Source organism: Citrobacter braakii (assembly GCF_002075345.1).
Classification (GTDB): Bacteria; Pseudomonadota; Gammaproteobacteria; order Enterobacterales; family Enterobacteriaceae; genus Citrobacter; species Citrobacter braakii.
In genome coordinates, this window is sequence record NZ_NAEW01000017.1 from 1 (window position 1) to 91117 (window position 91117).

Genomic DNA, 91117 nt, shown 5'->3' on the forward strand with positions numbered 1-91117 from the left:
AGGTGCGGATACGCGGATCTTATCGAGGCCCGCAGCGCAGGCTGCAATAAGGTCGAATATAAAACTGCAACTGATCTCATTCGTTTTTTGTATTCCGGTACTTCGCAAACGGGAAGTGCTCATATAAAATATTATGACGCTGGCAACCGGCGTGAACGACTCCCATCATCAGGCGGTGTCCCATGAATAATCCAACCACTCCCCAGCAGGTGGCGAAATCCGCCTCCGCGAAAAAATTGCTGATGAGCGATCTGATGCAAACGGTCGGCATCTTGCCGATTCTCATCCTGATAGTGGCGGTATTTGGCTTTATCGCGCCAAACTTTTTTACCGAAAGCAACCTGTTGAATATAACCCGCCAGGCGTCGATCAACATCGTGCTGGCGGCAGGCATGACCTTCATTATTTTGACCGGCGGGATCGACCTCTCGGTTGGCTCGATTCTCGGCACCACCGCCGTCGCGGCTATGGTCGTTTCGCTGATCCCTGAGTTTGCCATGCTGTCGATTCCGGCGGCGCTGATGCTCGGTCTGGTGCTGGGGTTGTTTAACGGCGCGCTGGTTGCTTTTGCCGGACTGCCACCGTTTATCGTCACGCTTGGAACGTATACGGCGCTGCGCGGCGCGGCCTATCTGCTGGCCGACGGCACGACGGTGATCAATTCCAATATCAGCTTTGAGTGGATCGGTAACAACTATCTTGGTCCGGTTCCGTGGCTAGTGGTCATTGCGCTGGCGGTGGTGGTGATGTGCTGGTTCATTCTTAGGCGCACCACACTCGGCGTTCATATTTATGCGGTCGGCGGCAATATGCAGGCCGCTCGTTTAACCGGTATCAAAGTGTGGCTGGTGCTGCTGTTCGTCTACGGCATGAGCGGTGTGCTCTCAGGTCTTGGCGGGGTGATGAGCGCCTCACGGCTATACAGCGCCAACGGCAACTTAGGCATGGGTTACGAGCTGGACGCCATCGCGGCGGTGATCCTCGGCGGTACCAGCTTTGTTGGGGGGATCGGTACCATCACCGGCACGCTGGTAGGGGCGTTGATTATCGCCACGCTCAATAACGGCATGACGCTGATGGGCGTCTCCTATTTCTGGCAACTGGTGATCAAAGGGGCGGTGATCATCATAGCGGTACTGATCGACAAATACCGTACCCGACACCATCAAAGTGCATAACAACAACATCTTACTTCGAGGAATACAGCATGAGATTGAAGCCCTTAGTCACCGCGCTCTGTGCTGGCGCACTGCTTGCTGCAGCTCCGTTTGTGCAGGCAAAAGAACTGAAATCGATCGGCGTTACGGTGGGCGATCTGGCCAACCCGTTCTTCGTGCAGATCACCAAAGGCGCGGAGCTGGAAGCACGCAAACTGGCGGGTGATAGCGTTAAAGTGACGCTGGTTTCCAGCGGCTACGATCTGGGACAACAGGTGTCGCAAATCGACAACTTTATTGCCGCCAAGGTCGACATGATTATCCTTAACGCCGCCGACTCCAAAGGCATCGGCCCAGCGGTAAAACGCGCGAAAGACGCAGGGATTGTGGTGGTTGCCGTTGACGTAGCGGCGGAAGGCGCTGATGCGACCATTACCTCAGATAACACCCAGGCGGGTGAAATGGCCTGTAAATACATTACCGACCGTCTGAAAGGGAAAGGCAACGTCGTCATTATCAACGGGCCGCCGGTTTCCGCCGTCCAGAACCGCGTCGAAGGCTGCCAGACCGAGTTTAAACGCCACCCGGATATCAAGGTGCTGTCGTATAACCAAAACGCCAAAGGCAGTCGCGAAGGCGGACTGGAGATCATGACCGCGCTGCTGGCGGCGAATCCGAAGATCGACGGCGTATTCGCCATTAACGATCCTACGGCTATCGGTGCCGATCTGGCAGCAAAACAGGCACAACGTAGCGAATTCTTTATTGTCGGCGTAGACGGATCGCCAGACGCTGAAGAAGCGTTGAAGCGGGAAAACTCACTATTTGTGGCGACGCCTGCACAAGATCCGCAGGTGATGGCTGCCAAAGCGGTCGAAATCGGCTATGACATATTGCAGGGGAAACCCGCCCCGAAAGAGCCCGTACTGATCCCGGTGACGATGATCGATAAAAACAACGTCGGCAGCTATAAGGGTTGGACGGTGAAATAACCCGCCACAACAACGCCGGATGGCGGCAAAAATGCCTTATCCGACCTACAAGATCGGTATGATTTTGTAGGCCGGATAAGCGCAGCGCCATCCGGCATGATATTAAGGAGGATTCTGCCGATGAAACGTTCCGCTATCAACGAGATACTGGGCCACACGCGCCAGTTTTTCTCTCAGCACGACGTGCATCTCCCCCCTTTCGCCAGTTTCCCGCCGACCCAATGGCGCAAGCTTGATCCCGCCGCCTGGAGCGAAGTTTTCGACCTTAAGCTTGGTTGGGATGTCACCGCGTTTGGCGGCAACAATTTCGCCGCGCAAGGGTTAACGCTGTTTACCCTGCGTAATGGCTCGCCGAAAGGAATGCCTTACGAGAAATGCTACGCCGAGAAAATCATGCATGTTCGCGATGCGCAGGTCACGCCGATGCATTTTCACTGGCGCAAACGCGAAGACATTATCAATCGCGGCGGCGGTAATTTAATTGTGGAACTGTGGAATGCGGGGCTCCGAGAACAAACGGAGGACAGCGACGTGAGCGTGGTGATTGACGGCTGTCGGCAAACCCATGCGGCAGGCAGTCAACTGCGCCTGACGCCGGGTGAAAGCATCTGCCTGCCACCGGGCCTGTATCACAGCTTCTGGGCGGAAGAAGGTTTTGGCGACGTGCTGGTCGGCGAGGTTTCTTCTGTTAATGACGACGACCACGATAACCACTTTCTGCAACCGATCGCCCGCTATAACGACATTGAAGAAGACGAACCGGCGCAGCTGGTGCTGTGTAATGAGTATCGCCTGTTCCGCTAACCAAGGAGCGCATTATGCCGTTGATATCTCTCGCCGATGGCCTTGCCCATGCCCGCGAGCACCGCTATGCCTTAGGGGCGTTTAACGTTCTGGACTCACACTTCCTGCGCGCGCTGTTTGCCGCGGCAAAGCAGGAACGTTCGCCGTTTATCATCAACATCGCCGAGGTGCATTTTAAATATATCTCGTTGGATTCTCTGGTCGAAGCGGTCAAGTTCGAAGCCGCGCGGCATGACATTCCGGTAGTGCTGAACCTTGACCACGGCCTGCACTTTGAGTCGGTGGTTCGGGCACTGCGCTTAGGTTTCAGTTCAGTGATGTTTGATGGCTCCACGCTGGAGTATGAAGAAAATATTCGTCAAACCCGCGAAGTGGTGAAGATGTGTCACGCCGTCGGCGTATCGGTGGAAGCCGAACTGGGCGCGGTGGGAGGCGATGAGGGCGGCGCGTTGTATGGTCATGCCGACGAGTCGCTATTTACCGACCCGATGATGGCGCGTGATTTCGTCGACAGAACCGGGATTGACGCGCTGGCGGTCGCCATTGGTAATGCACACGGCAAATATAAAGGCGAACCGGTGCTCGACTTTCCGCGTCTGGACGCCCTTCGCCAGCAGGCGGCGATCCCACTGGTACTGCACGGCGGTTCCGGCATCAGCAACGACGATTTCAAGCGCGCAATTGAACTCGGCATTCACAAAATCAACTTCTATACCGGCATGTCGCAGGCGGCGCTGTCAGCGGTAGAGACAAGAATAGCGAATCGTCAGCCCCTGTACGACGAATTCGCCGAACTGCTGCTCGCCATTGAAGAGGCCATTACCGATACCGTTTCAGAACAGATGCGTATTTTTGGCAGCGCGGGACGGGTCTGATGGAACGCAGAGGCGTTATCGCCGCAGGCAACATGCTGGTCGATCATGTGCATCAAATTGTGCAGTGGCCGGAACGCGGCTGGCTGGCGGAAATCATCCGTAGCGAACGCGCCACGGGCGGTGCGCCGCTGAACGTACTGCTGACGCTGGCGAAAATGCACACCGGACTGCCGCTGCAGGCGGTGGGGTTAATCGGTCAGGATAGCGACGGCGACTACATCATGGCGATGCTGGAGCAGTATCATGTTAATCGCCAGCATGTGCAGCGCACGACTTTCGCCCCCACGTCGATGTCACAGGTGATGACCGATCCCAGCGGTCAGCGCACCTTTTTCCACTCGCCCGGTGCCAACCGGCTGCTGGATCTGCCCGCTTTTGAGCAACTGGATACCTCGATGAAAATCTTCCATCTTGGCTATCTGCTGCTGCTCGACAGTCTGGACATGCCGGATGAGGAGTACGGCACACGTAGCGCACGGCTGCTGGCGCAAATGCGCGACAACGGCTTTGAAACATCACTGGATCTGGTTTCACGCAAGGGCGACCCGCGCTATCAGCCGTTGGTGATGCCAGCCCTGCGCCATCTCGACTATCTGGTAATTAACGAGCTGGAAGCCGGGGAATTCAGCGGGCTGGAGATCCGCCTGCCCAACGGGGAGTTGCATATTGCGCACATCGCCACCGCTGCGCGCGAACTGCTGAATGCGGGCGTTCGCCAGCAGGTGGTAATCCACTGTCCGGAAGGCGCCTGGGGTGAAGCGCCGGATCTGCCGGGCGTCTGGATCCCGTCACAGTATCTGGCGCAGGAGGAGATCGTTGGCAGCGTCGGGGCGGGAGATGCGTTTTGCGCCGGATTTTTGTATGGCTGTCATGAACGCTGGTCGCTGACGGACAGCGTCAGGCTGGCACACGCCTGCGCACGGGCCAGTTTGCTGTGCGCCAACGCGATAGACGGCGCGAAAACGTTGGCAGAGTTAAAAGCCGATATAGCGTCCTTGTAAGCCGGATAAGACGTTTACGCCGCCTTATCATGATGCTGAACGTCGGCGGCAAACACATAGCCCAGCCCGCGCAGGGTTTTGATCAGCATCGGCTGATGCGGGTTGTTCTCTATTTTTCGCCGTAACCGCATGATTAGCACGTCAATGGTGCGGTCAAATACCTCAACGCTGTCGCTGCGCGTCAGTTCCAGCAGCTGTTCTCGGCTAAGTACCCGGCGGGCGTTTTGAGCCAGCGCCAGCAGCAGGCTGTATTCCCCCTGCGTCAACTCCACCTTCAGTTGCTGAGGATTATGTAACTGGCAACCGGCGGTATCGAGATGCCAACCGTTAAAAGAAAGCCCCGTGGTTTGCGGGCTGCCGCTTTCTGCCGTTAACACGCCGACGCGTCTGAGTACCGCCTTTACCCGCGCCACCAGCACCCGTGCATTGAACGGTTTACCGATGTAGTCGTCAGCGCCCATTTCCAACCCGACAACCACATCCGACTCGCTGCCAAGCCCGGTCAGCATCACCACCGGTAGTCCGGGTCTCATCTTTTGCACCTGCTGCAGCACCATCAGACCGTTAATATCAGGCAACATCATGTCCAGCAATACCAGAGCGATTTCCGGCTGAGTCTCAATGCAGCGCAGCGCCTCCTGCCCGGTGTGACATGCGGTCACTGCAAAGACGTGTTCGCTCAGCACATCCTGTAAAAGCGTGCAGACAGCGATGTCATCATCCACAACCAGTATGGCTGGCTTCATTGTTTTTCCCCATTTCTGGCCAACTTAAATGAGTGTGATTGATTCTGCACAGAGTGACAGCGATAAGGCACAAGGATGTGTGGGAAACATAACCTCGGTCACACTGCCGGGCCGTCACGTATTAGAGATTCGTCACGTCAAATATGACGACAGCCTGTTTTTCGTCAGGGTTTTGCGCAAAATTCGCCCGTAATATCGACTAATGCCCCTGATAAAAACATGGCATAAAAGATGCATAACTCAAGCGACAAGCGCGTATGCGTGATTTGATTAACTGGAGCGAGACCGATGAAAAAAGTCGTCACGGTTTGCCCATATTGCGCATCAGGTTGCAAAATCAACCTGGTGGTCGATAACGGCAAAATCGTCCGGGCTGAAGCGGCGCAGGGGAAAACCAACCAGGGTACCTTGTGTCTGAAGGGCTACTATGGCTGGGATTTTATCAATGATACCCAGATCCTGACCCCTCGTCTGAAAACCCCAATGATCCGTCGCCAGCGTGGCGGCAAACTGGAATCCGTTTCCTGGGATGAAGCGCTTGATTACGTCGCCACTCGTCTGAGCGCCATCAAAGCGAAGTATGGCCCGGACGCTATTCAGACGACCGGTTCATCTCGCGGTACGGGTAACGAAACCAACTATGTAATGCAAAAATTCGCGCGCGCCGTTATTGGTACCAATAACGTTGACTGCTGCGCTCGCGTCTGACACGGCCCTTCGGTTGCAGGTCTGCACCAATCGGTCGGTAACGGCGCAATGAGTAATGCTATCAATGAAATTGATAACACAGATTTAGTGTTCATCTTCGGGTACAACCCGGCGGATTCCCACCCGATCGTGGCGAATCACGTGATTAACGCTAAACGTAACGGGGCGAAAATTATCGTCTGCGATCCGCGCAAAATTGAAACCGCGCGTATTGCCGATATGCACATCGCGTTGAAAAACGGCTCGAACATCGCGCTGCTCAACGCCATGGGTCATGTCATCATCGAAGAAAAACTGTACGACCAGGCGTTCGTCGCCTCCCGTACCGAAGGATTCGAAGAGTACAGCAAGATTGTCGAAGGCTACACGCCGGAGTCCGTCGAAGATATCACTGGCGTTAGCGCACAGGATATTCGTCAGGCTGCCCGTATGTACGCCACGGCAAAAAGCGCGGCCATCCTGTGGGGCATGGGTGTTACCCAGTTCTATCAGGGTGTGGAAACCGTGCGTTCACTGACCAGCCTCGCAATGCTGACCGGCAACCTCGGTAAGCCAAGCGTGGGCGTTAACCCGGTTCGTGGCCAGAACAACGTTCAGGGCGCATGCGACATGGGCGCGCTACCGGATACCTATCCGGGCTATCAGTATGTGAAAGATCCGGCTAACCGCGAGAAGTTCGCTAAAGCCTGGGGCGTGGAAAGTCTGCCTGCGCATACCGGCTATCGCATCAGTGAACTGCCGCACCGTGCGGCGCATGGCGAAGTCCGCGCGGCGTACATTATGGGTGAAGATCCATTACAGACTGATGCTGAACTCTCCGCAGTGCGCAAAGGCTTTGAGGATCTGGAACTGGTCATCGTGCAGGATATCTTCATGACCAAAACTGCCGCTGCCGCAGACGTTATTTTACCGTCTACGTCATGGGGCGAGCATGAAGGCGTCTTCTCCGCGGCTGACCGTGGCTTCCAGCGCTTCTTTAAAGCCGTTGAGCCGAAGTGGGATCTGAAAACGGACTGGCAGATTATCAGTGAAATCGCCACCCGTATGGGCTACCCGATGCACTACAACAACACCCAGGAAATCTGGGATGAGTTGCGTCATCTGTGCCCGGATTTCTACGGTGCCACTTACGAGAAAATGGGCGAACTGGGTTATATCCAGTGGCCTTGCCGCGACACCTCAGAAACCGACCAGGGTACGTCTTATCTCTTCAAAGAGAAGTTCGATACCCCGAACGGCATGGCGCAGTTCTTTACCTGCGACTGGGTAGCGCCAATCGACAAACTCACTGAGGAGTATCCGATGGTGCTGTCTACGGTGCGTGAAGTCGGCCACTACTCTTGCCGTTCAATGACCGGTAACTGTGCGGCGCTGGCCGCGCTGGCGGATGAACCGGGCTATGCCCAGATCAACACCGCCGACGCAGCACGCCTGGGCATCCAGGATGAAGAGCTGGTGTGGGTTAACTCGCGTAAAGGCCGGGTCATTACCCGTGCAGCAGTCAGCGATCGTCCAAACAAAGGCGCGATTTACATGACCTACCAGTGGTGGATTGGCGCATGTAATGAGCTGGTAACCGAGAACTTAAGCCCGATTACCAAAACGCCGGAGTACAAGTACTGTGCCGTTAACGTTGAACGCATTGCCGATCAGCGCGCTGCCGAGCAGTATGTCATTGATGAGTACACCAAGCTGAAGGCCAGCCTGCGCGAAAGCGCGATGGGTTAGTCCGTTTACGTAACTGTTCTGCAACAGCCTCCGCCCGGAGGCTGTTTTTTTATCCATACGATCTCTTTATACTGTTCATTCCGTACCCTAAATAAAACTCAAAATGAAACAACTCATTGCATTGATGTTCTTTATGACATTCTTTGCCCATGCCAGTGATACTGAGCCAGGAAGCCAGTACTTACAGGCCGCTGAGGCAGGGGATCGTCGCGCACAGTACTTTCTTGCCGATACCTGGTTCAGTTCGGGCGATTTGAGCAAAGCCGAGTATTGGGCGCAAAAAGCCGCCGACAATGGCGATGCCGACGCCTGCGCGCTACTGGCGCAAATCAAAATTACGAATCCGGTCAGTCTGGATTACCCCCAGGCTAAAACGCTGGCGGAAAAAGCAGCCAAAGCAGGCAGTAAAGCGGGAGAACTTACCCTGGCGCGGATTCTGGTCAACACCCAGGCTGGACGTACCGATTACCCTAAAGCCATTACCTTGCTGCAAAACGCCTCCGAAGACCTGGAAAATGACTCCGCCGTCGACGCACAAATGCTACTCGGCCTGATTTACGCCAACGGCGTGGGCATTCCCGCTGACGATGAGAAAGCGACGTGGTATTTCAAACGAAGCTCAGCCATTTCCCGCACCGGTTATTCCGAATACTGGGCTGGGATGATGTTCTTAAACGGTGAACAGGGTTTTATCGTGAAGAATAAACAGAAGGCGCTGCACTGGCTGAATCTGAGCTGTATGGAAGGATTCGATACAGGCTGCGAAGAGTTTGATAAGTTAACAAACGGGTAATGATTTGCATTGCCGGATGGCGCTACGCTTATCCGGCAAGCTGTCATGAATTACTGATTAGCGGTCTTATCAAATCTACCCAGCACGTCGCGCTCATAGGCCAGCGCTTTCTTGCGGTCAAATTTGTGTTCCCACTTGGCGATAACCAGTACCGCCAGCGCATTACCCACCACGTTCAGCGCGGTACGCGCCATGTCGAGGATACGGTCAACACCGGCGATAAACGCCAGGCCTTCCAGTGGGATCCCCACGCTGCCCAGCGTAGCCAGCAGCACCACGAATGATACGCCCGGCACACCCGCAATCCCTTTCGAGGTCACCATCAGCGTCAGCACCAGCACGATTTCCTGCCACAGCGACAGGTCGATACCGTACAGCTGCGCGATAAAGATAGCGGCGATACTCTGGTACAGAGTTGAACCATCAAGGTTGAATGAGTAGCCGGTCGGCACCACAAAGCTGGTGATTGAAGCGGGCGCGCCATAGGCTTCCATCTTCTCAATAATGCGCGGCAGCACGCTCTCGGAGCTGGCGGTAGAGTAGGCCAGAATCAGCTCGTCTTTCAGAATGCGGATCAGGATCCAGATGCTCAAACCGCAGATGCGCGCCACGATCCCCAGCACCACCAGCGCGAAGAACAGAATGGCGAAATGCACCAACAGCACCAGCTTCGCCAGCGGCCACAAGGAAGCAAAACCGAAGTTCGCGACGGTAACGGCAATCAGCGCGAAAACGCCGACTGGCGCGTAGCGCATAACCATGTGAGTGACTTTAAACATGGTTTCGGAAATAGAGCGAAATACGGTAACCAACGGCTCGCGGTGAGTTGCCGGCAGGGAAGACAGACCTAAACCGAACAGCACCGAGAAGAAGATAATCGGCAGCATATCGCCTTTTGCCATCGATGCGACGATGTTGGTTGGCACCAGTGACAAAATTGTCCCCATCAGGCCATGCGCGTGGCTCTGTACTTCTGCGGTCGTGCTTTGATATTTCGAAATATCCACGGTCGCCAGTTGCGACATATCCACCCCGGTGCCTGGCTGGAACACATTCGCCAGCGTGATACCCAGGATAATCGCCACGGTGGTGATTACTTCGAAATAGAGAATAGTTTTGGCGCCAATACGGCCCAGCTGTTTTGCATCACCGACCCCGGCGATACCGACAACCAGCGTAGAGATAACAATGGGCACCACGATCATTTTGATCAGATGGATAAAGATATCGCCCGCCGGTGACAGCAGGTTTACAACCAGCCATTCACGGCTGTCACTATGGTAATGCAGGTAACTCCCCAGCAGAATGCCCAGCACCATAGCGATCAGAATCTGCCATGCCAGGCTGACTTTCAAATTTTTCATAACAACGGACTTCCTCGATGGAGCGCTATTCCACATGCGGTGTGTGGTAATAGTACATACTGAAAGGGTATGAATTGTGTTGCGTTCGTTTATGGAGTTTTTTAACGCTTATTATCATTATCATTTGCGTACTGTCTCGCGCAACCCTCCAGGAACAGAGCCTTCAGCTGAATTTATGCATAAAAATGCAATTTTATCGGGGTATTGATGAATAACTTTTTGTTATAAAAGAATTTTAATATGTTCAAAAATGAAGAAGTCATGGCGTGAGTTTTTTTTGCTCATTTGTCCGTTCGCCTGTTTTTTAAACAGGCCAAATGATACAAATCACAAAAGAAACAAATTTATTTTTGCCGATTCTGCAACAACTTCGCCATATTAATAGAGTCAATGAGCTGTGCCCGGTTCACCCTCGGCGAGTTTAAATCCATAACTTTTTGCCACACTGAAATGGCCTGGGCGTAGTCTGCCTGCATAAACGCATCTGAGGCTAACAGCATCAGCGCAGTGACCTCTGTCGGGTCCAGCGCCAGAGCCTTATCAATCATCTCGCGAGTGGGCGGTGTCATATGCTGCCCGGCCTGGTAATACAATACCGTTGCCAGCGCTGAATAGATCTCAGCATTTTCACCCCCTACACGCAGCGCCTGCTCGTAGGCCAACAGCGCATTATGATACGCGTTTTGCCAAAGATAGTACTCACCGAGTTGCGCCCATTTCACACCGTCCTGTGGATTAGCACGAATTTGCGATTGCAGCAAAAGCAGCTGTTTTTCCTGAACATTTTTATCGGTGAACGCATGTAATGGGTCCGCCAGCCGCGTCTGTTCCTGACGCACCGCCTGCCATTTTGGCGTCAACAGATAACCCCCGATGCAGGCCACAACCATCAGCACCGTCGCAGCGGTCAGCCACTTCACGGGGAGTGGGCGTAACGGCGCAGGAGAATGGGTGGACTGGCTCATTGCACATCCTCCTCTACGCGCTGACGCCGTCTCACCCGCCAGACCACCACGCCCACCAGTAATAACAGCAGGCACGGCAACGCCCACAGCAGCAGCGTTTGCTCATTCAACGGCGGGTTGTAGCGCACAAAATCACCGTAGCGATCGGTCATCCACGTCGTTATCTCGGCTTCACTTTTCCCTTCCGCCACCATGCTATAAACCTGGTGGCGCATACTGACCGCTACCGGCGCATTGGATTCCAGCAAGTTTTGGTTTTGACACTGTGGACAGCGCAGTTGGCTGGCAATAGACAACGCTTTTTCCTGTTGTTGCGGGTTGGCAAAAGTCCATGTGTCCACAACCTGGGCATGTGTCGCGAAGGCGATGAAAAACAAAATGATAGCTAAGAGTAAACATGTTCTGCCGGATGGCGCTGCGCTTATCCGACCTACCGTTTTCACATCCCGTTCGCCGCTATCCGGCAACGCGTTGATTAGTTTATGCATCGCGCTTTCTCCCTCGCCATCCGCTCAGCAGCGCACCACAGACCATTAACAGTCCCCCGCCCCAAATCCAGCGCACGCCGGTCTGCACGTACAAGCGCATGGCATAACGGTCCGGTCCGGTTTTTTCGCCGATTACCGCATACCAGTCATGCATCAGATTCCAGCGGATCCCCGGCTCCATCATCTGTTGACGGCGCGCGGCATAGAAGCGTCTTTCAGGCTGCAGGCTGCCAATGCGTTTCTCATTCTGCCACAGCGTGATCTGCGCTTTTTCACTGGTGTAGTTACCTTTTGCTTCCAGGTCGAGACGCTCAAAACGAAAAATATAGCCCGCCAGTTCCACCTGCTGCCCGGGGCTGAGATTCAGGCTTATCTCCTGACGACTACCGCTGGAAAAGACGATCCCAGCCGCAAACACCAGCACCCCGGCATGCGCCAGCAGTGCCGGAAGCTGGCAACGCACAGGCACTTTGCGGCTTCTGATCGTCGCCAGCAAGATAACCAGCAGCATCAGCAGGCCAAAGGGCAGCGTAGCACGGTTAAAGTACGGTGCGCCCACGGAGAGCCGCCCCCAGCCGAACAACCCGTAAATCATCGGATAAAGGGTGCCAATCAGCACAATCAGCAGCACCGCGCAAAAAAGTAATAGCGCGACCAGAATCAGCATCTCGCGCGACCAGCCGCCAAAACGCGCATTCTGGCGGACTTGCTGTCCCCGCCAGGCGTACAGCCCGAGCGATGCCAGGCTCAATACGGTAAACAGCGCAAACAGCGGCGTGGCGCGGACGTTATCCAGCGCAAAAGCGTGCACGGAAACGAGAATGCCGGAACGCACAATCAGCGTCCCCAGCAGCGATAAAATCAGCGTGACGATCGCCAGCAGCAGCGACCAGTGGCGGAAGATCCCACGTTGGCGCGTGATGAACAGACTATGCAGCAGCGCACTGGCGGAAAGCCAGGGTAATAAGGAGGCATTTTCTACCGGGTCCCAGAACCACCAGCCACCCCAGCCCAACTCGCAGTAAGCCCACCAGGAGCCGAGGATAATCCCCAGCGTCAGCGCACACCAGCCAGGCAGCGCCCAGCGCCAGCACACCCTGGCGCTCTGCGCATTAAAATCACCGTGCAGCAGCGAGGCCAGCGCCACGCCTGCCGCCACCATCAAGCCACCGTAACCCAGGTACAGCAGCGGCGGATGGAGGATTAACCCGAGATGTTGCAGCATCGGGTTAAGGTCGCGCCCTTCAATGGCTTGCGGGAAGATACGCACGAACGGATCGGACCATACCACCACAAACAGCAGCAGCAGGGCCGTTATCAGAGCGAGGACGCTGAGCGTTAACGGAAACAACAGGTCGGAATCACGCCGATAGCGCAAGGCGAACAGCGCGCTCCAGCCGGAAAGAAACAGCACCCACAGCAGCAGCGATCCTTCATGCCCGCCCCACACCGCCGCCAGTTTTAATCCCCACGGCAGCAGGCTGTAGCTATGCTGAGCAACGTAGACCACCGAAAAGTCGCTGGTCAGAAAGCAGAATATCAGAATGGCAAAGGCCAGCAGCAGCAGCGAAAACTGCGTCCACATGCCCACGCTTGCCAGGCGCATTACGCCTTGCCAGCGCTGGCGGACACCCACCAACACGGCAAGCGGGGTCAACACGTTGACCCCGAGGCTTAACAACAGTGCCAGAAAACCGGCTTCAGGAAGGAGAACGTCCAGATATCACCTTACGCAACGGTTAGCTGACCCGCATAGAGAATAAAAAAGCGCAGCAGCAGTACGCCGGTCAGGCTGGCGCCGCACACTGCCAGCACGCCATGAAACGTCGAACTGCGGTTGGCCCAAGGTTTTAGCAGCATCGGCAGTATCAGCCCAAGCCCGGCCACGCCCAGCCAGAACCACCAGGTCCAGAATCCGCCGCCCAGTGCCGCCGCCAGCGCGCGCATTTTGCCGTCATCGCCCAGCGCCAGACCGACGAAAAACGCCGCCAGCAGGAAGATCTCCAGCCATACCACCGGGATTTCCATGCGATGCACAAAGTGCGCTTCGGTACTGTGCGGATTGCTACGATGACGTAACGCCATGGCGATCAGCGCCACCGCCGCGCCGGAGGAGATCCCGGAGAACAGGAACAGCACCGGCAGGATCGGGTTATTCAGGAACGGGTAGGATTTCAGCGCCGACAGCAGAAAACCGGTGTACGCCCCGAGCAGAACCGCCAGCACCAGCATTAACGTCTCCAGCGCGCGATGAAACGGCGCAATCAACGTCAGCATTTTCTGTACGATCCCTAATCGCGGCAGCCAGCGCTGCTGCAGAGCAATCACCTCTTTTTCAAAGATTTTTGCCAGCCACAGCACCAGCACCACCATGTACAACTGGAACAACATGACCCCCATCGACATCACCGAAGTGAAGCTGTAGTGGAACATCAGTTTCCAGAAGGTCCATGGACGCGTCAGGTGGAACACCAGAATCAGCAGACCGAAGATAATCGCCCCCGGCCCTAACACCAGCGTAGTGCGTAGCAGCGTGCTGTCAGAACCGCCCGCCTCCGGATGGAAACGACGCAGCAGAATCGCCAGCGTGACCAGTCCGGCGGAGATGCCAATCAGGAACAGATAAATGGCAATGGGCCAGTCCCACACCAGTGATTCAAAATGAAATGCAGAAGCGGATGTCATTGGCTCACCTCCCCAAATTTAAAGGGAACGCGGTAGACCTTCGGTTTTGTGCCCAACGCCAGCTTGTAACGGTAGGTGGTTTTCTGCAGCAACAAGCGGGAGATATCGCTGTTGGGATCGTCCAGATTACCAAACGTCAGCGCCTTCGTCGGACATGACTCAACGCAGGCGGGCTGCTTGCCCGCTTTCAGATTGGTTTTCCGACAGAAATCGCATTTATCTGCCGTTTTGCTAACCGGATGGATAAAGCGCACGCGATAAGGACACGCGGCGATACAGTACTGGCAGCCAACGCACAGGTCCGGATTCACATCCACAATACCGCTGGCGGCATCGCGATACGATGCCCCCGTCGGGCAGACGTCAACGCAGGGGGCATGGTCGCAATGCTGGCACGAATGACGGAAGAAGCGATACTTCACATCAGGAAACGTCCCCTGCGGCTCGCTGCGAATAATCGTCAGACGCGATACCCCTTCCGGCACGTTGTTTACTTCCCGACAAGCATCCATGCAGGCCGTACAGCCGATGCATAGTGACTCATCATGTACCATACCGTAACGTACGCCGTTGATGTTCAGCGTCTTCGCCACAACGCGTCCCGCCGTCCCGCTCACTGCCACCAGCGCGCCGACGCGGGTGATAAACTGGCGACGAGAGCAACTCATGGATGCTCCTTAAGCAACGGAACCGACGCCGGGTTAAAGTTCGGATTGTTACGCTGATCGCTGTGGCAATCGACGCAAATCTTGATCCGTCCTTTATCACTTAGCGTCTGCATCGTGTCTTGCTTCGGATGCAGTGAGTGACAGCTGGCACACGCCACTTTGGTTACGTGGACATCGTGTGGCCAGAACGCTTTTTGTAGCTGCTCAGGCAGGTGGCAGGACATACAGACGCTGTTCTGCTGTTCAACGTTGTACATCGGCTCATTAAAGCGCATCACATCCTTCACCCCTTCACGGTGGTTCGGTGACGGCTGGCCGTGACAGTTGGTGCAGGTGACCGGCAGTTTGTTATTCGGGTTGATGACTTCTGCATGCTTACCATGCATGCCTTCGGTATCTGGCTTGTGACAATCCAGACAGGCGGCATCCGGATTACGCTGTTGGGTAACCGTCCAGCGTTGATCCGACTCCTGCGGCGTTGGCGTGGCAGTGATTCCACTCAGGCTCCAGAACAAGCCTGACGCCAGCACCCCAGCAGTTAATAACGAACGTAATACGCTCATATTCACTCCGTTGAGTTATCCGCCCCTGACGGGGCGAAATGGGGTTATTGGCTTAACAGACCGTTTTTACGCGCCTGATCTTCCCACTGCGGAATCACCGTTTTGATGAAGTCCTGCTTCTCAGCATTGATTTGCTGCATGTTCAGACCAATCGCCGCCTGGGCTTTCTCTTTGGTAGAGATATCCGGTAACGGGATTTCATGGGTGATGCCTTTGGTCGCCAGCAGACGGACCAGTTTGGTACGCGCATCGGCGGCTTTATCCATGGCGCTACCCAGCATCCGCAGACCCTCTTCCGGAGCGTGCATGTGAATACCGTGTGAGGCGATAGACAGGTCCCAGCGCCATTGTGCGTGACGGATATCTTCCAGAATCGGCTTCATTTCCGCTTCAGTCGCACCCGCATCCCATGCGGCTTTCGCTTCGAAGTGCGCATGAACCAGCTGATCTTCGACCTTGATTTTCAGGTCATGAATAGCCTGTTTACGCTCGGCGACCACTTTTTGCAGGGACGCTTTATCCTGGGTGTGGCAGTTCGCACAGGTCTGAGCAAAGTTATCGAACGGGTTACCAATCTTATGGTCGGTGTAGATCTTGCCTTCCGCGTTTTGCACTTTCGGCATGTGACAGTCGATACAGGTCACGTTGTTCTTGCCGTGAATGCCCGCGCTCCAGGTTTCATATTCCGGGTGCTGCGCTTTCAGCATCGGCGTTTTCGACAGGGAGTTGGTCCAGTCAGAGAAGGCGATGGTGTCGTAGTATTTCTCCATGTTCTCGACTTTCATGCCCTCGTCCCACGGGAACTTAACGGCTTTGTTTTTACCGTCGAAGTAGTATTCCACGTGGCACTGACCGCAGACCATGGATTGCTGATCAAAGCGACCGGCTTTCTCAAACGGTTTGCCGATTGCTTCCATCGCGCGTTCTGCATAAGGACGCGACAGCGTCAGCTCTGGCTTGCCTTTGGCGAAGTCTGGTGACGCCGTGTTATGGCAATCTGCACAGCCGAGGTTGTTAACAATTTCCGGACCGCCGCGCGCCCATTTACCGTGGAAGTAGCCATCTTCACCATCTTTCTGGATCAGACGCGCTACGTCCGGGCTTTTACAGCTCCAGCAGGCCATCGGCAGCGGGCCGTCTTCAGCCGTTTTTGGTGCGCCGGTACGTAAGGTTTCACGTACATCGGTCACGGCATAGGCGTGTCCACGCGGTTTGTTGTAATCGCGCGAGAATGGATATCCCGCCCACAGGATCACCAGACGCGGATCTTCTGCCAGCGCATCTTCACGGGCTGATTGCTCAGACGTGGCTTTCCAGGAGAGATATTGATCGGGATGCTGAGGAGCGAAGGTTTCATTCTTCGCTTCAACGGTGACGGTTTTTGCGGGTACAGGAGTTTGTTCAGCGTGAACAGCAGAAATAAATAATAAAGGTAATAACAGGCTGAAGAAACGGCGTACGCGTGATTTTATCCTTGCCATAGGGGTCTCATCCAGATGACGCCATTATCTGCAATGGCGGTTCTTTTATTGTTTTCCATAACAGCAACCACACGAATACTGTCATGACATTGCTCCACCCTATTTGTAACAAGAAACCACACTGAAAATGTTGTCTTTAATCAATTGTAAGTGTATGTAAAATACCACTTTAGAGTTATAAACCCCCTCTAACCCCTCACTCTTTTGTCTAATTCAGAGACAGATCACCTTTTCAATAATCCTTTAGATAACTACATGTTATCGCGAGATTTAATCAATTTTTGCTAGTTCCCTTCAAAATTAAGTTTGCCGCTAATTTGCACAATTCGTTTATTGCGTGATCTGCCGCGCAAATACTAAACAAAACTCTCAAAGCCCCTACATTTAACGTTTATGAGACATATTATTAACATCCTACAAGGAGAACAAAAGCCATGAGCCAAATACATAAACACGCTATTCCCGCAAACATTGCGGATCGTTGCCTGATAAACCCGGAGCAGTACGAAGAGAAATACCAGCAATCCGTTAACGAACCCGACACATTTTGGGGCGAGCAGGGAAAGATACTTGATTGGATCAAGCCGTACAGCCAGGTGAAGAACACCTCCTTCGCACCAGGCAACGTGTCGATTAAATGGTACGAAGACGGCACCCTGAACCTGGCCGCAAACTGCCTTGACCGTCATTTACAGGCAAATGGCGATCGCACCGCCATCATCTGGGAAGGCGATGACGCCACCCAAAGCAAAAACATTACTTATCGCGAACTGCATCGCGATGTTTGCCGTTTCGCCAATACGCTACTGGATTTAGGCATTAAAAAAGGCGACGTGGTGGCCATTTATATGCCGATGGTGCCGGAAGCGGCGGTTGCTATGCTGGCTTGCGCCCGCATTGGCGCGGTGCATTCGGTCATCTTCGGTGGTTTTTCACCAGAGGCGGTCGCCGGACGTATCATCGACTCCAATTCACGTCTGGTGATCACCGCCGACGAAGGCGTGCGCGCCGGCCGCGCTATCCCGCTGAAAAAGAACGTCGATGATGCGCTGAAAAATCCGAACGTCAAAACCGTGGAACATGTGGTCGTCCTCAAACGTACCGGTGGAAAAACGGAATGGCAGGAAGGCCGTGACCTGTGGTGGTCCGATCTTATCGAGAAAGCCAGCCCGGAACATCAGCCGGAAGAAATGAACGCGGAAGATCCGCTGTTTATCCTCTATACCTCCGGTTCAACCGGCAAGCCAAAAGGCGTACTGCATACCACCGGCGGATATCTGGTCTATGCCGCAACCACCTTTAAGTACGTGTTTGACTACCATCAGGGCGATATTTATTGGTGTACCGCTGACGTGGGTTGGGTAACCGGGCACAGCTACCTGCTGTACGGTCCGCTGGCCTGCGGCGCAACCACGCTGATGTTCGAAGGCGTGCCAAACTGGCCAACCCCGGCGCGTATGTCGCAGGTTGTGGACAAGCACCAGGTCAATATTCTGTATACCGCGCCGACCGCCATCCGCGCCCTGATGGCAGAAGGTGATAAAGCGATTGAAGGCACTGACCGCTCCTCGCTGCGTATCCTGGGTTCCGTTGGCGAGCCGATTAACCCGGAAGCATGGGAGTGGTACTGGAAGAAGATCGGCAACGAAAAATGCCCGGTCGTCGATACCTGGTGGCAGACCGAAACCGGTGGATTCATGATCACCCCGCTGCCGGGCGCCACCGAGCTGAAAGCGGGTTCCGCAACCCGTCCGTTCTTTGGCGTACAGCCTGCGATTGTCGATAACGAGGGTAATCCGCTGGAAGGCGCGACCGAAGGCAACCTGGTGATTACCGACTCGTGGCCGGGCCAGGCGAGAACGCTGTTTGGCGATCACGAACGCTTTGAGCAGACCTACTTTTCTACCTTCAAGAATATGTACTTCAGCGGCGACGGCGCGCGTCGTGACGAAGATGGCTATTACTGGATCACCGGTCGTGTGGACGATGTGCTGAACGTCTCTGGCCACCGTCTGGGAACGGCAGAAATCGAATCGGCACTGGTGTCGCATCCGAAGATCGCCGAGGCCGCGGTGGTGGGTATTCCGCATAATATTAAAGGCCAGGCGATCTACGCCTACGTCACGCTGAATCACGGCGAAGAGCCGTCACCTGAGCTGTACGCCGAGGTGCGCAACTGGGTACGTAAAGAAATTGGTCCGCTGGCAACGCCAGACGTGCTGCACTGGACCGACTCACTGCCGAAAACCCGCTCCGGCAAAATCATGCGCCGTATTCTGCGTAAAATCGCGGCGGGCGATACCAGCAATCTGGGCGATACCTCGACCCTCGCCGATCCTGGCGTGGTAGAGAAACTGCTCGAAGAGAAGCAGGCCATCGCGATGCCATCATAACCACAACCGTGAAATGCCCGATGGTGCGCGGCTTATCGGGCCTACAAATCCTACCCCTACCCCTCCCCTGACCGGGAGGGAAAATATAATAACCCACCCCAAAGGATTTCGCGTTGCAGGAAGGCGGCAAGCGAGCGCATCCCCAGGAGCATAGTTCACTATGTGACTGAGGTGGGCGAGTGCGGCCAACACACTTGCAACGTGAAAGACGAAGGGGGCCTCTGGAGAACTCTGTGATGAATGACTCTATTTATCAGCGGATAGAAGACAGTGCGCGTTTCAGGGAGTTAGTTGAAAAAAGGCAACGGTTTGCCACCATTCTGTCCATCATCATGCTGGCAGTTTACATCAGCTTTATTTTACTGATTGCCTTTGCGCCTGGCTGGCTGGGTACGCCGCTACACGCGGGAACCAGCGTCACCCGGGGTATTCCGATTGGGGTCGGTGTGATCCTCATCTCCTTCATCCTGACCGGGATCTATATCTGGCGGGCAAACGGTGAATTCGACCGCCTGAACAATGCGGTTCTGCACGAGGTTAAAGCATCATGAAGAGAGTCCTGACGGCGCTTGCCGCCACGCTGCCCTTCGCCGCAAACGCGGCGGATGCTATTAGCGGTGCAGTCCAACGCCAGCCAACCAACTGGCAGGCGATTGTCATGTTCCTGATTTTCGTCATCTTTACGCTCGGTATTACTTACTGGGCGTCTAAGCGCGTACGTTCGCGTAATGACTACTACACCGCCGGCGGTAACATCACTGGTTTCCAGAACGGGCTGGCGATTGCGGGCGACTATATGTCGGCGGCATCGTTTCTCGGGATTTCCGCGCTGGTGTTTACCTCCGGTTATGACGGGCTGATCTATTCACTCGGCTTCCTGGTCGGCTGGCCAATTATCCTGTTCCTGATTGCTGAGCGTCTGCGTAACCTGGGTCGTTACACCTTTGCAGATGTTGCTTCTTATCGTCTGAAGCAAGGACCAATCCGTATTCTGTCGGCCTGTGGTTCTCTGGTGGTGGTCGCGCTGTATCTGATCGCCCAGATGGTCGGCGCAGGTAAGCTGATTGAGCTGCTGTTTGGTCTAAACTATCACATCGCCGTCGTACTGGTTGGCGTGCTGATGATGATGTACGTCCTGTTTGGCGGCATGCTGGCGACCACCTGGGTACAGATCATCAAAGCCGTTCTGCTGCTGTTCGGCGCCAGCTTTATGGCCTTTATGGTGATGAAGCACGTCGGCTTTAGCTTCAACAACCTGTTCACCGAAGCAATGGCGGTACACCCGAAAGGTTCAGCCATTATGAGCCCGGGCGGACTGGTAAAAGATCCGATCTCCGCCCTGTCGTTAGGTCTCGGCCTGATGTTTGGTACGGCAGGCTTGCCGCACATCCTGATGCGCTTCTTCACGGTCAGCGATGCCCGCGAAGCGCGTAAGAGCGTGTTCTATGCCACCGGTTTTATGGGTTATTTCTACATCCTGACCTTTATCATCGGCTTTGGTGCGATCATGCTGGTGGGCGCTAATCCGGCGTATAAAGACGCTGCTGGCGCGCTGATCGGCGGTAACAACATGGCGGCGGTTCACCTGGCGAATGCAGTGGGCGGCAACCTGTTCCTGGGCTTCATCTCAGCCGTGGCGTTTGCCACCATCCTGGCGGTGGTTGCAGGCCTGACGCTGGCGGGCGCATCGGCCGTTTCTCACGACCTGTATGCCAACGTGTTCCGTAAAGGCGCAACCGAACGTGAAGAGCTGAAGGTGTCGAAAATCACCGTACTGGTGCTGGGGGTGATTGCCATCCTGCTCGGCGTGCTGTTTGAGAACCAGAATATCGCCTTCATGGTAGGTCTGGCGTTTGCTATCGCAGCCAGCTGCAACTTCCCGATCATTCTGCTCTCCATGTACTGGTCAAGACTGACCACGCGTGGCGCGATGTTGGGCGGCTGGTTAGGTCTGCTGACGGCGGTGGTGCTGATGGTGCTTGGCCCGACGATTTGGGTCCAGATCCTTGGTCACGAAAAAGCCATTTTCCCGTATGAATATCCGGCGCTGTTCTCCATCAGCGTAGCGTTCCTCGGGATCTGGTTCTTCTCTGCTACCGATAACTCAGAAGAAGGTAATCGCGAACGCGAGCAGTTCCGTGCCCAGTTCATCCGTTCCCAGACCGGGTACGGCGTAGAACAAGGTCGCGCGCACTAACCACTCCTCCTCATCCCCGGTCTGAACGACCGGGGCATTTTTTCAGAACATCACCATCGCGACCAGCGGTGCCACCAGCACCATCACCACGCCGGAAAGCATCATCACCAGGCTGGCGACCACGCCCTCCTGCTGGCCGAGCTCATAAGAGCGCGCCGTGCCCGCACCATGCGAGGCTGCGCCAAATCCTGCGCCTTTCGCCATCCCTTCCCGAATAGAAAGCCGTAAAAACAGTACATCGCCAACCGCCATACCGAATACACCGGTCACTACCACGAACAATGCCACCAGGTCTGGTTGCCCACCCAACGGCTCTGCTGCTGCCAGCGCAAACGGCGTGGTGACGGAGCGCACCGCCAGGCTACGCTGGATTTCATCAGGCAACATAAACAGACGCGCCAGCCACACGGAACTGGTAACGGCCACCAGCGTTGCCGTCACCACGCCCGCCGTCAGTGACATCCAGTGCCGCTTAATCACGGCAAGGTTGTCATAAACCGGAACGGCAAAAGCGATGGTCGCAGGGCCTAACAGCCACAGCAACCAGTGCGATTCACCAATATAGTTTTGCCAGGAGATATGCCCGAAGACCAGCATCAGGACCAGCAGCGCCGGAGTGAACACTAACGGCATCAGCGGTAATTTACGAAAACGGCGATACAGGCGCTTGTTGGCAAAATAGATGCCCAGCGTAATCACCAGACACAGCACGCTTAGCTGGAAATTACTCACGGTTTAGCCTGCTCATTTCATAGCGATACACTCTATCCACGACCCATGCCGTTGCGCCAAGCACCATCAACGTACTTAGCGCAATGACAGCAAATATGCGCCAACCATCGACCAACAACAGCTGCGTATAGTTGACTACAGCCACCACCGCCGGAACAAAAAACAGCAGCATTTCAGCCAGTAACCAGCGAGCGCCTGCGCGAATCCAGTTCAACGGGATAACCCGGCAGACAATCAGCGCCAACATCAGCACCATCCCAACCAGGTTGGCAGGAAGCGGCAGATGCAACCAGGAGACAAGATATTGAGCAAATACAAATAGACCTGCGTACAACAGAACCTGAACGGGGATCTGGAGTCGATGAATAACGGCAGGCGTCACGCGGCTTATCGCCACAGCCATGAGGGTATGTCCTTAAAAAATAGAGAGCGCCAGTATAGAGAGCCCCCGTCCAGGACTGAAATGAATTAAACTCATTGCAGGCATAGTCTTAAGGAATAATCATGGATATCAGAACGCTGCGCTATTTTGTTGAGGTGGTTCGTCAGCAGAGCTTTACCCGCGCAGCGGAGAAGCTTTTTGTCACCCAGCCCACCATCAGCAAGATGTTGAAGAACCTTGAAGACGAGCTTAACTGCACGCTGTTAATCCGCGACGGTCGGCGACTGCTGTTAACCGACACTGGACAGGTTGTTTTCGAACGCGGCCTGGCGATCCTCGCCGAGTTTCGCCAGCTCGAAGCAGAACTCAGCGACATTAATCACCTCAACAAGGGAGTGCTGCGCCTCGGCATCCCCCCCATGGTCGGTATGTTGATGGCCGGGCCTATCAGCCTGTTTCGCCAGCGCTATCCCGGCGTTGAACTGAAGGTGTCTGAATTTGGAGGCTTAACCGTCCAGCAGGCGGTGATGAACGGCGATCTGGATGTCGCGATGACCGCGCTGCCGGTTGAAGAAGAGAGCGGCCTGGCGACCTTACCGCTTTTTAGCCATCCGCTCTGTGTGCTGGTCCCCCGCTCCGGTCAGTGGACAACGTGTGAATCCATTTCCCCCGAGGCGTTAGCGGAGCATCCCCTGCTTATCTATAACGAAGATTTCGCGTTGAGCCGTCAGTTGCTTGAGCTGTTTAACCAGCACAATGTCAAACCCCGCATCGCGGTACGCAGTGGGCAGTGGGATTTTCTGGCGGCGATGGTGCAAGCCGGAGTCGGGATCGCCATTTTACCGGAGCCGATTTGCCAGCGCTTGGATAAGCAGACGCTGCGCTGGATCCCTTTGGAGAGTGATTTACGCTGGCAGTTGGGCATGATTTGGCGCGAAGGTGTGTATCTGTCGCACAGCGCCCAGGCGTGGCTCAAATGCTGTGAAGGGTTCTGGCTAACGCAAGAGTCGTAACATGCCAGATGCGGCTTAACGCTTATCAGACCTACAATTGGATTCCGTAGGCCTGATAAGCGTAGCGCCATCAGGCACAACCGTTTATTCGTTCTCGATCAACAGCGCTTCCAGCAAATCCAGATCGTGCAGCAGTTTTTGCAACGTTTCATTGCTGATTTCCCGCGTGGCGCGCAGGTGATAAAGTTCCGCGCGCTCGGAACGCAGGGCCGCCAGACGGAAACGCCGCTCGAGGTTTTCTTCCTGCATCGAGCTTTCTACGTCGTTGCGTCCGTCGGCGCGTCGACGCAGGTTACCGATGACGCGTGAACTTACCTCGGTGAGCAACTGATTGTCGATGTTCTCTTCGGTGTCTGCGGCCAGACGCTCCTCCATTTTCTGGATGGCGACAATCGCCACTTCCGCCGTGGCAGCGCGGGCAATTCGTTCCTCTTTCTGCTGCTGCGAGTGGTCTGCCACTTCCAGGTGTTGCAGCAGAAGCGGCAGCATCACCACGCCAACAAACAGCGAGAACAGAATCACGCCCGCGGCAAGGAAGATCAGCTCATATCGCGCCGGGAAGCCGCTACCATCCGGTAACAGCAGCGGAATAGAGAGCACACCGGCGAGAGTAATGGCCCCACGCACGCCCGCAAAGGAGGCGATCATGATTTCACGCGTCGTCCAGGAACCAAACTCCATCGGCTTTTTCTTCAGGAAGCGCAGGCTAAACTTCTTCATCGTCCACAGCCAGCCAAAACGTACCAGCATCAGCGCCACGTAAATCAGCACGATATCGGTAAACAGCATCCAGATTTCAACATTCGGGTCGGCTTCTGCCGCCGCCAAAGAAGACTCCAGAATCCCCGGCAACTGCAGTCCTAACAGCAAGAAAACCATGCCGTTAAACACAAACTCCAGCATCGCCCAGGTGCTGTTAGCACGTAAACGCATCGCCAGCGGCGCCCGGCGCATTACCCCGGAACGGGTGATCGTCATCCCGGCTGCGACCGCCGCGAGGATGCCGGAAACACCGATGTGTTCCGCAATCAGGTAAGACGCAAACGGCAGCAGGAACAGCAGAACGATTTGCGTTGCCGGTTCATCACCACCCCAGCGGCTGAGAAAACGCAGGGAGCGCCCGTACAGCCAACTGACGACAAAACCGGCCAGGATACCGCCAATCGCTACCTTGAAGAATTCAAGCGTTGCGCCACCAACCGTAAACACCATCGTGCCCATCGCCACGGCGACGGCAAATTTCAGTGACACCAGACCGGAGGCGTCGTTCATCAACGCTTCACCCTGCAGGATACCCATGATTTTCTTCGGTATGCGTCCCTCGCCCACTATGCCGGAAAGCGCAACGGCATCGGTTGGCGACAGGACAGCGGCCAGCGCAAAGGCCGGGATGAGAGGGATCCCCGGCACCAGCCAGTAAATCATAAAGCCAATCCCGACCACCGTGACCAGAACCAGCGCCAGCGCAAGGCCGAAGATCTCTCGCCCGTGCTCCAGAAACTCACGGGTTGGCGTCTTCCAGCCATCGGCGAAAAGCAGCGGCGGGATGAACAGAACCAGAAAAAGCTCAGGATCGAATTCCACATGCAAACCAAACGTCGGCCACGCCAGCAAGGCGCCGATGGCGATCTGCATAAGGGGTAAAGGGAGTTGGAATGGCAATACGCGAGTAAAAACCCCCGACAGCGAGACCACAAGGGTCATGATGAGTATGGTGAAAAAGATTTCCATGCGTTCCCTGTTTGCGATGTTTCTTATGATCAGTGATGAGAGGCGTCGTGCCTCAATTCTATCTACTTGAGAGTAACGCAAAAGACAACGAGAGTGTTGTGAAAATAAAAACGGGCGGCCAAAGCCACCCGTTTTCAGAATCTTCATCAAATGAGGATTAGATAGCCCAACCACCAGCGTAGAAGGCCACCAGCGCGATGGCGATGACCACTGTGCCGATGTTCAGTTTGCGCCATTCGCCAGAGACGATACGGCCAATCACCAGGGTAGCAAAGCCAATCATAATGCCGGTCACGATGTTACAGGTCAGCACGATAAATACGGCCGTTACCAGCCCCGCCATAGCGTCGACAAAGTCAGCAAAGTCGATTTTCGCTACGTTGCTCAACATCAGCAGGCCCACATACATCAGCGCAGGTGCCGTTGCATATACTGGTACAAGATAAGAGAGCGGAGAGAGGAACAGGATCAGCAGGAACAGTACGCCAACGGTGATCGCCGTCAGGCCAGTTTTGCCGCCTGCCGCCGTACCCGCTGCGGATTCAATATAAACCGCCGCCGGTGCAGCGCCCACCAGGCCAGAGAACACGCTGCTCAGGGAGTCGGTGGTCAGCGCTTTGCCGCCGTCAATAATCTGTCCGTCTTTATCCAGCAGATTCGCCTGTCCGGCTACCGCACGGATGGTTCCGGTCGCATCGAAGACAGCGGTCATGACCAGCGCCAGCACGCTCGGCAGTACGATCGGGTTTAGTGCGCCCATAATATCCAGGCTACCGATCAGCGAGTTACCGTTTTCGTCGCTCAGAGACGGCATGGCAAAAATACCGGAGAAATGTACGGCCGGGTCGAAAATCAGACCCACTACGGAAATACCGATAATAGTCAGCAGGATGCCGCCCGGTACTTTCAGTTTTTCGAGGCCAATAATCACCGCCAGACCTACCAGCGACATAATCACCGGGAAGGTATCGAAATCGCCCAGCGCAACCGGCAGGCCGTCCAGCGGGTTTTTAATAACCAGACCCACGCCGTTTGCCGCAATCAGCAGCAGGAACAGGCCGATACCAATCCCCGTACCGTGCGCAACACCCTGCGGTAGATTGCGCAGGATCCAGCTACGAATACCGGTCGCGGAAATGATGGTAAACAGGACACCCATCAGGAACACCGCACCCAGCGCAACAGGCACGCTGATATGTTGTCCCAGTACCAGGCTGAATGCGGTAAACGCCGTCAAAGAAATGGCGCAACCAATCGCCAGCGGCAGGTTTGCCCACAGGCCCATCACAATAGAACCGACGCCCGCGACCAGACAGGTTGCCACAAATACAGCGGCAGGCGGAAATCCGGCTTTACCCAGCATCCCCGGAACCACGATAACGGAGTAGACCATGGCCAGGAACGTCGTTAATCCGGCAACGACTTCCTGACGAACGGTACTGCCGCGGAGCGAAATTTTAAACCAGGCGTCGAGTGAACCGCCGGTACGCGCTGAAGGCGTAGACATAGAAAACATCCCCTGAGAGTTTATTTTTTCGTCATTATGCGTGCTGGACAATCCACTGCCTGCTAAACGTTTTCTCCATGTGCCAGGTTTGCGTCAATAGGGGTGTCGCAAAAAAGCAAACGTTTAGCTCCGCGCATAAAAAACGGGTGGTAAAAAAAAGCAAACGATTATCCAGCGATCATACGCTGGTTTTCAACTGAACTTTGCCGCTTTTTACTCATTTCTTCTTATAACGCGCAATAAATAATCAGTCGATGCGCAAACGTTATCGTCAATGCGCAGTCTGGCAACAAAATTTGCGGAGTTATTACAACATCGGTGTGCCTTTTTCACGCAAACTTGCGCAAGAAAACCGGTGAAGATGCGGAAAATTTTTTGGCTAAAAAATCACCATTTCACTGGTAAATGGAGAGAGGTGGCTTACAATTACATTATCAACACAGACCGGAACCTCACCTAATGTGCTCGACTGAGGGGTGTTGATGTCGGGGGAAACCCTCCCGTGAACCAGCGGGATAGAGTGAAAGACAAAGACCGGAACCAAACTAAAGCGCCCTCTGTGGCGCTTTAGTTTTGTATCCGTCAATCCATCAGATATTTCACATCAATCATCTTCCAGCAGACGCGCCCCGGTCCCCTTCTCGCCAAGCTGATCGCCTGGGTTACGCAACGGGCAATCGCTGCGCGACAAACAACCGCAACCAATACACCCATCCAGTTCATCGCGTAGCGCCACTAAAGTATGAATGCGTCGATCCAGCTCTTCACGCCATTGCGAAGAGAGCTGCTTCCACTCTTTAGCACTGAGCGAATGTCCTTCAGGTAATACGCCGAGCGCGTCACCGATCGTTGCCAACGGGATCCCGATGCGTTGAGCAATCTTGATAATCGCCACATAACGCAACACATCACGTCTGTATCGGCGCTGATTGCCGCTGTTGCGCATACTGCTGATTAACCCTTTGCTTTCATAGAAATGCAGGGTTGATACCGCTACGCCGCTACGCTTTGCGACTTCACCTGGCGTAAGCAGCGCTTTTATTCGGGGTAATTTCTTTTCCATAAATCGCTTTACCTCAAGTTAACTTGAGGAATTATACTCGCCCACAGACAAAACGACGAATCGAATACTGAAAAAGAGGCAGCCCTATGTCCCATCAGCAGATTATTCAGACCCTTATTGAATGGATTGACGACCATATCGATCAGCCGCTGAACATTGAGGCGGTGGCGAAAAAATCAGGTTACTCGAAGTGGTATTTACAGAGAATGTTCCGCACGGTGATGCGCCAGACGTTGGGTGACTATATCCGCCAGCGTCGACTCCTGCTGGCTGCTGTTGAACTGCGGACGACCGAGCGACCTATTTTCGATATCGCGATGGATCTTGGTTATGTATCACAACAAACCTTCTCACGCGTGTTTCGCCGCGAGTTTGATCGTACCCCCAGCGATTACCGCCACCGCCTGTAAGATTATTGCCCGCTCTGCGTCAGTATGGCGGGCGACCGTTGTATCCAGTGCATGAACTCCTGTGGCGGCAGCGCCTTCGCAAAATACCAGCCCTGACAATACTGTACGCCACGTTCGCGCAACCACTCGATTTGCTCAACCGTCTCTACCCCTTCCGCAATCATCTTCAGGTGTAAGCTTTGCGCCATTTCGATGATATGTTCGGCAATCAGGTGACTGGTGCTGTTGGTGGACAACGTACTAATAAATGATTTGTCGATCTTCAGGATATCGATATTCAACGCGGATAAATTGTGTAGATTGGAATATCCCGTCCCAAAATCATCAAACGCCACTTCATAACCCGCCTGACGAAACGCCTGGATTACCGCGGTCATTTTATCTACATCAATAAACCCGCGTTCCGTCACCTCGACTTTAATTTGCTGGGCCGCCACAGAATACTCACGGTTTTTGTCGGTAATCAGGGCAATAAGTCGGGATGAATGAAAGTCAGAAGCAGAGAGGTTTATCGAGATATAAAGCTGAGGATGCGCCGAAAGAAAATATCCTAAATCGTTGAATACCTCTTCAATCACGTAATCCGTGATCCGCTCAATCATTCCCTCTTTTTCAGCCAGCGGAATAAACTCGGTTGGGCTCATTACTTCACCATCACAGCCCGGCCAGCGCAGCAGAGCCTCAGCCCCTACGCACTGGCCGTTTTCGATATCAATGATCGGCTGGTAGTGCAGACACAGTTGACGTTTTTTGATTGCGCGTTTTAACAAGCGGCGGGGAGATAAGTATTCCTGACGCGTGCGCCACCACATTAACAGCATCAGGATGCTGCAGATAATCCCGAAAGGAATCGTTAACGCAGCCTCATGATAGAAAATCGAATGTATGCGTTTATCCGAGGTCGACACAATAATCGCAATCGGGCGTTTTTCTGAATGCACTTTGGTGTAGAAGCGATCGTCCAACTGGAAGGTTGAGGCTTCACCGCGCACCAACGGCAATAACTGCGCAATAGGCGCCCCTTCGCTGGCAGAGAAAAAAGTACCCGTTACCGTGTCATACACGCCCCAGGACAGGTCCGGGTCATCTGACATAACTTCGCTGTAAGATAATGGGTTGATGACGACAACGTAGTTTCCACGTTGCATATACGTCATTCTGTAGCCAGCGAAAAAGGGGGTATCGCGATAGTAATAGATGGAGATGTCCGGCGTACGTTTATAGTCGGCGGTCGGCATAATATAGGCGACTGGCGGCGCCATCGACGTAGAGCACAAAAAATGATCGCCCTGCGCATAAATTAGCTCGCTGATATATAAACGACCACGAATAATATCTAGCATATTTTTCTGATGTGCCGGGGTACACATCTTACCTTGATACAACAGAGCCATATCTCGCGCTAAATCGGCTTGTTGGATCACCAATTCAGTTTTATTTAACACCAGTTGCGCAAAAGAGCGAAGTTGATTACGGGTTTCGGACATTGCCCGGATTTGAGCAAACCATAACGCCAGCACCACGGGGAGCAATACCACCATGAATGTTCCGAGGAACTTCAGTATCTTGCGTCGCGCACTGTGATTCATGTCAGCCCTGTTTCCCTGTTTCGTATATGCCAGAACCCATTAAGGCAAGATGCTATAAACACCGACTGATTAAGTTGCATGAATCTATCAGTATTAGCAACAGACTTCTCTATGTAAAAGTCTGATAATAGTTGATGATGATATTATTTTTCCGTAAGGCAAACTTAAAGTTATGCTTATTTCATAACGTTATTATCCTCAAGGAGTAATTTTTTATAAGCACTATCCTGGCTTTATTTAAGAAATTCATTAGATTTTTTTAACGATGAATTTAGGATAAATAAAACAGGCAACAAAAATGCATCTTTAAGATTGATTATTTAGTATCGTTGCTTGCTTGAATATACCCACATATTTAACATGGTTATCGTCCTGCAAAAAATACGCCCAACACTGGTGAACAAACGAGCATATGTGATATAGTTCACAAAAATCATGTAACAGAAACGATGTTTCATTCATGTTATTGCCCGTCGATAGCCAGAGTACTACACCCTCGGTGAACACCCCCGCGCTGTCCTGGGCATCCAGACTTTCTGAGGACGTTTTTCATGGCAACGATAACAACTGGCGTGGTTCTTCTGCGGTGGCAATTACTCAGTGCAGTGCTGATGTTTTTAGCCAGTACGCTTAATATCCGTTTTCGTAAATCAGATTATATTGGCCTGGCCGTCATTAGCAGCGGTTTAGGGCTGGTTTTTGCCTGCTGGTTTGCGACCGGATTACTCGGCATAACCCTGGTGGATATGTCCGCAATCTGGAAGAACATTGAAACCGTAATGGTTGAAGTGATGAGTCATACACCGCCAGACTGGCCGATGGTGTTGAACTGATAACAGAATTGCATATGGCTACCCCAGTCCTGAGGTAGCCATAATTTTCAGCGAAAAGCAGAAGGATTAGAACGGAATATCGTCGTCGAAATCCATCGGCGGCTCATTAGACGGCGCTGCCGGAGCCGACTGCTGCGGGCGAGACTGCGCGCCGCCGCTGAACTGATTGCCACCTTGCGGCTGCTGAGGCTGACCCCAACCACCCTGCTGCTGGCCGCCACCTGCCGGAGCCCCACCACCCTGACGACCGCCCAGCATTTGCATGGTGCCGCCAACGTTAACCACAACTTCAGTGGTGTACTTTTCTACGCCGGATTGATCGGTCCATTTGCGGGTACGCAGCTGACCTTCGATATAGACCTGGGAACCTTTACGCAGATATTCGCTGGCAACTTCCGCCAGTTTGCCGAACAGCACCACACGGTGCCATTCAGTCTGCTCTTTCATTTCGCCGGTCGCTTTATCACGCCAGGATTCGGAAGTAGCCAGCGTAATGTTGGCAACTGCGCCACCATTCGGCATATAGCGTACTTCCGGGTCCTGGCCCAGATTACCGACGAGAATCACCTTGTTTACGCCTCTGCTGGCCATGATCGTGTCTCCTGAAAAACGTTACTGAATAAGTGTAAGCGCGGGATTGTAGCATTTCCAATAGCGCTTTTACTACGTTGCGAGATCGATTCCAGTAAACAACCCCAGACAGACATTGTTGCACAGGCATCTGCGTTTTGCATTCCAATACTGTATATCCATTCAGGTCAGGTTGTGTCATAATTAACCGTTTGTGATCGCCGGTAGCACCATGCAGCCAGGCAAAAAAGCGTTTAATCCGGGAAAGATGAATGGATAAGATCGAAGTTCGGGGCGCCCGCACCCATAATCTCAAAAACATCAACCTCGTCATCCCGCGCGACAAGCTGATTGTCGTCACCGGGCTTTCGGGCTCAGGCAAATCTTCGCTCGCTTTCGACACCTTGTATGCCGAAGGGCAGCGTCGTTACGTTGAATCCCTTTCCGCGTACGCGCGTCAGTTTCTGTCGCTGATGGAAAAGCCGGATGTCGACCACATTGAGGGGCTGTCTCCCGCCATCTCAATTGAACAAAAATCGACATCCCACAACCCGCGATCCACGGTAGGTACGATTACCGAAATTCACGACTATCTGCGTCTGCTGTTTGCCCGCGTTGGCGAACCGCGCTGCCCGGATCACGACGTTCCCCTGGCGGCCCAGACCGTTAGCCAGATGGTGGACAACGTTCTGTCGCAGCCGGAAGGCAAACGTCTGATGCTGCTGGCGCCGGTGATTAAAGAGCGTAAAGGCGAGCATACTAAAACGCTGGAAAACCTGGCAGGCCAGGGCTATATCCGCGCCCGTATCGACGGTGAAGTGTGCGACCTTTCCGATCCGCCCAAGCTTGAACTGCAAAAGAAACACACTATTGAAGTGGTGATTGACCGCTTTAAAGTCCGCGACGATCTCACCCAGCGACTGGCAGAATCCTTTGAAACCGCGCTGGAACTGTCCGGTGGTACGGCGGTGGTCGCCGATATGGACGATCCGAAAGCGGAAGAGTTGCTGTTCTCCGCCAACTTCGCCTGCCCGATCTGCGGCTACAGCATGCGGGAGCTGGAACCACGTCTGTTCTCGTTCAATAACCCAGCGGGTGCATGCCCGACCTGTGACGGTCTCGGCGTGCAGCAGTATTTCGATCCTGACCGGGTGATCCAAAATCCGGAACTGTCGCTGGCCGGTGGTGCTATCCGCGGCTGGGATCGCCGTAACTTCTATTACTTCCAGATGCTTAAGTCACTGGCGGAACACTATAAATTCGACGTTGAAGCCCCATGGGCCAGCCTGAACCCTGCCGTGCATAAAGTGGTGCTGTACGGTTCCGGTAAAGAGAATATCGAATTTAAATACATGAACGATCGCGGCGATACGTCCGTACGCCGCCATCCGTTCGAAGGCGTATTGCACAATATGGAGCGCCGTTATAAAGAGACGGAATCCAGCGCGGTACGTGAAGAATTAGCCAAGTTCATTAGCAACCGACCGTGCGCCAGCTGTGAGGGGACGCGTTTACGCCGGGAAGCCCGCCACGTATTTGTCGAAAATACGCCGCTGCCCGCGATTTCCGACATGAGCATCGGTCACGCCATGGATTTCTTCAACAACCTGAAGCTTGCGGGTCAGCGAGCGAAGATTGCAGAGAAAATTCTCAAAGAGATTGGCGATCGTCTGAAGTTCCTGGTCAACGTCGGCCTCAACTATCTGACGCTGTCGCGTTCAGCAGAAACGCTCTCCGGCGGCGAAGCCCAGCGTATTCGTCTGGCAAGCCAGATCGGCGCAGGTCTGGTCGGCGTAATGTACGTGCTGGATGAACCGTCTATCGGTCTGCATCAGCGCGATAACGAGCGTCTGTTGGGTACGCTTATCCACCTGCGTAATCTGGGCAATACCGTCATTGTGGTTGAGCACGATGAAGACGCGATTCGCGCCGCTGACCACGTTATCGACATCGGCCCCGGCGCGGGCGTTCACGGCGGCCAGGTGGTTGCCGAAGGTACGCTAAAAGATATCATGGCCGTGCCTGAGTCGCTGACCGGCCAGTACATGAGCGGTAAGCGCAAGATTGAAGTGCCGAAACAGCGCGTGGCGGCAGACCCGGAAAAAGTGTTGAAGCTAACCGGCGCGCGCGGTAACAACCTGAAAGATGTCACCCTGACGCTGCCGGTTGGTTTATTTACCTGCATTACCGGTGTTTCCGGTTCGGGTAAATCGACGCTAATTAACGACACGCTGTTCCCGATTGCGCAGACGGCGCTGAACGGCGCCACGCTGGCTGAACCCGCGCCATATCGTGATGTTCAGGGCCTGGAACATTTCGACAAAGTGATCGACATTGACCAAAGCCCGATTGGCCGTACGCCGCGCTCTAACCCGGCAACCTACACCGGCGTGTTTACGCCAGTGCGCGAACTGTTTGCCGGCGTGCCGGAGTCGCGTGCGCGCGGTTATACTCCGGGTCGTTTCAGCTTTAACGTCCGCGGCGGACGCTGTGAAGCTTGTCAGGGCGACGGCGTGATCAAAGTCGAAATGCACTTCTTACCGGATATCTACGTGCCGTGCGATCAGTGTAAAGGCAAACGCTATAACCGCGAAACACTGGAGATTAAGTACAAGGGCAAGACTATCCACGAAGTGCTGGATATGACGATTGAAGAGGCGCGTGAGTTCTTCGATGCCGTTCCGGCGCTGGCGCGTAAGCTGCAAACGCTGATGGACGTGGGTCTGACGTACATCCGACTGGGTCAGTCCGCCACCACGCTCTCGGGCGGTGAAGCGCAGCGCGTGAAGCTGGCGCGTGAACTGTCCAAACGCGGTACCGGTCAAACGCTGTATATTCTCGATGAACCGACCACCGGTCTGCATTTTGCGGATATTCAGCAACTGCTGGACGTGCTGCATCAACTCCGGGATCAGGGCAACACCATCGTAGTGATTGAGCACAATCTGGACGTGATAAAAACCGCTGACTGGATTGTCGATCTCGGTCCGGAAGGCGGCAGCGGCGGCGGGGAAATTCTGGTTTCAGGCACACCAGAAACAGTCGCTGAGTGTGAAGCCTCACACACGGCCCGTTTCCTCAAACCACTGTTGTAATCATGCCGATGGCGCTACGCTTATCAGGCCTACAAAATATGCATAATTGCTTGTAGGCCGGATAAGGCGCTGGCGCCTCATTGCGGAAAAAAGATCAGGACTGCGCCAGTATCCGGCGTTTATCTTCCGGCAGCGTGTTTACGGCCTGCTGATAAGAGGCGTCTACCAGGTAGTAGATTTGCGAATCCGGCAGCGAGCCGTCCAGATACACCGTACTCCAGTGCGCCTTATTGAGATGCCGGCTTGGCCGTACATCGCTATGCTGCTGACGTAACAACTCTGCCAGTTCCGGGCTGGTTTTCAGTGACACCGCCGGGCGTTCTTCCACCTCTTTTACCATGGCAAAAAGCACATCTTCGACTTTGATTTGTGTGGCCTTCCAGTCACTGTGTACGCTCTGCTCGGCGCCCATTTTTGCCATGCAGTATTGCAGCAACTCCGAATTCGTCATCTTAATTCCCCTTACCAGCATATTGCCTAATGAGAACATCTTTTATTCAGTGTGCAGCAAGTCCGCAAAAGGTAAAAGCAGGTAACGCAAATTTGTTTAAAAAAACAACAACCGCAAGCAACGTCCTCAATACTCCGAGTTGACGATCACCTCTTCACCAAACGCGCCGGCCTGTGGCAACGGTTTATAAGTGGAGTTAGAAGCGCGTAAAATACGAATGCCGCGAATACCCACGTCTCGGGCGGCGGTAATGTCATTATCAGAGTCGCCGTAGAACATACGGATATTTTTATCCTGCAGCCACTGCGTTTTCGTATTCTGGCCCGGCTTATCACCGGCAAAAATGACCGGGTTCATATTGCCGGCCGGGATGTGAAAGTTATCGGACAGCGTTTTCGACACCGTTTCGGTCTTCGTCTGGCTACGCCCGGTTACGAAAAAGATGCTGTCGCCGCGACGCACGTGCATATCAATCAACTGACGCGCCACTTCTTTCGGAATGCTGAATTCGTCCCAGCCATTGTTCATTTTTTCCCAGAAGGCCGGATTTTTCAGGTAATCCTCACTGTCCGGAGAATACGTTTTTTTTCCGCGCCAGAAGCCTGGGCTGGAAAAGAGGACGGTGTCATCGATATCAAACCCGACGGCCATCGGCGGGCGTCCGGTCAGGCTGTTTTCAATTTGTGCCACGGAGACCCAGTGAATGGGTGCCTGCTCAGCGAGTTTTGCAACGTTGGTGCCTGGATTAAGCTGAGAGGGAGAGGAAACTAACGCCTGGGCCGGCTGATTTAGCGTGAACAATAAACAAACGGCACTCAGTGCCAACGTAAACTTGCGCATATTTTTCCCTAAGTAGTCAGTTAGTTATCATTTTTTTATTAACAACTGGTCAAAAAACTATCTGACCTTACCCCTTAGGGGGAGGGAAAGGAAGGATTTTCTCTGGTTTTGTCCTGGAAAAAGAGCATGATCACATTGGAAAACAGGCCAATAGCACGCTGAAAGAAAGTAGGCCGGATAAGGTGATTACACCGCCATCCGGCAATACAATGCCTGATGGCGCGACGCTTATCAGGCCTAAAAACCCGGTTACATGACAGCGGCAAATGCCTTCGCCACGCGTTGCACGTTACCGTGATTTAACCCGGCCACGCACATACGACCACTGGCTATCAGGTACACACCGAACTCATCGCGCAGGCGATCGACCTGAGCAGCGCTTAGCCCGGTATAGCTGAACATCCCGCGCTGTTGCAGCAGGTAATCAAAGTTACGACCAGGGATCTCCGCATTCAATACGTTAACCAGCGCCTGGCGCATCGCCAGAATACGGGTACGCATCTCTTCGACTTCCGCCAGCCAGCTGGCTTTCAGCGCGTCATCACCCAACACTGCGGCCACGACCTGCGCACCAAAGTTTGGCGGGCTGGAATAGTTACGACGCACCGTCGCTTTTAGCTGCCCCAGAACGCGGCTGGCGGCATCAGCGTCTTCACAGACCACTGAAAGTCCGCCGACACGTTCGCCGTACAAAGAGAAAATCTTCGAGAATGAGTTGCTGACCAGTGCAGGTAATCCGGCGCTGGCAATGGCGCGGATCGCATAGGCATCGTCTTCCATTCCACCGCCGAAACCCTGGTAAGCAATATCCAGGAACGGGATCAGATCGCGAGCTTTCAGGATCTCAATGACACCATCCCACTGCGCGGGGGTTAAATCCGCACCCGTCGGGTTATGGCAGCACGGATGCAGCAGTACGATACTGCGCGCCGGTAAGGTGTTCAGCGTGGCCAGCAGGTCGTTGAAACGCACGCCATTGGTGGTGTTGTCATACCAGGGGTAAGTACTTACTTCGAACCCAGCACCTTCAAAAATCGCGATGTGGTTTTCCCAGGTCGGATCGCTGACCCACACGCCAGAATCAGGGAAATAGCGTTTCAGGAAGTCTGCGCCAACCTTTAGCGCACCGGAGCCGCCCAGCGTCTGAATCGTTGCGACGCGCTGCTGCTGGAGAACCGGATGCTCTGCGCCAAACAGCAGCGGCGCAATAGTATGGCGATAAGTGTTCAGACCTTCCATCGGCAGATACAGCGAAGCGCCATGCGGTTTGGCATTCAGTCGGGCTTCCGCTTCTGCCACCGCTTTAAGCTGAGGAATAATGCCGTCTTCGTTGTAGTACAGACCGATGCTGAGGTTCACTTTGTCGCTACGTGCATCGTCTTTGAAACGCTCCATGAGCGATAAAATCGGGTCGCCGGCGTAGGCGTCAACTTTTTGAAACACGTGTGGTTCTCCAGGTTTACAGGCAGGGGTTAAGAACACAATAAACCGGAAGCGGGAGAAGATCGAGAGGATGTTGAGAGGAATATTGCCGGATGGCGGCGTAACCGCCTTATCCGGCACATCATGAACTTAATCGATATACTTCATTGCCACCCTTGAGGTCAGGCGCGTGATAAGTTCGTAAGCACTTACTTTCGTCATTTCAGCAATGCGTTCAACGGGCAGGCCTTCACCCCACAGGATAACCGAATCGCCGGCTTTATCCTGCGCCTCGGGACCTAAATCGACGCAAATCATATCCATCGCGACGCGACCGACGATCGGCACTTCACGGCCATTGACCAGTACCGGTGTCCCAGACGGCGCAGCGCGCGGATAACCATCGCCATAGCCCATCGCCACCACGCCCAGACGCGTGTCGCGCTCGCTCAGCCAGGTTCCACCATAGCCAACCGGCTCGCCCGCTTTGTGTTCACGCACCGCAATCAGGCTGGAAGTGAGCGACATCACCGGCTGGCAGCCAAAATCGGCACCGATAGAGTGGTTTTCCAACGGCGATACGCCATACAGAATCAGCCCCGGACGCGCCCAGTCGAAGTGAGACTGCGGCCACAGCAGAATACCACCCGACGCGGCGATCGAACGCTGACCCGGTTTGCCTGCGCAAAAGCTATTGAAGATATCGAGCTGCTTTTCGGTCGCGCCGCACTCAGGCTCGTCCGCACGCGCAAAGTGGCTGACGATATTGACCGGCTGGCGGACGTTTTCGCATTGTGTCAAGCGCTGATAAAACGCCTCGGCCTGCTCCGGACGCACGCCCAGGCGGTGCATTCCCGTGTCGAGCTTCATCCAGACGGTGACCGGTTCAGCCAGTACCGCGGCTTCCAGAGCTTCAAGCTGCTCCTGGTTGTGGACGGCAGTATGCAGACGCTGCGCGGAGATAGTCGGCAGATCGGAAGCATCAAAAAATCCTTCCAGCAGCAGGATGGGCTGCGTGATCCCTCCCGCTCGCAACCGCAGGGCTTCTTCAAGACGAGCGACACCAAAAGCGTCCGCATCGGGGAGCGTTCGCGCGGTCTCTAACAGACCATGGCCGTAAGCGTTCGCTTTCACGACCGCAACCAGTTTACTGGCTGGAGCCAGTTCACGCAGACGTTGCAGGTTGTGTCGCAGAGCGCGGCGGTTAATGACTACAGTTGCCGCTTGCATTTGTATTCCTTGATAAGTATTTGCTTGAGTAACCTGATTCAGTGTTGTTATTCGTCGTCGTACTGCGGGCCAGCATAGTTATCGAAGCGCGACCACTGACCGTTAAACGTCAGGCGCACCGTACCGATCGGGCCGTTACGCTGTTTACCGATAATGATCTCGGCGATACCTTTCAAGTCGCTGTTTTCGTGATAAACCTCATCACGATAGATAAACATGATTAAGTCGGCATCCTGCTCGATGGAGCCGGACTCACGCAGATCCGAGTTGACCGGACGCTTATCGGCGCGTTGTTCCAGAGAGCGGTTAAGCTGCGACAGCGCCACCACCGGCACATGCAGTTCTTTCGCTAACGCTTTCAGCGAGCGGGAAATTTCAGCAATTTCCAGCGTACGGTTGTCGGAGAGCGACGGCACGCGCATCAGCTGCAGGTAGTCGATCATGATAAGTCCGATACCACCGTGTTCGCGGGCGATACGACGGGCACGTGAGCGCACTTCCGTTGGCGTCAGGCCGGAGGAGTCATCAATATAGATGTTTCGTTTCTCCAGCAAAATACCCATTGTTCCGGAAATTCGCGCCCAGTCTTCATCATCCAGTTGACCGGTACGGATTTTGGTTTGGTCTACACGTGAGAGTGAGGCCAGGGAACGCATCATGATCTGTTCTGAGGGCATTTCAAGACTAAAGATAAGAACCGGCTTATCTTGCAGCATCGCCGCATTTTCGACGAGGTTCATTGCAAATGTCGTTTTACCCATCGACGGACGCGCGGCGACGATAATTAAGTCTGACGGCTGCAAACCAGCAGTCTTTTTATTGAGGTCGTCATAACCGGTGTTGACCCCGGTGACACCATCGTGTGGCTGCTGGAACAGCTGTTCGATACGCGCGACGGTAGCGTCGAGCACATCGGTAATATTTTTCGGACCTTCGTCTTTATTGGCGCGACTTTCAGCAATTTTAAAGACGCGGGATTCCGCGAGGTCCAGCAGATCTTCACTGGAACGGCCTTGCGGATCAAACCCGGCTTCCGCGATCTCGTTCGCCACCGAAATCATGTCACGAACAACGGCACGTTCGCGAACAATATCCGCATAGGCACTAATGTTCGCTGCACTTGGCGTATTTTTAGATAACTCAGCCAGGTAAGCAAAACCGCCGACGCTGTCCAGTTGCCCCTGAACTTCCAGCGATTCTGCAAGCGTGATCAGATCGATGGGTTTTCCCATCTCCTGCAGGCGATGCATTTCGGTGAAGATGTGCCGGTGCGGTCGGGTATAAAAATCTTCCGCCACCACACGCTCAGCCACATCGTCCCAGCGCTCGTTATCCAGCATTAAACCGCCCAACACCGACTGTTCCGCTTCAATCGAGTGCGGCGGTACTTTCAGCCCGGCGACCTGGGGATCGCGCTCACGAGCATCAGTCTGTTGTTTGTTGAAGGGTTTATTTCCTGCCATAGTGAATGGAGTTACCGAGATAATGATTGGGTCGAAAGATTACCACATTTCTTTTGGAGGAAGCATGGCAACACGTATTGAATTTCACAAGCATGGTGGCCCTGATGTACTCAAGGCTGTGGAGTTTACGCCTGTAGACCCGGCGGAAAATGAAATCCAGGTCGAGAACAAAGCGATTGGGATCAACTATATCGACACCTATATCCGCAGTGGTCTTTATCCACCGCCTTCTCTGCCCAGCGGTCTGGGTACCGAAGCCGCAGGCGTGGTCAGTAAAGTCGGTAGCAAAGTGACGCACATTAAAGCCGGCGATCGCGTGGTTTACGCTCAGTCTCCCCTGGGCGCCTACAGCTCAGTGCATAACGTCCCGGCGGATAAAACCGCTATTTTGCCCAACGCTATCTCGTTTGAACAAGCTGCCGCCTCATTTCTTAAAGGGCTCACCGTTTTTTATCTGTTGCGTAAGACCTATGAAATTCAGCCCGATGAACCATTTTTGTTCCATGCGGCAGCAGGCGGCGTCGGTATGATTGCCTGCCAGTGGGCAAAAGCATTGGGTGCGAAGCTGATTGGCACCGTCGGTAATGCGCAAAAAGCGCAAATTGCGCTGCAGGCCGGCGCATGGCAGGTCATTAACTATCGTGAAGAGAGCATTGTAGAACGTGTAAAAGAGATCACTGGCGGTAAAAAAGTGCGGGTGGTGTATGACTCGGTGGGGAAAGATACCTGGGAAGCCTCACTGGATTGCCTGCAGCGCCGGGGGCTCATGGTCAGCTTTGGTAATGCTTCCGGACCGGTGACTGGCGTTAACTTAGGCATTCTGAATCAGAAAGGTTCGCTGTACGTGACTCGCCCTTCACTCCAGGGTTACATCACCAACCACCATGAATTAACCGAAGCCAGCAATGAGCTTTTCTCGCTGATTGCCAGCGGAGTGATCAAAGTGGATGTCGCACCGGGCCAGACGTTCGCACTGCACGACGCGCAGCGTGCTCATGAAGTGCTGGAAAGCCGGGCCACACAGGGGTCGAGTTTGCTGATCCCGTAACGCCCTCATTTCCGCTAAATAATTCAAGCCGCCAACAAACCTGCGGTTTGAATTATGAAGGGGGAAGAAAGAATTAGGGCTTCCCATAGGAAGCCCTTTCTTTTTTTAGTTCGGCTGTATGTAGGGTACAGCTCGATGAATTCGTTAACCTGGCAATAGTGACAGATTTGATAATCAATTCCTATTTGCTTCTAAAGGCAATGTTGCAGGTTGTGACACACCGCTCAATACCTTAGTAAAACCGGCGGTTATTGCGCTGATACTGTGGGACTTTTGGCGCTTTTATCGCCTTGATAACCCACACCACGGCAACGGCCAATAACAGCCAGGGCAACAGTTTAATCATCAACGCAAATAGTCCGCCCAAAAACATCACCACAGTGGCTACCACCAATGCGGCCAGCACTCCCAGCAAAGATACGCCGGTGACCATCAGCATGATAAAAAATCCAATCACAAAAAGTAGTTCCAGCATGGCTCTCTCCCGAAATGAAATACTCTCCACAGCTTTACAAGAAACATGCCAAAATTAATACATTGATTTATAAAGCAAACGCCCCGCGACGAAGCGCAGGGCGTGGTGAAATTCACTAACTTTTGGCGAAAACTTAACGTTTGTCTGCCACCAGCTTCAGCGCATGTTCCAGAACCTCAATATCTGCCCCGGCTTTATGCGCATTTTCGCTCAGATAGCGACGCCACTGCCGTGCCCCAGGAATCCCCTGAAACAGTCCCAGCATATGGCGCGTGACATGCCCCAAATAGGTTCCTTTACTCAGTTCACGCTCAATATACGGATACATCGCACGCACTACGGCGACCGGATCGGCATCTTCGCTGGTGACAGCAAAAATCTCGCGGTCAACGGACGCCAGAATGCCTGGGTTTTGATAAGCTTCGCGCCCCACCATCACGCCATCCATATGTTGCAGATGGATTTTCGCTTCTTCCAGCGATTTTATGCCACCGTTGATCGACATTGTCAGATGCGGAAAATCGCGCTTTAGCTGATAAACACGGTCATAATCCAGCGGTGGGATTTCGCGGTTTTCTTTCGGGCTTAGCCCGGACAACCAGGCCTTGCGGGCGTGGATGATAAACATCTCACATTCACCGTTACCGGAGACCGTGTTGATGAAATCGCACAGGAATTCGTAGCTGTCCTGGTCATCAATACCGATACGGGTTTTCACCGTTACCGGAATCAATACCACATCGCGCATCGCTTTGACGCAATCAGCGACCAGTTGCGCATTCCCCATCAGACAGGCACCAAACATTCCATTCTGTACACGGTCGGAAGGGCAACCCACGTTGAGGTTAATTTCGTCATAGCCCCGTTGTTCAGCAAGCTTTGCGCACTGCGCCAGCGCAGCCGGATCGCTCCCGCCCAGTTGCAAAGCGACCGGATGTTCTTCTTCGCTATACGCCAGATAATCGCCTTTACCATGAATGATCGCGCCGGTGGTTACCATCTCCGTGTAGAGCAGCGTCTGGCTGGACAGTAAGCGCAAAAAGTAGCGGCAATGTCTGTCCGTCCAGTCGAGCATCGGCGCGATAGAAAAACGATGAGCGGGAAAAGCGGTAGACTGAGATTCAGGCAGCATGGCGAATATTCAAGCATCCGGTTAAAAAAGGGGCGCTACTATAGCATAGACCGTTACGATAGTGAGCCACATCCTCGCGGTTCCCCCTCCCTGCTCCCCGACAAGCGCTATTTACGCCCCGGTTTTCCGTCGTGAGATCCAAAAAACTGCGGTGGATGGTCGACCCAGCGGTCCTCACGCGTGGCGGCATAAACCGGATTAAGCGGATAATAAATACGATTGTATTTTTTGTTCGCCTCACCCACGACCAGCAGACGTACCTCTTCACTGGTGTTATTGATAAAGGTGTGACACACGCCGGTGCCCGCCGGGAAACCGACGCTGTCGCCCGGTTCCAGCTTCCATAAATAACCGTTAATCCAGGCCTCAGGATATCCCTCCAGCACATAGATAAACTCTTCCTCATCGCTTTCAGCGTGCGGATACGAGGTGCGTCGGCCCGGCGGCAGGCGCTCATGATGAATGCCGAGTCGCCCTAACCCCAGCTTGCGGGCAAGCGGCGCACCTATGGAAAACAGCTCATCGCTGTCGGGATAGGTGGAGTCATCAGCCCCCTCAACTTCACGCCAGTGACGAATACAATCGGGTCTTTTCATGATTATTTTCCAGTATTGCGATGGGTCAGGTATAGCACACCGTGGTGGATCTCGGTGTTTTAAACAGAACATGTTAAAGTAAGGGATTAACCTTGCACGCAAATCGAGGCGCCAAATGGACAAAACCACCACGCAGGAGTTATTGACTCAAGCTGAAAAACTCTGTGCGCAACGCAACGTACGGCTTACGCCACAACGCCTCGAAGTGCTGCGCCTGATGAGCCTGCAGGAAGGCGCAATCAGCGCTTACGACCTACTTGACCTGTTGCGGGAAACCGAGCCGCAGGCCAAGCCGCCAACCGTGTATCGTGCGCTCGATTTTCTGCTGGAACAAGGGTTTGTGCACAAGGTGGAATCCACCAACAGCTATGTGCTTTGCCATCTGTTCGATCAGCCAACTCACAGTTCCGCAATGTTCATTTGCGACCGCTGTGGTGTGGTAAAAGAAGAGTGCGCGGAAGGCGTGGAAGACATCATGCATACGCTGGCAGCAAAAATGGGCTTTGCCCTGCGACATAACGTTATTGAAGCCCATGGACTGTGCCCGGCCTGTGTGGAGGTTGAGTCATGTCGTCACCCTGGCGAATGCCAGCATGACCATACGATTCAGGTGAAGAAGAAAGTTGGGCGTTAAGCGGGTGGGAGAGCGTACATCCTTGTACTCTCAGGAGGGAAGGGTTAATTACCAGCGGTAATCATTACGTTTTTCCCAATCGGTCACTTCTTTCTCCGCCTGATCTTTCGCGTAACCGTAACGCTCCTGGACTTTACCGACCAGTTGGTCACGTTTACCTTCAATGACCGTCATATCATCATCGGTCAGTTTGCCCCATTGCTCTTTCACTTTACCTTTAAACTGCTTCCAGTTACCGCCGACTTCGTCTTTATTCATCATCAAGTCCTCATCGTTAGGTTGTGAATAGCTAGAGTGCCATGTCCAGACACATGCTGTTTTTGCTGGACGTGAGAATAAGTGTAGTCAGGGATTCTGGGTTTTATTTACTATTCGGAATTTTTAACCATCCGCTCAGGCAAACCAGGTTCCATTACGCCAGTGACGCCGCCAGATAAAGGCCAGGGAAAGCCCACGCAGCGCAAGAAAAACGGTTAACGCCAGCCACAAACCATGATTTCCCAGCAACGGTAAAGCCAGTAGCGTTAATGCGAATCCTGCTGCGGCAACGGCCATACTGTTGCGCATTTCTGCAGCCCGTGTCGCTCCAATAAACATACCGTCGAGCAGATAACACCACACTCCCACCAGCGGCAAAACAACCTGCCAGAAAAGATAGCGATCGGCCAACAGTTTGATTTGCGGCAGCGAGGTCAGCAGCGCAACAATCTGCTCGCCAAACAGGGCATAAACCAGCGAAAACAGAATAGCCACAATACCGGACTGTCGACAGGCCGCCCGCCAGACATCAAGCAACTGGCTGCCATCCCTCGCCCCATAGGCCTGACCCGAATGCGCTTCCACAGCATAGGCAAATCCATCCAGCGCGTAGGCGGTAAACGTCAGCAGAGTCATCAGAACGGCGTTAACCGCGATGATGTCGCCTCCCAAACGCGCGCCAAGAACCGTAATGGCCCCAAAGCAGAGCTGTAGCAGCAGCGAACGCAGCATGATGTCGCGGTTGAGCGCCAGCAAACGACGGAAGTTGCCACGCCACGCCAGCTTCAACATTGCCAGCGAAATTCCACGCATATGCAGGACTTTGCGTACCATCATCAGGCCAATCAGCAGCGTGACATATTCGGCAATCACCGTCGCTAACGCCGCCCCCTGCACGTTCATATGCAGGCCCATTACCAGCCATAAATCGAGCACAATGTTGAGAATATTGCCGACAATCAACAGGATAACTGGCGCGCGCGCATACTGAACGCCAAGCAACCAGCCGAGCAGCACCAGATTCGCCAGCGACGCAGGTGCGCTTAACCAGCGGATTTCCAGGAAACGTCGGGCCTGCTCCAGTACCGCCTCACTTCCGCCGACAATATGCAGAGCCAGCTCGATAATCGGCGTCCGAAACAGTGCGATAAGCAGCCCCGCGCCCAGCGCCAGCAATAGCGGCTGCACCAACGCGCGCGCCAGCGCCTGCGGATTTTTTGCGCCAAATGCCTGCGCGGTAAGGCCGGTGGTACTCATGCGCAAAAAAAGTAGCAGCATAAAGAGAAAGCTGGTCGCCGTGGCGCCAACAGCAACGCCGCCAAGATAGACCGGACTATCCAGATGACCAATCACCGCGGTATCCACCAGTCCCAACAGGGGAACGGTGATATTGGAGAAGATCATCGGTAAGGCGAGGTGCCAGAGTGCTTTATCAGAAGAGGTAAAGAAAGGCATACAGGAGAGCCTGAGAAGAAGTTAGATGTACTGAAAAAAGATGCTGTGTAGGCCCGGTAAGCGTAGCGCCACCGGGCAAGTTGCCGGATAGCGACGTAAACGTCTTACCCGGGCTACAGGGAATCAACAGAAAATTACAGCCATTCACCGTTACGAATGACGCCTACCGCCAACCCTTCAATAGTGAAGTTTTGCTCGCGCAGGTCGACAACAATAGGTTTAAATTCGCTGTTTTCTGGCAGGAGCTCAACCTTGTTGCCCTGCTTTTTCAGGCGCTTGACGGTGACTTCGTCGTCGATACGGGCAACAACGACCTGACCGTTACGCACATCCTGAGTTTTATGCACAGCCAGTAAATCACCGTCCATAATACCGATGTCTTTCATCGACATACCGCTAACGCGCAGCAGAAAATCGGCGTTCGGTTTGAACAGTGAAGGATCGACCTGATAGTGGCCTTCGATGTGCTGCTGCGCCAGCAGTGGCTCGCCTGCAGCCACACGTCCGACAAGCGGTAACCCTTCTTCTTCTTCCTGCAGCAGTCGAATACCGCGCGATGCGCCGGATACAATTTCAAGGACGCCTTTACGCGCAAGCGCTTTCAGGTGTTCTTCAGCGGCGTTTGGGGAACGGAACCCCAAACGCTGCGCGATCTCCGCACGCGTCGGTGGCATACCTGTCTGGCTGATGTGATCCCTAATGAGATCAAACACCTCTTGCTGCCTGGCCGTTAACGCTTTCATTCCGCCCCCTGGGTGTATATACAGTTATGCTGTGAGTATATACAGCTAAAGGTGATTTTGGAACCGCAAACTGCACAAAAAACAGGAGATTTATGCAGTTGTGGAATCTTTATCGCAAATGCGACCACAACAGGATGCCCCAGGTGATCAGAGCGACAAAAATAGACAGCAATACCGCCGCCGAGCCCATATCTTTCGCCCGACCGGAAAGTTCGTGATACTCAGAGCCAATACGGTCAACCACCGCCTCAATCGCACTGTTGAGGATTTCAACGATCATCACCAGCATCACGGAACCAATCAACAGCACGCGGGTAATGGCGTCAACGTCCAGCCAGCAGGCGATGGCTACGCCCAACAGTACGGCAACGCTTTCCTGGCGGAATGCCGCCTCATTGATCCATGCGGCGCGAAAACCTTTCCAGGAATAGCCTGCAGCTTTGATAATTCGGGTGAATCCAGTGGTATTATTGGCCATCAAAAAGAACCTTTTTACATTATTAGCGTCAATGTCATTGTAACGTTACCCCGTTTGTTTCAGGGTGTGGCAAAGCAGCGCGAAGTATGACCGGATACACCAGAAATTCACTAAACTTTCTGATATCCTTGCAGCGCATTTGCATTATTAACCAGAGGCTTTACATCGTTTATGTCCGGCTGGCCACGAATTTACTACAAATTACTGAATTTACCATTAAGCGTCCTGGTAAAAAGCAAGTCTATTCCGGCAGAACCTGCCCCGGAATTGGGGCTCGATACTTCGCGTCCCATTATGTACGTCCTACCGTACAATTCAAAAGCAGACTTGCTGACGCTGCGTGCCCAATGTCTGGTGCACGATCTCCCGGATCCCCTGGAACCGCTGGAGATAGACGGAACTCTGCTGCCGCGCTACGTGTTTATTCACGGTGGCCCGCGCGTGTTCACCTATTACACGCCGAAAGAAGAGTCCATTAAGCTGTTCCATAACTATCTCGACTTGCATCGCAGCAATCCAGACCTGGATGTGCAAATGGTGCCGGTTTCGGTGATGTTTGGCCGTGCGCCTGGGCGTGAAAAAGGCGAGGTCAATCCGCCGCTGCGCATGCTGAACGGCGTACAGAAATTCTTTGCTGTGTCCTGGCTGGGTCGCGACAGTTTTGTCCGCTTCTCCCCGTCGGTCTCCCTGCGTCGCATGGCGGACGAACACGGTACGGATAAAATCATCGCTCAGAAACTGGCTCGCGTGGCGCGCATGCACTTTGCTCGTCAGCGTCTGGCCGCAGTCGGCCCGCGCCTCCCTGCCCGCCAGGACCTGTTTAATAAGCTGCTGGCCTCAAAAGCTATCGCTCGCGCGGTAGAAGATGAAGCGCGCAGTAAAAAAATCTCCCATGAAAAAGCGCAGCAAAATGCCATTGCGCTGATGGAAGAGATTGCCGCTAACTTCTCATACGAGATGATTCGTCTGACAGACCGTATTCTGGGCTTTACCTGGAACCGTCTGTATCAGGGGATTAACGTTCACAATGCGGAGCGTGTACGTCAGTTGGCGCACGATGGGCACGAAATCGTCTATGTTCCGTGCCACCGCAGCCATATGGACTATATGCTGCTGTCGTACGTTCTGTACCACCAGGGGCTGGTTCCGCCGCACATCGCTGCCGGTATCAACCTGAACTTCTGGCCAGCAGGTCCGATTTTCCGTCGTCTGGGCGCGTTCTTTATTCGTCGTACCTTCAAGGGCAACAAGCTCTATTCCACCGTTTTCCGCGAATACCTGGGCGAGTTGTTCAGCCGCGGCTACTCGGTTGAATACTTTGTCGAAGGAGGCCGTTCACGTACCGGGCGTCTGCTCGACCCGAAAACCGGCACGCTGTCGATGACCATTCAGGCGATGCTGCGCGGCGGTACGCGTCCGATTACCCTCGTACCCATCTACATCGGCTACGAGCACGTAATGGAAGTAGGCACGTACGCGAAAGAGCTGCGTGGCGCGACGAAAGAGAAAGAGAGTCTGCCGCAAATGCTGCGTGGCTTGAGCAAGCTGCGTAATCTGGGTCAGGGGTATGTCAACTTTGGCGAACCGATGCCATTGATGACTTACCTCAACCAGCATGTACCGGAGTGGCGTGAATCGATCGATCCTATCGAGTCCATCCGCCCAGCCTGGCTGACGCCGACGGTGAATAACATTGCCGCCGATCTGATGGTACGCATTAACAATGCAGGCGCGGCCAATGCCATGAACCTGTGCTGTACCGCGCTGTTGGCCTCCCGCCAGCGCTCTCTGACCCGTGAGCAACTGACTGAACAGCTCGACTGCTATCTGAGTCTGCTGCGCAACGTGCCGTACGCGGCGGATGCTACGGTTCCTGCGCAGAGCGCCAGTGAATTGATCGACCATGCCTTACAGATGAATAAGTTTGAGGTCGAGAAAGACACCATCGGTGACATCATCATTCTGCCGCGCGAGCAGGCGGTATTGATGACGTATTACCGCAACAACATTGCGCATATGCTGGTTCTGCCTTCGTTAATGGCAGCCATTGTGACTCAGCATCGTCGTATTTCTCGCGCCGTGCTACAGCAGCATATTGATGCGCTGTACCCGATGCTGAAAGCAGAGCTGTTCTTACGTTGGGAGCGTGATGAACTCGCCGGAGTGATTGACGAACTGGCCAGCGAAATGCAGCGCCAGGGACTGATCGCCCTGAATGATGACGAACTGCATATCAATCCGGCCCGCTCTCGTACGCTACAGCTGTTGGCGGCGGGTGCTCGTGAGACGTTGCAACGCTACGCCATTACCTTCTGGCTGCTGAGCGCGAACCCGTCTATCAACCGTGGCACGCTGGAGAAAGAGAGCCGCACCGTAGCGCAACGCCTCTCCGTACTGCACGGCATTAACGCGCCGGAATTCTTCGATAAAGCCGTGTTCAGCTCTCTGGTGCTGACGCTGCGTGACGAGGGATTCATCAGCGATACCGGAGATGCCGAACCGGAAGAGACGATGAAGATCTATCAGATGTTGGCCGAACTGGTCACGTCAGATGTGCGTCTGACCATTGAAAGTGCAGCTCAGGACGAATAAATATGCGGCAGATATGGTTTGAAGTATAACGAGCATCTAAACAAAAAGCGGGCCACATAATGTGGCCCGCTTTTTTAGCTCTGGCTACTCATAGTTGAGCTTGAGGATCAAATCCTTGCTGAAAGGACCGAATTCAACCTCTCTCTGCGGATTTTTCGTTAGCTTCGCTTTATAGTTATGGGTCACCGTACTTGCATCACCTGGATTGTAAGTCGCAAAGGGATAATAGCGATTCAACTCAAGGTCTTCTCCTTCAGTTTCATCCCTTATTTGCATTAATAAACCATTCTTCATATCCGCGTGGCTCGTGCCATAGAGATCGTCAGTATTGAAACTTAGGGTAACATCAAACTTTTCTGAGCATTCTGCAGTCGCATCCCTGATCGTTGAAACCGAAAATGGCCTTTCGACCACAGTAGAATCATCCATTGTAAATGCCCCGAAATCGACGATTTGGCTTTCCGGGAAAACTTTGATATCGACATTACAGTCCAGGAACTCAATGTTATCCAACCCAGTGATATTGAAATTAAAGTTTTTCGCATTGGACTGTAAATTCGCACCGCCATCACCATCAAACTGCAACACATTAATAGCGCCGAAGTTATAGACAGCATCAGGGTCAGCAGGAAAGGCTTTTAACTTCACATACAAACGAAAGCGAGCGTTAAAAGTAGTATTTTGCACTGGGGCCCCCCCAGCACCAGGACACGCAGACGGCCAATGATATTCAACATAACCGTTCTCGAGGCTGATTTTATCCAGACAAGCATTGGTGGGAACTGGTACATCAACCCCATCGTAATCCTGACCGTTATAGTTTACGCCAACGATAAAATAGTCACTCTCTAAGGCGGACATGTCATTTTTCGCTGATAATTTAACCCAAGCGAACAGTTCTTCCGTCGGATCATTCTCCGTCCACCCCACCGAATTATCGCAATACACGGTGACGTTGATGTCCGAACTTTCCCATATTTTACTACCCGGTATTGCATTTGAAGGCACTTTAAATGGATTCAAACGAACCGTGGCGCTTGTATTTCCGCCACGTTGCCCCTGATAGCAATCAACCGCCCATGATGATGATGAGGCAAGGAAAAGCAATGCACAAAACAGCTTAATCATCGTTTTCATTATTTCCCCCTCTGCACGGGTTCGCTATGACAAACAGGTTGCACCGCTGTACAGTTCACGCTAAACATGTTTAAACCGCCATAGTCACCGATATAACCAATCTGGAATTTAGCGGGCAGATTTTTGATCTCTGAAGTGGCCTGATCAAAAGGACTAACCATAAAACTCTTTGTTCCCGGCAAAAGCGTTTTACCATCAACACCGATATAACCGATGGTCATGTGGTAAGGCGTACCATTTTTAACGGTAATTCCCGATACCGTGCGCGAGACGTCCACCTTTTCCATGGGTACCGCCTGACCCTCTTTCAGAACGATAGCTTTGGGACGCCAGAATAATTTCAGCCGACTCTGCATGGCCATTTGCATGACGTTTTGTTGTTCTGTACGCGGCGGAATTTCTCGTATGTTGTAGTAAAAGAGGGATTCTCTGTCTGCCGGGAGTTGCTTCAACGCGGGTTGCCCCATCAGACGCACCTGGCTTTGTTCATTGGCTTCAATACGCAGCAGAGGCGGCAAAGGTGAGATAAACTGCCGCGTTTTTTTACTGTCTTTATCTTCAACCCACGACTGAGCCAAATAAGGCAAGGCTTTGCTCTGGTTGGTTAATCTGATAGAGACGCTTTTATCCGTCTCATTAAAGATAATGCGCGTTCTGTCCGGAGAGACCGCGGCATTTGCAACAGAGCAAACGCTTAATAAACCGATTAGTCCTTTAACAATGTATGTGGGTTTCATTTTATTCATCCTGAATTAATTTACTTTTTTACACGGTAAAATTAGTACCTGACCGCTAGTATTACTTTCGTCTGGAGGCGTGATTTCACAGGTATTATCTCCCCACTGAAGACGTAATTTACTGTCTTCCTGAAGCCCACTGAGATAGGCATAACCCTCATCAGCAACCAGACCGACATCTTTACCGCTGGTAATATCCACGATGGTCACACCCAGCGGTGGATAGCGGCCATCTTCCTGTCTGATAACACCGAATATCTGATTACCTTTTGTTGCATTCAGCTTCGCATAGCCAATTGCCCCTTCGGTGAGCGTCGTGCTAATGACTGAATTATTGATATCTACGCCATCCGGTAATTTATCGCTGTCCACACGAACAGAGGAAGTCATGTAATTACTGACCGAGTTGGTAACAGCAATACCCATCATGTTGGTCACAGTGCGTTTATCACTTAACGGAACACCGCTAATACCATCGCTGTCGACCATCATGCGGGCATTATTGCCGTTGCTGTTATCATGAAGCGCCATTCCATGACGCGTAGAAGTGAACGATCCGTTCCAGCCCGCCATAATGGAGTTATAAGCGTTGGGCTGAACGCTGCCGTTTACGTTTAAACGTCCATAAGGCGAGTAGTGCTGGTAGCCCGCACGGAGGGTAGGCTCTGCCTTGCGGAAATCACTTTCGTCGCCCGCTGCCGAAATGTTCCATGAATTGTTGAGGTCGGAAGAATCATAGTAAGAAGCCGTATGGGACATACCGTCGCTACCATTTTTCTGCATACTCCAGGAAAGTCTTTTGTTTTGCTCCAGTGGAACTGAGAACGTCAGATAATATTGCGTTTGTTCTGTGCCATCCCATTCCGAACGACCGATCGACATTGAGGAGGAGATCCCCCTGAAGCTGCCAATATCAAAATTTCGGCTAACAGACAGCGTATAGTTAGTGCTGGCAGACTCATCCCAATACGTATTTCGTGACAGGTTGAGATAGGTATTAACCGCTAACGCATCAATATACTGGTTAAAAGAAAGGACATAGCTCTCTTTCTCGTTGTAATTCGAGTTGTCACCGCTTCGTGCCGTGAGGTATTCACTCATGGTAACGTATTCTTTGTCGGAGAAACGATAGCCTGCAAACGTCACTTGACTGCCAGTCGATTCAAACCGTTTGGCATAGTTCATACGGTAGCTATAGCCACGCTGTTTCTCGTCATCCTGCTTATTCCCGGTGCGCAAATTTGCCTGCGCCCGCGTCACATCAAATGAGAGAGAGCCAAAGCTGTTCAGGTTAAAACCCATACCTGCGGTGGCGGCCTGGTAGTCGTCAGCTGTCAGTAACGCCCCGCCATAAAGTGAGGTATTCCCCGCCCATCCCCAGGAAAATTCGCCGGTCCAGAACATGGGGTTATTTACATCGGTATGACCCACAGAGGTAGGTTTACCGGTTGAAGCTTTGTAACGTACCTGACCTTTACGGGTCAGGAAAGGGATTGAAGATGCGCCGACCTGGAAGGTATTTTTGCGTCCATCCTCTTCTTCCACGGTCACATCAAGCTGCCCCTGGAAAGTATCACCGATATCCGTGATATTAAACGGCCCTGGGGAAACCGTCGTTTGGTAAACCATTCGTCCGTTCTGGGTGACGGTAATTTTAGCGTTAGTCTGCGCAATACCGGTAATTTGCGGCGCGTATCCCTGCAAGTCAGGCGGCAGCATATTGTCGTCACTTTCCAGCGACGCACCGGTAAAATGGAACGTATCGTATAAATCTGAATTCAGATCGTACTGACCCAGAGTCAGTTTCGAGGCAATAGAGGGAATGGGACGAAACAGATAGGTACGATCCATTCCGCTATTGCTGCTGGTTGAATGACCATCTACGTACGATTTGTCGTACTGATAATCCGAGCGCAAACGCCATGCGCCAAGGTTAAAACCCAGCGTGCCATAGGAGCTGAGACTCTGGCTCTTATCACCCTCATCAGGATCATACTGGCTGGCATACACGTTGTAATCCAGTATGAGTCCGGCAATACCATCATCCCAAAACTCCGGTGGCGTCCAGTTTTTGGCCTGATATTTCATCCACGCCTGGGGCGCAATAAGGGTGACGACCATATCGGCTTTGTCCAGTCTGACGACAAGTTCAGGTTTGTTGACGACATCTAAACACCCCTGTGGGTTGATGGGGTGCAACTGCTGGATGAATTCATCCGCGAAACCAAACGCTGTTAAGTCTTCATTGGTCAGACAAAGAAGCGAACCACTTTCGTTATCGGCTTTGATCCACTCAAATGACCATGTATTCGGGAAGCGCCTTTTATTGATATCAACATTGGCAATATATTGCCCCGCCGGAATAAATCCTTTTTTTTCAAATTGGCTGAGGTCAATATTTTCTTTATCTTCAAGATCGAGCATACCAGTATTGAACTGAACCGCCCAGGCAGGTGTAAGTGTTGCCGCAGTGATGATCACTGGGTACAGAGACTGTTTTATTAAAACAAATAATTTGCTTAAAGCGACCTTTTTTTTATTTTCCATAAAATTCGTTTCTTTTAATAAAACATTGAAAAGTCGGTGATTCCCTCACCGACTTTGACTACAGAATAATCAATCGCGAAGCGATTAGTTGTAAGCCAGAACGTAATTGACGTCGGATTTAACGTTACCCGGGGTTACAGCACCCGGCGTTGCCACAGCTTCCATACGGGCTTTGAAAGTCAGAACCTGATTAGAGTTGTCCGCAACCAAATTCACGAGCTGTTCAGTGCCCATTACTACGTTTGCACCACTCTGGGTCAGGAGACGAACGCCCACGCCCGTCGCTGAGCCGTAGAGACCGTCTTCAGTGTTTTTCAGCAGGTTAGTGCTGCTATCCGCATTAGCAGATGAGAAAGTCACTTTTACTTTATCGATAGTTGTGCCACCCGTCGTCAGAACACAATCTTGCAGACGGATATTGACGTCAACCGGTCTTGATTTGCTATCGCCATTCAGGACTTTATCAGCGACCTGGCCCAGATTAATTGTCTGATCTTCATCGCCTGGAACGATAGAGCAAGGCGCGGTAATAACGATGCCCTGGAACGTAATTTTCCCGTGGCCCTGGTCAGCAGCAGCAGAGGCATTGAAAACAGCGCCAGAAAAAGCAGAAGCAGCGATTACAGCTAATAGTGTTTTTTTGAACATTTTATATAATCCTTTACAATAATAATACCTAGCCACCCTCCAACTGATAATTTAATATCATTAGAGGTGATTCTTAGATAAGAATGAATAAAACTATTTGAGTGTAATATTTCTCTCTAGTCCTTATTACAGATAAAAACTTACCATTAAGGATTTACTTTATTAAATTAGATAAATTTAATAAAGAATTCAGTCAACCTACATACATACACACACAAAATGAAACAAATAGAAACATAAACAAATTCTTAAAGTATAGTGATAAACACCGTTTTTCATCACATGCAAACTCATTGAAAAAACGGATTATTGATTTATTTATCAAAATTAAATAAATTAATAATATGTATAATCATAAAACATTTAAATAATATATAAATTTAATGAATAATAAATTTCAGCTCTGTAAAGCTGATTGACAAAAAAAATGACGTTTTATAGTGAGTAAAAGATAGCTATCACGAGAAAGGTATCATTAGAAGCAAAGAAGAGCCAAGATCTCTTTACAACGTTGGCTCTTCTTCGCTGCTTTTGCAGCATAAATGATGGTGAGTACAAGCAATTAAGGCTGCCAGTAGCTCATCGCCAGCCCTAAGAACAGCACCAGACCGACGTAGTTATTGTTCATAAACGCTTTAAAACAGGCATCACGCTCGCGATTGACGATCAGTTTCTGCTGATATACAAATAGCGCGCCAGCCACCAGCAGAGACCAGTAATAACCCAGTCCCAGCCCATTTAGCCAACCCACCAGCGCCATCAGCACCAGTACGCCCACCTGCAGGATACCAATGATCAGCTTGTCGTTTTGACCGAACAGAATCGCGGTCGATTTAATGCCGATCTTCAGGTCATCATCGCGGTCAACCATCGCATATTGGGTGTCGTAGGCCACCGCCCAGAGAATATTGGCGAGGAACATCAGCCAGCAGCTCAGCGGTACAGACTCGCTTACGGCGGCGAACGCCATCGGGATCGACCAGCCAAACGCCGCCCCCAGCACCACCTGCGGCAGGTGCGTATAGCGCTTCATGAACGGGTAAACCCACGCCAGCGCTAACGCCGCAACGGACAACAAAATGGTCATCGTGTTGAGCGTCAAAACCAGCAGGAAGGCCAGCAGTACCAATACGACGAACAGCGTTCGGGCCTCTTTTTCAGTGACGGCCCCGCTTGGCAGCGGTCGATTTGCGGTGCGTTTAACGTGTCCGTCAAATTTCCTGTCGGCATAATCATTCACCACGCAGCCGGCGGCGCGCATTAACCAAACGCCAGCGACAAAAACCGCAAGGATCCACAATTGCGGCATGCCTGGGGTTGCCACCCACAATGCCCACAGCGTAGGCCAGAGCAGCAGTAAGGCACCGATTGGCTTATCCGTACGCATCAAGCGGTGAAATGCCAGCAGCTTATTCTGCGTCAGACTCCACTCCATCTTTATCTTCCTCTCAGTACAACGGCGATGCAGGTAGAAAAAGCTCGGTAAGCATCAGCGGCTTACCGCTCAGCCGCAGGCGGGAACGGCGCCCCCACAGCGCTGCATCGCGGCCAATCTCAATAAAATCTCGGGTCAATGTCGATGATGTAAACAGGTAACGTCCGAGCGGGGTTTTCCCCAGATTTTGTAAGGCCAGCTCAGGGCCGCACAAGGTTGATTCAGGCACCACGGTCCGCCCGGCAAGCCAGGGTTCACCATCCGCGCATAACAGGATCTCACGTAACCAATAACGGGACTCTTTAGGCAGCAGCGGCAGCTCTTCAGGCACCTCATTTTGCCCAACGAATGCTTCGCGAATCAACGTTACGGTGACCTGTTTTCCCTGCTGCTCAAAACGTTTAGTCATGGAATCTTCCAGTAACAACCAGTCGAGCAGTTGGGCGTCCAGCGCCGGGATCGCATCAAAATAACGCAGCGCACGCAGTTGCGTTAACGCAGGGTGTGGCATGCCTTACTCTCCGATTTATAACTTGAAGGCATTGTATCGCAGAAAATGCATTACGGGGTGAGCAAACACAATTAAGTGATCGCCAGAGCAACATAAGTGTAACAATTAGCACCGAAGGATAAAAAAAGGTGCGCCAGGAGACGCACCAGTTGTTGCAAAATCAACAATGCGGGGCGATGTTTACCCCTTGCCTTTTACACTGCTGATAAAGGTGGATCGGGCAGATTTGGATCCCAGACGCTCAGCTTCATCAAGCAGCTTCAGCGCTTTATCGACATCGCCTTTCGCAACGGCATCCTTAATGCCCTGGTTAAAATAACTTTCCGTGTCGTTCAGCATCGGCTCACTTTTCTTCACCGGTTGTGGCGCTGGAGCAGCAACGGCTGCTGCCGGAGCCGCATAGGTCACCGCAGGCGCGGCGGTATTGCCCACCGTGACAGGACCAGGGCCGGATGAGCCAAACAGCGGCCCGACCAGAACACTGGAGGAGGAGCTGGTTTTGACTTTCAGTTTCAGTAAACCGTCGGTGGTATGACGGGCGATCGGGTCTGGAATATCCGGAATAGCGTTACCTACGCCCTTGGCATAGGCTTTTGCCGGGTCAAGCAGGGTTGTGGTCTGCTGGAGATCTTTATCAGTGGTAAAGACCAAAACATAGAGTTTTTGCTGACCCAGCGCTGGCGTCAGACGCATTACCCCTTCCAGACGATCGGCACTCATCACGCCGGGCTCCTGGTAGGTAAAATAGCTGCTGGGGAAGAACGCAGATGGCGTCATGTTTTGGTCAAGAATTAATACGTTTGGCGCAAATACGCTGGTTTGTTTATTCACTTCACTGGACAGCGTCAGAGTGAGCTCGCCAATATTCGCCGGGACGCTATACGCAGCGACCGGGCCAGTAATACCGGCGACATCCAGACGCTGACCCGCTGTCGCAAGCGGCGAAGACTGGGTTTTGGATTGATCAACAGGCGTCCAGGTTAACTGCTGCAGCGCCGCAGTGGGAATAGATGGGGCCGCGGTGGTGTTCTGCGGAACAATATTCACATCGGCCAGGCTGATGCCAGGTGCGCTGGCAAATAACCCTGCAGATAAACAAAGGGCAACGAGACTTTTCTTCATTTTCATTGTTATCACCTCAGATAGCATGGGTTCAGCGGTGGCCAGGCAATAGCGCGCTAAACCGTAATCAAGAGGGGCTTGCGCCCCTCTTTCGGTCTTTACGTCAGGTTAGTGCTGAATTACCACCAGATTTCCATCTGGGCACCGAAGGACCACTCATCGCTGTCGCCACGGCTGGTTGTGCTGAGGCCAGAGTTCGTTGCCGCTGCGAATTTGGTTACGTCGTTACCATTTTTGATGTAACCCCACTCTTCATCCCATTTTGCATAGGTTGCGAAGACGCGGATTGCCGGACGAGACCAGATGCTGTCACCCGCCTGCCATTGTTGGGCCAGGGTGATTTTGTACTGGCTGTTGCGATCGCTGGTCTGCTGAGATTTGACGTTGTCGTAACCGACTTCCAGCAGAGTGCTCATGATTGGCGTCCATTTATACATCGGGCGAATACCGACGGTGTACCATTCGGTCCCCAGGTCGTTATCCATGTCGAGGTTCTGGTACATACCGACGTACATCAGGTCCCACTTGTCGCCCAGGGAGATTGCACCGTGGTCCAGCACGCGGAACAGGCTACCGTTGTTATTCACAACATTGTTGGCATAGTTGGTTTTAACGCCAGTAACCGGATCTTCAATGGTCGTAGTGGAAGAACCATAAGACCCCTGGTTCAGGCCTTTGCCCTGGGTGGTCATGGAATCTGTGGCGTACTGAACGACAAACTTGTTGTAGCCCTTCAGCATGCTCTGGGTATGTTCAGCGGTGAACATCCAACCATCTTTAGATGCGCCGTCCGCCAGCCTGTAATCATCGGTGGTATTCGCGCGACCATAGTCAACGCCCAGTTCCAACATCCCATCCGGGTTAGTTGCCAACTGCGCTAAACGAACGTCAAATACATCGTTCGCGGTGTCTTTGGTACGATCATAGATATTCTGGCTGCTGAAAGCGTATGAACCACCCGCTTCCTGTGAACGGCTCGCTGCCAAAGACAGTTTACCGAAGCCCAGATCGATGTTTTCAATACCGGCGCCAGGACCTGAAATATCCCAGTAGTAGAAGTCGATCATGTGTACGTCATGACGCTGGTAGAAGCGCTTACCGGCCCAGATAGTGGAGCCTGGCAGCCATTCGATCAGGTTTTTACCCTGCACGTTTGCTTCACGGAATGCCGGGTCTGTGCCTTCCCAGTCATTCTGCTGTGCGACGGAGTAAGCAACGTTGGTGTCGAAGTAGAAGCTCTTATCGCCTTCTTTCCACACTTCCTGACCTAATTTGATTTCCGCATAGGTTTCACATTCGTTACCGAGACGGTATTTACTTTGTGCACCGGTTGCCTGGAAACACTGTTGTTCACCGCCACTCCCTGTCCAGCCAATACCGGAACGAGCGTAACCGTGGAAATCTACAGCCATTGCCTGAACAGACATAATGCCTGCTGCTACAGCAACCGCCAGAGGGAGTTTGCGCAGAGTAATCATCGTTCTATCTCCTGAGATCATTGCTTTTCTTTAAACGCGTCCCCCTTCGGGCTGCCTCTTTGTTGGCTGCGTTCTTTCACCCCAGTCGCGTACTCTTTGTACACTCCCGGGGATTCATTTACTTGCCGCCTCGATGTAGCTTCGAATGGCTTTGCGTTTCGTTTTTTATGGGGACCTTAAACGCCCGGCTCTTGATGCAACCGACGACATGCAGTGCCATCCTCACGGAACAGATGGCAACGCTCTGGCGGCAGGCCGATAGCGAATGTGGCACCCTCTTCTACCAACACCACGTCGTTCTGGCGGTAAACCAGGTTTTGACGGATGGCGGGGATCTGGATATGAATTTGAGTTTCGTGACCAAGCTGCTCGACCACCTGCACTTCACCTTCGAGGGTGACATCGGCGATATCGCTGGGCAGCAGATGTTCCGGGCGGATACCTAAAGACATGTTGGCACCAACCTGTACCGCATGGCTGTCTACTGGTAGCCATATTTGCTGGCGGTTGGGCAGTTCAACCTGCACCTGATCGATGGCCGTCCCGGTGACTTTCACCGGCAGGAAGTTCATCTTCGGCGAGCCAATAAAGCCCGCCACAAAGCGGTCAGCCGGATAGTGGTATAGCTCCAGCGGTTTGCCGACCTGCGCCACGCGACCAGCATCCAGCACCACAATTTTGTCGGCCAGCGTCATCGCTTCGACCTGATCGTGGGTGACGTAAATCATCGTGCGGCCAAGACGTTTATGCAGGCGGGAGATTTCAATACGCATTTGCACACGCAGAGCGGCGTCGAGGTTCGACAGCGGTTCATCCAGCAGGAATACGCGCGGCTCGGCAACCAGCGTTCGGCCAATCGCCACACGCTGACGTTGTCCGCCGGAAAGCGCTTTCGGTTTACGCTCCAGCAGGTGCGCCAGTTGCAGAACTTCCGCGACCTGATTCACGCGCTGATTCATCACCTCTTTTTTTGCGCCAGCCAGTTTGAGGCCAAACGACATGTTTTCTGCGACGGATAAATGGGGATACAACGCGTAGGACTGAAAGACCATACCCACGCCGCGTTCGGCGGGGGGAATGTCGTTCATCCGGGTCTCCCCGATAAACAGGTCGCCACTGGTGATGGTTTCAAGCCCGGCGATCATACGCAGCAAGGTCGACTTACCGCAGCCTGACGGTCCGACAAACACCACGAATTCCCCTTCGTGAATGTCGAGATTGATATCTTTCGATACCACCACGTCACCCCAGGCTTTCGTTACATTTCGCAGCTGTACGCTCGCCATGCCCTTCTCCCTTCGTTACAACCTGTCATCGACAGCAACATTCATGATGGGCTGACTATGCGTGATCCCTTGACTGCGTGAATCCTCCACCCCCGGCTTTTTTATGGGGGAGGAGGCGGGAGGATGAGAGAACAGCGTCTGAGACCCGGGCCGTACGCCGCGGAGGAATTTCGTGATGCAGCCTGCAAAAATCAGTTGGTTTTTATGTGCGCCAGTACGCAATACTCACATTTATGTAACACAGATCACATAAAGAGCGGGTGGGGCGTAGGGGTAAGGAGGATGGAAAGAGGTTGTCGTATAAAGAAACTAGTAACCGTTAAGCCACCTCTGCAAAATCACCAAACAGGATGGGAACTATGAAAATCAAAACTGGCGCACGCATCCTCGCATTGTCTGCATTAACGACGATGATGTTTTCCGCCTCGGCTCTCGCCAAGATTGAAGAAGGTAAGCTGGTTATCTGGATTAACGGCGACAAAGGCTATAACGGCCTCGCTGAAGTGGGCAAAAAATTCGAGAAAGACACCGGTATCAAAGTCACCATTGAGCACCCGGACAAACTGGAAGAGAAGTTCCCACAGGTTGCCGCGACTGGCGATGGCCCGGACATCATCTTCTGGGCACATGACCGTTTTGGCGGCTACGCTCAGTCTGGCCTGCTGGCTGAAATCACCCCAGATAAAGCGTTCCAGGACAAACTCTATCCGTTCACCTGGGATGCCGTACGCTATAACGGCAAACTGATTGCCTACCCGATCGCGGTTGAAGCGCTGTCGCTGATTTACAACAAAGACCTCGTTCCGAACCCGCCAAAAACCTGGGAAGAAATTCCTGCGCTGGATAAAGAACTGAAGGCGAAAGGGAAATCCGCGCTGATGTTCAACCTGCAAGAACCGTACTTCACCTGGCCGCTGATTGCCGCCGACGGCGGTTACGCGTTCAAGTTTGAAAACGGCAAGTACGACGTGAAAGACGTGGGCGTGGACAACGCGGGCGCAAAAGCGGGTCTGACCTTCCTGGTTGATCTGATCAAGAACAAACACATGAACGCGGATACCGATTACTCCATCGCCGAAGCGGCCTTTAACAAAGGTGACACCGCGATGACCATCAACGGTCCGTGGGCGTGGTCCAACATCGATAAGAGCAAGGTGAATTACGGCGTTGCCCTGCTGCCAACCTTCAAGGGTAAACCGTCCAAACCGTTCGTGGGCGTTCTGAGCGCAGGTATCAACGCTGCCAGCCCGAACAAAGAACTGGCAAAAGAGTTCCTCGAAAACTACCTGCTGACCGATCAGGGCCTGGATGAAGTGAATAAGGACAAACCGCTGGGCGCGGTTGCGCTGAAATCCTTCCAGGATCAGTTAGCGAAAGACCCGCGTATCGCGGCCACCATGGATAACGCCCAGAAAGGCGAGATCATGCCGAACATCCCGCAGATGTCCGCATTCTGGTATGCCGTTCGTACCGCAGTGATCAACGCTGCCAGCGGCCGTCAGACCGTCGATGCCGCGCTGAAAGATGCACAAGGTCGTATCACCAAGTAATACGGTTTCCCTTATTTCTTAGGGAATCAGGTTTATTGAATACGTTGTTACGCGAAATCATTCGCGCTACATCGAGGCGGCAAGGAGGCAAATCCCCAGGAGCTTACATAAGTAAGTGACTGGGGTGAGCTTCCGCAGCCAACAAAGAGGTAGTGCGAAGGATAAAGCGTAAAGAGGATTGATCCCCATGGATGTCATTAAAAAGAAACACTGGTGGCAAAGCGACCGGCTGAAATGGTCAGTGATGGGTCTGCTTGGGCTGCTGGTCGGTTACCTTGTTGTTTTGATGTATGCTCAGGGGGAGTACCTGTTTGCCATCATGACGCTGATTTTAAGCTCTGCTGGCCTGTATATTTTTGCTAACCGTAAAGCCTACGCCTGGCGCTATGTTTACCCAGGCGTTGCAGGGATGGGGCTGTTTGTCCTGTTTCCGCTAATTTGTACTATCGCAATTGCCTTTACCAACTACAGCAGCACCAACCAACTGACCTTTGAACGAGCTCAGGAAGTCCTGATGGACCGTTCTTATCAGGCGGGGAAAACCTACAACTTCGGCCTGTATCCGGCGGGTACGGAGTGGCAACTGGCCCTCACCGACGGTGAAACTGGCAAGAATTATCTCTCCGACGCCTTTAAATTTGGCGGCGAACAGAAACTGCAGTTGAAAGAAGCCGAGGCGCTGCCAGAGGGCGAACGTGCGACGCTGCGTATCATCACGCAAAATCGCCAGGCGTTAACCCAACTCACCGCCATCCTGCCAGATGAAAGCAAAGTGATTATGAGTTCACTGCGCCAGTTTTCCGGCACGCAGCCACTCTATACGCTCGCTGATGACGGCACGCTTACCAACAGCCAAAGCGGCGTAAAATACCGCGCCAACAACGATATTGGTTATTATCAGGCAATTAACGCTGACGGTAGCTGGGGTAACGAAAAACTCAGCCCAGGCTATACCGTTGCCATCGGTTGGGACAACTTCACCCGCGTATTTACCGACGAAGGCATTCAGAAACCGTTCTTCGCCATCTTTGTCTGGACGGTGGTCTTCTCCGTTCTGACCGTGATCCTCACCGTGGCCGTGGGGATGGTACTAGCCTGTCTCGTACAGTGGGAGTCTCTCAAAGGCAAAGCGATTTACCGTGTCCTGCTGATTCTGCCGTATGCCGTACCGTCGTTTATTTCGATTCTGATTTTCAAAGGGCTGTTCAACCAGAGCTTCGGTGAAATCAACATGATGCTGAGCGCACTGTTTGGCATCAAACCGGCCTGGTTCAGCGACCCAACCACCGCGCGTTCGATGATTATTATCGTCAACACCTGGCTTGGTTACCCGTACATGATGATCCTGTGCATGGGTCTGCTTAAAGCGATCCCTGACGACCTGTATGAAGCGTCGGCAATGGATGGTGCAGGTCCGTTCCAGAACTTCTTTAAGATTACGTTGCCACTGCTGATTAAGCCGCTGACGCCGCTGATGATCGCCAGCTTCGCCTTTAACTTTAACAACTTCGTGCTGATTCAACTGTTGACCAACGGTGGTCCAGACCGTCTTGGTACCACCACGCCAGCAGGCTATACCGACCTGCTCGTGAGCTACACCTACCGTATCGCCTTCGAAGGTGGCGGTGGTCAGGACTTCGGTCTGGCGGCGGCGATTGCCACGCTGATCTTCCTGCTGGTCGGTGCGCTGGCCATCGTGAACCTGAAAGCCACGCGTATGAAGTTTGATTAAGGGAGACAACGAACATGGCTATGGTACAACCCAAATCTCAGAAACTGCGTCTCTTAACAACGCACTTGCTGCTGCTGATTTTCATTGCAGCGATCATGTTCCCGCTGCTGATGGTTATCGCTATCTCGCTGCGTGAAGGTAACTTTGCCACCGGCAGCCTGATCCCGGAAAACATCTCCTGGGAACACTGGAAACTGGCGCTGGGCTTTAGCGTTGAACACGCGGATGGCCGCGTGACGCCGCCGCCGTTCCCGGTGCTGTTATGGCTGTGGAACTCGGTGAAAGTAGCCACCATTACCGCGATCGGTATCGTGACGCTTTCCACCACCTGCGCTTACGCCTTTGCCCGTATGCGCTTCCCGGGCAAAGCAACCCTACTGAAAGGGATGCTGATATTCCAGATGTTCCCGGCGGTGCTGTCTCTGGTCGCGTTGTATGCTTTGTTTGACCGCCTGGGCCAGTACATTCCGTTTATTGGTCTGAACACTCACGGTGGCGTGATCTTCGCCTATCTCGGCGGTATTGCGCTGCATGTGTGGACGATTAAGGGCTATTTCGAAACCATCGACGGTTCGCTGGAAGAAGCGGCCGCGCTGGATGGCGCAACGCCATGGCAGGCATTCCGCCTGGTGTTGCTGCCGCTTTCCGTTCCGATTCTGGCGGTCGTGTTTATTCTGTCTTTCATTGCCGCGATTACCGAAGTACCGGTCGCATCACTGCTGCTGCGTGATGTGAACAGCTATACCCTTGCGGTAGGTATGCAGCAGTACCTCAATCCACAGAACTATTTGTGGGGCGACTTTGCCGCCGCAGCTGTACTTTCAGCCATTCCGATCACTCTGGTGTTCCTGCTGGCACAGCGCTGGCTGGTCAACGGACTGACGGCGGGTGGTGTGAAAGGTTAAGTTTTACCGAAGTAACTGCCCGGCAACGGGCAATGCCACTGCAACCCTCAACTTATGTTATCCCAACCTGTGACTGTTATTCGGCGCTCTACGGAGCGCCCTTTTTTTATGTTATTTTGCATTACGCTTACGATTATTTCCTTTCGTGCCCCCATCACTGCAAATCAATTTTTCGCCTGAAACTCGACAAATTAAACAGAATTAGTTTGGCGCAGGCATTATCGCCATCGGCGTGATCAACCTAAGCTTTACCGTATTGGCGATCATGACGGTGGATAAATTTGAAGAACTGTGGGAACCCGCGGCGGAGAAAACCCAGCCAGCCTCTGCGCAGTAATTTTTACCCAAAACACGCCGCAGCCCAATTGCGGCGTGTTGTCTTTTACTCTCGCTTCAGCCGTTTGGAATTACACAGCCACAGGGTGATCACCAGCAGCAGGATCGCCGCAGAATAGATCAGCACATCCATTGGCGCTTTATGATCGACAATGATCAGCCGCACAATCGCAGTGATCCCGATATAGACAAAGTAGCGCAGCGGAAAGTGAAAACCTGACTGAAAGTACTTCACAATCAGCGCGATAAATTCAAAGTAGAGAAAGTAAACCACCAGCCCTTCCACCAGTTCATACTTGCTGGTTTGTTCCGGCGCGAACAGCACATCCGCCAGATGCAGCGTTTCTTTCCCGAGGAATACGACCAGGATCAGGCCCAGACTCAGCAACCCCAGATTCAACACGGTCTGTAAAATAGTGGAGATAAACTCCACGCGTGGACGAGATAGCGACGTCATAACAGCACCTCTTACTCAGTGGCGAGGTTCCTGTATAACGCAAAAATGTGACAGAGATCTACATTTTTTGTTTATATTTTGTGCAAGAAAGGTCAGCAGGGAATGATGTATGTCACGACACATTTCACAGGATGAATTATGCAGCTCAGACAATCCGCTGTTCGCAACGTTACCTGCGGTGAGAACGTGGTGATCTATGAACCCGCAAATCTCTACGACTGCACATTAGGGGACAACGTTTTTGTCGGACCATTTGTTGAAATCCAGGGTAATACGCAGATTGGCGCAGACAGCAAAATTCAGTCGCACACCTTCATCTGCGAATATGTCACCCTCGGCGCCCGCTGTTTTATCGGTCACGGCGTGATGTTCGCCAACGATATGTTTCGCGAAGGAAAACCCAATGCCGACCGCAACAGTTGGGGACGTATTACGATTGGCGACGATGTCTCGATCGGTAGCAGAGCGACCATTCTGGCAGTCACTATCTGTGATGGCGTGGTCGTCGGCGCGGGAAGCGTGGTGACCAAATCGATCACCGAGAAAGGCGTGTATGCGGGAAATCCGGCAAAATTATTACGTCGTTTATAGAGCCGGATAAGCGCAGGTCCCATCCGGCCATCTATCAGCGGAAGTTTTCACTCCTGTCACTGGTCATGTCGTACAGACCAAACTTACGTCCAAGCTGCTGGCCGCCATCGCGTGTTAACGGCGTCCAGCCAATCGCCGCACGACTGCGGGTTGGGCCTGACGAGAACAGATCCAGCGGTACAGAAACGTACACCCCTTTGGTAAAATCACCCTCTCCGTACTCATCCGGCGAGGCGTCGGTGATGGTCGCATAACCACCCACCACTACGCCGCTGTCAAAGCGTTTCGCCACTTCCAGCGTTCCGCCCTTATCCCCCGCCAGATACTGCCCCACGCTGGCTTTCACCAGTACATCCTGGGCGAACGAAGGATTCCAGTAAGCCGTCAAATGCCCGGTCTTCACGCTGTAGTCGGTAAACTTCATCATGTCCTGCGCGCTGCGCCAGTCACGCTGTTTCACGTAGTTGGCATCAACACCAAACGCCCAGTTGCTGTCCAGCGGGCGATACAGCACTTCTGCCCCCGCTCCGCCGTACATGGTTTCCAGATAGCCACCGTAAACCTGTCCGTAGAACCCGTTTCCGAGTGACTGGAAGTAGTTGGCCTGCAGGTTATTCACGTAGACATCGTTTTGCACATACTCACGCACATGGGTACGCACGCGTGGTAAATGCGAATCCTGCGGCGGGTTGGTGTAGTTAAACTTGTCATAGTTATTGGCGAGGTTGGCGAACAAACTCCCGGTGGTCAGCAGATGATCGGTAACCCACAAATCCGCCGTTCCCATCACGCCCAACTGATACATATAGAAGTTTTCCGGGCCGCCCACCGACTGATTTAGCACCGGATCGATGTGGAAATTGAAGCGTGACTTATCAATATACCAGCCCTGCTCGGTCGTTTTCGGTACCACGGGCTCGACGCGTTTTTGTGCCAGTTGAGTTTCATGGCCCAACGGCTCGCCTTCCAGATGGCGCTTGAGGCTGGAAACCTCCGTTTCGGTCGTCACCTGCGGCAAGTTAAGGCGGTTTTCCGTAATGCGGATCGTGCGGATCCCATCGGGAAGATCGTTCATCACGATCCGGTTAGCACGCTCGATCCCTTCGCGCGAATCACGGTATTTCACCTGTTCACCCGTCACATACAGCGTATCGCCCTGCACCTGAATTTTAGGATCCGCCAGCCCGGCATTATATTTCAGCAGCGTTAACTGATTCGCCACCACCGAATGTTGCAGGATGGCATCCTGCGGCTGTGGTTGATATTTCGGGCGGGTATTGTCGTTATAGTTTGGTCGCAGATCGTTAAAGTTAGTCCGCAGCGTGACCCCAAACATCAAGGTGTTCCCGCGCTCATAGCTGAGGTTAACGTCGGCCCAATCGGTGACGCGATAAATAGCGCCGACGTTAAACTTGCTCTTCTGATCCAACTTGCCGGCAAAATCCTGCTGGTAATTATTACCTTCATACTCCAGTTTCAGGCGCAGCGGCTGCCAGGGAGTCTGATACTCTACGCCGCCAAACAGCGACGCCGGGCCGTGGAACATCTGGCTACCGTCAATAGAACCGGCCTGCTTGTAGCTGTTATCGCGATGGCAGAATTTATCACTGTATGAGCAAAACGGATTGCTAACGTTGCCGCTGGTCCCGAGATATCCCCAGCCAAGGCCGAGAGAGAAATCAAACGGGCCCCAGGCTTTGTTCGCCACCACATACTCCGCATCAAACAGGCCGGTACCACCGATATCCCGCGCGCCAACCGCCACCTGCGGCATCCAGTAGCTCTCTTCCCACAGGCGAAGTTTGAGATCAAAAGCCTTATCTTTATAAGTCTGATCGCCAGAAAACGACTCCACGCCGCTGTATTTTTTGGTACGCACATCGGTATAGCGCAGGGTAGTTTCCAGCCAGGGGAAGAGTTGTACCGACGCAGAGTAGTAACGGTATTGATCGTTATCGCGGTAGTTAAGGCTCATTTCGCCTTCACGCGCCATGCGTGCGGTTGGGGTTTGCAGCAGTCCCACGCCGCCAAAATCGGACTGGGAAGGTCCAATGGGCGCGGGCCAGGTTTCACCATGGCAGGCAACGCTTACGCCCAGCGCCAGTAAGCTGAGCAGATAAGTTTTTCTCATTATTCGGGTATCCGCTGGGTCAGGGTGCGAAGAATGTCGGCATTGATTTCATCCGGGGTGCTGCGCCAGACAGCATCAGAGAGCCCGACAAAAATGATGCTGCCGGGCATCGGCTCAACGTGACGTTTGTTCCAGTAGGCGACCGGGACTTTTTGCGTGCGTCCGTCGGGATAGATGACCCAGGCGTAGCTACGATCTGCGCCGCTGAGCCGACGTTGCCCATCGAGATAGCTGGCGATATCGCGCCCGGGCATAAACGGTTGTTTACCCGGATGACTTAGCAGGCCAAACAGCGTTATATCCGTTGGCTGCGGCCCGACCCACAGCGTGTAATTGCCCTGCAACGGCGGGTTGCCTCGCTCACTGACGCGCACAACATCCGGGTCGAGATTAATCTTCTGTCTGCCGGTCACCTTCAGCGCCTGAATTTGCTGGCGCAATGCGTTGATAGCCGCGGCATCGTCACCGCTTTCTTCAGCGCTGAGCATCGCCAGACGAGCCAGTAATGCCTGCTGCTGACGCTCTGCTTCCGTCGTTGCCCGCTCTTCGCTGATAACCGCTCCTGGCCACCAGCTATTACTCAACCGCGGCTGCCCAACCAGGTCGAGCAGATGTTCGGCCCCGGTCAACGTTTTTGGCTCTTCGCTGGCGGAGGTAAAGACCTTAACGCTACCCGCAGCAAAAACTGACGCTGCGCTCAGGCTCAATAGCAGCGCCACAACGGCTCGTTTCATCATGATTTTGCCGCCTTAATCAGCGTGGTTTTCACCGGGAAGTAACGTGCGCCAAGATACTGTTCCGATTGGCGAATCTGCCCTTCGCTGTCGATCCAGTAGCGGTTATGCCAGCGCGTTTGATCGGTGGTGACTTCTTCGTCAAGGATCCGTACTGGCGTATCTTCGCTACCAACCTTAATGGTGTCAGTGCCATCCCATTCGAAAACCGAGTGGGCGGTGGCATAGCGCACCTGCTGATGTTCGGTCCAGCCCATCGTGCGGGTCCATGTTGCCCCATCAACTATCTGGTTTGGTTTGATGAGCGGATCTGCCGCGAGATTATTCACCTCGATCAGGTTATCCCCGCCGAGATGCGTTTTCACCATGCGCCCAGACTGCGTGACGAGAATGGCCCGATCCTGAGTCACCCATTTCTGCTGTCCGTTTTCCACGAACGCGAGTACCACAAACAGTTGTGGGCCGCCGTTGAGCTGCATGTACTGGCTGGCGTAGGGCATGTTTTTGATTTCATCGTCCGTCATCTGTACGCCGGGAGTACCAAACACGCTATCCCATAGCGAATGACCCAGCCCTTCGGTGGTGGCTGAGCACGCCTGTAATAACAGGCAAACCATTATCAGCGCTGGTCGCTTCACGACATTTCTCCGCAGCGGCAAAATAACCACACCGAAGTGTGGTTAGAATTAAACGTACCGGTATTACTGGGTACTGGTGGTTGTGGTGGTTGTGGTTCCGGTGTTAGAACCATCGCCGCCACCGGTTGCCGCAAGGGCAACCCCCACCGCAGAACTTACGGTGCTCACGCTGGTTGCGGAGGAACTTCCTGCCGAAACCGACGCGGCAGCCGACCCTGCAGCCTCACCCACCTGAATGGGGGCAGCATAGACAGAAGTCGCCGCAAGCGCAGATATAGTCCAAAGGCCATACAGAACTTTTTTCATCACAAATTCCCTTCATTGTATGAATGGAGATTTACCCAAAAGAATTTCGGGCGAGATCGAGTATACACAAGCCAAAGTGTGCAAATTACGCCATGCGGGAATTTAGGATAATTAGATAGCAAGAAATAAAATGATTAAAGGCAGATAATTAAACCAATACAATCAAAAAGTTAAAATATAAAAACAAAAACACAACATCCGGTAATTCTGAAAAAACCAGAAACACGATAACGTTGAATGAATTATTTTAGGATTAAGCTCAATAAAGGTGTAAAGCAAAAACGTAGATATTCGGGAGCCAGATTATAAAAAAAGCCGATATTAATATCGGCTTTTTTTATAAGTAATCTGCAAATTCATTCGAATTGCAACAAGGCGGCAAGATCGTTAATCCCCGGGAGCATAGATAGCTATGCGACCGGGGTTAACGAACGCAGCCAACAGCGCTGCGGCTCGAAGGAAGAAGCAGATTAACGCCAGGACTTATAACGGTTAATCAAACCGTTAGTTGAGCAATCATGGCTGGTGATTTCTTTATCATCATTCAGCTCTGGCAGAATGCGATTCGCCAGCTGTTTGCCCAGCTCAACGCCCCACTGGTCAAAGGTGAAGATATTCAGGATCGCGCCCTGAGTGAAGATTTTGTGCTCGTACAGCGCAATCAGCGCACCCAGGCTGAACGGTGTGATTTCGCGCAGCAGGATGGAGTTAGTTGGACGGTTACCTTCGAACACTTTGAACGGCACAACGTGGTCAAGCGTTGCCGGATCTTTACCCTGGTCGCGGTATTCCTGCTCAACCACTGCACGAGATTTACCAAAAGCCAGCGCTTCGGTCTGAGCGAAGAAGTTAGACAGCAGTTTCGGATGGTGATCCGACAGCGGGTTGTGGGTGATTGCCGGAGCGATGAAATCGCACGGCACCATTTTGGTACCCTGGTGAATCAGCTGGTAGAACGCATGCTGACCGTTAGTACCCGGCTCACCCCAGATGATTGGGCCTGTCTGGTAATCCACCGCATTGCCGTTACGGTCAACGTATTTACCGTTGGATTCCATATTGCCCTGCTGGAAGTAGGCCGCGAAACGGTGCATATACTGGTCGTACGGCAGAATCGCTTCGGTTTCAGCACCGAAGAAGTTGTTGTACCAGATACCGATCAGCGCCAACAGCACCGGCAAGTTTTTCTCCGCCGGAGTGGTGGAGAAGTGTTTGTCCATGGCGTGCGCGCCAGAAAGCAGCTCAACAAAGTTGTCGAAGCCCACAGAAAGGATGATGGACAGACCGATTGCAGACCACAGGGAGTAACGACCGCCAACCCAGTCCCAGAACTCGAACATATTGGCGGTATCAATACCGAACTCGCCAACCGCTTTACCGTTAGTGGAGAGCGCTGCGAAGTGTTTGGCAACGTGCTTGTTGTCGCCAGCGGTCGCCAGGAACCAGTCGCGCGCGCTGTGGGCGTTAGTCATGGTTTCCTGAGTGGTGAAGGTTTTGGAAGCGACCAGGAACAGCGTAGTCTCCGGATTCACTTTCTTCAGCACTTCGGCAATGTGCGTACCATCGACGTTAGACACAAAATGCATGTTCAGGTGATTTTTGTACGGGCGCAGCGCTTCGGTCACCATGAACGGGCCGAGGTCTGAACCGCCGATACCGATGTTCACGACATCAGTAATGGCTTTACCGGTATAGCCTTTCCAGCTTCCGGAGATAATCGCTTCAGAGAAGGATTTCATCTTCTCAAGCACCGCGTTCACTTCCGGCATCACATCTTTGCCGTCAACGATGATTGGAGTGTTGCTACGGTTGCGCAGCGCCACGTGCAGCACGGCACGATCTTCAGTGCGGTTAATTTTCTCACCGGAGAACATGGACTTGATGGCGCCTGCCAAATCGGTCTCTTTCGCCAGATCCTGCAGTTTAGCCAGCGTCTCTTCAGTGATGCGGTTTTTGGAGAAATCCACCAGCATCAGATCGTCAAACGTAGCGGAAAATTTAGCGAAACGATCGCTATCTTTCGCGAACAGATCCGCGATAGTAACGTCTTTCATCTCTTCAAAGTGTTTTTGTAGTGCCTGCCAGGCTGAGGTCTGCGTTGGATTGATGTTTTTCATTAGCAATACTCTTCTGATTTTGAGAATTGTGACTGAGATCGATTGTAACGCCAGTCACAGAAAAGTGTGATTGTTTTAATGCCATCGCCCTTGTATCCATCGAACCAGGGTAAAAAGTATAGATGTTATAAGCGCTGTTACTGAACGGAAACGCAGCATGAAAAATCCGCATAATCCCAGCGTTGACAGTGCAAGCTACACATTTTATTTATAAATACGGTATTTGCATTTGCGCCTGCACCGGTTTTCGTTCTGCCTTATGTGCCATGGTCGCTCTATTCATTCCCTGACACGAGGTAGTTATGACTGATGTAGTTGTCTCCAAGTTTGGCGGTACCAGCGTGGCGGATTTTGATGCCATGAATCGCAGCGCTGATGTGGTACTTTCTGATGCTAACGTCCGTGTAGTGGTACTTTCCGCTTCCGCTGGAATTACCAACCTGCTGGTCGCACTGGCTGAAGGGCTGGAGCCAACCGAGCGCTTCGAAAAACTCGACGCCATTCGTCAAATTCAGTTCAATATTCTGGAACGCCTGCGTTATCCGAACGTAATTCGTGAAGAGATTGAACGTCTGCTGGAAAACATCACCACGCTGGCAGAAGCGGCGTCACTGGCGACCTCAACCGCCCTGACCGACGAACTGGTCAGCCACGGTGAACTGATGTCTACCCTGTTGTTCGTCGAAATCCTGCGTGAACGCAGCGTGCAAGCGCAGTGGTTTGACGTGCGTAAAGTGATGCGCACCAACGATCGTTTTGGTCGCGCAGAACCCGACGTCGCGGCGCTGGCTGAACTGGCAACGCTTCAGTTGGCCCCGCGTCTGAGCGAAGGTCTGGTAATCACTCAGGGTTTTATCGGCAGCGAAGGCAAAGGCCGCACCACCACGTTGGGGCGCGGCGGTAGCGATTATACAGCCGCCCTGCTGGCCGAAGCGCTGCACGCAACGCGCGTCGATATCTGGACCGATGTTCCAGGCATTTACACTACCGATCCGCGCGTTGTTCCTGCAGCGCAGCGTATTGATGAAATCGCCTTTGAAGAGGCCGCAGAAATGGCGACCTTTGGCGCGAAAGTGCTGCACCCGGCAACCCTGTTGCCGGCCGTACGTAGCGATATCCCGGTATTTGTTGGCTCCAGCAAGGATCCAAAAGCAGGCGGTACGCTGGTCTGCAATAAAACCGCGAATCCACCGCTGTTCCGTGCGCTGGCGCTACGCCGTAAGCAGACGCTGCTGACGCTGCATAGCCTGAATATGCTGCACTCTCGCGGCTTTTTAGCAGAAGTGTTCGGCATCCTTGCACGCCACAATATCTCGGTAGATTTAATTACCACATCTGAAGTCAGCGTAGCGCTGACGCTGGATACCACCGGTTCAACCTCCACCGGCGATACGCTGTTAACGCAATCTCTGCTGATGGAACTGTCTGCCCTGTGCCGGGTTGAAGTCGAAGAAGGCCTGGCGTTGGTGGCGTTGATTGGCAACGACCTGTCCAAAGCCTGCGGCGTGGGTAAAGAGGTGTTTGGTGTACTGGAGCCGTTCAACATCCGCATGATTTGCTACGGCGCGTCCAGCCATAACCTGTGCTTCCTGGTGCCCGGTAGCGAAGCCGAACAGGTGGTACAGAAGCTGCACCATAATTTGTTTGAATAATATTTCATCACGCGATAAACAATAACTATAGCCGGGCTCGAACCCGGCTTTTTTATAACAACACAACACATTTCAATCGCAAGGAAGATAACATGCTCGCTACTCTCACGCGGCTGTTCCCGTTATGGGCGCTGCTGCTCTCTGTTATTGCGTATTACACGCCCTCCACCTTTACGCCTGTCGGGCCATTCGTACCGTCGTTGCTGATGCTGATCATGTTCGGCATGGGCGTTCACCTGAAGGTGGACGACTTTAAACGCGTACTCTCACGCCCCGCACCTGTCGCGGCGGGTATTTTCCTGCACTATCTGGTGATGCCGCTCGCCGCATGGATTTTGGCGCTGGCATTTAATATGCCGCCGGAACTGTCGGCAGGGATGGTGCTGGTCGGTAGCGTCGCCAGCGGAACCGCATCGAACGTCATGATCTATCTGGCAAAAGGTGATGTGGCGCTCTCCGTGACTATTTCATCGGTTTCAACGCTGGTCGGCGTTGTCGCCACGCCGCTGCTGACACGGCTGTATGTCGACGCGCATATCCAGGTGGATGTGATGGGTATGCTGCTGAGTATTCTGCAGATCGTGGTCATTCCGATTGCTTTGGGACTGGTCATTCACCATCTGTTCCCACGCGTCGTAAAAGCCGTGGAACCGTATCTGCCGGCGTTTTCTATGCTGTGCATCCTGGCGATCATCAGCGCCGTCGTGGCGGGTTCCGCCTCGCACATTGCGTCTGTCGGCTTTGTGGTGATTATCGCCGTGATCCTGCATAACACCATTGGCTTGCTCGGCGGCTACTGGGGCGGAAAACTGTTTGGTTTCGACGAGTCAACCTGTCGTACGTTGGCTATTGAAGTGGGCATGCAGAATTCAGGGCTTGCCGCTGCGCTGGGCAAAATCTACTTTGGCCCGCTTGCGGCGCTGCCCGGCGCGTTGTTCTCCGTCTGGCATAACCTTTCCGGTTCGCTGCTGGCAGGTTACTGGTCCGGTAAACCGATTAAAGAAAAAGAACGCCGCTAATTGGCGGCGGCAGGCCGGATAGCGGCTAACGCCTTATCCGGCCTACCCAGCCTCTGCACTTTGCCGTACACTGCGGATATCGGCTAACAGAGGGCACCCTTATGGCACTCCCCCGCATTACCCAAAAAGAGATGACCGAGCGCGAACAGCGTGAACTGAAAACGCTGCTCGACCGCGCGCGCATTGCGCATGGTCGGCTGCTGACCAACGCTGAGACCAACAGCATCAAGAAAGAGTACATCGATAAACTGATGGCCTTGCGCGAAGCAGAAGCTAAAAAAGCCCGCCAGTTGAAGAAAAAGCAGGCTTATAAACCGGATGCGGAAGCATCATTTTCCTGGTCAGCGAATACGCCAACGCGCGGCAGACGTTAACGCCCTTTCTTCTTACGCCCCGGCGAGGTAAAACGCTTCCCGTTTGCCGCCGGGCGCGATTTCTCTTTCTCAGCCGATTTTTCGATTTTCACCACCGGGCGCTTAATGCCTGCGGTTTTTGGCTTCGCTTTCGCCTTCGGTTTGGCTTCTGAGGACGAGTTCTCAATCAGCTTGAACAGGTCGATCAGTTCGTCATCCGTCAGGTCGCGCCATTCACCCAGCGGCAGGCCGGACAGACCAACGTTCATGATACGTGTACGCTCAAGCTTAGTAACTTCATAGCCAAAGTGCTCGCACATACGACGGATCTGGCGGTTCAGCCCCTGAATCAGCGTGATGCGAAACACAAATGGCGCTTCTTTCTTGACCTTACATTTCTTGGTGACGGTGCCAAGGATTGGCACACCGGCACTCATCCCACGGATAAAGTCATCAGTGACCGGCTTATCTACCGTCACCAGATACTCTTTTTCGTGATCGTTACCGGCACGCAGGATTTTATTCACCAGATCGCCGTGGTTGGTCAGAAAGATAAGTCCCTGGGAATCTTTGTCCAGACGACCGATTGGGAACACGCGCTTGCTGTGGTTAACGAAATCAACAATGTTGTCGCGTTCGCTGTCTTCAGTGGTGCTGACAATCCCTACCGGCTTGTTCAGCGCGATAAAAACCAGATCTTCCGCTTCACGCGGCTCAATCAACCGACCATTCACTTTTACGACGTCGCCAGGCATCACCTGATCGCCAATGGTGGCGCGTTTACCATTCAGGAAAACATTCCCTTGTTCGATAAAGCGATCCGCCTCGCGGCGCGAGCAGATTCCGCTTTCACTGATGTATTTATTTAATCGGATGGATGAGTCGGGCAGCATAATTTCTCCTTTGACAGCGAAATATACCCTACCTTGCGGGGGATAAAAAAGCAGAGCGTGAAAATGTGCTATCGCATCTGATTACGTAATGCCTGCGGGCTGATACCAAATCGTTTTTGAAAGTGGTAACGCAAAGAGTTTGCGCTGCCGAACCCGGTTTGCTGCGCGATCTGCTCAATACTGATATGGGATGTATTGAGCGCCTGCTGCGCACGGTTTAGCCGTTCATTCATCAGCCAACGTGCGGGAGTAAGCCCCGTTGACTCCTGAAATCGCCGCATCAACGTTCGGGGACTCATACCGACCTGGCTGGCCAGAGCGTCAAGGGTATGCTTCTGCGCGATATTGTTATGTAACCAGTCAAGCAAAAGACCAAAACGCTGGCTTTCCCGACTGCGGGCAACAGGACGCAGTTGCTGCTGAGTCTGGCTGCCATCCCTGTGGGGCTGCAGCACCAGGCGACGGGCCACGTTATTGGCAATCTCAAGTCCAAAATCAGTGCGCACCACATGCAAACATAAATCAATCCCTGCCGCACTACCTGCCGAAGTGAGCACGTCGTGGTCACCGACATACAGGACATCTTCCACAACGTTGATGGCGGGAAAGCGTCGCTGGAGTTCACTGACGTAACGCCAGTGCGTCGTCGCCTTACGCTCATCCAGCAAACCTGCCGCAGCCAGAACAAATACACCAGAACAGATAGAGATGACTCGACAACCGCGTTGATGTGCTTCACGAAGCGCATCGCATAATGCTTCCGGGACCGGTGAGCTCACGTCACGCCAGCCAGGAATGACAATAGTGTCTGCTTCTTGCAGCAATTCATATCCACCGTCCACAACGATACGAACCCCGCCAGTTGCCCTTAATTCACCTTGATCAACCGAAGCCACGGCAAAACGATACCAGCCCTCCCCCAGTTCAGGTCGCGGAAGCCCAAAAACTTCCACTGCGACGCCAAACTCGAAAGTACATAGCCCGTCATAAGCGAGTGCAACGACCAACGGGCGAGAAGATGTTGTCATGATCCTGGCGGAATCTGTCATGGTCAGAGGGTGTTTCGAGGTTAATTTTTTGATGAGATAAGAGGTAACACAACAGCTGATTTCACCACAAGAGAAAACAACAATATGAGTACCGTAACTGATATTCCAGCCGCTTCATCTGCACAAGCTATCGCCCATTTCCAGCAACGTCTGAATATGGAGACGGATTGTTCTGACGTTCATTCCGCGATGGCTGCTGACGACAAAGATTTTGTGCTTTTACATGTAGTGGGGAGTGCAGAGAGTTTTTCCCGTTGTCATATCCCTGGCGCGATTCATATTCCCCATCGACTGATAAATACGGAATCCTTGAAAAAATGGCCACAGGACACACTGTTTGTCGTCTATTGCGCTGGCCCACACTGTAACGGGGCCGATCGCGCGGCGCTGAAGTTGGCGCAGCTAGGTCGACCGGTGAAAATAATGATTGGTGGTATTAAGGGCTGGGAGGACGAAGGCCTGGCGTTTGCCACTACGCAAAAGGACGCTGTTTCAATAGATTGATCGTTGTTAAGTCTGAACGGGCTTTTCCAACAGGAGGTTGTGGTTAACCCGTTCGGCTTTCCCCCCTTCCAACATCGTGAGCCATATCAGTAAGGCGTTACGCTGATAGTGGTAGCATTAGCGCGGTTTGTAATTTTCTGATTACATGGAGAAATGATGGAACTGCTTTTATTGAGTAACTCGACGCTGCCGGGCAAAGGCTGGATGGAACATGCGCTACCACTGATTGCTGAGCAGCTGAATGGTCGCCGTACGGCGGTGTTTATTCCGTTCGCTGGCGTGACGCAAACCTGGGATGAATACACGGCGAAAACGGCAGCCATCTTTGCGCCAATGGGCGTCAACGTTACTGGCATTCATACCGTTGCCGATCCGATCGCTGCCATTGAAAACGCAGAACTGGTGATTGTCGGCGGGGGTAACACCTTCCAGTTACTGAAAGAGAGCCGCGAACGCGGACTGCTGGCGCCGATTGTGGATGTCGTCAAACGCGGTGCGCTGTACATCGGCTGGAGCGCGGGTTCTAACCTCGCCTGCCAGACCATCCGCACCACCAACGACATGCCGATTGTCGATCCAAAAGGTTTTGATGCCCTGGGTCTGTTCCCGCTGCAGATTAACCCACATTTCACCAATGCGCTTCCGGAAGGCCACAAAGGCGAAACACGTGAACAGCGTATTCGCGAGCTGCTGGTTGTGGCACCAGAGCTGACGGTGATTGGTTTGCCGGAAGGAAACTGGATTAAGGTGAGTAACGGCCAGGCGGTTCTTGGCGGTCCGAACACTACTTACGTCTTTAAAGCAGGTGAAGACGCGGTTGCCCTCGAAGCAGGTCACTGCTTCTAACCGACGTTGCCGGATAACGGCATAAATGCCTTATCCGGCCAACCGGTCCACCTCACTCAATAATCGTCGCGCTCATCGTCCTCATCCGGCTGTTCCAGCACGCTATAGGCCACGGAACAAAACAGCGAGTTCAGACGCTGCATATCGCCCAGCAGCGCCAGGTGCAAGGAGCTGGTCTCGATGCTCTGCACGTTCTGCTGATGCAGACGGTCAACGTGCGCATGCGAATAACGACGGTTGAGAATACGGAAACGGTGCTTGCTACGGCGCAGACGTCGGGCGCTGGTCACGTCACCAGAGAAGAACACCGACATCGCCAGCTGCAGATTGCTGAGCAGCTGATCGAAGAGCGCATCCAGCTCTTTCAATCCTTCCACGGAGAATGCGCGACGGGCAGCCAGCGACTTATCCGCTATCTCACTGCCCATACGTTCGACAATATCGGAAGCCTGCTCGAGGTTAAGCGACATTTCGATAATCTCCGCCCAACGGCGTGATTCCTCTTCCGCCAGTTCATCCTTTGGCATCCGCGCCAGATAAAGCTTGATTGCCGTGTATAGCACGTTAATGTCGTCCGCCATCCTGCGCAGCTCTTTCTCTTCACGCGGCTCGCCGTGCATCACCTTCTTCAGCCCGTCCATCATCTGCTCCATCGCGTCGCCGATGCGCAGAGCTTCACGAGCGGCATTGGCCAGGGCCAGCGTCGGCGTATCCAGCGCACTGACGTCCAGATGCTTGGGCTTCAAATGCGCATCCAGCTCCGGCTCATCGCGGATGATGCGCTTACAAAAACGCGCCATCGGTTCTGCAAACGGCACCATCGCCACGCAGCGCACCAGGTTGTAGAAGACATGGAAGTAAATAACCAGTTCAGATTTCGGCAGCGGCAGTTCATCCATCAGATTTGCCAACGGATGAACAAACGGCAGGATAATCAGGCTGCCCACCAGCTTAAACAGCAGGCTACCGAGCGCCACACGGCGGGCAGCGGCGTTAGCGGCGCTGTTATTAAGCATCGCCAGCAGGCCAGAGCCGAGGTTGGCGCCAATCACCAGACACAACGCCACCGGGAACGAGATAATGCCTGCCGCGGTCAGCGTTGCCGTCAGCAGCACCGCCGCAAGGCTGGAGTAACTGATAATCGCGAACATAGCGCCAATCAGCGCATCCAGCATGATATCGCCGGTGAGCGAGGCGAAAATAACCTGTACGCCGTTAGCCTGGGTGATCGGTGTTACCGCCTGCACAATCAGTTCCAGCGCCAGTAAAATCAACCCCAGTCCAATACCAACCCGCCCCAGTTGCCCCACACGGGACTGCTTACGTCCGAGAAAGAAGATCACGCCGATAAAAATCAGCAGTGGCGACAGCCAGGAGAGATCGAAGGTCAGGATACGCGCCATCAGCGCGGTCCCGACGTCGGCGCCGAGTACAATCACCAGCGCAGGGGTGAGCGCGACGAGGTCCTGCGCGACAAACGAGGTCACCAGCATGGTGGTGGCGTTGCTGCTTTGTACCAGCGCCGTCACGCCGATACCCGCACAAAAGGCGAGCGGCTTCTTTTCAACACTACGGCTGAGTACGGTACGCAAGCGGGCGCCGAAGACGCGCATCACGCCGGTGCGCACAATATGCGTACCCCAAACCAGCATAGAGACAGCAGAAAGCAGGTGTAACAGAGTTAGCACGGAATCAGGTTCTCCTTATCGTTATATGTTCCTGAGGCTCATAGCGATGACATAACACCTGATGACGCCACGCTTATCAGGCCGACAAAAATGTGCCATCCGGCAAGCAGTACCGATGAACGTTCTTTCAGTATAAGGGTTTAAACGTAATAAAGAGACAAGGCACTCATTGAGTGCCCTGTTTGTTGTAAATAAAGATGACAGTTTTGTGAATCAGTCAGCGTCATAGCCCAGATTAGGCGCTAACCAACGTTCGACTTCCGCCACGCTCATGCCTTTACGGAAGGCGTAATCTTCAACCTGATCGCGCTGGATTTGCGCCACGGCGTAGTACTTGCTGTCTGGATGACTGAAATACCAGCCGGAAACCGACGCACCTGGCCACATCGCGAAGGATTCGGTGAGCTTCATTCCGGTGTGCGCTTCTACATCCAGCAGTTCCCAGATGGTGGCCTTTTCGGTGTGTTCCGGGCAAGCCGGATAGCCCGGTGCCGGGCGAATTCCCTGGTAGTTTTCGCGGATCAGCTCCTCGTTGCTGAGGTTCTCATTCGCCGCATAGCCCCAGTAGACTTTACGCACGCGCTCGTGCAGATATTCAGCGAACGCTTCCGCCAGGCGGTCGGCGATCGCTTTCACCATGATCTTGTTGTAGTCGTCATGCTGGGCTTCGAAGGCGTCCGCCAGTGCATCTTCCTCCAGACCGCCGGTAACTGCGAAAGCACCGATGTAATCCGCTTTGCCACTCAGTTTCGGCGCAACAAAGTCAGACAGGCAGTAGTTGGCGAAACCGACTTTTTCCGTCTGCTGGCGCAGGTGATGACTGACGTTGATGACGTGCGTACGCGTCTCGTCACGGTAAATCTCGATGTCGTCCCCCACGCGGTTAGCCGGGAACAAGCCCACCACACCGCGCGGATTCAGGGTCTTCTCAGCGCTGAGTTTATCCAGCATGTCATTGGCGTCTTTGAACAGACGTTTCGCCTCTTCTCCCACCACCTCATCTTCGAGGATGCGCGGGTATTTCCCGGCCAGCGACCAGGTCATAAAGAACGGCGTCCAGTCGATGTAGTTGCGCAGCGTTTCGATGCTGGCTTCAACGCTCTGTACGCCGAGGCGGTGCGCCACTGGCGGCGTGTAGTTTTCCCAGTCGAAGGCAAGATCGTTGTCGCGGGCAGCCTGTAACGTTACTGGTGGGGTCCGCGGTTTCTTACGCGCATGCTGGATACGCACGGTTTCGTACTCTTTACGCGTACGGGCGACAAAGTCATCGCGCTGAGTGTCAGAGAGGAGTGCGGCGACTACGCCAACGGTACGCGAGGCGTTCTGCACATAAACCGTCGGACCACTGTAGTTCTGCTCTATTTTCACCGCCGTGTGCGCTTTTGAGGTGGTCGCGCCGCCAATCAGCAACGGAATAGTGAACCCCTGACGCTCCATCTCTTTCGCCACGTTGACCATTTCGTCCAGCGACGGGGTAATCAGCCCGGAAAGACCAATCAGATCGGCATTCACTTCACGTGCCGTTCTGAGGATTTTCTCCGCTGGCACCATCACGCCAAGATCGACGATTTCGTAGTTGTTACATTGCAGCACCACACCAACGATGTTTTTGCCGATATCGTGCACATCGCCTTTCACGGTAGCAATGACCATCTTGCCGTTGCTGGAGCCTTTCTCTTTGCTGGCCTCAATATACGGTTCGAGGTAGGCCACCGCCTGCTTCATCACGCGGGCGGATTTCACCACCTGCGGCAGGAACATTTTGCCCTCGCCAAACAGATCGCCAACCACGTTCATCCCGTCCATCAGCGGCCCTTCAATCACCTCGATCGGACGCGCGGCCTGCTGGCGAGCTTCTTCAGTATCCTGCTCAATAAATTCGGTAATGCCTTTCACCAGCGAATATTCGAGGCGCTTTTTCACGTCCCAACTGCGCCATTCCGCCATCTGGGCATTGGCAGTGTCATCAGTTTTGCTACCGCGATATTTCTCAGCCAGCTCCAGCAGACGCTCGGTGCCATCGTCACGACGGTTGAGGATCACATCTTCAACCGCATCGCGCAGCTCGGCGGGCAGGTCGTCGTAGATCGCCAGTTGTCCGGCGTTGACGATCCCCATGTCCATGCCGTTGCGAATGGCGTAGTAAAGGAATACCGCGTGAATGGCTTCACGAACCGGGTCGTTACCACGGAAGGAGAACGACACGTTGGAGACGCCGCCGGAGATCAGCGCGTGCGGTAGTTCGCGTTTGATGTCCTCACAGGCACCGATAAAGTCCTGGGCGTAGTTGTTGTGCTCATCAATCCCGGTCGCGACCGCAAAGATGTTCGGGTCGAAGATGATGTCTTCCGGCGGGAAGCCTACCTCTTCGGTAAGAATTTTGTACGCCCGCCGGCAAATCTCAATTTTACGCACACGGGTGTCGGCCTGCCCCTGCTCGTCAAAGGCCATCACCACCACTGCGGCACCGTAGCGTCGCAGCAACTTCGCGTGGTGGATAAAGGTCTCAACCCCCTCTTTCATAGAGATGGAGTTAACGATGCCTTTACCCTGAATGCACTTCAGCCCTTTTTCGATGACGTCCCATTTTGAGGAGTCGATCATAATCGGCACGCGGGCGATATCCGGCTCACCGGCGATAAGGTTGAGAAAACGCACCATCGCCGCTTCGGCGTCGAGCATCCCCTCATCCATGTTGATATCGATAATCTGTGCGCCGCTTTCCACCTGCTGACGGGCGACATCCAGCGCTTCGTTGTATTTCTCTTCTTTGATCAGTCGCTTAAATTTCGCCGAACCGGTGACGTTGGTACGCTCGCCGACGTTCACAAACAGGCTATCGTCGCCAATATTCAACGGTTCAAGGCCAGACAGACGGCAGGCTACCGGGATTTCCGGCAAGCGGCGCGGCGGCAAGCCTTCCACTGCGCGGCTCATCGCGGCGATGTGTTCCGGCGTGGTGCCGCAGCAGCCGCCGACCACGTTGAGGAAGCCCGCTTGCGCCCACTCGCGTATTTGCGCCGCCATGGTGTCTGCATCAAGATCGTATTCGCCAAAGGCGTTCGGCAACCCGGCGTTCGGGTGCGCGGTAACGTAGCATTCGGCAATGCGCGACAGCTCCTGCACGTACTGGCGCAACTCGTCCGGGCCTAAGGCGCAGTTCAGACCGAAGGTCAGCGCATCGGCGTGGCGCAGTGAGTTATAGAACGCTTCGGTTGTCTGACCGGAGAGCGTACGCCCGGAAGCATCGGTGATGGTGCCGGAGAGCATAATCGGCAACTCAACGCCCAGCGCTTCAAACTCGGTTTTAACCGCGAAAATAGCGGCTTTGGCGTTCAGGGTATCGAAGACGGTTTCAATCAGGATCATGTCGCTGCCACCTTCCACCAGCGCTTTGGTGGATTCACGGTAGGCGGCCACCAGCTGATCAAAGGTAATATTGCGGTAAGCCGGGTCGTTGACGTCAGGCGAGATAGACGCCGTACGGTTGGTTGGGCCAAGCACGCCCGCGACATAGCGCGGTTTTTCCGGTGTGCGTGTCGTCCATTCGTCTGCCGCCGCGCGCGCCAGTTTGGCTGCTGCAAAGTTGATTTCCGCCGACAGGGATTCCATCTGGTAATCCGCCATGGCGATCGTCGTGGAGTTAAAGGTGTTGGTTTCGATGATATCCGCGCCCGCCTCAAAATAGGCGTTATGGATGGCGGCGATCACCTCAGGTTTGCTGAGCACCAACAGGTCGTTATTGCCTTTCAGATCGCACGGCCAGGCGGCAAAGCGTTCGCCGCGGAAATCCTCTTCGCTCAGACGATATCCCTGGATCATGGTGCCCATACCGCCGTCCAGCACCAGAATACGTTCATTTAACTGCTGACGTAATTGTTCAACTTTGCTGCTCACACTCGCTCCCGACAACGCTCAACCAGACCGAAAAAAACTCAACAGACCATACTGGCACAAACCTGAGAGGTGGAAAAGAGAACAACGGCCAACATGAGACATGTTCAGCTTCACTCATCCGATCAGTACAGGAATTCTTGCATTATAATTGAATAAAACGAAAATGATTTCCACGATACAGAAAAGGAGTCCGCCATGGTTGCCACAATCCCCGCGAAACGCGGTAGAAAACCCGCCGCAGCTACTACGCCTGCAACCGGGCAGGTTCAGTCTCTGACCCGCGGCCTGAAGCTACTGGAGTGGATTGCAGAATCCAACGGCAGCGTGGCACTAACCGAGCTGGCACAGCAGGCCGGTTTGCCAAACTCCACGACTCACCGTTTGTTGACCACCATGCAGCAGCAAGGATTTGTCCGTCAGGTGGGTGAATTAGGCCACTGGGCCGTGGGTGCGCATGCGTTTATCGTCGGCAGCAGCTTTTTGCAAAGCCGTAATTTGCTGGCGATTGTCCACCCGATCCTGCGCAAGCTGATGGAAGATTCCGGCGAGACGGTAAACCTGGCCGTATTAGATCAAAGCGACCATCAGGCCATTATTATCGACCAGGTGCAGTGTACCCAGCTGATGCGCATGTCCGCGCCTATCGGCGGCAAACTGCCGATGCACGCCTCCGGTGCGGGTAAGGCGTTTTTATCCCAACTGAGTGAAGAACAGGTGACTGGCCTGCTGCACCGTAAAGGGCTGCACGCTTACACCCACGCCACGCTGGTGTCGCCGGTGCATCTGAAAGAGGATTTAGCCCAAACGCGCAAGCGCGGCTACTCCTTTGATGATGAGGAGCATGCGCTGGGTCTGCGCTGCGTGGCGTCGTGCATTTATGATGAACACCGCGAGCCGTTTGCCGCTATTTCCATCTCCGGACCCATTTCGCGCATTACCGACGATCGAGTGACCGAGTTTGGCGCCATGGCGATCAAAGCGGCGAAAGAAGTCACGCTGGCATACGGCGGATTTCGTTAAGAAAGGGTTGCCGGGCGTCAAGCCGAAAATCTGATGCAAAACCGCTGTTTGCGCCGGTAGGCGTAAACATCTTCCACGTGTCCTTCACGGATCCGCGTTTGCAGACCTCGCCAGTAGTCGGCACTGAACAGGTCAGCATGCATCTCTTCAAATAGCGGCCCGATACGCGGGTCAGCGCATAGCCAGTGACGAAACTCTTCCGGGAAGACATCCCCCGGCGATACGCTATACCACGGTTCAGCGCTCATCTCATCTTCCGGGTAACGCGGCGGTGGGATATGACGGAAATTCACCTCCGTCATGTAGCAAATTTCATCGTAGTCGTAGAACACCACGCGCCCGTGGCGAGTCACGCCGAAGTTCTTAAACAGCATATCGCCGGGGAAAATATTGGCGGCGGCCAGCTGACGAATGGCATTGCCGTACTCTTCAATTGCATCGCGCAGTTGCTGGCCTTCGACCTGCTCCAGCCAGATATTGAGCGGCACCATCCGTCGTTCGATATACAAATGGCGAATGACAATCTGCTCGCCGAGATCGGTAATTTTTTCCGGGGCTTCCTGTAGCAACAGCGCCATCAGCGACGGATCGATTTGCCGTTTATCCAGCACAAAGTTCTCGAACTCTTGGGTGTCAGCCATCCGTCCGACACGATCGTGCTCCTTGACCAGTTGATAACAGGCGCGGACGTGGGCGGCCGACATCTCTTTTTGCGGCGCAAATTTGTCTTTGATGACTTTAAAGACGCGGTCGAAGCCCGGCAGGGTAAACACCAGCATCACCATGCCGCGGATCCCCGGCGCTTCGATAAATTGCTCATCGCAATGGGCAAGATAGAGCAGATATTCGCGGTAACTTTCGGTCTTCGCGTGTTTCTGACAGCCGATCGCCATATACAATTCAGCGGTGGTTTTACCGGGCAGGATCTCGCGCAGCCACTCCACTAACGCGGCGGGCAGCGGGGCGTAAACCATAAAATACGAGCGGGCGAAGCCAAACACGATACTGGCTTCCGCCGTTGTGGTCAGGCAGGTATCGACAAACAGTTCGCCCTCGTCAGTACGGTGAATTGGCAGTAAAAACGGCAGCGTCCCGGAAGGGGTAATCAACTTCCCGACCAGCCAGGCGGCCTTGTTGCGATAAAACAGTTCGTTCGCCACCTGCAAATGACTGCGCTGCAACAGATCCGCCCCCAGCGTTTCGGTCAGGTGTTCGATGATGTAGTGGATATCCCGATGTCTGTTCTGCCACGGCAGACGCAAGGGCAGATCGCTGAGGACGCGCGTAAGCAGCCACTCCCAGCCGGTATCGGGAAAAAAGTCTTTCGCCAACGGGCGTGGGATCGTGCGAAAACGGCGCTCTGGCTGAGAGCTGAAAATAAACAGTCGCTCGGGAGTCAGCGAGCGGTGGTCAAATAACCGGCAATAGACGGAGTTAAAGAAACTCTCCGCAATCTCGAAGCGTGGATAATCTGGCAATAGCCGGGTGTAATGCTCTTTCACGCGAAGTAAAAAATCCGCGTCGGTACTTTTGCCATCAGTAATGCAGCGCAGTTGCTCCACCACCAGACCCACATGATGATCGTAAAGGTGGATACGGCTTTTCATCGCCTGCTGAACCGCGTGCCAGTCGGCATGTTCAAAACGCTGCTGCGCGCCGGAGGTCACTTCCAGAAAACGCCCGTACTGGGCGTCGAAACCTTGCAAAATCGTCTGAGCAATCAGTAATTCCAGGCCACGCGTCATCAATTTCTCCCATCCGGCACAATGTCATGCCGGATGGCGCGTTCGCTTATCCGGCCTACATCCCTTCGTAGGCCCGGTAAGCGCAGCGCCACCGGGCATTGATCAAAACTGCGATTCTTCAGTCGAGCCGGTCAGCGCGGTCACTGAAGAAGTGCCGCCCTGAATGATGGTGGTTACTTTGTCGAAGTAGCCTGTCCCTACTTCCTGCTGATGGGACACGAAGGTGTAACCGTCTTTAGCCGCCGCAAATTCCGGCTGCTGAACCTTCTCAACGTAGTGGCGCATGCCTTCACCCTGCGCATAGGAATGCGCGAGGTCGAACATGTTGAACCACATGCTGTGAATACCCGCCAGCGTAATGAACTGGTATTTGTAACCCATATCGGACAGCTGTTGCTGGAAGCTGGCAATGGTTTTGTCATCCAGGTTTTTCTGCCAGTTGAACGATGGCGAACAGTTGTAGGCCAGCAGTTTGCCTGGGAATTTCGCATGAATAGCATCGGCAAAGCGCTTCGCCAGTTCGAGGTCCGGCGTGGAGGTTTCACACCACACCAGATCCGCATACGGTGCGTAGGCCAGGCCACGGCTGATCGCCTGCTCAATGCCCGCATGCGTACGGTAGAACCCTTCGCTGGTACGCTCGCCAGTGATGAACTCGCTATCGTATGGGTCGCAATCAGACGTAATCAGATCGGCTGCGTCAGCATCGGTACGCGCAATCACCAGCGTCGGAACGCCCATAACGTCTGCAGCCAGACGGGCTGCCACCAGTTTCTGGATAGCTTCCTGAGTCGGCACCAGGACTTTACCGCCCATGTGACCACATTTTTTCACCGATGCGAGCTGATCTTCGAAGTGAACGGCCGCTGCACCAGCCTCAATCATCGATTTCATCAGTTCAAACGCGTTCAGTACCCCGCCAAAACCCGCTTCCGCATCGGCAACGATCGGCAGGAAGTAATCCACATAGCGCGGATCGTTCGGCTCAATACCAGTTGACCATTGGATCTGATCGGCTCGACGGAATGTGTTGTTGATCCTGTCCACCACCGCCGGAACGGAGTTCGCTGGATACAACGATTGATCCGGATACATGCTGGACGCCAGGTTGGCATCTGCCGCCACCTGCCAGCCTGAAAGGTAGACCGCTTCAATACCAGCTTTCGCTTGCTGCAGCGCCTGACCACCAGTCAGCGCGCCGAGGCTGTTGATATAACCTTTCTTCGATTCGCCGTGTAGCAGACGCCACATTTTCGCCGCGCCAAGCTGCGCCAGCGTGCATTCCGGGTTGACCGAGCCACGTAATTTCACCACTTCCTCCGCGCTGTAGGGGCGGGTGATTCCTTCCCAACGCGGTTGAGTCCATTCTTGCTGTAATTCTTCGATTTGTTGAGTACGGGTTTTCATGTGCAGATGCTCCATATTGTTATGTGGTGAGTTAAGCCAGCAGGCGGTAGCCCGGCAGGGTTAAGAAATCGATCAGTTCATCAGAGGTAGTGATTTGCTCCATCAGGCGCGCGGCGTCGTCAAAACGCCCGCTGCTGTAGCGGTGTTCGCCCAGTTCCTCCTGAATCACCAGCATCTCTTCGGCCAGCATCTGGCGGAACAACGGTTTGGTAACCGGTTTGCCGTTGCTGAGCGTTTTCTGGTGGTGGATCCACTGCCAGATGGAGGTACGAGAGATTTCGGCGGTGGCCGCATCTTCCATCAGACCATAAATAGGTACGCAGCCATTACCTGAGATCCACGCTTCGATGTACTGCACCGCGACACGAATGTTGGCACGCATGCCTTCTTCAGTACGCTCACCTTCACAGGGTGCCAGCAATTGTTCTGCGGTAATCGGCGCATCTTCTTCACGGGTCACAAACAGCTGATTTTTGTTTTCACCGAGTACGTCGTTGAACACCGCCATTGCGGTATCTGCGAGTCCTGGATGGGCAATCCAGGTGCCGTCATGACCGTTATTGGCTTCCAGCGCTTTGTCCGCTTTTACCTTGGTCAGAACCTGGTTGTTACGTTCCACATCTTTGCTGGGAATGAACGCGGCCATGCCGCCCATCGCGAACGCGCCGCGTTTATGACAGGTTTTAATCAGCAGACGCGAATACGCACTGAGGAATGGCTTATCCATCGTCACCACCTGACGGTCCGGCAACACGCGATCCGGGTGGTTCTTCAGGGTTTTGATATAACTGAAAATGTAGTCCCAGCGACCGCAGTTCAGGCCCACAATGTGGTCACGCAGCGCGTGCAGAATTTCGTCCATCTGGAAAACGGCTGGCAGCGTTTCAATCAGCAGGGTCGCTTTAATTGTGCCGCGCGGCAGATTAAAGCGATCCTCTGCATAGCTGAACACTTCACTCCACCATGCCGCTTCTTGCCAGGCCTGCGTTTTGGGTAGATAGAAATAAGGGCCACTGCCTTTTGCCAGCAACGTTTTGTAGTTGTGGAAGAAATAGAGGGCAAAGTCGAACAGGCTGCCCGGGATCGATTCGCCACGCCAGGTGACGTGTTTTTCCGGCAGGTGCAGACCGCGAACGCGGCACACTAACAGGGCCGGATTGGGTTTGAGTTGATAAATTTTACCGGCTTCGTTGGTGTAGCTAATGGTGCCATTGACTGCATCGCGCAAGTTGATCTGCCCGTCGATAACTTTGCTCCACTCAGGAGCCAGCGAATCTTCAAAATCAGCCATAAAGACTTTGACGTTCGCGTTCAGCGCGTTGATAACCATCTTGCGCTCAACCGGTCCGGTAATCTCTACACGGCGATCCAGTAAATCATCAGGAATACCGCGAATTATCCAGTTACCTTCGCGAATGGAAGCTGTTTCCGAAATAAAGTCAGGCAACTTACCGTCATCAATATCCTGCTGCTGCTGGATACGTGCAGCCAGAAGTTTATTCCGCTTTGGCGTAAATCTTGTCACCAGCTCGGTCAGAAACTCCACCGCTTCAGCGGTCAGAATCTGCTGTTCCTGTTCGCCACGCGGCCTGGTGAAGATCAGTTCATCGGTTGTCGTTGCCTGTTGATTCATTGCGTAGTTCCTCGTCATTGATCCAAACACATCCCCAATGCGAACGAAGGATCGTTGTGCGGTTTTCGTTCAGCACAACTAAGACTACTCATTTAAATTTCAAAATCAAAAACAATTTCCATTTTTAATTTAATTATCAATTAACTTATTGATAACAATATAGATAAAATTTAATTACACAGTGAGGTGCGTTTCGGAAATAAAAAAGGCACCCGAAGGTGCCTGATTCAACATGCTGAAACGCTTAAGGATCGTCTGTTACAGAAGATTAATCCAGCGTTGGATTCATGTGACGCAGATCATATGGCGTGATCTGGTAAACGTAATAGTTGAGCCAGTTGGTAAACAACAGATTGCCGTGGCTACGCCAGGTTGCCCGCGGTTTATTTTGCGGGTCATCTTTTGGGAAGTAGTTATAGGGCACTTCCGGCGTTAAGCCCGCTTCGACGTCACGAAAATATTCACTGCCGAGTGTATGGGCGTCATACTCAGGATGGCCCGTTACGAAGGCGATACGTTTATCTTTGCTGGCAAACAGGTAGGCATCTCCCTCTTCTGTTTCGGCAAAAATCTCGAGATCGGTGTAGTCCCTGATAAGGGCAGCAGGAAAATCGGCATAGCGCGAATGCGGGGCCAGGAACGCATCATCAAATCCACGCGTCAGCAGCGCATGAGGATGAAGAATATGGTGCTCATAGACGCCTGAGAGTTTATCCGTACGGGTTTGCTTGGGAATTCCGTACAGGATATTCAATGCGGCTTGCACCGCCCAACAGACAAAGAGCGTCGATGTAACATGATCTTTCGCCCATTCAAGCACTTGTTTAATCTGCGGCCAGTAAGCCACGTCATTAAATTCAACCAGACCCAACGGCGCGCCGGTCACGATCAGTCCATCAAAGTTCTGATCGCAGATATCCTCGAAATTACAGTAAAAGTTATTCAGATGCTCCGTAGGGGTGTTGCGTGACTCGCGGGCATCAATGCGCAATAGCTGAACATCTACCTGCAGCGGTGAGTTAGAGAGTAAACGCAGGAACTGGTTTTCCGTTTCAATCTTCTTGGGCATCAGGTTGAGGATGAGCACCTTCAGTGGACGAATTTCCTGACCAGAAGCGCGAGATGACGTCATCACAAAGACGTTTTCCTCACGCAAGAAATTGACGGCGGGTAGCTCGTCCTGCACGCGAATTGGCATAACCTGATAACCTCACTACATACGTTTAAACGTTTAGACATCCAGATAGCTGAAGATACCTAGGAATCATGCGAATGTCGAGCCTGCATCCTCAAGTTGAGAAAGTTTCACGGCTCCTTGCTGTAGATTAGTGCAGTAAAGAAAAAAGGAGAATGCTATTCGTCATTCGCGTAACAGGCAATGTGCTGCCGGGAGAGCCTGGTGTGCTGCGCTTCTCAGGCCTGCACACCGGTTACAATATGATGGGCTGGATAAAATGGTACGCTGCATCCGGCGATTTTCATTCCGCACAGACGCAAAAAAGCCCATCCGGCAGGATGGGCTTCTTCACTTATTTGATGCCTGGCAGTTCCCTACTCTCGCATGGGGAGACCCCACACTACCATCGGCGCTACGGCGTTTCACTTCTGAGTTCGGCATGGGGTCAGGTGGGACCACCGCGCTACAGCCGCCAGGCAAATTCTG

General features: G+C 53.3%; 78 protein-coding genes, 1 rRNA gene and 1 pseudogene. 28 read left to right on the forward strand and 52 right to left on the reverse strand.

Annotated elements, in window-relative coordinates:
• The 6 genes from BZK42_RS29065 to BZK42_RS22685 form a co-directional block, all read left to right on the forward strand.
• On the forward strand, positions 1 to 186 hold a 186-nt coding region (locus BZK42_RS29065), incomplete at its 5' end, for a hypothetical protein (protein ID WP_211280443.1).
• On the forward strand, positions 183 to 1178 hold the full coding sequence (locus BZK42_RS22665) for an ABC transporter permease subunit (protein ID WP_016155386.1): 996 nt from the start codon (positions 183 to 185) through the stop codon (positions 1176 to 1178). The genes BZK42_RS29065 and BZK42_RS22665, both read left to right, overlap by 4 nt.
• 29 nt (positions 1179 to 1207) lie before the next feature.
• Positions 1208 to 2149: an ABC transporter substrate-binding protein gene (locus BZK42_RS22670; protein ID WP_019077849.1), complete on the forward strand. Its 942-nt coding sequence runs from the start codon at positions 1208 to 1210 to the stop codon at positions 2147 to 2149.
• A 120-nt stretch (positions 2150 to 2269) separates the two neighbouring features.
• Complete coding sequence (locus BZK42_RS22675; protein WP_080860334.1) at positions 2270 to 2953, forward strand: D-lyxose/D-mannose isomerase; 684 nt, start codon at positions 2270 to 2272, stop codon at positions 2951 to 2953.
• Positions 2954 to 2967: 14 nt separating this feature from the next.
• A complete protein-coding gene (locus BZK42_RS22680; protein WP_016155383.1) occupies positions 2968 to 3828 on the forward strand; it encodes a ketose 1,6-bisphosphate aldolase in 861 nt (286 codons plus the stop codon).
• Positions 3825 to 4829 carry a carbohydrate kinase family protein gene (locus BZK42_RS22685; protein ID WP_143329728.1) on the forward strand — a complete coding sequence of 335 codons (1005 nt, stop codon included), beginning with the start codon at positions 3825 to 3827 and terminating at the stop codon, positions 4827 to 4829. The genes BZK42_RS22680 and BZK42_RS22685 overlap by 4 nt, the downstream gene beginning before the upstream one ends.
• A gap of 14 nt (positions 4830 to 4843) precedes the next feature.
• On the opposite strand, the gene BZK42_RS22690 is transcribed toward BZK42_RS22685, so the two are convergent.
• Positions 4844 to 5575, reverse strand: a complete 732-nt coding sequence (locus tag BZK42_RS22690) for a response regulator (protein WP_019077857.1) — start codon at positions 5573 to 5575, stop codon at positions 4844 to 4846.
• Positions 5576 to 5863: 288 nt separating this feature from the next.
• Between BZK42_RS22690 and fdhF the strand changes: the two genes are divergently transcribed.
• Both fdhF and yjcO read left to right on the forward strand, forming a co-directional pair.
• A complete protein-coding gene (gene fdhF / locus BZK42_RS22695; protein WP_080860338.1) occupies positions 5864 to 8011 on the forward strand; it encodes a formate dehydrogenase subunit alpha in 2148 nt (715 codons plus the stop codon).
• Between the two features lie 103 nt (positions 8012 to 8114).
• Positions 8115 to 8804 (forward strand): Sel1 family TPR-like repeat protein YjcO, encoded by a 690-nt coding sequence (gene yjcO / locus BZK42_RS22700; protein WP_016155379.1) that lies wholly within the window; start codon positions 8115 to 8117, stop codon positions 8802 to 8804.
• 50 nt (positions 8805 to 8854) lie between these two features.
• Here the strand turns inward: yjcO and gltP are convergent, their stop codons facing one another.
• The 8 genes and pseudogenes from gltP to nrfA form a co-directional block, all read right to left on the reverse strand.
• A complete protein-coding gene (gene gltP, locus BZK42_RS22705) occupies positions 8855 to 10168 on the reverse strand; it encodes a glutamate/aspartate:proton symporter GltP (RefSeq protein ID WP_016155456.1) in 1314 nt (437 codons plus the stop codon).
• A gap of 344 nt (positions 10169 to 10512) precedes the next feature.
• The gene (nrfG, locus tag BZK42_RS22710; protein WP_080860339.1) at positions 10513 to 11133 is read right to left on the reverse strand and encodes a heme lyase NrfEFG subunit NrfG; all 621 of its coding nucleotides are present in this window, start codon (positions 11131 to 11133) and stop codon (positions 10513 to 10515) included.
• Positions 11130 to 11549, reverse strand: a pseudogene (gene nrfF, locus BZK42_RS29745) (heme lyase NrfEFG subunit NrfF); the annotation flags it as partial. The gene nrfG and the pseudogene nrfF, both read right to left, overlap by 4 nt.
• 64 nt (positions 11550 to 11613) lie before the next feature.
• Positions 11614 to 13341: a heme lyase CcmF/NrfE family subunit gene (locus tag BZK42_RS22720; RefSeq protein ID WP_095715469.1), complete on the reverse strand. Its 1728-nt coding sequence runs from the start codon at positions 13339 to 13341 to the stop codon at positions 11614 to 11616.
• An 8-nt stretch (positions 13342 to 13349) separates the two neighbouring features.
• Positions 13350 to 14306: a cytochrome c nitrite reductase subunit NrfD gene (gene nrfD / locus BZK42_RS22725; protein WP_047357726.1), complete on the reverse strand. Its 957-nt coding sequence runs from the start codon at positions 14304 to 14306 to the stop codon at positions 13350 to 13352.
• Positions 14303 to 14974 (reverse strand): cytochrome c nitrite reductase Fe-S protein, encoded by a 672-nt coding sequence (gene nrfC, locus BZK42_RS22730; protein ID WP_016155373.1) that lies wholly within the window; start codon positions 14972 to 14974, stop codon positions 14303 to 14305. The genes nrfD and nrfC overlap by 4 nt, the downstream gene beginning before the upstream one ends.
• Complete coding sequence (gene nrfB / locus BZK42_RS22735; protein ID WP_005132587.1) at positions 14971 to 15537, reverse strand: cytochrome c nitrite reductase pentaheme subunit; 567 nt, start codon at positions 15535 to 15537, stop codon at positions 14971 to 14973. Before nrfB ends, nrfC begins: the two co-directional genes overlap by 4 nt.
• A 44-nt stretch (positions 15538 to 15581) precedes the next feature.
• Positions 15582 to 17018, reverse strand: a complete 1437-nt coding sequence (gene nrfA / locus BZK42_RS22740) for an ammonia-forming nitrite reductase cytochrome c552 subunit (RefSeq protein WP_016155372.1) — start codon at positions 17016 to 17018, stop codon at positions 15582 to 15584.
• 434 nt (positions 17019 to 17452) lie between these two features.
• On the opposite strand from nrfA, the gene acs reads away from it, so the two are divergent.
• From acs to actP, 3 genes are all read left to right on the forward strand, one after another.
• The gene (gene acs, locus BZK42_RS22750; RefSeq protein WP_016155371.1) at positions 17453 to 19411 is read left to right on the forward strand and encodes an acetate--CoA ligase; all 1959 of its coding nucleotides are present in this window, start codon (positions 17453 to 17455) and stop codon (positions 19409 to 19411) included.
• Between the two features lie 236 nt (positions 19412 to 19647).
• Positions 19648 to 19962, forward strand: a complete 315-nt coding sequence (locus BZK42_RS22760) for a DUF485 domain-containing protein (RefSeq protein WP_016155370.1) — start codon at positions 19648 to 19650, stop codon at positions 19960 to 19962.
• Positions 19959 to 21608 carry a cation/acetate symporter ActP gene (gene actP / locus BZK42_RS22765; protein WP_016155369.1) on the forward strand — a complete coding sequence of 550 codons (1650 nt, stop codon included), beginning with the start codon at positions 19959 to 19961 and terminating at the stop codon, positions 21606 to 21608. Before BZK42_RS22760 ends, actP begins: the two co-directional genes overlap by 4 nt.
• 42 nt (positions 21609 to 21650) lie before the next feature.
• Here actP and BZK42_RS22770 read toward each other — a convergent pair whose 3' ends face one another.
• Positions 21651 to 22340, reverse strand: a complete 690-nt coding sequence (locus BZK42_RS22770; RefSeq protein ID WP_016155368.1) for an LrgB family protein — start codon at positions 22338 to 22340, stop codon at positions 21651 to 21653.
• Complete coding sequence (locus BZK42_RS22775) at positions 22333 to 22743, reverse strand: CidA/LrgA family protein (protein WP_065554808.1); 411 nt, start codon at positions 22741 to 22743, stop codon at positions 22333 to 22335. The genes BZK42_RS22770 and BZK42_RS22775 overlap by 8 nt, the downstream gene beginning before the upstream one ends.
• Before the next feature lie 101 nt (positions 22744 to 22844).
• Between BZK42_RS22775 and BZK42_RS22780 the strand changes: the two genes are divergently transcribed.
• A complete protein-coding gene (locus BZK42_RS22780; RefSeq protein WP_016155366.1) occupies positions 22845 to 23735 on the forward strand; it encodes a LysR family transcriptional regulator in 891 nt (296 codons plus the stop codon).
• Positions 23736 to 23819: 84 nt separating this feature from the next.
• Here BZK42_RS22780 and BZK42_RS22785 read toward each other — a convergent pair whose 3' ends face one another.
• From BZK42_RS22785 to soxR, 3 genes are all read right to left on the reverse strand, one after another.
• Positions 23820 to 25466, reverse strand: a complete 1647-nt coding sequence (locus tag BZK42_RS22785; RefSeq protein ID WP_016155450.1) for a Na+/H+ antiporter — start codon at positions 25464 to 25466, stop codon at positions 23820 to 23822.
• Positions 25467 to 25623: 157 nt separating this feature from the next.
• Positions 25624 to 26973: a guanine/hypoxanthine transporter GhxP gene (gene ghxP / locus BZK42_RS22795; protein ID WP_016155449.1), complete on the reverse strand. Its 1350-nt coding sequence runs from the start codon at positions 26971 to 26973 to the stop codon at positions 25624 to 25626.
• Between the two features lie 604 nt (positions 26974 to 27577).
• Entirely contained in the window at positions 27578 to 28036 is a 459-nt protein-coding gene (soxR, locus tag BZK42_RS22805) for a redox-sensitive transcriptional activator SoxR (RefSeq protein WP_016155363.1), read from the reverse strand.
• Between the two features lie 86 nt (positions 28037 to 28122).
• Between soxR and soxS the strand changes: the two genes are divergently transcribed.
• The gene (gene soxS / locus BZK42_RS22810) at positions 28123 to 28446 is read left to right on the forward strand and encodes a superoxide response transcriptional regulator SoxS (protein ID WP_016155362.1); all 324 of its coding nucleotides are present in this window, start codon (positions 28123 to 28125) and stop codon (positions 28444 to 28446) included.
• 2 nt (positions 28447 to 28448) lie between these two features.
• Here the strand turns inward: soxS and BZK42_RS22815 are convergent, their stop codons facing one another.
• Positions 28449 to 30035 carry an EAL domain-containing protein gene (locus BZK42_RS22815; protein WP_080860345.1) on the reverse strand — a complete coding sequence of 529 codons (1587 nt, stop codon included), beginning with the start codon at positions 30033 to 30035 and terminating at the stop codon, positions 28449 to 28451.
• Positions 30036 to 30586: 551 nt separating this feature from the next.
• Between BZK42_RS22815 and BZK42_RS22820 the strand changes: the two genes are divergently transcribed.
• Positions 30587 to 30868, forward strand: coding sequence for a YjcB family protein (locus BZK42_RS22820; protein ID WP_016155360.1), 282 nt, complete (start codon positions 30587 to 30589; stop codon positions 30866 to 30868).
• A 66-nt stretch (positions 30869 to 30934) separates the two neighbouring features.
• Here BZK42_RS22820 and ssb1 read toward each other — a convergent pair whose 3' ends face one another.
• Positions 30935 to 31459: a single-stranded DNA-binding protein SSB1 gene (gene ssb1, locus BZK42_RS22825; protein ID WP_003826621.1), complete on the reverse strand. Its 525-nt coding sequence runs from the start codon at positions 31457 to 31459 to the stop codon at positions 30935 to 30937.
• A gap of 251 nt (positions 31460 to 31710) precedes the next feature.
• Here ssb1 and uvrA point away from each other — a divergent pair, with 251 nt between their 5' ends.
• The gene (gene uvrA, locus BZK42_RS22835; RefSeq protein WP_016155358.1) at positions 31711 to 34533 is read left to right on the forward strand and encodes an excinuclease ABC subunit UvrA; all 2823 of its coding nucleotides are present in this window, start codon (positions 31711 to 31713) and stop codon (positions 34531 to 34533) included.
• Positions 34534 to 34627: 94 nt separating this feature from the next.
• On the opposite strand, the gene BZK42_RS22840 is transcribed toward uvrA, so the two are convergent.
• The 5 genes from BZK42_RS22840 to dnaB all read right to left on the reverse strand — a co-directional run bounded on the left by BZK42_RS22840 (position 34628) and on the right by dnaB (position 39939).
• Positions 34628 to 34984 (reverse strand): MmcQ/YjbR family DNA-binding protein, encoded by a 357-nt coding sequence (locus BZK42_RS22840; protein ID WP_016155357.1) that lies wholly within the window; start codon positions 34982 to 34984, stop codon positions 34628 to 34630.
• Between the two features lie 126 nt (positions 34985 to 35110).
• Positions 35111 to 35824: an acid phosphatase AphA gene (gene aphA, locus BZK42_RS22845; RefSeq protein WP_003826615.1), complete on the reverse strand. Its 714-nt coding sequence runs from the start codon at positions 35822 to 35824 to the stop codon at positions 35111 to 35113.
• 249 nt (positions 35825 to 36073) lie between these two features.
• Entirely contained in the window at positions 36074 to 37267 is a 1194-nt protein-coding gene (gene tyrB / locus BZK42_RS22850) for an aromatic amino acid transaminase (protein WP_080860347.1), read from the reverse strand.
• Between the two features lie 129 nt (positions 37268 to 37396).
• A complete protein-coding gene (gene alr / locus BZK42_RS22855) occupies positions 37397 to 38476 on the reverse strand; it encodes an alanine racemase (protein WP_016155354.1) in 1080 nt (359 codons plus the stop codon).
• Between the two features lie 47 nt (positions 38477 to 38523).
• Positions 38524 to 39939: a replicative DNA helicase gene (gene dnaB / locus BZK42_RS22860; protein ID WP_003826610.1), complete on the reverse strand. Its 1416-nt coding sequence runs from the start codon at positions 39937 to 39939 to the stop codon at positions 38524 to 38526.
• A gap of 64 nt (positions 39940 to 40003) precedes the next feature.
• On the opposite strand from dnaB, the gene BZK42_RS22865 reads away from it, so the two are divergent.
• Positions 40004 to 40987 carry a quinone oxidoreductase gene (locus BZK42_RS22865; RefSeq protein ID WP_016155445.1) on the forward strand — a complete coding sequence of 328 codons (984 nt, stop codon included), beginning with the start codon at positions 40004 to 40006 and terminating at the stop codon, positions 40985 to 40987.
• A 232-nt stretch (positions 40988 to 41219) separates the two neighbouring features.
• Here BZK42_RS22865 and pspG read toward each other — a convergent pair whose 3' ends face one another.
• From pspG to BZK42_RS22880, 3 genes are all read right to left on the reverse strand, one after another.
• Positions 41220 to 41462 (reverse strand): envelope stress response protein PspG, encoded by a 243-nt coding sequence (gene pspG / locus BZK42_RS22870; protein ID WP_016155352.1) that lies wholly within the window; start codon positions 41460 to 41462, stop codon positions 41220 to 41222.
• Between the two features lie 133 nt (positions 41463 to 41595).
• Positions 41596 to 42594, reverse strand: a complete 999-nt coding sequence (gene dusA / locus BZK42_RS22875; RefSeq protein WP_080860349.1) for a tRNA dihydrouridine(20/20a) synthase DusA — start codon at positions 42592 to 42594, stop codon at positions 41596 to 41598.
• A 107-nt stretch (positions 42595 to 42701) separates the two neighbouring features.
• Entirely contained in the window at positions 42702 to 43190 is a 489-nt protein-coding gene (locus tag BZK42_RS22880) for a cupin domain-containing protein (RefSeq protein ID WP_016155350.1), read from the reverse strand.
• A 115-nt stretch (positions 43191 to 43305) separates the two neighbouring features.
• On the opposite strand from BZK42_RS22880, the gene zur reads away from it, so the two are divergent.
• Complete coding sequence (gene zur / locus BZK42_RS22885; protein ID WP_046275041.1) at positions 43306 to 43824, forward strand: zinc uptake transcriptional repressor Zur; 519 nt, start codon at positions 43306 to 43308, stop codon at positions 43822 to 43824.
• A gap of 48 nt (positions 43825 to 43872) precedes the next feature.
• On the opposite strand, the gene BZK42_RS22890 is transcribed toward zur, so the two are convergent.
• The 4 genes from BZK42_RS22890 to BZK42_RS22905 all read right to left on the reverse strand — a co-directional run bounded on the left by BZK42_RS22890 (position 43873) and on the right by BZK42_RS22905 (position 46758).
• On the reverse strand, positions 43873 to 44082 hold the full coding sequence (locus tag BZK42_RS22890; RefSeq protein WP_019077869.1) for a CsbD family protein: 210 nt from the start codon (positions 44080 to 44082) through the stop codon (positions 43873 to 43875).
• Between the two features lie 135 nt (positions 44083 to 44217).
• Positions 44218 to 45537, reverse strand: a complete 1320-nt coding sequence (gene dinF / locus BZK42_RS22895; protein ID WP_080860351.1) for an MATE family efflux transporter DinF — start codon at positions 45535 to 45537, stop codon at positions 44218 to 44220.
• A 134-nt stretch (positions 45538 to 45671) separates the two neighbouring features.
• Positions 45672 to 46280, reverse strand: coding sequence for a transcriptional repressor LexA (gene lexA / locus BZK42_RS22900; protein ID WP_003826596.1), 609 nt, complete (start codon positions 46278 to 46280; stop codon positions 45672 to 45674).
• A gap of 109 nt (positions 46281 to 46389) precedes the next feature.
• Positions 46390 to 46758: a diacylglycerol kinase gene (locus tag BZK42_RS22905; RefSeq protein ID WP_003826594.1), complete on the reverse strand. Its 369-nt coding sequence runs from the start codon at positions 46756 to 46758 to the stop codon at positions 46390 to 46392.
• 171 nt (positions 46759 to 46929) lie between these two features.
• Between BZK42_RS22905 and plsB the strand changes: the two genes are divergently transcribed.
• A complete protein-coding gene (plsB, locus tag BZK42_RS22910) occupies positions 46930 to 49350 on the forward strand; it encodes a glycerol-3-phosphate 1-O-acyltransferase PlsB (RefSeq protein ID WP_080860352.1) in 2421 nt (806 codons plus the stop codon).
• An 84-nt stretch (positions 49351 to 49434) separates the two neighbouring features.
• Here the strand turns inward: plsB and BZK42_RS22915 are convergent, their stop codons facing one another.
• From BZK42_RS22915 to malK, 9 genes are all read right to left on the reverse strand, one after another.
• Positions 49435 to 50487, reverse strand: a complete 1053-nt coding sequence (locus tag BZK42_RS22915; protein WP_046275044.1) for a hypothetical protein — start codon at positions 50485 to 50487, stop codon at positions 49435 to 49437.
• Positions 50487 to 51224 carry a fimbrial biogenesis chaperone gene (locus BZK42_RS22920; RefSeq protein ID WP_047357733.1) on the reverse strand — a complete coding sequence of 246 codons (738 nt, stop codon included), beginning with the start codon at positions 51222 to 51224 and terminating at the stop codon, positions 50487 to 50489. The genes BZK42_RS22915 and BZK42_RS22920 overlap by 1 nt, the downstream gene beginning before the upstream one ends.
• A 15-nt stretch (positions 51225 to 51239) precedes the next feature.
• The gene (locus BZK42_RS22925) at positions 51240 to 53771 is read right to left on the reverse strand and encodes a fimbria/pilus outer membrane usher protein (protein WP_080860354.1); all 2532 of its coding nucleotides are present in this window, start codon (positions 53769 to 53771) and stop codon (positions 51240 to 51242) included.
• 84 nt (positions 53772 to 53855) lie between these two features.
• A complete protein-coding gene (locus BZK42_RS22930) occupies positions 53856 to 54419 on the reverse strand; it encodes a fimbrial-like protein (protein ID WP_046275303.1) in 564 nt (187 codons plus the stop codon).
• Positions 54420 to 54981: 562 nt separating this feature from the next.
• Positions 54982 to 55854 (reverse strand): 4-hydroxybenzoate octaprenyltransferase, encoded by an 873-nt coding sequence (gene ubiA / locus BZK42_RS22935; protein WP_053389642.1) that lies wholly within the window; start codon positions 55852 to 55854, stop codon positions 54982 to 54984.
• Positions 55855 to 55867: 13 nt separating this feature from the next.
• Positions 55868 to 56365: a chorismate lyase gene (gene ubiC, locus BZK42_RS22940; RefSeq protein WP_016155346.1), complete on the reverse strand. Its 498-nt coding sequence runs from the start codon at positions 56363 to 56365 to the stop codon at positions 55868 to 55870.
• Positions 56366 to 56545: 180 nt separating this feature from the next.
• Entirely contained in the window at positions 56546 to 57493 is a 948-nt protein-coding gene (gene malM / locus BZK42_RS22945; RefSeq protein WP_016155345.1) for a maltose operon protein MalM, read from the reverse strand.
• A 113-nt stretch (positions 57494 to 57606) separates the two neighbouring features.
• Entirely contained in the window at positions 57607 to 58965 is a 1359-nt protein-coding gene (locus BZK42_RS22950) for a maltoporin (protein ID WP_047499541.1), read from the reverse strand.
• Between the two features lie 176 nt (positions 58966 to 59141).
• Positions 59142 to 60251, reverse strand: coding sequence for a maltose/maltodextrin ABC transporter ATP-binding protein MalK (malK, locus tag BZK42_RS22955; protein WP_016155343.1), 1110 nt, complete (start codon positions 60249 to 60251; stop codon positions 59142 to 59144).
• Positions 60252 to 60610: 359 nt separating this feature from the next.
• On the opposite strand from malK, the gene malE reads away from it, so the two are divergent.
• From malE to malG, 3 genes are all read left to right on the forward strand, one after another.
• Entirely contained in the window at positions 60611 to 61801 is a 1191-nt protein-coding gene (malE, locus tag BZK42_RS22965) for a maltose/maltodextrin ABC transporter substrate-binding protein MalE (protein ID WP_016155342.1), read from the forward strand.
• 187 nt (positions 61802 to 61988) lie between these two features.
• Entirely contained in the window at positions 61989 to 63533 is a 1545-nt protein-coding gene (malF, locus tag BZK42_RS22970; RefSeq protein WP_080860358.1) for a maltose ABC transporter permease MalF, read from the forward strand.
• A gap of 14 nt (positions 63534 to 63547) precedes the next feature.
• On the forward strand, positions 63548 to 64438 hold the full coding sequence (gene malG, locus BZK42_RS22975; RefSeq protein WP_016155340.1) for a maltose ABC transporter permease MalG: 891 nt from the start codon (positions 63548 to 63550) through the stop codon (positions 64436 to 64438).
• A 382-nt stretch (positions 64439 to 64820) separates the two neighbouring features.
• Here the strand turns inward: malG and psiE are convergent, their stop codons facing one another.
• Positions 64821 to 65231: a phosphate-starvation-inducible protein PsiE gene (psiE, locus tag BZK42_RS22985; RefSeq protein WP_003031674.1), complete on the reverse strand. Its 411-nt coding sequence runs from the start codon at positions 65229 to 65231 to the stop codon at positions 64821 to 64823.
• Between the two features lie 138 nt (positions 65232 to 65369).
• On the opposite strand from psiE, the gene BZK42_RS22990 reads away from it, so the two are divergent.
• Positions 65370 to 65822 carry an acyltransferase gene (locus tag BZK42_RS22990; RefSeq protein ID WP_080860359.1) on the forward strand — a complete coding sequence of 151 codons (453 nt, stop codon included), beginning with the start codon at positions 65370 to 65372 and terminating at the stop codon, positions 65820 to 65822.
• Positions 65823 to 65856: 34 nt separating this feature from the next.
• On the opposite strand, the gene BZK42_RS22995 is transcribed toward BZK42_RS22990, so the two are convergent.
• From BZK42_RS22995 to pgi, 5 genes are all read right to left on the reverse strand, one after another.
• Entirely contained in the window at positions 65857 to 67953 is a 2097-nt protein-coding gene (locus tag BZK42_RS22995) for a YjbH domain-containing protein (protein ID WP_019077875.1), read from the reverse strand.
• Positions 67953 to 68690 carry a capsule biosynthesis GfcC family protein gene (locus BZK42_RS23000; RefSeq protein WP_046275309.1) on the reverse strand — a complete coding sequence of 246 codons (738 nt, stop codon included), beginning with the start codon at positions 68688 to 68690 and terminating at the stop codon, positions 67953 to 67955. Before BZK42_RS23000 ends, BZK42_RS22995 begins: the two co-directional genes overlap by 1 nt.
• Positions 68687 to 69325 carry a YjbF family lipoprotein gene (locus BZK42_RS23005; RefSeq protein ID WP_080860361.1) on the reverse strand — a complete coding sequence of 213 codons (639 nt, stop codon included), beginning with the start codon at positions 69323 to 69325 and terminating at the stop codon, positions 68687 to 68689. Before BZK42_RS23005 ends, BZK42_RS23000 begins: the two co-directional genes overlap by 4 nt.
• 63 nt (positions 69326 to 69388) lie before the next feature.
• Positions 69389 to 69631 carry an exopolysaccharide production protein YjbE gene (gene yjbE, locus BZK42_RS23010; protein ID WP_080860363.1) on the reverse strand — a complete coding sequence of 81 codons (243 nt, stop codon included), beginning with the start codon at positions 69629 to 69631 and terminating at the stop codon, positions 69389 to 69391.
• A 470-nt stretch (positions 69632 to 70101) separates the two neighbouring features.
• On the reverse strand, positions 70102 to 71748 hold the full coding sequence (gene pgi, locus BZK42_RS23015; protein WP_080860365.1) for a glucose-6-phosphate isomerase: 1647 nt from the start codon (positions 71746 to 71748) through the stop codon (positions 70102 to 70104).
• 302 nt (positions 71749 to 72050) lie between these two features.
• On the opposite strand from pgi, the gene lysC reads away from it, so the two are divergent.
• The 3 genes from lysC to BZK42_RS23030 all read left to right on the forward strand — a co-directional run bounded on the left by lysC (position 72051) and on the right by BZK42_RS23030 (position 74793).
• Positions 72051 to 73400: a lysine-sensitive aspartokinase 3 gene (gene lysC / locus BZK42_RS23020; RefSeq protein WP_080860367.1), complete on the forward strand. Its 1350-nt coding sequence runs from the start codon at positions 72051 to 72053 to the stop codon at positions 73398 to 73400.
• A gap of 92 nt (positions 73401 to 73492) precedes the next feature.
• Positions 73493 to 74419 (forward strand): ketopantoate/pantoate/pantothenate transporter PanS, encoded by a 927-nt coding sequence (panS, locus tag BZK42_RS23025; RefSeq protein ID WP_016155332.1) that lies wholly within the window; start codon positions 73493 to 73495, stop codon positions 74417 to 74419.
• 101 nt (positions 74420 to 74520) lie between these two features.
• Positions 74521 to 74793: a YjbD family protein gene (locus tag BZK42_RS23030; protein WP_003826541.1), complete on the forward strand. Its 273-nt coding sequence runs from the start codon at positions 74521 to 74523 to the stop codon at positions 74791 to 74793.
• On the opposite strand, the gene rluF is transcribed toward BZK42_RS23030, so the two are convergent.
• Together rluF and ftrA are read right to left on the reverse strand one after the other, a co-directional pair.
• Positions 74790 to 75665, reverse strand: a complete 876-nt coding sequence (gene rluF / locus BZK42_RS23035; RefSeq protein WP_016155331.1) for a 23S rRNA pseudouridine(2604) synthase RluF — start codon at positions 75663 to 75665, stop codon at positions 74790 to 74792. The genes BZK42_RS23030 and rluF overlap by 4 nt on opposite strands.
• 68 nt (positions 75666 to 75733) lie before the next feature.
• The gene (gene ftrA / locus BZK42_RS23040) at positions 75734 to 76714 is read right to left on the reverse strand and encodes a transcriptional regulator FtrA (RefSeq protein ID WP_080860369.1); all 981 of its coding nucleotides are present in this window, start codon (positions 76712 to 76714) and stop codon (positions 75734 to 75736) included.
• Positions 76715 to 76798: 84 nt separating this feature from the next.
• Here ftrA and BZK42_RS23045 point away from each other — a divergent pair, with 84 nt between their 5' ends.
• Together BZK42_RS23045 and pepE are read left to right on the forward strand one after the other, a co-directional pair.
• On the forward strand, positions 76799 to 77218 hold the full coding sequence (locus BZK42_RS23045; protein ID WP_046275313.1) for a rhodanese-like domain-containing protein: 420 nt from the start codon (positions 76799 to 76801) through the stop codon (positions 77216 to 77218).
• A gap of 156 nt (positions 77219 to 77374) precedes the next feature.
• Positions 77375 to 78064, forward strand: a complete 690-nt coding sequence (pepE, locus tag BZK42_RS23050) for a dipeptidase PepE (protein WP_016155430.1) — start codon at positions 77375 to 77377, stop codon at positions 78062 to 78064.
• 56 nt (positions 78065 to 78120) lie between these two features.
• Here the strand turns inward: pepE and BZK42_RS23055 are convergent, their stop codons facing one another.
• Entirely contained in the window at positions 78121 to 79752 is a 1632-nt protein-coding gene (locus BZK42_RS23055) for a Na/Pi cotransporter family protein (RefSeq protein WP_016155327.1), read from the reverse strand.
• 213 nt (positions 79753 to 79965) lie between these two features.
• Positions 79966 to 83649, reverse strand: a complete 3684-nt coding sequence (gene metH, locus BZK42_RS23060) for a methionine synthase (protein ID WP_080860371.1) — start codon at positions 83647 to 83649, stop codon at positions 79966 to 79968.
• 195 nt (positions 83650 to 83844) lie between these two features.
• On the opposite strand from metH, the gene iclR reads away from it, so the two are divergent.
• Complete coding sequence (gene iclR, locus BZK42_RS23065) at positions 83845 to 84669, forward strand: glyoxylate bypass operon transcriptional repressor IclR (RefSeq protein ID WP_047357748.1); 825 nt, start codon at positions 83845 to 83847, stop codon at positions 84667 to 84669.
• 17 nt (positions 84670 to 84686) lie between these two features.
• Here the strand turns inward: iclR and aceK are convergent, their stop codons facing one another.
• The 5 genes from aceK to rrf form a co-directional block, all read right to left on the reverse strand.
• Positions 84687 to 86414, reverse strand: a complete 1728-nt coding sequence (gene aceK, locus BZK42_RS23070) for a bifunctional isocitrate dehydrogenase kinase/phosphatase (protein ID WP_080860373.1) — start codon at positions 86412 to 86414, stop codon at positions 84687 to 84689.
• A gap of 102 nt (positions 86415 to 86516) precedes the next feature.
• Entirely contained in the window at positions 86517 to 87821 is a 1305-nt protein-coding gene (aceA, locus tag BZK42_RS23075; protein WP_049268477.1) for an isocitrate lyase, read from the reverse strand.
• 31 nt (positions 87822 to 87852) lie between these two features.
• A complete protein-coding gene (gene aceB, locus BZK42_RS23080; protein ID WP_080860375.1) occupies positions 87853 to 89454 on the reverse strand; it encodes a malate synthase A in 1602 nt (533 codons plus the stop codon).
• 268 nt (positions 89455 to 89722) lie between these two features.
• The gene (gene metA, locus BZK42_RS23085) at positions 89723 to 90652 is read right to left on the reverse strand and encodes a homoserine O-acetyltransferase MetA (RefSeq protein WP_016155321.1); all 930 of its coding nucleotides are present in this window, start codon (positions 90650 to 90652) and stop codon (positions 89723 to 89725) included.
• 340 nt (positions 90653 to 90992) lie between these two features.
• Positions 90993 to 91108, reverse strand: a 5S ribosomal RNA gene (gene rrf / locus BZK42_RS23090).
• Between the last annotated feature and the right edge of the window lie 9 nt (positions 91109 to 91117).

Coding starts and splice junctions, on each gene's coding strand:
- ssb1 (WP_003826621.1), bottom strand. CDS start 31,459: ATGGCCAGCAGAGGCGTAAACAAGGTGATTCTCGTCGGTAATCTGGGC.
- BZK42_RS22880 (WP_016155350.1), bottom strand. CDS start 43,190: ATGAAAAGACCCGATTGTATTCGTCACTGGCGTGAAGTTGAGGGGGCT.
- malK (WP_016155343.1), bottom strand. CDS start 60,251: ATGGCGAGCGTACAGCTGCGAAATGTAACGAAAGCCTGGGGTGACGTG.
- BZK42_RS22905 (WP_003826594.1), bottom strand. CDS start 46,758: ATGGCCAATAATACCACTGGATTCACCCGAATTATCAAAGCTGCAGGC.
- lysC (WP_080860367.1), top strand. CDS start 72,051: ATGACTGATGTAGTTGTCTCCAAGTTTGGCGGTACCAGCGTGGCGGAT.
- dinF (WP_080860351.1), bottom strand. CDS start 45,537: ATGCCTTTCTTTACCTCTTCTGATAAAGCACTCTGGCACCTCGCCTTA.
- BZK42_RS22670 (WP_019077849.1), top strand. CDS start 1,208: ATGAGATTGAAGCCCTTAGTCACCGCGCTCTGTGCTGGCGCACTGCTT.
- rluF (WP_016155331.1), bottom strand. CDS start 75,665: ATGCTGCCCGACTCATCCATCCGATTAAATAAATACATCAGTGAAAGC.
- BZK42_RS22775 (WP_065554808.1), bottom strand. CDS start 22,743: ATGGCTGTGGCGATAAGCCGCGTGACGCCTGCCGTTATTCATCGACTC.
- BZK42_RS22950 (WP_047499541.1), bottom strand. CDS start 58,965: ATGATTACTCTGCGCAAACTCCCTCTGGCGGTTGCTGTAGCAGCAGGC.
- nrfA (WP_016155372.1), bottom strand. CDS start 17,018: ATGGCAAGGATAAAATCACGCGTACGCCGTTTCTTCAGCCTGTTATTA.
- ubiA (WP_053389642.1), bottom strand. CDS start 55,854: ATGGAGTGGAGTCTGACGCAGAATAAGCTGCTGGCATTTCACCGCTTG.
- yjbE (WP_080860363.1), bottom strand. CDS start 69,631: ATGAAAAAAGTTCTGTATGGCCTTTGGACTATATCTGCGCTTGCGGCG.
- soxS (WP_016155362.1), top strand. CDS start 28,123: ATGTCCCATCAGCAGATTATTCAGACCCTTATTGAATGGATTGACGAC.
- ftrA (WP_080860369.1), bottom strand. CDS start 76,714: ATGACAGATTCCGCCAGGATCATGACAACATCTTCTCGCCCGTTGGTC.
- acs (WP_016155371.1), top strand. CDS start 17,453: ATGAGCCAAATACATAAACACGCTATTCCCGCAAACATTGCGGATCGT.
- aceB (WP_080860375.1), bottom strand. CDS start 89,454: ATGAATCAACAGGCAACGACAACCGATGAACTGATCTTCACCAGGCCG.
- malF (WP_080860358.1), top strand. CDS start 61,989: ATGGATGTCATTAAAAAGAAACACTGGTGGCAAAGCGACCGGCTGAAA.
- ubiC (WP_016155346.1), bottom strand. CDS start 56,365: ATGCCACACCCTGCGTTAACGCAACTGCGTGCGCTGCGTTATTTTGAT.
- panS (WP_016155332.1), top strand. CDS start 73,493: ATGCTCGCTACTCTCACGCGGCTGTTCCCGTTATGGGCGCTGCTGCTC.
- BZK42_RS22915 (WP_046275044.1), bottom strand. CDS start 50,487: ATGAAAACGATGATTAAGCTGTTTTGTGCATTGCTTTTCCTTGCCTCA.
- BZK42_RS22865 (WP_016155445.1), top strand. CDS start 40,004: ATGGCAACACGTATTGAATTTCACAAGCATGGTGGCCCTGATGTACTC.
- BZK42_RS22675 (WP_080860334.1), top strand. CDS start 2,270: ATGAAACGTTCCGCTATCAACGAGATACTGGGCCACACGCGCCAGTTT.
- aceK (WP_080860373.1), bottom strand. CDS start 86,414: ATGACGCGTGGCCTGGAATTACTGATTGCTCAGACGATTTTGCAAGGT.
- BZK42_RS23045 (WP_046275313.1), top strand. CDS start 76,799: ATGAGTACCGTAACTGATATTCCAGCCGCTTCATCTGCACAAGCTATC.
- BZK42_RS22925 (WP_080860354.1), bottom strand. CDS start 53,771: ATGGAAAATAAAAAAAAGGTCGCTTTAAGCAAATTATTTGTTTTAATA.
- BZK42_RS22820 (WP_016155360.1), top strand. CDS start 30,587: ATGGCAACGATAACAACTGGCGTGGTTCTTCTGCGGTGGCAATTACTC.
- BZK42_RS22990 (WP_080860359.1), top strand. CDS start 65,370: ATGCAGCTCAGACAATCCGCTGTTCGCAACGTTACCTGCGGTGAGAAC.
- dusA (WP_080860349.1), bottom strand. CDS start 42,594: ATGCTGCCTGAATCTCAGTCTACCGCTTTTCCCGCTCATCGTTTTTCT.
- zur (WP_046275041.1), top strand. CDS start 43,306: ATGGACAAAACCACCACGCAGGAGTTATTGACTCAAGCTGAAAAACTC.
- plsB (WP_080860352.1), top strand. CDS start 46,930: ATGTCCGGCTGGCCACGAATTTACTACAAATTACTGAATTTACCATTA.
- nrfG (WP_080860339.1), bottom strand. CDS start 11,133: ATGAGCCAGTCCACCCATTCTCCTGCGCCGTTACGCCCACTCCCCGTG.
- psiE (WP_003031674.1), bottom strand. CDS start 65,231: ATGACGTCGCTATCTCGTCCACGCGTGGAGTTTATCTCCACTATTTTA.
- alr (WP_016155354.1), bottom strand. CDS start 38,476: ATGCAAGCGGCAACTGTAGTCATTAACCGCCGCGCTCTGCGACACAAC.
- yjcO (WP_016155379.1), top strand. CDS start 8,115: ATGAAACAACTCATTGCATTGATGTTCTTTATGACATTCTTTGCCCAT.
- aceA (WP_049268477.1), bottom strand. CDS start 87,821: ATGAAAACCCGTACTCAACAAATCGAAGAATTACAGCAAGAATGGACT.
- BZK42_RS22920 (WP_047357733.1), bottom strand. CDS start 51,224: ATGAAACCCACATACATTGTTAAAGGACTAATCGGTTTATTAAGCGTT.
- aphA (WP_003826615.1), bottom strand. CDS start 35,824: ATGCGCAAGTTTACGTTGGCACTGAGTGCCGTTTGTTTATTGTTCACG.
- BZK42_RS23030 (WP_003826541.1), top strand. CDS start 74,521: ATGGCACTCCCCCGCATTACCCAAAAAGAGATGACCGAGCGCGAACAG.
- BZK42_RS22690 (WP_019077857.1), bottom strand. CDS start 5,575: ATGAAGCCAGCCATACTGGTTGTGGATGATGACATCGCTGTCTGCACG.
- BZK42_RS22680 (WP_016155383.1), top strand. CDS start 2,968: ATGCCGTTGATATCTCTCGCCGATGGCCTTGCCCATGCCCGCGAGCAC.
- ghxP (WP_016155449.1), bottom strand. CDS start 26,973: ATGTCTACGCCTTCAGCGCGTACCGGCGGTTCACTCGACGCCTGGTTT.
- pspG (WP_016155352.1), bottom strand. CDS start 41,462: ATGCTGGAACTACTTTTTGTGATTGGATTTTTTATCATGCTGATGGTC.
- nrfB (WP_005132587.1), bottom strand. CDS start 15,537: ATGAGCGTATTACGTTCGTTATTAACTGCTGGGGTGCTGGCGTCAGGC.
- metA (WP_016155321.1), bottom strand. CDS start 90,652: ATGCCAATTCGCGTGCAGGACGAGCTACCCGCCGTCAATTTCTTGCGT.
- BZK42_RS22665 (WP_016155386.1), top strand. CDS start 183: ATGAATAATCCAACCACTCCCCAGCAGGTGGCGAAATCCGCCTCCGCG.
- dnaB (WP_003826610.1), bottom strand. CDS start 39,939: ATGGCAGGAAATAAACCCTTCAACAAACAACAGACTGATGCTCGTGAG.
- nrfD (WP_047357726.1), bottom strand. CDS start 14,306: ATGACATCCGCTTCTGCATTTCATTTTGAATCACTGGTGTGGGACTGG.
- gltP (WP_016155456.1), bottom strand. CDS start 10,168: ATGAAAAATTTGAAAGTCAGCCTGGCATGGCAGATTCTGATCGCTATG.
- uvrA (WP_016155358.1), top strand. CDS start 31,711: ATGGATAAGATCGAAGTTCGGGGCGCCCGCACCCATAATCTCAAAAAC.
- lexA (WP_003826596.1), bottom strand. CDS start 46,280: ATGAAAGCGTTAACGGCCAGGCAGCAAGAGGTGTTTGATCTCATTAGG.
- pepE (WP_016155430.1), top strand. CDS start 77,375: ATGGAACTGCTTTTATTGAGTAACTCGACGCTGCCGGGCAAAGGCTGG.
- nrfC (WP_016155373.1), bottom strand. CDS start 14,974: ATGAGTTGCTCTCGTCGCCAGTTTATCACCCGCGTCGGCGCGCTGGTG.
- BZK42_RS22840 (WP_016155357.1), bottom strand. CDS start 34,984: ATGACGAATTCGGAGTTGCTGCAATACTGCATGGCAAAAATGGGCGCC.
- iclR (WP_047357748.1), top strand. CDS start 83,845: ATGGTTGCCACAATCCCCGCGAAACGCGGTAGAAAACCCGCCGCAGCT.
- pgi (WP_080860365.1), bottom strand. CDS start 71,748: ATGAAAAACATCAATCCAACGCAGACCTCAGCCTGGCAGGCACTACAA.
- BZK42_RS22890 (WP_019077869.1), bottom strand. CDS start 44,082: ATGAATAAAGACGAAGTCGGCGGTAACTGGAAGCAGTTTAAAGGTAAA.
- BZK42_RS22780 (WP_016155366.1), top strand. CDS start 22,845: ATGGATATCAGAACGCTGCGCTATTTTGTTGAGGTGGTTCGTCAGCAG.
- BZK42_RS22815 (WP_080860345.1), bottom strand. CDS start 30,035: ATGAATCACAGTGCGCGACGCAAGATACTGAAGTTCCTCGGAACATTC.
- BZK42_RS22995 (WP_019077875.1), bottom strand. CDS start 67,953: ATGAGAAAAACTTATCTGCTCAGCTTACTGGCGCTGGGCGTAAGCGTT.
- BZK42_RS23000 (WP_046275309.1), bottom strand. CDS start 68,690: ATGATGAAACGAGCCGTTGTGGCGCTGCTATTGAGCCTGAGCGCAGCG.
- actP (WP_016155369.1), top strand. CDS start 19,959: ATGAAGAGAGTCCTGACGGCGCTTGCCGCCACGCTGCCCTTCGCCGCA.
- malE (WP_016155342.1), top strand. CDS start 60,611: ATGAAAATCAAAACTGGCGCACGCATCCTCGCATTGTCTGCATTAACG.
- soxR (WP_016155363.1), bottom strand. CDS start 28,036: ATGGAAAAGAAATTACCCCGAATAAAAGCGCTGCTTACGCCAGGTGAA.
- malG (WP_016155340.1), top strand. CDS start 63,548: ATGGCTATGGTACAACCCAAATCTCAGAAACTGCGTCTCTTAACAACG.
- BZK42_RS22930 (WP_046275303.1), bottom strand. CDS start 54,419: ATGTTCAAAAAAACACTATTAGCTGTAATCGCTGCTTCTGCTTTTTCT.
- BZK42_RS22785 (WP_016155450.1), bottom strand. CDS start 25,466: ATGGAAATCTTTTTCACCATACTCATCATGACCCTTGTGGTCTCGCTG.
- BZK42_RS22760 (WP_016155370.1), top strand. CDS start 19,648: ATGAATGACTCTATTTATCAGCGGATAGAAGACAGTGCGCGTTTCAGG.
- malM (WP_016155345.1), bottom strand. CDS start 57,493: ATGAAAATGAAGAAAAGTCTCGTTGCCCTTTGTTTATCTGCAGGGTTA.